The sequence below is a fragment of the Pseudodesulfovibrio sp. JC047 genome (assembly GCF_010468615.1).
Classification (GTDB): Bacteria; Desulfobacterota; Desulfovibrionia; order Desulfovibrionales; family Desulfovibrionaceae; genus Pseudodesulfovibrio.
On the sequence record NZ_WUEH01000002.1, the window covers coordinates 57,672 to 173,014 of the forward strand.

Here is a 115,343-nt window from a genome sequence, read left to right on the forward strand (position 1 = left end):
GGCATCCTGCCTGTCCAACATGGCCCGGCTGTATGAAACCATGAGTCAGCCCGAACGCGCGCTGGGATTGGCGCAACAAGCCCTCACCATCAATCGAGAACTGTATGGAGACCAGCACCCGGATGTGGCCGAAAATCACACCACCATCGCACAATTGCATGACCGTCTGAACGATCCCGTCCAGGCCGAAATACACTTCAAGCACAGCCTCGCCATCTGCGAACAGGTCTATGGCCCGGATCACCCGGAAACCGCCCAGGCCCAATGCACCATGGCCCTGTTTCTCAGTTCTCTTGGGCGAGATGCAGAAGCATTCGAATTTTTCAACCAAGGGCTGACCGCGTATGAAGACGCTCTCGGTCCCCAGCATCCATTATTTGAATCGGCCTTGAACAACTTCACTGCCCTGCTGCAAAAATGTGCTGATTCAGAGCAGCACCCACTCCGTGCCGAGGCCGAAGCCCGGTTGCAAAAAATCGTGGAAAAGGCCGGGCAACCATGAGACCAACCCTTGCTCTGGGATTGGGAGAGATTCTGTGGGATATCTTGCCGGAATCCCGGACGCTTGGGGGTGCCCCGGCAAATTTTGCGTATCACATCAACGGACTGGGCGGATATGGCGTCCCAGTCTCCTGCGTGGGCGACGACGTATTGGGCCGCGAGGCCCTCACACAACTGGCGCAACAGGGACTGAATGTCCATGCCATCACCGTTGACCCGGAGCATCCTACCGGCACGGTCAACGCCCGCATCGATTATCAGGGCGTCGCATCGTATATTTTCCCTGACGACGTGGCCTGGGATTTCCTCGCGCCCAACCACACAGCCATGACCCTGGCCTCCAAGGCGCAGGCCCTGTGCTTCGGCACACTGGCCCAACGCTCCGAGGTGTCACAAAAGGCCATCCAAGAGGTCATTCTCGCCGCGCCGCAGGCCTTGAAAATCTATGACATCAACCTGCGACAACGATTTTACACCTCTGAAATCATTTCTCATTCTCTTGATATGACCGATGTTCTCAAGATCAATGATGAAGAGCTGGCATTGGTGACTCGATTGCTGAGTCTACCGTCCGGCGAACAGGAAGCCCTGCACACGCTCATGCTTCGGCACTCGCTCAAGTTGGCGGTACTGACCCGTGGTGAGAAGGGAAGCCTGCTCCTGTCCCACACCTCATTTTCTGACCTGCCGGGTGAATCCGTTCCGATCAAGGACACGATCGGAGCCGGGGACGCATTCACTGCCGCGCTGGCTCTCGCCTATCTGAACGGCCAATCCCTTGACGAAATCAACCGATATGCCACCATGGTAGCCGCGTATGTCTGCGGGTGCTCCGGGGCCATGCCCGAGCTGCCGGACACGTTCAAAATCTAGACGGACCACAGCAAAAAACGCCCCCTTGCGGGAGCGTTTCACATCGCTTCAAACGGAATCGAAACATCGCCCCAATCCCGCACACTGTCTGAGAACAGGTCGCCCTAATCCAACCAGGTCACCTCGACATCGCGCCGGGTCGGAATCCGTTTATACCGATATTTCGGATACCCAAGCACAAGCGCGGCGTACACACCGTGCCCCTCGGGAATACCAAGCTCTTCACGAATGGCACAGCACCCTTCGGCCACTTCCATGAGGAATCCGGCCCAGCAGGCACCAAGGCCATGGGCATGGGCTGCCAATTCCAGATATGCTGCGGACAGCGAACAATCCTCGGCGGGGTTGAATCCATCTTCGGGCGCGTGGGCCACGGCCACATGCGGCGCACCGTGCAAAACCTTGTCAATGCCTCGTGCCCAATTCTTGACCACACCGGGAAGCACGGAATGTGTCGCCATGTACTCCACGGTCATTCCGGCCAGACGATGGGTCGCTTCCGGAGATCGGGTCACGATCCACCGAGCCGGTTGCCCGTTTTTAGCACTGGGAGCGAATCGGGACACCCGGAACAAATGATTCAAGACATCCTCGGGAACGACCTTGTCCTTGTACGAGCGGACCGACCGTCGACCACGCAGGAACTGATCGGCCTGATCTGGCGAAACCCTGAAGTCCTTCTGCATGGACAGACAGGCCTCGGGAGCCAGACCGTTGGTAACCGGCATCTGCGGCAACGAAACTGCACCCACGGGGCAAACTGCCACGCAATGGCCGCAATCGATACACGTTTTCTTGGCCGCGAGACGAAGCTTGGGAAACCCGTTTTTTCCTTCGACGATCAAGTCAAAAGGGCACTCGTCCAGACACGCGCCACATTGCTTGCATTTATCTGTATCTACGAACATGAATCTCTCTTTCTTGTGAACCAACAACAATGAATTACATGGGGGATGACGCGATTGCCGAAATGGTCGGAATCGCCTCGGTCATCACACCACGCAATGCCTCGGCCAGGATGTCGGACGGTGTGGAGTATCCAGGGATCACCACATTCTCGACTTCACTGGTATATTTTTGAATATGCATGGTCTGTCCGGCACGGGACATGATGATCTTGACCGAAACCTTCCCGGCATAGGTCGTTGTGCCGGTCTGGTTCAGTTCCACGTCCAACACCTCTCCAGTCACCAGAACAGCATCCCCGGGCATGACGGTGGATGTTCTGTATTTGGGCGAACACCCGGCGTTCTTGAGCTCATCGAACACGGCCCAGCCCACCCAATCCGCCACATCGGACACCGTGGCGATGGAGCTGTTGTCCAACGTCCTGCCCAATCGCAAGACAGGCCGTCTGTCCTCGAATTTGAACACCACGACATCTCCCTGACACCTCGTGGTTGTCCCGGCCAGAGCGTATGTAAGCTTTATGGCCTCATTCTTGACGCACCCAGGCACGAAAAGCAGCATCAGACAGATACCAACACACCATTTCATCGACGATGACATTTCTTTCTCCATCAAATTTCATCCCCGTGTATCGGGGCTTCTTCCTTTTCAGTCAACCGTTCATCCAGTTCCCGTTCCATGTCGTCTAACAGTTGTCCGGTCAAGTCCATCAACCGGGCCAGACTGTCATTGACAAAAGAACGAGCTTTTTCATCAAGAGCCTCTTCCGAGGTCGCGGGAATGTCTTCATTCTTCTCTGCGCGCGGCTCCAACACCGCTCCCCCCTCAATCAGAGCCTCAATATTCTCAAGACTTTGCCGAAGGCGCACAAGTTCATCTTTCACCACGGAATCCCTGGAATCAACCGTGTGACGCAAGGCCTTCACTTCGGATTCCAGAGCCTCGATTCGCGAAGTATCCACAGAGGATTCGGAACAGGCGCAAAGCGCAAAAATCATGGACAAAATCGTAATGACCGGCACACTCTTTTTCATAAAGTCCCCCCTCTTGGACAACTTTTACCACAGGGATCACCACACTGACAATCTGTGCACAATACTTCACGAACCATCCGTTTCATGGTCCGTCTGTCTTGATTTTCGTTTGAGAGTCAGTACAATGGTGAGTGTACGACAGTCCGCTTTTGCAGCGAAACAAAAGAAAGGCACCGAGCATGAAAAGACTTCACATTCTGACATTGACGCTCATCCTGTCACTTGTGGCCGTTTCGGCCCTGGCATCGGATTACGTCAGCACGCCGCCGCCGTCCAGTTTTCGCGGGCTGGACTGGGGCACCTCACTGGCCGACATCCCGGATCTGGTCCCTGTGGCCAAGGCGGGCTATGGCAACACATTCTTCCGCCCCGAAGAATCCCTGAAATTTGGCGAAGCGGAAATCCTTTCCGTGGCCTATTATTTCCGGGACAAAAAGCTCTACCGAGTCGGTATTGCGTTCAAGGGACGAGTCAACCAGTTCTTTCTCAAGGACATGCTCTTGCAAAAATATGGTCCGGGCAGAGGCGTGGGCTTCCGGTATGGATGGATGTGGCCCGATTTCTCCATTGATCTGTCCTTTGACAATGACAAAAAGCAGGGTGCACTGTTCTACACGTATGAAGGCTCACTGAAAGAACCGCAACCCACAGAAAAACCATGAGCACACCACAGCGAACATTTCATCGGCCCAAAACTCGATACAGGATTTTTTACATCCTCAGTATCATGGCGCTCGCGGTCTTGTTCTGTCTGTCTTTCGGCATCATATACACCTTGATCGTCACCCCGCCAGAATCACCGGGCACACTGATGCGCATGGTCTATCTCATCATGATCGCGGGATTTCTCATTCTCGCGGCACAGGCTCTGCTCATTCTCAAGCGAGTCATGGCGGTCATGGATTGCGACGCGGCCACAGCGGGAGAAATGACGGAGCGCCTCGAACAACTGGCGATTCTCGATGATCTGACCAAAGCATACAACCGGGGAAAATTCGAAACGGTCACCACAAGGGAACTCGGCAATGTCCGCCGATACGGACACACCCTGTCCGGCATCATGTTTGACGTGGATGATTTCAAGACCATCAACGAGACCCACGGATATACGACAGGAGACAAACTGCTGGCGAATCTGGCCTATTACGTCAACAGCAAACTCAGAACCAACGACTACCTCTTCCGGTGGCGTGGCGGGAAATTCATCATCCTCACCCCGCACACCGATATCGACAAGGCCACGCTGGTCGCGGAAAAACTTCGCCAAATCGTGTCGCATAAACTCTTTGGCGGCACAATCAGACTCTCTATCTCCCTAGGTGTGGCCCAGGCCTCGGCCAAAGACACCACGGACACCTTCATGCATCAACTCCAAACGGCATTGACCGGAGCAAAAAACGCCGGGAAAAACACCGTCACCGTCATTGGAAACGGAACGCTTTCTTCACTCTAAACGGCTATTAATATTACTAAAATCATACCGGACATATTCGTCTTCCCACCACTTTCTAACGGACTTCCCCTTTTCCGGTATTCTAGGCTACACTTGAGCTGACAACCGTTTTCTGCCGAGATTTCAATCTTGAGCAACGGGACAGGAGAAGCCCATGCCTCGAATCAACCCCATTTCACTCTTCAAACAGACGCCCGTCCGCGTGCTTCTTCCGTCTGCGCTCATGCTCCTGCTCTTTGCCGGGTCCATCTTCCTCTATTTCCTGCCATCGCTGGAAAAAGAACTCATGAACTCAAAAAAAGAAATCATCAGGGAAATGACTAGCTCGGTCATCGGCTCTCTGAACCATCTGCAATCTCAGGTTGAACAGGGAACAATTTCCCGCGAGACTGCAATGACAACGGCAAAAGGACTCGTCAAAGCTCTGCGATATGGTCGAGATTCCAAGGACTATTTTTGGATATCCGACATGGATGCCCGTATGGTCATACATCCCTATCTCCCGGAACTTGATGGACAGGATCTTTCGGAATTCAGGGACCTGCGTGGAACCCCGCTTTTCACGACTTTTGCCGATACCATTCGCCAGAATGGCAGCGGATTTGTCGAATATTATTGGCAATGGAAAGACCAGCCCGAACAGATCGCCCACAAAATTTCATATATACGCCCATTCAAACCTTGGGGCTGGATTCTGGGGACAGGCATGTACATAGACGATGTTACCGCTGAAATCGCCATCTATCGCAACAAAATCGCGGTCATGTTCTTTGCCATCCTCGTCAGTATTTCCCTGCTCTCACTCTACATCATCCGGCAAACCTATTTATCCGAACAAAAAAAGGCCTCGATCCAGAAACAACGGGAACGGCTGGTCAAAGTGCTTCAGGAAAGCGAGGAGCGGTACCGGACCATTGCGGATTTCGCCTATGATTGGGAAACATGGGTGGATGGGAATGGCACCATTCTCTATTGTTCTCCGGCCTGCAAACGCATCACCGGCTATCCGCCGGAACGGTTTTTCGCCACCCCGGAACTGGTTCGCGACATCATCATTGAGGAGGACCGCCCGACCTGGGACGACTATTGTGTCAGCGCAAACACGGATCAAGGCGATTCGCTGGATTTTCGCATCACCTCGGCACATGGCGATCCCCGGTGGCTTAGCGTGGTGGGCCGGGCCGTGTCCGGTATCGGCGGCAAGCCTCTGGGTATCCGGTTCAGCTTTCGTGACATCACCGAGCGCAAGCACATGGAAGAACAACTCAGGCATCAGGCATTGCACGATCCTTTGACCAATCTGGCAAATCGAACGGTATGCCTGGACCGACTCGGGCAGGCAATGCACCGGGCCAAACGGCGTGACAACTACTTTTTTGCCGTGATCTTTCTGGATCTCGACCGTTTCAAGGTCATCAACGACTCATTGGGGCACCACTTCGGCGACATGGTCTTGATCGAAACAGCCACCCGCCTTTCCGAAGAAATGCGCGGACTGGACACGGTCTCCCGGTTCGGCGGCGATGAATTCGTGCTGTTGCTGGATGAACTCGCCAGTCCGGGCGAAGCCATACGCATCATCAAGCGCATCCGTAAAAAAATGTCCACCCCCTTTCATTTCTATGACAAGGAAGTCCAAACCACCGCCAGTTTCGGCATTGTGCTGAGTCCCATTGGCGACAGCAAGCCAGCAGACATCCTGCAACAGGCCAACATCGCCATGCACCACGCAAAGGACACAGGACGCAATCGGTTCAGAGTCTTTACCGAACGCATGTTGGAAACCGCCGTGGACCAGCTCAGTCTGGAAAATGATATGCGCAGGGGACTTGAGGCCGATGAATTTCATCTGGAATATCAGCCCATTCTCAATTTGGACGATTCGGACTTGCGAGGATTTGAAGCATTGATCCGATGGCAGCACCCGAAACGAGGAATTCTTGCCCCGTCCGACTTCATCCCCATTGCCGAAGAATCCGGCCTTATCATCCAATTGGGAGAATGGGTCCTGCATACAGCACTGAAAACCCTGGCGCACTGGCGGGAACTCACCCCGAACGCAAAAGACATCACCATGTCCGTCAACCTCTCCAGCAAACAATTCAGCCGACTCAGGCTGGATCAGATGGTTATCCGAGCCTTGAAGGAATCTGGACTGCCCCCGTCCAGCCTCCAACTTGAAATCACGGAATCAGCCATCATGAACAACACGGAATCAGCAATCCGATCCCTGCACCGTCTGCGCAAGGCGGGCATCCATTTTTCCATCGACGATTTCGGAACAGGCTATTCCTCGTTATCTCAACTCCAACAACTACCAGTGGACACCCTCAAAGTGGATCGGGGGTTTGTATCCCGCATGAGAATCGATCAGGAGAACATGGACATCGTCCGCGCAGTCATTGCGCTGGCACACTCGTTGGGACTCGGCGTCATTGCAGAAGGCGTCGAAACCACGGACCAACTCTGTTCCCTTATCAATTTGAAATGCGAAAATGTTCAGGGATTTTTCTTTCATCAACCCATGGTAGACCAACAGGCCCTCCGCCTTATCCTCGACAGGACCAACGGAGAAAAAACCACTTCCCGTGAAAAAATCGAAAAAGCAAAGCAAAACTGTGGGTGTGGCTAGACGGCTCACGTTTCCGCGTCTGGTCGTTTCGAGTCACGCTCCCGAGCAATGTTCGTGAAAGCCTATTCGCCGAGATAGGCCTTTCTGATATCCGGATTGGACAGCAGCCGGTCCGCGTCATCGGCCATGACCACCCGGCCCGTTTCCAGCACGTATCCCCGTCGGGCCGCCTGCAAGGCGAGATTCGCGTTCTGCTCGACCAGCACCACGGTCACTCCCTGCTCATTAATCATCCGCACGATGTCGAAAATCTGTTTCACCAACAACGGAGCCAGTCCCATGGACGGTTCATCGAGCAACAACACCTTCGGACGACTCATCAAGGCCCGAGCCATGGCCAGCATCTGCTGTTCTCCGCCGGACAACGTCCCGCCCAACTGTCGACGGCGTTCACGGAGTTTGGGAAACAGATCGAGCACCCGCTCCAAATCGTCCTTGATCTGCGTCTTTCCATGACGAAAAAACGCCCCCATATCGAGGTTCTCAAGCACTGTCAGACGCGGGAAAATCCGTCGTCCTTCCGGGACCTGACACAACCCCATGGGCGGCAATTTCTCAGGAGCCACATCGTTGATACGCTCGCCCTTGTACAGGATGTCCCCTTCAACGGCCTTGACCACATTGCACATGGTCATCAACGTCGTGGATTTGCCCGCCCCATTAGCCCCGATGACCGACACAATCTCGCCATCGTATACCTTGAGGGAAATCCCCTTCAAGGCCCGAATTCGGCCATAGGTCGAAACCACATTCCTCAATTCCAATATCGGTGTTGTCTCTGCCATTGAATTCTCTCGATTATTCAGCGTCTTCGGACCGGCGGCCCACCCGTTTCGCAGGCCAGATACCAGCCGGACGAATCAGCATCATCAGCGTCATGACGCCACCAAAAACAAGCATACGATAGGTTTCCAACTCACGAAACATCTCGGGCAGGGCCACCAGGGCCAAAACCCCGAGAATCACCCCCGGAATGGACCCCATGCCGCCGAGCACGACCATGGCCAACACCATGGCGGATTCCAAAAACGTGAAAGACTCCGGTCCCACAAATTTCATGCGCGCCGCAAAAAACGCCCCGGCAAACCCCGCAAAGGTCGCACCCGTGGCGTATGCCAACAATTTCAGCAAAAAGGTGTTCACACCCATGAGTTCCGCAGCGGTTTCATCTTCACGAATGGCCTCCCACGCCCGCCCGATCCTCGAATAATTCAATCGATAGACCGCCACGATGGTGACGATGGCAATCGCCAAAATCACGTAATACATGGACCAGAGCGGCTTGAAACTCCACCCGAATATTTCTGGACGGGGAATGGACAGGATACCGTTTGGCCCATTGGTCAAGGCCATCCAATTATTCAGGATAAGTCGGACGATCTCACCGAACCCAAGGGTGACGATAGCAAGATAATCCCCCCGCATTCGCAGGGTCGGATACCCGATGACACACCCGGCAATGGCCGCCGTCAGCGCGGAAATGGGCAGGCACAGCCAGAATGACAAGCCGAAATGCAAACTCATGAGCGCATAGGTGTACGCTCCGACCCCGTAAAACGCGATATAGCCAAGATCGAGCAGGCCAGCCAAACCGACCACAATATTCAATCCCAGTCCCAAACAAATATAAATAAGGACGGAAATAGACACGTCATGGGCATATCGACCTGTGACCAGCGGGAACACCAGGGCGCACGCAAGGACACTCGCCAACAAAAGCCAGCGGGGTGTCTTCGCATAAAGCTGACCGATGGCCCCGGTCACCGAAGTCATCGGTGTTCCCAAGGAATCCAGATACCCGGCTTCCTTGATCTGATACACAAGCATGATGAAAACCACGGCCACGGCCACGGTCCCAAAGACCTTGAAGGTCTTGCCGAACTCCAACCCTTCGGGCGTCACACCGAGCAGCGGCCAGAGCAGGATGAAAAACCAGACCAGGCCGACACCGCAGCCTATCCACAGTTTTTTAGACTCGCGTATCGTCAACATTCTCTCCCATGATGCCGGTGGGGCGGAAATACAAAACGCCAATCAAGATGATGAAGGCGAACACGTCCTTGTACTCACCGGAAATATATCCGGCGGCAAAGATTTCAACCATACCGATAATCAGCCCACCGACGAGCGCGCCGGTGATATTCCCAATGCCGCCAAGCACGGCTGCGGCAAAGGCCTTGATACCAGGGACAAATCCCATGGAATAATTGACCGACCCGTAATACAGCCCGACCATGATCCCGGCAGCCGCGGCCAACCCCGCGCCAATGGCGAACGTGATCGCAATGATACGATTCGAATTAATCCCAACCAGAGCAGACATGATCTTGTCCTGCGACGTGGCCCGCATGGCCCGTCCGATCCGGGTCTTGAAAACCAGCACGTTCAACCCGACCAGCAGAAACGCTGTCAGAGCCACAATGAAAATCTGCATGTAGGAGACCGAAACCAGCCCCCACTCGAACCCGCCCGAAGTGATCTCCGTGGGATAGGGTTTGTCGTACACTCCCTGCGTGAGCATCAGCCCGTTTTGCAGAAAAATGGACATGCCGAGCGCGGACAGCAGTGCCGCCAAACGCGAGGCGTGCCTGAGCGGCTTGTAAGCCAGTCGTTCCACGGCCATGGCGAGCAACGCGCAATATCCCATGGACAAGACCAGAGAAATGCCCAGGCAGGCATAGGGATGCAATCCCTGAGCCGCCAGATAAGAAATCAGGATCACGCCCATATACCCACCCGCAGCAAAAAACTCGCCATGGGCAAAATTGATGAGCTGGATGATGCCATAGACCATGGTGTAACCCAAGGCGATCAACGCATAGACACCACCGAGCGTGATACCATTAATCAATTGTTGTATGAAAAATTCCAAATCCATGATGTTCCATATCCGAGGCCCCGACAACGCAGGGCCTCGGTTTGATTACAATATGTACGAAACTTAATACATTTCGCCTGTCAGGGAATTCCAATACGGCGTGAACGTGCCATCCACGACCTTGTACACGACATAGTTGGAACCGGAATCACCATTGGCCGCATACTTGAGCTGTTTGGACGCTCCGGTAAAATCGAGTGCCAACATGGCATCCCGAACCTTGGCCGGATCAGTGGTCCCGGCAGCCTTGACCGCCAACAGGTATGCCATGGCAGAGTCAAAGGAATACGCTGAATACGCACCGGGATTGTTGCCGGTCTTTTCCTTGTACTTGGTCTGGAATTCCTTGTACTTCGGCGCGTCCTTGTCGATCGCGCCAAAGGTGCAATACATGCCATCAGAATCCGCCTTGGCGATTTCGATCAGCTTGGGATGATACACGGCATCCTGTCCCATCAGTGTGGCATCAATGCCCATACGCTTGGCCTGAATGACCATCAGCGCACCCGTGGCGGAGTTTTGCAGGGAAATATACAGCAGGTCCGGCTTGGCGGCCTTGACCTTGGTCAGCACTGCGGAAAAGTCCTTGTCCCCCTGATTCACATGGTCGTGATCCAGCACCGTGATCCCCTCAGCCTTGGCAGCCAGGGCAACGCCTTCCGCCAACCCTTGAGAATAGGTCGTCTTGTCATCGATAATGAATACGGACTGCACCTTTTCCACATCCTTCATGAACCGCACCGCAGCCGGTGCCTGATGGTCATCGCGACCACAGGTTCGAAACATGTAGGGCAAACCGCGTTCAGTGACCTGCGGATTGGTTGAACCTGGCGTAATCATGATGACATCTTCTTCGGCCAGGGTTTCGGATGCAGGAATTGTCGAGCTGGAACAATACGCTCCAACGACCCCGGTGACTTCTTCATTAATAAGCTTGTTGGCCGCAGCAACCGCCTGTTTCGGATCACACGCCGTGTCCTGCGGGAAAATCATGATATCCGTGAACCCGGAGATTCCCCCTTGTTCCATGATGACTTCAACCGCAATTTCAGTCCCCTGACGAATGTCATTACCATCCGCCGCGTATGGTCCCGTCAACGGCGACATGGTCCCGATTTTCAAGACCTGTCCGGCCTTTTCATTCTCCCCGCCACACCCCGCGAGCATCAAACCCATAGCGGCCAGGGCCACAACCAGCATGAATACACGTTTCATAAGCACTCTCTCCATTCGTTGCGGTTCCAGCCAGCCTCTCTACTGGCCCAAATATGCTTCGATCACGGCAGGATCCTTCTGGATTTCCCCAGGCAATCCCTCGGCAATCACGACCCCATGGTCCAACACGACAATTCGATTGCAGATCCCCATGACCACTTTCATATCGTGCTCCACCATCAGGACATTGATCCCAAGGTCGGTGATATGCCCGATGAAATCCATCAGCTCCAACGACTCGGCCGGATTCAATCCCGCCGCAGGTTCATCAAGCAGGATGGTATGCGGCTCGCTGGCCAAAGCGCGTGCAATTTCAAGCCGTCGCTGATGGCCATAGGGCAAATTGGAAGCCACTTCGTCGGCCATTTCACCCAAACCCATAAATTCAAGGGCTTTGTGTGATTTTTCCGCAATCTGTTCTTCTTCTCGACGCTGGCGCGGACTGCGCAGGACGGCTCCAATCACTCCGGTTTTGGACCGGCTGTGTTGGGCAACCATGCAGTTTTCCAAGGCCGTCATGTTTTGAAACAAACGGATATTTTGAAATGTTCGGGCAATGCCCATAGCCAGGACCTGATACGGTCTCAACCCGGTCACACGGGTTCCATCGTATGAAACCGTCCCATGAAAGGCCTTGTACACGCCGGTAATTACATTGAAGACCGTGGTCTTCCCTGCGCCGTTTGGTCCAATCAGCCCCACAACTTCGCCCTGCCCCACAGAAAAAGAGACATCAGTCAAAGCCTGTAGTCCGCCAAATCGAACACCAATATCGTCAAGAATAAGATGTGCCATAGAGTCCTGATGAGAAAAAATCACGCCCATTGAAGAGAGCATTTTGTATCATTTCAATGCCATGCAACGAAATGACAACTTTTTTTACAGAACCTTATCCTTTACCGTACTTAGGGGAAAAAGTCTAACGTCGGCCCTAAAGATCGGCTATGAATGCAATCTTTTGCAGACAGTCAAAATCGGCATATTTTATTCTGGAGCAACGATTCTTACGCGAATAATATGCGAGCATTTTACGTAATTTTGAACATCAACCAACAGGTCGTTCCGACTTTTCTTCTTTTCACAGATACGATATTCGGATGCGAGACATCAAAAAGGAGCGATTCAATGACACAGACAGCGTTGATAACAGGAGCCACGGCCGGATTTGGCAAGGCCATGGCCGAACGATATGCAGCAGAAGGATGGCAAGTCATCGTCACAGGCCGGAGAACCGACCGATTGGCCGAGCTTCAAGAGGCACTTGCCCCGGCGCAGGTTCACACCATCGCGTTTGACATTCAGGACAAGGCCGCCTGTTTCGCCGCGGTCGAGCAGCTTCCAGAAGCCTTCAAAAGAGTCGATGTGCTCGTGAACAACGCGGGTCTGGCTCTGGGGCTTGACCCGGCTCAATCCTGCAATCTCGACGATTGGGAGACCATGATTGACACGAATATCAAGGGGTTGATGTACATGACCCGCGCCCTGCTTCCCTCCATGGTCGAACGGGACAAGGGACACATCGTCAATCTCGGGTCCGTGGCCGGGACCTATCCGTACCCCGGCGGCAACTGCTATGGCGGCACCAAGGCGTTCGTGAACCACTTTTCCAAAAACCTGCTTGCGGATTTGCTCGGCACCAAAATCCGCGTCACCAACATCGAACCAGGACTCTGCGAATCGGAATTTTCCGTCGTCCGTTTCAAAGGCGACACGACCTCCGCAGACAATGTCTATCAGGGAACAGATCCCATCAAACCCGAAGACATCGCCGAAATCGTCTACTGGACCACGACCCTGCCCGCACATATCAATATCAATGCGCTCGAAGTCATGCCAGTTGACCAGGCCTTCTCGCCTTTCGCGATCAACAGGAAATAAAAGGGGATGCCTTCGGCGACTGGGGGAAAGAGAGAGACAACCCCTTTGAAAAGGGTTCTTTCTCTCTCTTTCCCCCAGACCCCCTATCTCTCTCTTTTCCTAAACTTTTTTTGTGCCTTCGGCAGGGGTGGACGAAAGCTGGAGAAGGTAAAAAATTTCGGGTAGGGGGCTAAGGCAATGGAAAGGAAAAGATTCAAAGAGTGTCACGAAACCCAATTCCATAATGATAACAGAAGGGAAAACATTTCCTCCTGAAAAATTTTAACAAAACAGGCACGCCGCACTTTCCCGACCAGCACCCCACTTTTTTTCTAACTTTCCCCGACGACTCATTCTTCGCCCCTTCGGCCAAATCGCTCACATCCCCGACACCCCAACTTTCTGGAGCACCTTGGGGGGCACAGCCTCCCAACAGCAACCCTCTTTCCCCGACCACTCATTCTTCGCCCCTTCGGCCAAATCGCTCACATCCCCGACACCCCAACTTTCTGGAGCACCTTGGGGGGCACAGCCCCCCAACAGCAACCCTCTTTCCCCGACCACTCATTCTTCGCCCCTTCGGCCAAATCGCTCACATCCCCGACACTCCCAACTTCTGGAGTGCCTTGGGGGGGGGCACCGCCCCCCAACAACGACTCTCTTTCCCCGAAGACTCACTCTTCACCCTTCGGCCAAATCGCTCACATCCCTGACACTCCCCACTTCTGGAGTGCCTTGGGGGGCACCGCCCCCCAACAACGGCTCTCTTTCCCCGATGAATTGAGGCTTGGGAGAGTGGTGCAGATGTGCATTTTCTCGGGCGCAGCCGACCCGCAACCGTATCTTCATACGGTGAGGACTCGGCAAGGCCGAAAAATGTGCAGATGCGCCGCTATCGCAAGCCGCCCGCAAGCCCGGATAACGCGCAAAAAAAGACCCCGCGCAAAAAGCGCGGGGTCTTTTTTTTGAGCGGTAATCCGGGCCTACCAGCTATCGCCGCCGAATGCGTCGCCTCCAAAGCCAAAATCGGCTTCGGGTTCGCCGCCCACTTTGGGACCAGTGGACTTTTCTTCGCCAGCGTCTCCGTCAGCAGCGGCTTCACCGGCAACACCGGCAACCACCACACCCTGACTCTTGACTTTTTCAACTTCAGCCATGAGATCATTGAGCTTCTTGGTCATCTCATCAAGCTTGCCAGAAGCGACGGTAACTTTCTGTTCACCGGCAGAATTCTGGGCCTCAACGGTTTTGACCTGCGCTTCCAACGGGCTGATCTTTGCGGCCAGCTCATCCTTTTCGGCGTTCAGCTTTTCAACTTCGGCTTTAAGGGTGGCGTTTTCTTCTTTCAGACCGGCCAGAATATCCAGCACAGCCTGCGCCCGAGCGGCCTCGCCTTCGGGCAGGGCTTCGATCTTGACCTGATTACCGAGCTTGGCGATATCGCCTTCGGCATAGGAAGTCAGACCGGGTTCTTGTTCATAAATCCAGGCTTTGGACAGAGCTTGTGCCACTGGGGCAACATCTGCATCCACGGAATCGGCCTGGGTGATGTAAGCCAGCATATCGAGCTGAGCCTGGTCAGCGGCGTCACCGCGGAGCACAGACACAAAAGCGTTCATTGGGAATACCTTAGCTTCAGCCATTTGATGCCTCCTTAACTAAGTAAGCTTCTTTTATATGTTCACCCAAGCGACTATTTGTCAGCGCCCATGGGGATGCGGCCAATTTTCTTGGCGTAGGACAATGCCACGGTACGATACACGAGGTGACCCAACTTGGACCACGGCAAGTACGCAAGCAGCATAAACACACCGATCAAGTGAATGTAGTAAATGGGATACGCCAGGACGGCCACACCGAGTACACGGAAAACCATGGCGAAAATACCAGTCAGGAAGAGGGTCCAGATCAAGGAGATCAGGTACCAGTCATACCAACTGGAGGATTGCTTGGTTTCGTCGAGATTGATGCGACGTTTGGTCACGGCCATCAGCCCGTACACACCCAGTCCGGCACCAACCAGTGCCAGCAATTTGATCGGATGATAGAATGGCATGGGGGTGTGTCCAATGGCGGACACGATATCACCCAAGCCGGTGATGCCAAGATTTCGCAGCAGCCAGCCACCCCAGTGACCGGCGGCAACAGTGCCGGTAACGATCATCAGAGCGATGAAAGCGAACATCAACCAACGGTGACCTGTTGCACGTTGGATGTCCATTTCGTCGGCATCGGCTTCGTTACAATCAAGGAATTGGGTGTGCTGCAATATTTCATACTTGGCGGTGTCAAACAGACAGGCCAGGAAGCTCGGCTCTTCTTTTCGCCCGACGATAAAAGTCTTGGGCTGTTTTTTGAAGCCATTGAGCATGTTACGCACACCGGCATAAAATCCCCAGATCATAAAGAGGAAGACCAGGATGAACACAGGGTCAATCACATAGTCACCCGGAAACAATCCGCCGAAGACGATTTCGCCATCGGCAGCGGGAATCCAGGCATGACTCGCAGCATCCCAGTTGAAGGTCGGCAGCAAAGAGCCAACCTTGCTTCCCATGATGAACCACACAATGCCGTAGAAAAGCGCAGGGATTGCGGCCAAAGGCAGCAAACCGCTGGAGCTGGACATCCATTTGCCGATGATCGGCAACGGTGCGAGGCTCCTGTACGCCATGTTCCGCAGGGCAGCCAGCAAATCGCCTGGCTTGGCACCACGGGGACACAGGGTCGAACAGGTTCCGCAGTTGTGGCAGAGCCAGATATCAATATCATTAACCAGACGGTCCTTGAGTCCCCACTGCGCCCAGACCATTTCCTTGCGGGGGTATGGGTTGTCAGCCGGAGACAAGGGGCACACCACCGAACAGGTGGCGCACTGGTAGCATTTTTTCAGGGAGTCGCCGCCCACGGCTTGCAACTCTTTAACGAACGTAAGGTCCGGTTGTACCTTGACGGTATTTGACATGCCGTACCTCCTAGTAACCCTTGAACGGGTTAGGGCCAAAGTTGGTGGTGATGTTCTCTACAAACTCGTCGATCATGGCCGGAACCTGATCGTACATGTCGATAGAGACTTCGTACTGCTCAACGCGTTCCGGTTCGACACCGAGACGTCCCAGGGACTCCGCAATATTTTCCTTGCGGCGGTTGCACAGTTCGGAACCCTTGACGAAGTGGCATTGGTAGTCGTCGCCGTACTTGCAGCCAAGCATCATCACGCCGTCAACGCCCTTGGACATGGCATCAGCGACCCAGATGGCATTGACTGAACCAAGACAACGGACCGGCAGGAAGCGCACATATGGGCTCCAGTGCTTGCCACGCATGGCAGCCATATCCAGAGCAGGATACGCATCGTTCTCGCACGCCAGGACGATAATGCGGGGACCGCCTTCTTCCAGGGTATCGGGAACCTTGACTTCCTTGATGGCCTGACCAATCTGGTTCACGCCATAGTTCGCAAAGGAGATAACCCGTTCCGGACACGCACCCATGCAAGTACCGCAACGGCGGCAACGGGTGGGATTCGGCTTTGGTGTCCCCTTTTCATCATCATCCAAAGCGCCAAATGGGCATTCCTCGGTGCACCGTTTACACTGTGTGCAACGCGTGAAATTGAACTCGGGGAAGCTCAAGTCGCCTGAACGGGGATGAACGGACATGCCTCGGTTGGAGGACTCAATGCACTGAATGGCTTTGAGCGCTGCACCGGCTGCATCCTCTGCGGCGAGACCGAGTCCCATGGGCTGACGCACGCAACCAGCGGCGTACACGCCTGTACGGCGGGTCTCGTAGGGGAAGCAAATGTAGTTGGAATCAGCAAAACCATCGAACAATTCGAGATCCGGGAACGCTGGCCCCTGACGATACACGAAGTTCATGGTCGGATTCGCCGCAGTGGTCGGGACAATGGCTGTGGGAACCACGACCATGTCGGCGGCCAGCTCAATCTCGGCACCCAACAGGGTATCCTTGGCCTTGATGATGACAGAGCTGCCGACTTCATTGACACCAGTGACGGTGCCCTTTGTCAGCATGATACCCGGATCATCCTGTGCGGCCTGATAATATTTTTCATTGATGCCAGGCACCATCATATTATCATAGATAATGTATGCGGTGGAATTCGGAGCCAGTTCACGCACATAATTGGCATGTTTCAAAGCGACCAGAGAGGTGATCTCCGAGCTGTATGCCAAATGCTTGGCGGACTCCTTGTCCTCGTACACGAACTCTTCACAGGCATCTTCGTCACTGCTGTCGTCGCAGGGAAGTTCCTCTTCACAAGCCTCGCCACATGGATCGTAGGAAACGCCGTCCATAAGGAGCGAAGTATCCACGATAAAGGCCACTGAAGACGGCGTGCGTCCGTCAGCGGTCTTGATGCTGCCGTTGGCTGCCATCAACTCGAATTCGCCAGCGGTCACAACGTTCTTGATGGAGCCGTAACCGAGTGGTGCGAGGAATTCGGTCTTGCCAGGAACAAAACCGGTGGCCATGACGACCGCGCCGACTTCGTACTCTGAACCACCGATAGTCGCAGTGTACTGCGCCGGAGAACCGGCAAGAGCTTCGACAGTCGCGCCAGTGATAACCTGAATTTTGTCGTTGGACTCGATCTCATTGATGAGAGCGGCCACGTCAATGGTTTCCGCCCGGTTTCCGAACGGGGCGCCCAGCGGATAGGATTTGTACATCATGGCGGCCTTGCCACCAAGTTTGTCATCCTGTTCCACGAGCAGGACGGAATAGCCGACCTTGGCAGCATTGAGTGCCGCATTCATGCCGGTATACCCGCCACCGACAACCATGATGGTCTTGTAGGCGTCGGGAAACTCGGGTTCGGGAATCCGGCTGTTCACCAGCTTGACGATTCCCATATTGGTGTAGTCCTTGGCGATGACTTCCATCTGACCAGGGAACTGCGGATCTTCTTCGTAGGACCAGACACACTGCTCACGCAGCGAGACTCGTTCTACTTGAACTGTATCGCCAAATTTGAACACGTCCCACTTGGCGCGGGGTGAACAGGCGCAACAGACCACGCCATCCAGACCGTGTTCGGCGATATCGGCCTCAATCATGGCCTTGCCTTCCGGGCTACAGAGAACCGGGTTGGACTTGGCCACGGCAACGCAGGAGGAATGCTTACCATTGGCAGCGAATTCGGCCAAGGCGTCAACATCGAGATTTGCCCCGATGTCACAACCTCCACAAATATATACTCCAAGCTTTTCAGCCATTGCTTACCTCCCTACCACGGTTTGAATCGCCCGCATCGCGGCAGCAGTGCCGGATTGGGCGGACTTCATGACGTCAAAGGGCTGCTTGGCACAACCCGCGGCGATGATACCTTCGCCATCGACGACGAAACCGTCAGCGTCAATCTGACCAGCCGGAGCCTTGAGACCAGCGCAACTGGGTTCCATGCCGGTAGCCAGAACAACCATGTCGAACTTTTCTTCGGACTTGATGCCCGTCAAAGCGTTTTCAACGGTCACGATGGGATTGCCCTGAGCGTCTTCGACGATTGCAGCAACCTTACCCTTGACCAGACTGAGCTTCTCATCGGTCTCGGTCAGGGCTTTGAATTTATCATACCGACCAGGAGTCCGCAGATCGATGTAGTAGATCGTTGCGCTGGCATCAGAGCGTTCACGCACATAACGGACATGCTTGAGCGAAGCCATGCAACAAATATACGAACAGTAATTCAGGTGATTCTGGTCACGAGAACCGGCACATTGGACAAACGCGATCTTCTTCGGTTCAGCTCCGTCAGAAGGACGCTTGATCTTCCCAACGGTCGGACCATTGGGAGCACACAGCCGTTCAAACTGCATGTTCGTCACCACATTCTTCAGCGTGCCCCCGCCGAGATTGGTCAACTTGGAAACATCATACGGTTTCCACCCAGTCGCAACGACAATGGCTCCGACAGCGAGATCAAGCTCTTTGCCTGAGTCGTCAAGATCGACAGCCTCATACGGGCAGGAAAGCTTGATGGCTTCCAGCTCGGACTCGGACGCATTCTCTGCATCCACAACGTAGCGCATGGGGAACATGAAGGGATGGGTCTTGTATGCCAAACCGCGAGTTCCAACACCGAAATCGAATTCGGATTCGATCCTGGTCGCCGTTGCCTTCTCACACTCGCCGCAGGCAGTACATTTTTCATTCACATAGCGAGGACGCTGTGTGATTCTGACGTCGTAATTTCCGGCGGTTCCGGTCACGGACGTCACTTCGGCCATGGTGATGACCTTTACATTTGGGTTATTTTTAATCCGTTGAAATTGAATCTCCAACCCGCAGGACGGAGGACACAGCTTCGGAAAATACTGATTCAACTGTGCGACCCGGCCACCCAGGTAGGGGTTCGTTTCAACGATGTACACCTCGTAGCCGACTTCGGCAGCTTCGAGGGCGGCGGTGATTCCTGCGAATCCCCCACCTACAACGAGAATACTATTATTCGACATTCTCTTCATTCCTCCCGAATAAAGTTGAGGCTCAGCCAACAAAATGGCCCAAACCCGGACCGGGAGCCCGTTCCCGGCCCGGATTCAGACCATTTTAGCCCCGGACGTTGAGAATGTGTCCGCGGGCCGGGGGCCCGCGGACACGGGATGATCATTACCTAAAGCTTAGGCGTCGGGGATGATCTTGACGTAAGGCTTCTTGAAGATAGTCGTCACGCCAGTGGCAGGATCGAATGTGGAGTTACAGAAGCACTTCCACTTGGAATCGTCCAGACCCATGAAGTCGCCGCGATAGTAGAAGCCCGGGTAACGGGATTCTTCACGGAACTCGATGTGCTGCATGTGCAGGCGGACGGTCCACAGGCGGTGGAACTGTTCCCAACAACGCATCAGTTCGTGCAGGTCACGAGCAGCGAGTTTCTGGGAATCTTCTTCCATCATGCCGAGCAGCCAGAAGCCGGTATTCAGCAGAGCCTTGGAGGTCATGTACAAAGTAGCAACACCACCACCGTATTCATCGGTGCACTTAATGAGGCGCATCATGAAGTTGTGAGGAGTGATGTAAGCCGGGTTGACAACAGGATCGGTGGAACCGGCCTTGTTCTCTTCGTAGGTGTACCAGGGTTGGTAGATTTCCTTGGTCAGCTCAGCACTGGTCTCTTTCAGAGCAGGCTTGAAGTCCTTGTGATCAACAACCCAACGGACCATCTGCTTACCGACGATACGGCCTTCAGCATGGGAACCGGAGGAGAACTTGTGACCAGAAGCGCCAACACCATCAGCACAGGTCCAGAGACCGTTGACCGTGGTCATACGGTTGTAGATCTTGCCGTTGTCAGCTTTGACCTTGTAGGATTCAGGGACCCATTCTTCATCAGGACCGGAACACCAGATGCCGCAGCAACCGGAGTGAGAACCGAGAAGGTATGGTTCGGTGGGCATGATTTCAGAACCGCGATCCTCAGGAGCGCAGTTAGTGGCAGCCCACAGGTTGGCCTGGCCAACGCACATGTCGAGGAAGTCTTCCCAAGCCTCGGACTCGAGGTGTTTCCACTCGGGACCAGCAAGGTCGCCACCGACAGTGTTCAGCAGAGCGGTTTTGGTGTCCATGAAGATCGGGCCGCGGCCTTCACGCATTTCACGGAGCATCATGTGGTTACGCAAGCAGGTGGGGATAATGTGACCCTTGGCGTAGCCGCGATCCTCGTAAGGCTTCAGCATGGCACGGTTGGTCTCACAATAATCTTCACCCTTGTAGTTGGTCGCCTTGGCCTTGAAAAGGAGGAACCATGCGCCGACCGGACCGTAACCATCTTTGAAACGGGCGGGGACGAAGCGGTTTTCCATCATGGTCATTTCTGCGCCAACCTGGGCAACCATGGTGTAGGTGGAACCTGCGTTCCATACGGGGTACCATGCACGACCCATACCCTCACCAGTGGAGCGGGGACGGTAGACGTTAACAGCACCACCACAAGCAACAACAGCGGCGTTGCACTTGTAGATGTAAACTTTGTTTTCACGGGTGGAGAAACCAACAGCACCAGCGATACGGTTGGGCTCATTGGCATCCAAAAGCATCTTCACGATGAACACGCGTTCAACGTAGCGGTCTTCACCAACAGCGTTTTTAGCAGCTTCAGCAACGATGCACTTGTAGGACTCACCGTTGATCATGATCTGCCAACGACCGGAACGAACCGGAGCGTCGCCGTTACGGATGGCGAGGCCTTCAGCCTTGGCTTTGGCACCGTCAAGGTTCTTGCCGTCTTTCTTGACCCAAACGGGGAGACCCCATTCTTCAAAGAGATGGACGGAATCATCAACGTGACGGCCAAGGTCGAAGATCAAGTCTTCACGGACAATACCCATCAAGTCGGTACGGACCATGCGGACGTAATCATCAACATCGTTATCGCCACAATACGTGTTGATCGCGGACAGGCCCTGAGCAACAGCGCCGGAACGATCAAGAGCAGCCTTGTCAACGAGTTCAAGAGTAATGGACGGGTCAACTTTTTCAATCCAACGCATGGCTTCAAAAGCAGCACCGCAGTTACCCATGCCACCGCCGACCAAAAGGATATCAACGTCTTTTTCGATGATTTCCGGCTCGGCGAGAGCTACACCCTTGGAAGCTTCTTTGCTGGGAAGCAGAGGCATAATATTTCTCCTAGTATTTAACGTGATTCAAGTTGTCTTACAGACACATACGCAGGCTGGACTAGACCAGGCTGGCGTAATCTTCCATCGTCCACTCTTTCTTCAGGTCAGCTTCGGTGACAGAAGCTTCTTCCATGACAGCCACTTTCGGGGCAACCAGCTCGGATTCAGTGAACAACAATTCGTTGTCCAGATCGGTCGGCTCGGGTTTGCCTTCGAAAGGTTTGATGGAACCTTCAGCAGTAGTACGGATGGGGAACTTGAAGCGTTTCACGCTGCCATTACGGAATTTGACGGTCCACATGATGTCTTCAGCGGAGCGCATCGGGATGGAAGTTCCACCCATAGGGGCGAAGTCGGCATATGGACGAGCTTCAATTGCGCCCTGGGGGCAAATTTTCACGCAGGAATAACATTCCCAACAGGCAGACGGTTCCTGATTATATGCTTTCATTTCGTCAGCATCCAGGATCATCAGATCATTAGGGCAAATGTACATGCAAGCGGTCTTTTCGCCACCCTTGCAGCCGTCACATTTTTCCGGGTTAACAAAGGTCGGCATAACTTCATCCTCCTAAAATAGGGTTTATTATTCACAACAACCGACATCCTCTACCTAAACAAAATATGCTTTGCACGTTTCAACCGTGCGGAATCTAGGAATTAGCAAGAGGAACACCCCTTGTCAACGTGAAAGTGAATTTTTGAACAAGCAACGTATGCACAACCCCCTCCCAGTACCATTCAAGCCACTGTAATAACACACTTTAAGCCATATTTATTACAAAAAAACACCCATTAATCATATAAGAAAACACTTCTCAGACTAACAACAGTTACCAATTGAAATATCAAACTTCATACATAATCTTATTTTTTGTATTTTCCCCTTTAAAATTCGGATTAACTATTCAAAATATAAAGAAATTTTACAAAAAAACACCCCCAGAATCTCTAGACTTTTTTTCGAAAGGATCTCAGACTTTTCGGATAAACGTTTTTTTATGTATAATATGACATGGGTGTCACAAAAAACAGCTTGACACGACTTTCACAAACAGCCAATAAGGTCACATGATCGACATGGGAAATATTCATGGCTCACAAACGCGGACACGCCGCAACCATGATTTAAGGCAATGGTTTAATTGAAAAAACTATTTTAGGAGGCTTAAATGTCCAACCTCGTAGCACCTCACGGTGGAAAAGGTCTCGTCTGCTGCCTGCTCGAAGGCGCTGAGCTTGAAGCTGAAATCAAAAAAGCTGAAGGCCTCAAGACTCTCGAAATTTCTGATCGCGCCAAAGGCGACCTCATCATGATGGGTATCGGCGGTTTTTCTCCGCTGAACGGCTTCATGAGCAAGGCATCGTGGAAAGGCGTTTGTGAAAATTTCCTGATGGAAGACGGCACATTCTGGCCCATCCCCATCACGCTCGACACCAATGAAGACGTTGCAGTCGGAGAAGAAGTCGCTTTGAAAGCCGCTGACGGCACTGTGTACGCAACCATGATGGTTGAAGAAAAGTTCGAAATGACTGAAGCCGACAAGAAATGGGAATGCGAAAATGTCTACAAAGGCCACGGCGAAGAGTCCGCTGACGACGTTTTCTGGAAAATCGCCATGGAAGATCATCCCGGCGTCCAGGCCGTCATGGCACAGGGCAAATACAACCTGGCCGGCCCGGTCAAGGTCTTGTCCGAAGGCGACTACGCCAAACGTTTCCCCGGCGTCTATCTGACACCCAAGGAAATCCGCGCCGAGATGGAAAAACGCGGTTGGTCCAAGGTTGCCGCACTGCAGTTGCGTAACCCCATGCACCGCTCTCACGAATTCCTGGCGAAAATCGCTGTTGAAGTCTGTGATGGCGTTGTGATCCACTCCCTGATCGGCAACTTGAAGCCGGGCGATATCCCGGGAGATGTCCGCATCAAGTGCATCCAGACCCTGATCGACAACTACTTCGTACCTGAAAACGTCATCAACGCCGGTTACCCGCTCGACATGCGCTACGCCGGTCCTCGTGAAGGCCTGCTCCACGCCACCTTCCGCCAGAACTACGGCATCAACAACATGTTGATCGGTCGTGACCATGCTGGCGTCGGCGACTTCTACGGTCTGTTCGAAGCACAGGAAATCTTCAAGAAAATCCCGTACCAAGACGGTTGCTCCGCCGAGCCTGGAAAGGCCCTGCTCTGTCAGCCCATGAACATTGACTGGACCTTCTACTGCTACAAGTGCGACGGCATGGCTTCCATGCGGACGTGCCCGCATAGCAAGGAAGACCGCGTCATCCTTTCCGGTACAAAACTGCGTAAGGCCCTGTCTGAAGGCGCTGAAGTTGTTGACCACTTTGGTCGCGACGAAGTCCTCGTCATCCTGCGCGAATACTACGCTGGCTTGACCGAAAAGGTCGAAGTCAAGATGCAGAAAGCCGCTTCCGGCGCCGACATGTAAAGGCAGCCGGTCGGTATGTACTGACCATTCAAGGGGAGCTGGCATATGCCAGCTCCCCTTTTTCAATATAATTATATGAATATGATCGAGAATCAGCCCTCCACTCTCCTTTCAGCAAACAGTGCAACAAGGACTGATGACGAGCCTTTGCGACCCAAATGTCCATCCATGTTCAAAATGGAACATGCGTTTTTTTCCGCCAAACATCACACACGTTTTCTGTGCCGATGCGGTATTCAGCAAAAACCGCACACAAAAGCTGTTCCATTTTTCCCAAGCCCTTTCATCGGGACAGACATCAATCGCGATTCTTCATATATATTCTATAAATAACAGAACCTATTGTTTGAGATGCCAGACACCCTTTTCGTCACGCCACGCTTTGGCCATAATTTCCTGTCCATCCCGAGCGTCCTTGATAACCACATCCCTGTAGACTCTTTCTTCGGCCATATATGGAGGAGACGGCGTTGCAGTATAACTGGCCCCGGTGTCGGGATTAGTCCAGGAACTCGGCTGACCGGACCGACCTTTTTCAAGCGTCCGTTGCACCTGCTGTTCATCGCTTTTGTCCCATTCGTTTCCAACGATATAGCCCATCAGCACACCAACACCGGCCCCGACCGCGGCTCCGAGTAATTTGTCATTGAATGTCAAAGCACCAATCGTGGCACCGGCCAAACCACCGACCGTGGCCCCCTGCTGCGCTTTATTCGCACATCCAAATCCTCCCAAAAGGAACCCCACCATCACACAAACAATCAAAATATTCCGCATTCGAAACCTCCTTTGCAGTCCAGCCACCACGATTCATCCCGATGCACAAAAGCCCACAACACGCTTTTCACACCATGTACCGGGCACTGTACCGCACTCTGAGTCGTGCGCTTATTATTATCTCTACAGTCGCTTGCACGAACAGGCACCACATGAGTCAACACTGCGTCACCACACGACAAAATCTCGACAAAAACGGCCTCATTCATGGCACTTGCGTCTCACCGAATTTCAAGGTAGAAAGGCTGTTCCTCTTTTTTTGAGGAAAACCATATATACATAAGGAAGACGGTAAGACGATGATCAAGATCCGCAAAGATGACACCAGTGGTCCCTCCCATGAACGACCACGCCGTGATGAAACCCGAGCACCTCGCACATTCGAAAAGCGAGGCGGGCCAAGGGATGGCGGCCGAAAATTCGACAAACGCGGCGGCGGCAACCGTGGAGGTCGTGATTTTTTTGGCAATAAGCCGCAACGCCCTGTCCTCGACGACAACGCTCCTGCCAAATCCGAGATTGTCGCAAACCACCGTTTCAACGACATTTCCGACCTCGACGACCAGATCCTGCACCTGCTGGAAAAACGGGCATTCCTGATCCGCAAGGAAGGTGCATGGCGCAAATCCAAGCAAAAGTCCTTGGTCGATCCCAAACTTGAAAAGTTGCTCAGAGGCTCTTTTGACCGCAAGGCCGGAGAACTCAGCCTTGACGCCAAACTCTCCAAACAGCTCTTCACACTGCTCAATCAATTTTCATTGGCCGACGTTCGCAAGAAATTCGAAGGCGAAGGATACAAACTCGCTCCTCGCGTGGACCGCATCAAGGCCGGTATCGCCGGACCGCGTTCCTTCCGTTTCACCCGCATGATGCTTGCCATGGCAGCCAGTGCCGGTACAAAAACCACCCTGTCCCCAGTGACAATGAACGCCCCGAACAAGGACTTGGCCAAAGCTTTGAAACAGGTCGGTGCTCCCATTTCGTGGGATGATGACTGGATCAGGAACGAAGGCGGGAAAACCCTTGAATTCGAAGGGAACATGGCCTTTGTGGGTGAAGATCCCTTCAACTTCTACATGCTGCTCTGTCTGGCTCTCGGCCACGCAGGTCGCTGTAAATTCACTGGCAAACCCGCCCTGCAATTGCTGGACGTAGCCTCCCTGAACAAGATTCTGCCGAGACTCGGAGCCAGACTGGTTCCCATGAATCCCAACAACCCGGGCCTCCCCGTCCGTTTGGAATGTGGCGGTTTCATGGATGAAACAATCACTTTGCCCGGCAACGTCGATCCCGAGTTCGCCGCAGCCCTGACCCTGGCAGCGTGGTCCTTCTCCGGAGGCCTGACTATCAACGGCCTGAACAAGGACGCCCGCGCCCGTGTCGCCGAAGCCGTTGAAGTCCTCACCGTCTGCGGGATCAAGGCCACGTTGAAAAATGATTCTGTCACGGTCTCGGACGGTGTGCCAGAAATCGACGAAGACCCGTTGTTGCCGCTGTCCGTCAAGCTCAATGCCATGCTTCTGGCCCTGCCCATCCTGAGTGGTGGTTCCATCAACATCGAAGGGACCTGGCCGAAAAACGAACAGGCTGACATGGTGCTGAAACAACTGAAAGCACTCGGTCTGTCCATCAATGTGGCCACGGAAAACCTGGTCGCAATCATGGACGGTCCACTGCCCGAATCTGCGGACATCTTCCTGGGTGAAGACTCGGCCCTGATGCCGTTGGCCCTGGCCCTGGCTCTCAAGGTCGGCAACGCCACCCTGAAGGGAGCCGAGAATCCCACGACTCTGGAATTGCTTGACCGTATGGGCGCATCGTATGAAATAACCGAAGACGGCATCGCGTTGAAAGCCGGCAAACGGCAATGGGACGGCACCTGGTTCAGTCCTGATCCCATTTGGTCCATGGGCTGTGCAATGGCCGCATATTCCGTGCCCGGCATTGTGCTCGAAAACCACGGTGAAGTGACGGCAACCTGGCCAGAATTCTGGAACTTCTATAACTCCCTGCCCACCGGCATCATGAAACCGAAGCCGGTACGTGAGAAGAAAGATGACACACGCAGACGAATCAAAATCCGGTGAGAAACGACTCAGCGATGATAAGGCAACGTTAGAAAAAGAAGTGGCGGAACTGACACTTGAGCGAGAAAAAACGCAGGTCAGCATCCGCCAATTCATGGAAGACGAAGACCTCAAAAATGGCGTCTATTATCATAACGAGATATTCCAGTTGCAGCAGGACAAACTGCGGTTGGATGTGGAAATAAAATTCCGCACCAACAAGATCAACCGGATCAATCTCGGCATTGAAGACATGGAGGCCAGCGGCGGCGTCAAAAACGGATTCCTGTTTTAAGACCGGTAACATACCGTTTCAACGCAATTCATTTGGGAGAGGAGAGGCCCAAATGCTCTTCGGAGATGCGTTGAAACGGGTCTGAGAGAGACCTTTTTGCACTGTGAGGAAAAAAGATATGGGCAAAAATATCACGCACAAGATTATTGAAAAACATCTCGTCTCCGGTGACATGATCCCGGGACGGGAAATCGGACTTCGCATCGACCAGACTCTGACACAGGATGCCACCGGCACCATGGCATGGCTACAATTCGAAGCCATTGGCGTCGGTCAGGTCAAAACGGATCTCTCTGTCAGTTACGTAGACCACAATACCCTCCAGATGGGATTTCGCAATCCCGATGACCATCGATATCTGCGGACCGTGGCCGCCAAGTCTGGCGCGGTCTTTTCACCGGCCGGAACCGGCATTTGTCATCAACTGCATCTGGAAAACTTCGGGAAACCCGGTTCGACGCTCATCGGGTCAGACTCTCATACCCCCACTGCGGGTGGTATCGGAGCCATGTCCATGGGTGCCGGAGGACTGTCCGTGGCACTGGCCATGGCCGGAGAAGCCTACTTCATTCCTATGCCCGAAGTGGTCAAGGTCAACCTGACCGGAAAACTCACCGGCTGGGCAGCAGGCAAAGATGTGATTCTCGAACTGCTTCGCCGTCTGACCGTCAAGGGCGGCGTCGGCAAAGTATTTGAATACGCCGGTCCTGGCGTTGCGGCCCTGTCCGTGCCGGAACGGGCCACCATCACGAACATGGGGGCCGAACTCGGTGCGACCACATCCATCTTCCCGTCCGATGATCGGACCAGGGACTTTTTGGACAAGATGGGCCGAAGCGATGATTTCGTGGAACTCATCGCCGATCCCGACGCCGAATACGACGAGGTCATCGACATCGACCTGTCTACCCTCGAACCGATGGTCGCCCAACCGCACATGCCCGATCAGGTCTGTCCGATCCGTGAACTGGCCGGGAAAAAGATCGACCAAGTCGCCATTGGCTCCTGCACCAACTCATCCTATTCCGATCTCAAAAACACGGCCCAGATACTGGCCGGGAAGCAGACACCCCCGGAAACCGATCTGATGATTTCCCCCGGCTCCAAGCAGGTTCTGAAACTGCTGGCCCGAGAAAACCTCATCGAACCAGTGCTGGACGCGGGTGCTCGTTTGCTGGAATGTTCCTGCGGTCCGTGCATCGGCATGGGCGGTTCCCCGACCACAGCCGGGGTCTCGGTCCGTACCTTCAACCGCAATTTCGAAGGTCGATCCGGCACCTTGGATGGCCAAGTCTATCTGGTATCCGCCCAATCCGCAGCCCGACTGGCGTTGGATGGAGCATTCACCGATCCAGCCACCTGGGGACCAGCTCCCGAACGCGTGGACCTGCCCGAAAATGTGCCGTCCATCCGCTCGTTGTTCGTGTTTCCCCCGGAAGACCCGACATCGGTGGAGGTACTGCGCGGACCCAATATTGTCGCCCTTGAAAAATTCGACGGACTGCCGGACACCATCGAGGCGCAGATTCTCCTCAAGGTGGACGACAATATCACCACGGACCACATCCTGCCCGCTGGTGCGGAAATCACGGCCCTGCGATCCAATATTCCGGCCATCAGCCAATATATCTTCAACCGGGTGGACGCAGAATTTGTCGGTCGGATGAAAGCGGCCGGACAGGGAATCATTCTGGGCGGTGAAAACTACGGACAAGGGTCCAGCCGGGAACACGCGGCATTGGGTCCCCGACATCTCGGTGTCAAGGCCGTCATCGTCAAATCCCTGGCCCGTATTCATCGCGCCAACCTGATAAACTTCGGTATCTTGCCGTTGTTGCTGACCAACCCGGCTGACTATGACAGCTTGAGCCAAGGAAAGACGCTCACCATCCCGGCCAAAGACATGAAACCGGGCGGAACGATCTCCATCACGATAGACGATGGCAAAATCGTTCCAGTGACAAATGATTTGACCAAAAAGGAACTGGAGATTATCCAGTCAGGTGGACTTCTCAATGCTGTCAGAGAAAGCCACACATAAAATGTGAGCAACTGCCGCCCTCTTTATGAGGATGGTGTCCTGTCAAACAGAGCTACTGGAGCTAAAATGTTAGAAATAATGCGTGAAAATGCTTCCGGCTGGATCGTCAAGATCCTGTTTGCCATCATTATTATCGTTTTCGTCTTTGCCTTTGGTATGTCCGGGCTTGCCCCCACCGGCGATCCGGTCATGGCAACGGTCAACGACCAAATCATCACACGGGCCGAGTACGAATTCGCCTATCAACGCATGGCAGAGGCCATTGGCAACTCAAATCCGAACGTCACTTCAGCGCAGTTGCAGAGCGCACAATTCAAACAGATGGTCATGGGCGAACTTATCAGCAAGAAATTATTGCTGGATGAAGCCGAAAAACTCGGCATCGGCGCATCCGATCAGGAAGTAGTTCAAGGCATTGCCACGCAACCCATGTTCAAGAACAAACAAGGTGTCTTCGACAAGGGCATCTATCAGGCCGCCCTGCGAAGCATCCGCATGACCCCGGCCCAGTTCGAAGCTGATTTCAAGCAGGAACTCATCATCGACAAGGTCAAACAGGGTGTGGGCAGCACAACCTCGGCCACCCCGGATCAGGCCCGTCAAATCTTTGATTGGGTGGGCGAACAGGCCCGCATCGATTACATTCAGGTGTCACCCAAGGACTTCATGAAGACGGTGACCGTGTCCAAGGACGAAATCAAGGCGTACTTCCTGACCAACAAGGATCGCTTCACCGCACCTGCACAAGTCCGCCTGCGCCTCATCTCCTTCACCCCGGACGCTCTGGCCAAATTCCAGACCGTCACCGATGAAGAAATCAAGGCGTACTACGCCGCCAACAGCAAGCAGCTCCAGCAGCCCGAACAGGTCCACGCCCGTCACATTCTCGTGATGGTCAAGGATACCGATTCCGACGCTGACAAGAAAAAAGCCAAAGCCAAAATTGATGATGTCCTGACCCAGGCCAAGGCCGGAACGGACTTCGCGACACTGGCACAAAAATATTCCGAAGGTCCGAGCGGACCCAACGGTGGTGATCTCGGCTGGTTTGGCCGTGGAGCCATGGTCCCCGAATTCGAAAAAGCGGCTTTTGACACCCCAGCCGGTTCCGTTTCCGGTCTGGTCAAAACCCAGTTCGGCTGGCACATCATCAAGGTGGAAGAACGCAAAAACGCCTCCACCCAGACGCTGGACGAGGTCAAAGACGAGTTGCGCACCCGAATTGCTCAGGAAAAAGCGTCTGAAAAAATCACCGAACAATTGGACCAGGCTCTGGATCGTCTGATCTCAGGCATGACCATCGAAGAGATTGCCAAAGAACTGAATCTCGAAGCCGTGACCACCGAACCAATGCCCGCACTGTTCTTGACACAGGTTTTCGGCCTGACTCAGGAAGCGGCCAAGACCGTTCAGGAACTGGCTGTCGGTGAGGCGCACAAGGCCCCCATCGCCGTGAATGGCGGATACATGCTGGTTGAAAAAGTTGAAGACGTTCCCCCGACACTCATGCCGCTGGACAAGGTCGCACCGACCATCGTCAACACCATCAAAAAGCAGAAAAGCCATGAAATGGCCCAAAACAGAGCGGAAAAAATTCACGCCGAGTTGACGGGTACCAATGCAGCCAAGGCCGCCAAGACCTATGCACGCCGCATCAAGACGTCCGAACCGTTTGGCCGTCAGGGCGACATCGCCGGTCTGGGACAGAGCAAACCGCTGACTGAAGCCGTTTTCAAGGCCAAGGGCACTGACTGGCTGCCGCTGGTGTACACCATGCCGGAAAGCGTCCTGGTCGTTCGACTGAAAGAACACATCCCCGCTTCCGACGAGCTTTGGACCGAGCAAAAAGCATTCTGGATCAAACAGGCCGGACAGGGCTATCGTCAGGAAATGCTGGCCGCGTTCATGGATGAGCTGAGCAAGAATGCCGATATCGACATCGTTCACCCGGAAATCCTGCAATAGGACTCAATCCATATAAAATGTAAACGGCCTTTCCTGTTTCAGGGAAGGCCGTTTTTTCATGGCTTCCAGACATTCCTTTGCGCAAAAAGGACTAACGCAAGCGGGCACTCTCTCGAATTATTGAAGAACCTCGTGAACCAATTTCGGCAGCAATGTCCCGGCTTTTCCCTGAAGGAAATAGTCGCTGATCCTGTAGGTGTACTCCGTATCGGACAGATTGATTTCAACCAGGGTGCCACCATTATTTTTCACGATGGACGGAATCCGACCGGCGGGCATGACCAGGCCGCCCGTGCCGATAATCAGACAGACATCCGCCTGTTGAGCCAAGGCCGTGGCGGCCTGGTGGACATGGGACGGAACCCCCTCACCAAAAAAGACGAAATCAGGTTTGAGCACACCTCCGCAGGCTGGACAACACGGTGGCAACGAATCCAGTGAAATATCCTGAGAGTCGAAAAAAGTCCGACAACTCATGCACTGCATCCGCCGGGTGGAGCCATGGTATTCATGGACAACCGTGCTGCCTGCTGCCTGATGCAACGAATCGATATTCTGCGTCACGATACCGGCCAACTTGCCATTGTTTTCCAACTGCACCAACGCGTGGTGTGCGGCGTTTGGTTTGGCCGAGTCCAACATGTCATAAAAAATCGTCTTCAAAAGCGGCCACACGTCCGCCGGATGCTGTTTGAAATAGGCTTTCTCGAACAAGGCAGGGTCATATCGAGACCAGATGCCACCCGGCCCGCGAAACGGGGGGATGCCGGATTCCACGGAAATTCCCGCACCAGTAAATGCCATGATACACCGGGCGTTCCGTATGGCCTGCGCCGCATTCTCAAGAGCTTGATTCGTCATGATATCCTCACTATTCCACGGCGGACAAAATCAGATGCCCATCCGGGTCGGTATGCACACTGAAAATGGCGGCCCACCGCTCGAAGCACCGTTCGCCCAGCTCGGGATCGATGTCCAGAAAAGAGCGGGATACATGAATTTCTGCGCTCACCCGCGCGTCTTTGACAAAAATCAATCCCCAAGAATCCGGGGCCATTTGCTTTCCTGCATACGGACGACCAAACCTGTTTTTGAGTGTATGCACTTTTCCGGGCAGAAGCAGACACACTCCATCCCAATCATAGGACTCCATCAAGGCATCCAGAGAAAACGTATCTCCTGGGCGTGCCCGCTGTTTGTCCACGGCCCGGACAAACCGATCTTTCATGTAGGTATCAGTATAATCGAAGAAAAACAGTGAACCAAACGCCACGACGAGACCGATCGAGACAACCAGTGCGCTTTTCGTCCTCATGTGCATGGGAACCTCTCCTGTATGGGGCACTCCCGAATTCCGATTCGCAATTCATCCTAAATATAGAACTGTCAGGACATGAGGTCAAACACGGGGACACACAGCATCTTCAAACCCAATTCCGAAAAAACGAAATCCTCGCTGACCGGAACCTGTTTCGAATTTTGCCCCTTGTTTCCGGTTCAATGATCCTGTACTTTTTGTGAACATTCTCCCATCGCAAAAAAGGATATATCATGCCGCTCACTCTCCGAATATTTTCCGACTTTGTCTGACCATTCTGCTACATCGGCACGGGAATTGTCGATCATTTGAAGCAGGAATTCGACATTGAAGACATCTGGATTCCACACGAACTCCACCCGGAAACGCCAGCACAAGGCGTGCCAACGATTGATCGATTCAGCCAGTTTGATATCGACCAGGCCGTCCTCACCTGCAACCAGCGGGGTGAACCTTACGGTCTGACCTTTGGTGACATGACCGTTCTGAGAAACTCCCGACTGTCGCTGGAGGCAGCGGAATTCGCCCGCGAGCATGGCGTGTATCACGCATTTCACCACGCGGTCTTCAGGGCGTATTTCACTGAAGGGAAAGACATTGGAGCAACAGACATATTGTTGGACGTGGGAGAGTCCTGCGGACTGGATCGAGCGGCCCTGAACACCGCGCTTGCGGACCATCAATTCGCCGAAAAAGTCGCCATGGGTTCACAGGCAGCACGCGACGCTGGGGTCACAGCTCTGCCCACGTTCATCATCAACGATATGCCGCCCATGACTGGAGCGATCAGCGAAACACGCTTTCGCACCGCACTCCAATCCGCAACAGACTCAGGCAAAAGTTAACCACAACGAACTGCAACACCAGGTACACCATGGCGCAAAAGTCCGAAATAGCTGTTTTCTTTACAGGTGGAACCATCGGGATGTCCCCGGTCGAAGGCAAACCCGGCGTGGCTCCGGGCGGCAACTTCGATCAACTGCTCAAGCAGCTTGTTCCTCAGGGAAAAGCGGTCTCGCTGCGCCCGATATTATGGTCGGACAAACCCAGTCCCCACATGACACCGGACGACATGTTTCGACTGGCCAGAGACATTGAAACCTCACTGAAAGAGCCAAACGTCATCGGGGCCATTGTCCTGCACGGCACAGACACTCTGGTCGAAACCGCCTACATGTGTGATCTGATCATTGACTCGGACAAGCCCATCATACTGACCGGGTCCATGCGGTACTATTCGGAATCTGGATACGACGGCATCCGCAACCTGACAAACAGCATCCGGGCCTGTCTGCTTCCCCTGCCCCCCGGGGTCGGGGCCTGCATTCTGATGACGGATCGCATCTTCGCGGCCCGAGAAGCCGTCAAGGTCAACTCGCTCAATGTGGATGCCTTCGAGTCCCGCGAAGCCGGTGTGGTCGGTTCCGTGGCCGGAGAATCCGTAATCCTGGCCCGACGTCACTCCACCCCGGCCCGACGACAAAAAATCAGCCCCCGGGCCATTGTCGAAAAGGTGGCACTCATCACGGCTTATACTGGGATGGACCGATCACTTATCGATCATGCTAAACACATTGGTATGAAAGGTATTGTCCTTGAAGGATTTGGCGCAGGCAACATTCCGCCCGCAGTTGTTTCCGGCGTGGAAGACTGTGTGCGAGATGGTATCCCGGTCGTCTTGGCCACCCGGTGCATCGAAGGCGGTGTCTGGCCGATTTACGGCTATCCCGGCGGCGGGGCCGATCTGGAAAGCAAAGGTGTCATAGCCTGTGGTCGACTCGGGGGACCAAAGGCTCGAATCCGACTGATGTGCGCCCTTGGCCTGACCTCGGACATGGACACCATCAGGGAACTATTTGCCGAAGCCTGATCGCTGGCAGCCTCCCGACCTATTTCAGGTGCGCCATATCGTTCTGGTGCCAATTCCAGGCCGTGCGCACGATTTCATTGATGTCACCGAATTGCGGTTGCCACTCCAGAATTTCATGCGCGGCCTGAGCCGAACTGACCAGAGCCGGAGAATCGCCCGGACGACGGTCCGACTCGACCACAGGAATCGCACATCCGGTGACAGCCCGGGCCACATCCACGATTTCCCGCACGGAAAAACCGTTGCCATTTCCAAGGTTGAAAGCCCGTGAAGCACCACCTGATTCCAAATATTCCAGAGCCTTGACATGCGCCGAAGCCAGGTCGGTGACATGGATATAGTCTCGGAGACACGTTCCGTCCGGGGTGGGATAATCCGTACCGAAAAGGGTGATATTGTCACGCAAACCAAGCGCAGTATGCAAAATCAACGGGATGAGATGGGTTTCCGGTTGATGACGTTCGCCAATCTCACCATCCGGGTCAGCTCCGGCGGCATTGAAATACCGCAGACACACATGATTCAAGCCATAGGCCCGCCCATAGTCGGCCAGCATCTGCTCGATCATCCGTTTTGACCACGCATAAGGAGACAGCGGAGACAGTGGGTGATCTTCTGCGATCACCTCGGTCACGGGTTCACCGTACACGGCGGCGGTGGAGGAAAAGACCAGCCGTTTCACATCGGCTTCCAACATGGCATCCAACAAATTCAGGGTATTCCGCACATTGTTGCCGTAATACATATCCGGTTTTGCCACGGATTCTCCCACGGCAATAAACGCCGCAAAATGCAGGACTTCACCGATATCATGCCGGGAAAACACGGCTTTCAAAAAAGCGGGATCACCAAGGTCACCCTCTTCGAATTCCCCCCATTTGAGGAAATCACGATGGCCGGCCACCAACGAATCAACAACCACAACCTCTCGTCCCAAGGCGGACAGGGCCTTGGCCGCATGGGAACCGATATATCCGGCACCGCCGGTGATGAGTGTTTTTTTCATCGTACAATCATATCGCACGTTCTCACGAAAGAGAAGCGGACTTTGGCCTAGGACTGCATACGTCCGATCAATTCCTTGAGCGATCCGGCCAAAGCGGACAGATTCTGCAAAGCAACCCGAGATTCACTCATGGCATTGGCGGTTTCACTGGAAATGCCATTGATTTCCTCAGTAGCACGATTGACCTGCTCACTGGTTGTGGACTGTTCTTCCGCAGCCGTTGCGATGGAACGAATCTGATCGGCAGCCATGCCCACGCGTTCCCGGATATGCTGCATGGATTCGCCCGCTTTTGAGGCTAATTCAGTGGATTGTTGGATGGATACGACAGCCTCTTCAGTGGCGGTCACATTTTTTCTGGTTCCGGCACGAATGGATTGAATGGCCTCATGCACTTCCTTGGTCGCAATCATGGTTTTTTCCGCCAATTTCCGCACCTCGTCGGCCACCACGGCGAATCCCCGCCCCGCTTCTCCAGCCCGAGCGGCTTCAATGGCCGCATTCAACGCCAGCAGATTTGTCTGGTCCGCGATATCGTCGATCACCTGCATGATGGCCCCGATATCCTCGGTCTGTTTATCCAGCCCGGCCATGGATTCCTTGAGATGTTCCGACCGCACGCCAACATCCTGGATCGCACCGACCACCTCATGCACAAGGTGCGTCCCTTTCTCGGCAGCACCACGCATGTCTTCCGCATTGCTGGACGCATCTGCGGCATTTCTGGCGACCTCAAGCACCGTCACATTCATCTGCTCCATGGCAGACGCGGTTTCACTGGCCCGATCCCGCTGGATATCGGAACCGTGACTGGCTTCATCCACCTGTTGCGACAAGACTGACGACGCATCTTCAAGCTGTTCGGCAATAGATCGAGCTTCCCGGGCTGTTTCCACCAACAATTCATGTTGCTGACGGGCCTCCTGCTCGCTCAACTTGATTTCCGTGGTTTCGGTCAGGATAGTAAAAGCCCCGACAATCTTCCCGTCCAAATCCTTGATGGGCGAAGTATCAACCAACAAATGATATGGTCTTCCCCGTCGGCCCGTGCCGGATGTCACCTGCCCGATCACCACGGTATCATCACGCATACACTGGCCAAGCATGGTGGACCGATTGCGATCGCCATACACGAATTCACCCATGTGCATTCCGATAAACGCTTCCGGCGGCTCATCAATCTGCAACAAATCGAGTTCTGCCTGATTCAAAAAAGTAATGGTTTCATCCAGATCCACAACCACGCAGGGCTGTGTCATATTGGTCAGCAATCCCTGAGACATACCAAGCTTGGTCTTCAGCTCGGCAGTCATATCCCGCACGGAATCAATGGTCTCGCTGATAATATCAACGGCTTCATACCTGATGGTCGCGTCATACTTTCCCTTGGCAACCTCACGGGTAAACTCGGAAAGGTCGGACAAAGGCCGAATCAAGGCCCGGACCAGAATGGTCCCTCCCAAAAACGACACCAGAATCCCGCCGGTCACGACAATACCACTGACCCACAGGACGCTGTGAATCAACGTATCCCGGCTGGCCTGATCGAGCACCAGTTCATCCAGTACCGAAGTGATCCTGAACACGATGCCGCCGGCAAGAAGAAGGGCTGTGACAGCCACCATGAAAACAACGCCGCTGACGAGTTTGAAGCGAAAAGGAACCTTTTTCGGATTGAACATGCGCACACCTCTGATTGATTGCCGACACACCTGCCCCGTTCACCTGGACAGCGTAAATTCTAAACATTCTTTAGACCACTACGAGTCACACAGGAATCTGTCAACACGGGCACCGCATATTCAACGCCAAGCCCCCTTCACCATATACGGAGACGCGCTATTCTTCGCTGCTCCACATGCCGTTCTGGACCCATCCGAGGTATTTTCTCGCAAGAAAGCCCGCGACCTCCCGGGCATCATCAAGTCCGAATCTGGGGACATCCGCATCCACGCCCACATCCGTGACCATGGCAACAAGTTGTTTGTCATCCTGATTTTGCCGGGAGCACAATGGCGTATGATGTGCTTCGCCCCGATGGACTTCAACCTTGGGGAACTGGGCATTGAAATACCCTTCAGTCAACACCAGATGTTTATCCGCGAACAGTTTTTCAGCCAATTCCGGCAACGTGTGTTCATGGTCCACGCTCTGAATCATGGCGATTCGATCGGGTGAAGCAATAACCACGGTTTCGGCTCCGGCCTGTTTCAATCGCCACGAATCCTTTCCTTCATGATCGATATCAAAGGAATGGGCATCGTGTTTGATCGCCCCCACCGACACACCAAGTGCCTTCAATTCCGGCACCAGTTTTTCAATGAACGTGGTTTTACCGGATTTCTTCTTCCCGACAATACAAATGATCTGCGGTTGCATATATCCCCCTCTCACAAGTTCCTTTTCACGTTTTCTGGCAGAAAAGAAGACTCTACTCAAGCCCAAAGGAAAAAACCACGACTCTTTACATCACGACATGGCAATGCCACTCTCTTGTTTCCATACTCTGACTACAAGGATGCACATGAAGACGCCGATTTCCCGCAAGCAGGCCGTTCAAACCCTGCTTGAACTCGTTGTCCCGACACCGCCCGAAGACCGCGCTCCACTCAACGGCATTGGCTGTGTCACCGCCACCACCGTGACCGCGCACTGTCAGGTTCCAGAGCAGGCTCATTCCCTCAGGGATGGCTATGCCCTGCGAATGGCGGACATCGAGCAGGCTTCGCCCGCAACCCCTGTCCGTCTCGCAGTCACCCAGGCCATTTGTGCGGAATCCAGAAACCCGCGTCCGCTCGGTCCCAATGAAACGGCACGGGTTCTCACTGGCGGTCCCGTCCCGGACGGAGCAGACGCTGTGCTGGCCGAAGAGGATGTGACCATCGAAGCAACAACCATTCGCGTCCACTCTCCCGTCAAGAAAGGGTGGTTCATCCGGCCCGCCGGGGGAGAAATCGATGCACGAACCATCATCTCCCAGCCCGGCCACGAACTCACCCCGCAGGCCGCCGCCGTCATGACCCGCACCCGCACCGGCCCGATCTCGATGCACCCCACGCCCACAGCTCGTCTTTTCGCCCTGGGCAGCGAATTGGTTGATCCCACCATACACACTGATCCCAAACGATTCCCGGCTGACAATCTCGTCTTGCAACGCGGTCTTTTCGAAGCCTGTGGCGTGACCGTCACCAATGCGACGGTCATTCCCGACAACAAGCACACTCTGATCTCCCAGCTCGGCACTCCGCCTTTTCCCAACATCATCGTGACCACCGGCGGCACCGGTCGCAGTGAACGGGATTTCGCCAAAACCGGCGCGCAGGACAGCGGGTTCACCATCCTGTTCGACGCAGTGGACATCCGCCCGGGCCGACACGTTTTCGCAGCGATTCGCGACACGACCATACTCTTCGGCTTGCCCGGACCGCCCGCCGCCGGACACGCCTGTTTTCACGCGTTAATACTGCCCGTCATCCGACGACTGCGCGGATTGCCCGACACCCCGGCCCCGCTCAAAGCCCGTTTCACCCAGCAGCTCGAAGCACGCCACGGCAGTGAATGGCTCGTTCAATGCGCCCTCTCACTCCACGGCTCCCAACTCACCGCGACCCCTTTGGCCAGCAAAAAAGTCCCTCCCATGCTCGGACTCGCTCAGGCAAACGGTCTCGCCTTTCTCCAAGGAAACACGACCATTCTCCCCGGCCACGAAGTCGAAGTGGCAACAACGCTTTTTGAGGGTGGATGCCTTTCCCCCAGACCCCCTATCCCTCTCTTTTCCTAAACTTTTTATGTGCCTTCGGCAGGTGTGCGTGTTCGCGTAAGGGCACGGCTGTCGTGTGGGATATTGAGGTATGAAATGTCTCCGACGGCCAGAGGGGAACCTCTTGAAAGAGGTTTCCCTCTGGACTCCCTTCCAGAACTTTTTAGCGCGCCTTCGGCGAGATTCCATGGCATTGATTGCGTGGGATTGAAGCAATAAAAGGGAATAAGAGTATGCCCCTTTCACCTCTGAATATTCCACGCTCTTCCAGGCTTCTGGAGTGCCTTGAGAGAATATAACTTTCCCCGACAGACACAACTCGAAGCCTTCATTCCAACAGGCATTCCTTCACGTATCAACGCCCCGATCCCCCTTCCTTCTCCCACTCTTTCCCCAAACATTCCGGAGTGCCTTGGGGGACACCGCCCCCCAACAACGCCTCTCTTTCCCCGACACCCCATTCTTCACCCTTCAGCCAAATCGCCCACATCCCCGACACCCCAAACTTTCCGGAGTGCCTTGGGGGGCACCGCCCCCCAACAACGCCTCTCTTTCCCCGATGACTCATTCTTCACCCTTCGGCCAAATCGCCCACATCCCCGACACCCCAAACTTTCTGGAGTGCCTTGGGGGGCACCGCCCCCCAACAACGCCTCTCTTTCCCCGATGAACCAAGGCTTGGGAGAGTGGTGCAGATGTGCATTTTCTCGGGTGCCGATCGACCGGAGGCGTAGTCTTCCTACGGTGAGGATCGAGCGGTGCCCGAAAAATGTGCAGATGCGCCGCTCTCTCAAGCCGCCCCCCAAACCTGTCACGGAGGTTTCAGAGAGCTGTCACGAAGATGTAACATGGTGGGGCTATCAATACGCATCACGGAATTGAGGATTGGTCGTCATGTACATAATTTCAAGGAAGGTAATTGGTATGAAAAAAGTGCTTATTGCATTGGTTGCTCTGGCTATTCTGAGTGTGTCCGCCCTGGCAAACGCCGCAGACATCCGCGTCAAGGGTTCTACAACGGTCGATCCGGCCATGAAAAAACTGGTTGCAGCCTATCAGCTCAAACATCCCGGAGTGAATTTCTCGATCTCGGCCACCGGCTCCGGCGATGGAGCCAAGGCCATTATCAACAAGACAGCGGATATAGGGATGATGTCCCGAGACATGAAGCCCGCCGAGATCGAAAAGTGCAAGGTAAACGGCATCACGCCGGTCCAATTTGTCATCGCCCTGGACTGCCTAGTTCCCATTGTTCACCCATCCAACACGGTTTCCGCAGTGACCACAGCACAGTTGAAGGACATGTATCAGGACAAGATTCGCAATTGGAAAGACGTTGGTGGCACCAAGGGCATGATCGCCCTGTTCTCCCGCGAGACCAACTCGGGTACGTATGAAGTCTGGCACAAAAAAGTGATGAAAAAGGAAGATGAGTTTGATCTGGTCTCTCGGATGCCGTCAAATGCTGCGATGGCCGCCAAAATTTCCGGCAATAAAAAAGGCATCGGCTATGTGGGCCTCGGTTTCCTGAATCCCAAAGTCAAGGCACTCTCGGTCAACGGGGTTGTCGCGTCTGTCGAAACCGGCAAATCCGGTGAATACCCGCTGTCCCGTGGGTTGAACCTGTACACCAGCGGACAGCCGACTGGCGAAACACAGAAATTCATCGAATTCGTCATGTCCCCGACCGGTCAAAAGATCATTTCCGAAGTCGGCTTTGTCCCGATGCAATAAATGCGTGTTCACAACGCCCCGGGTCCACCCCCGGTTCGAAAGAGTTGATCATATGAAAAACCACCCGCCGGAGTCTTTTTCTCCGGCGGGATCACGCTTGAAAAGAGGCTTCATCCATGCTTTCGCGTACACACAAGGAAAAGGGCATCAAAGCCATTTTTCTCCTTGCGGCCAGTGCATCGATCATCGCACTCGGTCTCATCATGTATTTTCTGGTGGGGGAAGCCCTGCCCACCTTCATGGGCTTTGACGCCATGGGGGAAAAATTTCAGGGCGTCGGATTTCTCGATTTCATTTTCGGAGGGCAGTGGAAGCCGGTTTCCGAAACCCCGCAATGGGGTATTTTGCCGCTCATCATGGGATCGATCTGGGTCACGCTGCTGTCGTCGGCCATCGCCATTCCGCTGGGCATCATGACTGCCATCTATCTGGCGGAAATAGCTCCGCACAGGGTACGTGAAATCGTCAAACCCATGGTGGAACTGCTGGCGTCATTGCCGTCCGTGGTCATCGGTTTTTTCGGACTGGCAGTGGTGGCTCCGCTGCTGCTTGATGTGTTCGACATCCGATTTGGCGTCAATATGCTCAACGCCTCCATCATGCTCGCCTTCATGGCGGTCCCGACCATCACGTCCATTGCCGAAGATGCCATCCATTCCGTGCCAGCCGAAATTCGTGAAGGTTCGCTTGCACTGGGTGCCACCAGATTCGAAACCATCTGGCGGGTGGTGATTCCGGCGTCACTTTCCGGCCTGTCCACCGCAGTAATTCTGGGCATGTCCCGATCCATTGGTGAAACCATGGTCGTGCTCATGGTGGCAGGCGGGGCGGCACGCATCCCGGACTCGATCTTCGACCCGGTCCGGCCCATGCCCGCCTCCATTGCCGCAGAAATGGGAGAGACCAGTTTCGGACTTGAAATGCACTATTTCTCACTTTTTGCCATTGCCATGGTCCTGTTTCTCATCACATTTCTGTTCAATCTGCTGGCCGATCACATCGCACACAAATACAAACAAGTCGGCTCTGCGAGCCTCTAGGGAAGGATATGACTGAAATGATACGTCATGCAATGACCGCCAACGGCTCGAATATTCCGGACACCGCCGGTTCCCGTTTTCGACGCAAATTCACACAGGAAATGTGGTTCGGCCTGTTTCGAGGCGCGGTGGCCATCAACGGTTTGGCCCTCTTTATCATTGTCGGCTACATGGTCTATTACGGCCTGCCCGCGATTTCCTGGGATTTCCTCACCGGACAACCCACGGACGGCGGTCTGGCCGGTGGCATTTTCCCGTGCATTGTCGGCACGTTCTATCTGTCCATCGGGTCCATGGGACTCGCCTTGCCATTGGGTGTGGCATCGGCCATCTATCTCCATGAATACGCGACTCCCGGCCCGTTCATGCGCGTCATCCGACTGTGCATCAACAATCTGGCGGGTGTGCCGTCCGTGGTCTTCGGCCTGTTCGGCATGGCCTTTTTCGTGGCGGCCAGAGACCTCGGCGGTCTGGGCATGGGCGTCTCCATCGCTGCGGGCTGCATGACGCTGGCGGTACTCATCCTACCGGTTATCATCGGGACTTCGGAAGAGGCGTTGCGCTCGGTTCCCGACACATACAGGGAAGCCTCGCTGGGCATCGGAGCCACCAAATGGCAGACCATTTTCAGGGTGGTCCTTCCCTCGGCCATGCCCGGCATCCTGACCGGCTCCATCCTGTCCATTTCCCGCGCAGCCGGAGAAACAGCGGCCATCATGTTCACCGCAGCAGCCAGTTACAACCCCACCCTGCCATCCTCTATCTTCGATGAAGTCATGGCATTGCCGTACCAGATCTATTCGCTGTCGGTCTCCTCCACCGACCCGGAAGCGACGCTGCCACTCCAATACGGCACCTCACTGGTGCTGGTAGCCCTGGTCCTCGGCATGAACCTCATCGCCATCCTGCTCCGATCACACCTCCGAAAGAAATTGAGCTAGAGGCTGGCACAACAAAACGCCCCTTGATTCATGGAGAATCAAGGGGTGTTTTTCATGCCGTCAAATTTTCGAGAAAGCGGGTGTATATTCGTCGATACCCGGACACCATACGGTCAACGGTAAATCGTTTCTGACCACCGGAAAAGGCTTCAAGCCCCATCTGTCGCCGTACTCCGGGCCTGGACAAAATGGATATGGCCGCGTCCAGAAAGGCGGATTGATCGCCCGGCGGAACGAGTCGCCCAGTGCCGTGATCCACGATCTGCTCGGGCACACCACCCACAGCATAGGAAACCACCGGCAAGGCCCGGGACATGGCCTCCAAAATAACCAAGGAATGATTGTCCGCCCGGGTGGGATAGAGCAACACATCCGCCGCCGACATGAGCAGGCCGAGTTTGGCGCGGTCCACATAGGGCCACACAATGAGATCCCCGTGGCGTTCCTCGGTGTCACCGCCCACGGCAAAACAGACAAGCTCTGGCACGCGGGCCTTGAGATGCTGCCACAGGGTCAACCACGAATCACCGGATTTGTACCCGGCGGCCATGCCACCATGGGCCGCGAACATGGCGACCCGGGCTGCGGGATGAATGCCGAGTCGATGCCGGGCCTCGATTGCCGATGCTGGCCGGTCGGGCCATGGAATACCATTGGGAATCACGGAGACCGAACGGTTCAGGTGTGTTCGGGCCAATCGGGCCAACCAACGCGAGGGCGCAACCACCACAGGGGCCAACCGTTCGACCTGCGCCAGCTTGGACTGTTTGAGCATGGCAGAATTGGGAAAATTTCTTGGACAAGGATCAACACACTGTTCGGCAAAGTCAGGACATTCGAGAGGATAGGGACAGCCGCCGGTCAACAGCTCACAGTCATGGAGGGTGATGACACTCTTTCGATCGGGAGAAAGGCCTGTGAGCAACGAAATCCAATCGCCCGTGCAATGCAGATGGGCCACGCCGTTTTCCGGCAGGGAATCACCAACAGCATCCGGCGCAGTGGGCACACTGTCCGGTGCTTCGGCCAGTTCAAAACTCAGCTCCGCAGACAGCCCCTGCTGGTGCAGCCCCTCCACCAGCAATCGGGCGACCCGCGTTGCACCGCCGCTCGATTCCAGCCCGGTATGATGATATATCAAAGGGAAATCCATTGGTTACAGTGTGACGGTCTCCATCTCCAGAACCATGTTCACCAGGCCATCGTCATGAGGGTCGGGAGTAATGACAAAACCGAACTTTCTGGACAGCCCCTGCATGGCCTTGTTCTCGCGCATGGTCTGCCCTTCAAGGACCCGGGTCCCGCGTTGTTTGGTATACTGAATCCCTTTGTGAAACAACATGGAACCAAGCCCTTCACCTTTTTGGTCGGACCGGACCACAATGGCAAATTCAGCCCCCGAATTATCGGGTTTGGTGTTGGTCCGCATCACACCCAACGTCTCGGGCATCCCGGCGTCATCCAGGGCCGTGGCAATGAACGCCATTTCCCGATCATAATCAATCTGGGTGAACCGAGCGATATCCTTGTGGTCGAAATCGCGTTGCACCACGCCGAAAAACCGCAACCGCAGGTCGTCATCCGTCAGGCTCGACAAAAAGGTGCGGTGTGTTACCTCATCTTCGGGACGAATAGGCCGAAGCGTGACCTGTCGCCCAGCCTTGAGCACCACACATTCTTCCAATTCACGAGGATAGGGCCGAATGGCAAGCCGAGACTCTCCCCTGCCCTCAAAGGGAGCGATCGCGACTTTGCCTCCCAAAGCGAGCACGCCTTCGGAATCCGCATACAAGGGGTTGATATCCAGAGACTGAATCTGCGGCACATCCACGATCAATTGTGAAATCTGAATAAGTGTCAGGCAGATATCATCGATATCCACCGGCAGTTGAGACGGTGTTCCCTTGAGCAGGGTCGCGATCCGCGTCCGCCCGACCAGCTCCTTGGCCAGCGACATGGACAATGGAGGCAGGGTCAGGGCCTGATCCTGGATCATGTCTCGCGCCATGCCTCCATGGCCGAAATGGACCACCGGGCCAAAAACCGCATCCACCGTGGCTGACACGGATAATTCGTGAGCACCGGGCCTGCGTCCCATTTTCTGGACCGTGAAGCCCTCGACATAGGCGTCGGGCCGTTCCCGAGAACACCGGGCCAAAATGGAGGCCGCGCCTTCCCACACCCGCTCTGGGGTTTCCAAATCAAGCAACACGCCACCCATGTCGAACGGTTGGGGAATCTGCGGACTCCGCAACTTCAGGGCCACAGGATAGCCCAGTTCATCGGCGGCGATCACCGCTTCCTTGGCCGACACCGCGATACGGGTTTCGACCACGGGAATACCATAGGCGGCCAGTAGCCCCTTTGCCTCGGGTTCGGTCAGGGTATCACGCCCGGCTTCGAGCGCGTTGGTGACAATGGTCCGCGCACGGCTCGTGTCCGGGAAGAAATCGGACGGCAGGGAATCCGGCGTTTCAATGAGCATTTCCTGATTGCGTAAATATTCGGCCATGTACAAAAAGGCCTGTACCGCCTGCGTGGGGGTCTCGTATGTGGGAATATCCGCCTTGCGAAAGACTTCGCGCGCCTCTTCGGCCGCCCCGGACCCGAGCCAGGCCGTGAGGACCATGCGCTTGACCCGCTTGAGCGAATCCCGCAGGGCTTCGGCCACTTCCCTGTCCGGCTGGGCGGTCCATGGCACATGCATGACCAGAATTCCATTGGACGTCTTGTCCTTGATAAGCACCTTGAGCACCGCTGAATACGCGGCACCATCCGCATTGAACGGGATATCCACCGGATTGGCCCGGGACCAGTTTTCCGCTCCCAATACTGTATCAATGGCCTTGATCGTCTCATCCGAAAGCGGAGCCAACTCACCGCCACCGTCCATCAATCGATCCGCTGCCAGAATCCCGGCAGACGTACCGTTCGTCAGGATGGCGAGTTTCCTGCCATGGACCTGTCGTGGCGTACTCAGGGTCTGGGCCGCATCAAAGAGCCCGTCAATATCCTTGACCCGAAGCATCCCGGCCCGCCGAAATGCCACATCATAGACCGCATCCATGAGCCGCTGGTCCCCGGTTTCGTGCAATTTCACGTCGCCAAGCACCGTATCCAACGCCTGTCCGGGCCGAATGACCAGCACCGGCTTGTTGCGTGACGCGGCTCGGGCTGCCGACATGAATTCACGAGCGTCCTTGATGGACTCCACATACACCATAATGGACCGGGTCAAGGGGTCTGATCCGAGATAGTCGAGAATATCCGCAAAGGTCACGTCAATACGGCTGCCAAGGGCGATCATGTGCGAAAAGCCGATGCCCTTGTCAATGGCCCAATCCAGCACTGTGGCGAACAGGGAATCGGACTGCGAAATGAACGCGACCTTGCCGGGACCAACACTGCCATAGGCCAAAGACGCGTTCAAATTGAGGGACGGCACCATGAATCCAAGCGACTTGGGACCGATGATCCGAATTTCAGGCGGTGTGGCGATCCCGAGTATCGTGGATTTGACATCGTTCCGTTCCTCGTCGGTCATGGACGCGAATCCAGCCCCCATAAGCACGGCTCCGCGAGTCCCCCGCTCTTTCAACGAATGAATTATTTCAGGGACTTGATCCAAAGGAGAACAGACCACGGCCAAATCGGGAGTCTTGGGCAAATGTTTGACCGACGCATGAGTCAGCACGCCAGCGATGGCCTCGGCCTCATCAGACACAGGCATGACCGGTCCCATGAATCCGCCTGCCATGATGTTACGCATGACAATATTGCCCGCGTTCTGCGGATCGTTCGTGGCCCCGATAACCGCAACGGATGTGGGCTTGAGGAGATATTCGAGATTGATGACGCTCATGTGATGCCTCGTGAGTCATGGGTACAGAATATATAAATGGAGGATAGCGTGTTTTCCATGGGTCAGGCAACCAGGGATTGACAAACGACTGCGAAGGATATCGGGCAGGTCCATGGTGACAGCTCCGACTTCAAAAAAAAGTAAAAAAAATGTCTCGCCCCTAATGAGAAAAAACTTTTGGTCGAAATATCATATTGAAAAGGGTCATCACTTCATTCAAGGAGTATTGTGTCATGGCAATCGAATCTCTTGCGCAACAAACATCCACATTCGTGAATTCGTTAAATACAAAAACTGCGCCGTCCGCCGAAAAAACTACGGATGAGACCAGTCTGGAGATCAGGACTCCAGAACAAGGAGATACCGTCACCATTTCCGAAGCGGGACGCGCCCTGGTCGCCCCGGAAACTTCAGGGAAGGCCTCGAAAGCCAAAGAAGAATCTCCCTCCGACAAGATTATAAACATGCTCAAAAAACAAATTGAAAAGCTGGAACAGGAAATAGAAGCGCTTGAAGACAGTTCCTTGCCAAAAGAAACAAGACAAAAACAGGTTCAGGCAAAGCAAAGCGAACTCATGGGACTCAGGGAACAACTGAACGAGGCCATGGAAGCCAAAATGAAAGCCATGGGCCAGACTCCCGGCGGTGGAACCCGCGCCGAGGGGGCCGGTAACAGCGTTGCCAGTTTCTAGACATTTCGATGTCATTTTCCAGACGCGACAGTCACTGACTGTCGCGTCTTTTTTTTGAAGAAAAACCCAAAACCCTGCCCTTTCTCTCATATGGCTTGACGGTCTTTTCTCCGATCAGCTATTCTTCAAGACACAATGCTGTCCGATCCAAAATCGCACTCAGGCTCGAACAGCACGTTTTTACAGGGAGCACTGCTCATGACCACAACACATGCCACCGACTTCATCGTGGCCGGCCCTCCGGGAGAGGTGACCGCCGGTCCGGCCGGGTCCTTCAAGGCCGGTCCTCCCGGTCAAATCGCCATTGGACAGCCGGGCCATGTGCCCATCGACACCTCGGCAGCCCATGGACTGCCGGCAAATCGCTCCATCCCGAATTTCATGGTCCCGGAACGGACCGGTGGTGATATCGTGAGCGACACGGCATAACCCATTCCATCAGCACATTCGCTTCTGGCGTGAACACCGTCACCAAAGGCCCACTCATGGTTCGGCAGAGCCGACCGGCAATGTCGTGGTTTGAATGGTGTGCGTTTCCCCAAAGCCGAACAGCCCGGCGAACTTGAAAAACCGCGTATCAAACGTCCCGTTTTCATCGGCACGAATCCCCATGACCCGCTGTTTACCCAACCGACGCGCCTCACCTTTCAGCCACTCGACGTCTTCACCCAGATGTCGCCGGACATGCCCACCCCAATGCACAAGAGACAGATGCAATTCCAACATGTCCTCATGTTCCGCGATGGCGGCGTACCCATAGACCTGCCTCCCATCCCCCAACTCCAACCAGCGATAGAGCCCGTTGTCCGGGAAATGGGACAATATTTCAGGACGATCAGGTATCTCATGAACGGCCATGCGACCTCCCGAACGGATTGTAGTCATTGGATGTCTTTGCGGCTCTCCGCCCTGTATCCGGTGGCCGAAAGCCCACGGTAAAATACCGGAAGGCGTCCACGGCATGGCTGGTCCAGTCGTGCAAAGGCCGCGAGGAAAAATCAGCCGTCCTGTCATTGAACACCCGACGGTAATGGCGCAAGGCTTCGATTCCCAGCGCACAGTTCTTTTCGTCGAACCAGCAACTCGGCAGCATGGTCCGCACCGCGTTGATGCCGTCCTGTATCGGGATATTCGGGGCGATATCAAACCGGATACCGAGAGATCGAGCCACTTCCAGCCGCGATTTGCCGGTGCCCAGTTCCCGCACCCGGATATCATGGGGTGCGATATGAGTCCCATACTTATACCCCTTGGAATCCAGAATCTTGGCATAGTGATCCAAACCCTCGCCATTGGCCTCGTAGTAATCGATGACCGCGTACATCCCTCCAGGCTTGGCCTGCACAAACCAGATGGATGTGGAATCCGACATGCCGAGATCCCACGCCGTATGAACAGGCATGGACGGATCGTGTGGAACCGTGGTGATGCGCCCGTCCCGATCCGTATCACTCATGAGCTGGCCAAAATAGGCACCACGGATGGCGGCGGTAAAGGAGCATTCAAATTCCTGTTCATATTCTTCCGGCGACATTTCACGCGCACTGGCGGACAATTCATCCGGGTGAATGATCCCGGTCTCGGACGCACGGTACATGGCTGTGAACCAATCCGGGTCCACCTTGGCCTTTTCCCATATCTCATACAATGCGTTCTTCCCTCGCGGTGTGCCGATGAACATGGCCCACCCCTTGCGGTCCGACAGGGCCGGACGGATCACTTCGGTCCAGACCCGATGCGGCATCTGTGCCACCTCGTCAAAGACCACTCCGTCCAGATACATACCACGCAGGCTGTCCGGATTGTTCGCGCCGAACAGCCGGATACGCGCCCCATTCTCAAAATCCGCACGCAATTCGCTTTCATTGAATTTCACGGTGCAGTCATCCTGCCCCACCCCACAATATCGTTTCAGCTCATCCCAGACCACGGTCTTGGCCTGACGGTAGAGCGGGGCGATGTACGCACCCCGCCAGTCCGATCGCTCCGTTTTCCTGGCCGCACCGATAAGCTGGTTGATGGACAATACTGTCTTGCCGAATCGGCGATGGCAAACCAGCACCGAAAATCGGGCCAACGCGGCCTCAATTTTCGCCTGGTGTTCCCGTGGTCTATACATATCTTGTAACATTCCGTATTTTCCTCCTGTTGACGGGCGGTCCGCCGAAAGGTAATTTCATCTGATGCGATATCCCGCCCTGATCATCTTTGTATTGCTCGTCTCACTGACAGGTTGTTCACGCCAACAATCGGCGACGCCGTCCCTGACCCCGCAGGAAAAGACCCTGCAAACCCATCAGGCAGCGGCTGCCGACGCTCTGAGCCAAGCCATGCAACTCATGCATGATGGTGAATTCCTGGACGCCGACGCAGCACTCGAATCCTTGAATCAGGCATTGGAGCTTGACCCGACGTTGTCTTCTGCCCGGTATTACCGAGCGGCCCTGTTTCTTGAAACGCATCGGTATGACGAGGCATTGCAGGATGTGAACAGACTGCTTGAAGCCAAACCGGACCATATCAAAGGGCACTACACCCGAGGGGTGCTCCTGTTGCAGACCGGAGACCTCAGCGGCGCGGCCAGAGACTTTTCCAAAGTCATTAAGACGGACCCCACCATTGCCGAAGTCTATGTCAAACGCGGTCTCTGTTACGATGGGCTTGGGCGCGGGGATGAAGCCATCGACGACTACACGCACGCCTTGGCCCTCAATCCTGCGCATCTGAACGCCAACTTCAGACGAGGGCTGGCATACATGGCCCTTGAGCAATATGAACCAGCCTTCCGCGATCTGAGTCAGGCATTCATTCTGGATTCGGAAAACAGTCAGATCATCATGACACGCGCCCAAGTGGCCATGAAACTGGGCAAATTCGACGCAGCGATCTCGGCCCTGACTCGGGCCGTGGCTCTGGAACCGAACCGAAGCACGCTGCAAGCGTTGCTGGCTGATGCGTTTGCCGGAGCAGAGAACATGCCCAAGGCCATTGCCACGGTGCACCGGGCCATCCAGCTTGCCGAAACACAGGGCGACGAGGCAATGGCACGACTGTATCGTCAACAACTCGACAGCTACCGCCACCCCGTAACGCCCTGACCAGCTCACCGCACGACCTCAAGCAACATTCTGGCACCCAGCGCCCCCACAGTGGCCAGACATCCCCAGACCAGTCGCTCCAACGTGCGAATCTTGATCTGGTTCGTCGCACACCGACGGGATTCGTTGATTTCCCGGATGTCTTCCTGAATAGCCTTGACCCGTTCATCAATACGGACCAACAAATTCTGTAAATCCTCTCGTTCGAGAACCGTCATTTGGGACCTCCCAACGCGTCCTTGACGCCGCGCACTGCTCCGGGCAGCAGGTCACCGATTTTTTTCACACCAAGCACAGCGGCCACAATCCAGAATGTCACCTGAAGAAACCATTCCGGCAGATTCTCCCATGACCGAAGGACTTCACCGGCCCCATCCGGGTCAAATCCCGACCAGATAAAAAATCCGATCCAGGCGAAAAAAAGGACATCGTCCTTCCACCCGGCATGTTCCAACTGTTTCATTTCCCATTCATGGTTACATTCCCGATCGCTCCGGGCGAGCCGCATCCGGTTTTCCATGACCGCCTTCTTCAATTCCTCTTTTCGTTTGAGATGACCGGACACGCCGTCCACCATTGTGGACAACAATCCCGCCACCGCACCAATGAGCGGTAGAGCCATTCCTGCTTTCTCCAATTGCTAGAGGGTGAATCGCTTCGCCCCCCGGTTCTGGGAACAGCATACCCCCACTTTTTACAAAACCTCGAAAATGTGACTGATTGCATAGTAAAATCGTTTGATTCGCATAAAAAATCAGCTTGACAGGCCAAACGCCTTTCTCAAGGGAAACGGACTGGACATCGACGGACATCGTGCCATCATTTTGCCATGGGACTAGCCAAAACCGACCGTTGCCTGTATGGAATCGTTAAGGAATATCGACGACAACCGGCAGCACAGCCCGGAAATCAAGGAGGAATCATATGCTCGTAGCCAACTGGATGACCCCAAACGTCATAACCATTTCTCAGGACCAATCCATGATGAAGGCCTCCAAGGTCATGAAAGACGCCTCCATCAGCCGTCTCCCCGTGGTAGACAGTGACGGGAAAATCATCGGCATCATCTCGGACAGAGATGTCAAGGACGCCTCTCCGTCCAAAGCCACCACACTGGACATGCACGAGCTGTATTACCTGCTCTCCGAAATCAAGATTCACGACATCATGACCAAGAAGCCGACCACCATCCGCTCGACAGATACCGTTGAAAAAGCGGCCGTTCTCATGCTGGAAGGCAACTTCGGCGGCCTGCCTGTCGTGGATGAAACTGGCGGCGTCGTCGGCATGGTCACAGACACCGACATATTCAAGGTACTCGTCGAAATATCAGGTGTTTACGAGGGAGGCGCACAGGTCTGTCTTCAGGTCTCCACTGAAACGGGAAGCCTGACCCCGGTCCTTGATTTTCTCAAGGAGCACAATGCCCGGATCATGAACATCATGACCCGCAACGTGCCGGAAAGCGAACGGATCAAGGACGTCTATATTCGCATCCGCGAAATGGACAAGCCGGAATTCAAACGCCTTCAAAAGGACATGGCCGAAAAATTTCAGGTCCAATACTGGGCCAAAGACCCGGTCCATACCGTGCTCTAATTCCCCCACTGCACACACTGGCCACGACCGAACGATTTCGGTCGTGGCCTTTTTCATGATATCGATAAACAAATGATCTATATACAGCTGTACTTTTAATTTTTCACGCTGACGAAATGTCAAAAGAGTCTGAAACAACACAGACGCATTCGATATATTCCCTCTGTCCGGTAACACATGAATTTCACGAATTTTCTCCCTAAAGCAAAAACACGAAACGACCGAAAAGAAGATGAACAAGAGAATCAAGGAGCAGCCATGGGAAGTGTTGTCGCGTTGGACGAATTTCGTCACACTCTGCAAAAAAAAGAAGCCCCGGTCCCGACCAGGGAACATCCGGATATTCGGGGCGAAGAAATATGGGGACGAGACTACACGGACGTTGAAGCCATCGTGTACGGTCTGCTGCTCATTCGAGACATCGTGGCCTATTATCAAGGCAGTCTCGACCCGGAATTCGACCACCTCTGCCTGAATGGCCTAGAGGCGGCCTATACGGTTTCCGAACGGGGGACCGCCCGGCTCAAACAGGCCATCAAACCCATTAAAGAGTGGGTTCTGGATGACATGACTGAAGACAACAAGCGGGACATGTCCTGGGCCTTGGTCGTCGCCGACTTGATTGAAAAGTCACCCGCTCGGTAAATATCGATAACTGTCGATCTTTCAAATTTCTGAAAAAATACACTTTAACACTGACTGATAGAACAAACCCTATCTTCAACCATTGGCTGACGGTCTGGATTTTACATGTCCGACTGATCTTTTTTCCGGCAACAAACTGGCTCAATTCCCGACTCCGGTCTTTTTGACACGACAGGATCGGCCCCGCCGTTCACCCCATGGTTTACGCCCTTCCCCGATTATTCCATGGACGGAATCGGACAATGCCGTATGGTCCATTTCATGGATGCAGCATCATCTGACCAATCCGGTCCCCAGATCCTGCTGTCGGCAGGGTGTCTTTTTCATCTCCCGCTGAAGCGCATCGCACGCATTGGCCGGGAGGCCGGTTTCGTGGGCATGGAACTCATCATGAATTCACCGGCCCTCACCCCGGATGCCGGGCTGGAATCAATTGACGCAATCCTGCCCATCCGCAGCATTCACGCCCCATTTCGAAACTGGTCAGCCTGGGGTGGACATCTCAACTCGTGGAAGGCCACCACCGCTCTGGCCAACTGGCTCCCACAGGCCGATCACATCACCCTGCACCCTCCCGGCACACGGCTCGCCAACATGATCCACAACCGTTGGTTTGAAAAAGCGCACGACCTGTCCCTGCTTCTCAATGCCAAGGGACGGATTCAATTTTCGCTGGAAAACATGCCTTGGGCCACTGGTTCACCATTTTCCAAAGACCCGTTCGCCCAACTCATGGACCAATGTCGCGATAAAAACGTAGGACTGACATTTGATGTCTGTCACATGGGGGTCTCAGGCCGGGATGTCCTCCAGGCCATTGATGCCGTCCCGAGCGAACTGCTCTACAATGTCCATTATTCAGACGCAGTAGGATACACCGAACATCTCACGCCCGGACGGGGCGCACTTCCGCTCAAAGCATTTCTTCACAGACTCGGTAATCGCGGATATGATCGATACATCACACTGGAATTGGAACCTGCGGCGTTCCCGGACTCGCAGGAAGCAACGATTTCCTTCCTGTCCGACATCCGCCGCACCATGCGCACCCATCTGCAACACACAAAGAGTCACCCCGACCATGCCACACGAATACCTTGAACTCGTCCGCCAACCGCACCAGACCGTGAACCCGCTTCTCGCATTTCTTGGCATTGAAGTCACTGAAATCACCACTGAAAGAGCTGTTCTGCACCTCCCGATCAAACCAGAATTTCTGCAAGGAGCCGATGTGGTCGCCGGCGGTATTCTGGCCACGTTGCTGGATGAAACCATGGCTCACGCCGTGCTTGGCGGCACCCCGACCGGTACTCGTACAGCAACGATTGACATGAACATCAGCTACTTGCGCCCGGTTGGAGCTGAAGCCATAGTCATCTGTGAAGCACGGGTCATCCAACGCGGCAAACGGATTATTTTCGTCGAGGGAACCGCACGAGTCAACGAACGTGAAGTCGCCCGATCGACCGCGTCATTCCTTCCCGTGTAACTCTCGTCTTGCCCTGATATATTTCATGGTTATCTATTGGAATGGAGGATCACATCATGACCACAGAAACCACACTCATTGTCTGCCCATCCTGTCGGGCCATCAACCGCATCCAGCAAGGCCGTGAAGCCGAAGCGCGCTGCGGCTCCTGCAAAACCCCGGTTTTCGACGCCAGACCGCTTGAATTGGTTGGCACCACCTTTGACCGTCATATCGCCAAAACCAGCGTTCCGGTCCTGGTGGACTTCTACTCGCCCACCTGCGGGCCATGTCTGATGATGGGGCCACAATTCGAAGATGCGGCCAAACAACTGCACCCCAAAGTCCGACTGGCCAAGCTGGATACGGCTGCGGATCAAGCCATCGCGGCCCGATTTGGCATTCAGGCCGTCCCCACGCTGATTCTCTTCAAAGATGGTCGCGAAGTCGCCCGTCAATCCGGGGCCATGAATGCCCGAGATATCGAACAATGGGTGACTGGCGTTCTTTGATATTTTCGAAACCCGCTTGACGATACGGGACGCACAGGCGAGAACAGTCTCTGCATCCCGTTTTTTATTCCGAATGTGTTCCAAAGGAGTATTTCATGAAAAAATCACTTGGTCCCAAGACGTTGGCACAACCGACCCCGGTCTGGGCTATCGGCGCGTATGATGAAAACGATACCCCCAATGCCATGATCGCGGCCTGGGGCGGCATATGCAGTTCAGACCCGGCCAGCCTGGTCGTGTCCTTGCGCCCGTCCCGACATACCTATGCAGGCATCCTGAAACACAAGGCGTTCACCGTCTCGGTCTGCCCAGAATATCTGGCGGCCGAAGCCGATTATCTCGGCATGGTGTCTGGCAAAAAGGAAGACAAATTCACGGTCACCGGCCTGACACCGACACCGAGCGATTGCGTCAAGGCACCGTACATCGAAGAATTTCCGCTGGTCATCGAATGCGAACTGACCGGCACGTATGAACTCGGCATTCATACCCTGCTCATGGGCGCCATTAAGGATGTGAAGTGCGACGATGACAAGCTTGTCGATGGCAAATTCCCTGACACCGAGAAAATTCTGCCTCTGATCTTCAGTCCGGGAACCCGGTCCTACCATACCGTGTCCAAATATGTGGGACAGGGATTTGGCATGGGCAAAAAATATATGAAAAAATAGGGGAAATCATGATCCGGCAGGCCATATTCTTTATCCTGACAGCGTGTCTACTCGCTGGCTGTGCGGCACAGGACCCGAACGCTCCGATTCTGGACCTGACCGAACTCCCACAGGATGCAGGAGTCTACCATGACCTGCCGGAGACAACCCCGCTCATTCCCCCGACCATCCAAAAACAGGCGTTCGACCAGTTCCTGAAAGCCCATTTCGGTCCGTGGGAACAAACCGAGCCACGGCATCCGGCCTCAGAAGCGTTCTGGGGACTCGACGTCTACGATCATGAAAACCTGTACGGCGAAAACACCCTGCCCCGCGATCCCCGTTGGATTCGCGACATGACCACGGCTTCACGGGTGGAAGCCTACCCATCCATGGGACGTCGCGCCATTGCCGTCGCCACCACAAGTATGCGCGTTCTGCCGACCAACCGCCCGGTATTTCATGATTTCAGCAAGGCTGGCGAGGGGTTCCCCTTTGACTACATGCAAAATTCATTGGTACTCGCCGGAACGCCTTTGTACGCCGCACACGTCAGCGCGGACACGGCGTGGATTCTTGTGGAATCCCGATTCGCATTCGGCTGGGTCCCGGCCCGGGATATTGCCTGGGTCGATGACGACTTTGCCTCGACCTATCAAACCGGAAGCTACGCCACTCCCATCACGGACGCCGTCGCCATTGTCGATGAGACGGGAAATTACGCGTTCACCGCCCGCGTCGGCATGATGATTCCCCGTGAACCGGGCACGCCTGATATCGGTCTGATTCCGGTCCGCGACCGTTTTGGGCACGCTGTCGCACTCCGGGCAAAATTGCCTGTCGGCACCATGGCCCAAGCACCGCTTCCCGCCACTCCCGCCAATTTCAGCGCACTGGCCAACACCATGCTCGGTCAACAGTACGGATGGGGGGGACTCTATGAAAATCGGGATTGTTCGGCCACCACCATGGACCTGATGGCCGCCTTTGGCATATTCCTGCCTCGCAATTCAAGCCAACAGGCCAAAATGGGCACGCCATTCGCTTTGGACGGGCTAGATCTCGACGACAAAAAGGAAACGATTCTGGACAACGCCACCCCCTTCCTGACCTTGGTACGCAAGCCGGGACACATCATGTTGTATATCGGCAATCATGACGGTGAACCCATCGTGTTCCATTCGGTCTGGGGGGTCAAAACCGAAGTTGGCGACGGCTATGGCCGAAAAATCATCGGTGCCACAGCCATCACCACATTGGAACCAGGGCGAGAGCTTGACACATTGGCCGCGCCCCTGCTGGACTCCGTCACACGCATCACGACACTGCCGTGATAAACGTGTCTACTCGCCATCTTCTCGGGGATTCCATTGTCCTCGAAAGACATATTTACTGATATTTCGGTCCCGTTGCTCCCGAATCCATCGGTGCAGATCTTCGGGCAGGGCGCGCCACGCCCCTTTGTCTTCCCGTTTCCAGGCAGGAAGGCCCTTGTCCCGAACCAATTCGATGATGTTCCGCGAATTTTCCCCGACCGCATCACAAATTTCTCGCGCCCCCTTCAAACAGATATCCTGTGATTTCAACATGGTTCTTCCACCCTGACTTTAAATGAACGCTGGTCTCCCACGCGATCCAGAAAATCCCGAAAAGCAGCCCGCGACTGCAAAATCCCACGGGAGGCATCCAAAACCCCAAAATGCCGCCCCAACAAGATGCAACCATGTGTATCCGCCACCACATTCCCCTGATGAAACAGAATTCGTGACCGTCCAGGCACATCTTCCACCTCGTAGGTCCTCCCGAACGAGGGCGAATCCACCTGACGACACACATAGTCCCCGGTCGGGATGCATGATACGTCAACTTGATTGCCTCGATCCGGCGGTTCAAGCGTCACACACACAACCTGCCCATCCAGTCGTAACACGCCAAACGTTCCTTCCTTTCCTTTTTCAAGACGAATAACATCCACTTTTCCCATCGTTTACGTCTCCTTTTTTGACAAAGCACAATTCAACTGGTCTTTACATAGTCAATTGTCTATTCGGAAGTCAACAAAATTGGTCACAATGATTTAGACATTTGCCCATTTTTATGTATAACCAAGGGCAAATCACAACCACAAAACGAGGCTCTCATGGGATTCACCGACGATGTTCGCCAAGCACTCATCGACCGCATCGGCCCAGGCAAACGCTTTCACAACAACAAACGAATGGCTGACGAACTTGGCGTGGACCCATCCCAGCTCAACCGTTTTCTCAAAAAAGAACGAGGATTGAACTCGGAGTCGCTCGGACACATTCTTGATGAAATGGGAATATCCGTCATTTTCGGCGATGAACCGGCCGACGCCTCAAAAGAAGTCCGATTCAGTCTTCCCGACACAGACACATCCGACACCACGCCCCCCGAGCCGCAACCAGACGACTACATGGCTGTCCCCCTGACATCACCGGCCATCGCCATGTCCCCCGGGCTTATTCCCGAAGAAGATGTCGAGGGGTGGATTCTGGTCTGGCGGCATCAGGAATCGCTTCGCTTTCGCTCAAATCTGGTCGCCATTGAAATGCGAACCACTGAGCAGGATATGAAACCAACGCTGCATGCTGGTGACATTATTATTGTTGACCGGAGTGACACCACGCCGACTCCGGCCGGAAAAATCATGCTTGTCAAAGCACCCGGAGAGACCGCCGTCCCCCATATCAAGCGGGTTTCCACCAAGCCGGTGGACGAGGATGTCGAATTGATTTTCTTTTCGGAAAATAATCGTATAAACCCACCGTCAACGTATCGTTTGAAGCGGGATTTTCACGGAGATATCACCCGTGCCATCGGCGGAAGTGTGGTTTGGGCATGGAACGACATGTCCAAAAAATAAATTTTCACCGCTGCCCCCGAATCCATTTCACCGTATCTGGACTGGGCACAGACACCAAAAACACGCCAACCTTAACGGCGTCATGCACACACCAACAACGGAGTTCTCATGTCACAACTCATTTATGCACTTATTTGTTCGGACCTCATCATTGACAAGGATTCAAGTTCGACATCCTTTATCCGCACCATTGAACACGCCGTGGTTCCGGAACTGCCGGCCACATTACCCTCCATCTTTTTTGCCAGCCTCTGGGACATGGAACAATGTGGAGAAAAGCCCTTCACCGTTTCGCTGGCACTCATCCCTCCCAAAGGCGATCCCCTGACACTCGGAATGCAGGAGATCACCCCCAGCGGGACCATGCTCCACAAAATGAACTTCCAGTTGCCGGGCTTACGGGTGGAAACAGAGGGGAAACACATTATAGAAGTCGCTGTAAAAGACGAAGGGGACTGGGAATCACTGGCGCATCTTCCTATTTTCGTCTTTAAAAATGATAGCGAATAGCTAAAAAAACTATACAACACAAACAAACAGAGCAAAAGTCCATGTATTGCATCATTTTTTTGATGCAATACATGGACTTTTGCTTTGTTAATACATTGTACTTTGTCATACTCAAAAAAGTAAAAGCACACACCATACTATAAAAAAACAAACCTTTTAAAATATTTTACATTTTTTTCAAAGTAAAATAGACGATTACGTACACAGAAAAACTAGTTTTAACTAGACATTCGAGGCATCTTGACTTAGCTACCTATCATAAATTCGATATTTATAGATAGATACATTGCGCACGACAACATTATATTCTCTAACCATGAAAGGATACCACATGCGCCACGCCATGCTCATCATCCCACAAAAGGGCCAGAGGCTCCCTTCAGTCAGAGATCTTGAATCAACCGGACTTCACATTTCATCGGCTGTTGAGAAAACACCAGGAAAAGTGACATCATCACCTTTCGAAACACCGGTCCCATCGCCCCGGAATGACAAAAGAATCCTCAGCAAAACCTGATACCCCAGAGAAAAGGCCCTGACACTCGAAGTGACAGGGCCTGTGACGGCAGGGAGTTTATCATCTTTTCTAGAGAATATCTTCAAAGCCATCCACGGCTTCGTCCACGGAGGCCCCCCGGTGAACAATCCGATCGAGCACCTGAATCAGACGAGTGGGATTCGAATGTTGAAAAACATTTCGGCCAACGGACAAGCCCGCGCCGCCTGCGTCAATGGACGTCTTGACCATGTCCAGAAATTCTCTGGTGGAGGCCATTTTGGCACCACCAGCTATGACCACCGGGACACCGGCACACGCCACCGCTCGGGCAAAACTCTCGCCGTCGCCGGGATAGTTGACCTTGACGACATCCGCTCCCAGTTCGGCCCCCACACGGGCGCAATGAGCCACCGCTTCCGGGGCGTATTCATCAGCAATTCTGGGACCACGGGCGTACACCATCGCCAGCAGAGGCATCCCCCAATCTGCGGCTGAAGCCGCGACCTGACCAAGGTCGGCCAACATCTGCCCTTCGGTTTCGTCACCGAGATTGACATGAACACTCACCCCGTCAGCACCAAGACGAATGGCCTCTTCAACCGTTGTCACCAATCGTTTCATATTGGGATGGGGAGACAGGCTGGTCCCGGCGGACAAATGGACAATACAGCCAAAATCCCGCCCCTGCATCCGGTGCCCGAGCCGAACCTGTCCCTTGTGGACCAATCCGGCATTGGCTCCGCCAGCTACCAGTTTTGTCACCGTATCCCGAATCGTCTCAAGACCAAGAAGAGGTCCCACGGTGACCCCGTGGTCCATGGGGACAATAATGGTCCGTTTGGTGTCCCGATTGAATATCCTTTCCAGACGTATGGCTTTTCCAATATGCATCCCGCACCTCGCTCATGCCGGCTTTTGTCGCGTTAGAGAATCCGAAATCACATAATACACTCGGCCCCAAGATGAAAGAACAAACCCATAATCCACCATGTATTCCCTCCCTTTCCAGCCGGAGTTGTTGACGAAAGCCTTGAGTCACGACTATCCTTTCATAAGAATAGCCCCCTGCAGCACTCAAACGCGCCGCAGGGAGTCCACCAAAGAGGATAAGAATGACACACGAAAAGACCTATGAACCTGTCTTTATAGCCCGGCAACCCATCCTGGATGCCCACAATACGACATGGGGATACATGCTCCTTTTCAGAGACAGCGAAAACGCGGACAAAGCCGTCTTCGCCGACAACTCTGAAGCCACCATGAATCTGGTCGCAAACCTGCCCCTGTGCGGTGGATCATGCGGACATCGGGCACGCATCATGATCCATTTCACGCCGGATGCCATCATCAGAGGCGTTCCCTATGCCATTCCCTGGGACAACACCGTCATCATTCTTGAAGAAACAACCAATCCCGATGAGACACTCATGGTCGCCCTCGGAGATCTGCTGATCGACGGTTATGAGCTGGCCATCAACAATTTCGAAGGGAAAGCCGGATGCGAACGGCTGGCCGAATTGGCCGACACCCTGATTATTGATCTGGAAGGAAAAGACGAAGCGGAATTGGAAGCCATTGTCACCCAAGGGAAAAAATTCGGCCCGTCCAGAATGATTGCCAAACGAGTGGAAACCACCGAGGACTTGACCAAGGCCAAAAGAGTCGGATTTTCACTCTTTCATGGTTTCTACTTCAAAAAGCCCTGCATCGAAAAAGGACGAAAAATCAACTCAGCCAAAGCCACACGGATGAAGTTGTTCGAAATCATTGAAAAAGACGAACCAAACTTCGACGCACTGGCCCCGGCTATCGAAGCGGATGTCGCCATCAGTTATCGACTGCTCAACTTTCTCAACTCCGCGAATTTCAGTTTTGCAACAACGGTCACATCCATCAAACAGGCCGTGGTCCTGACCGGATGGAAACCGATCCGCAATTGGCTCAGGCTCATTATTCTCACGGACCTGACGCCTACGAACAAGACACTCGAAATCGCGTACACATCCGCGCACAGGGCCAAACTTTTCGAGACGGCGGCTCTAGGGAGTGGGTATGAAAAGGACTCGGACAAACTTTTCATGGTGGGGCTGTTCTCTCTACTGGATGCTATCCTCGGTGTCCCAATGAAAGAAATTACGGCGCACCTGCCCATGGATTCAGAGATCACGGCGACCCTGTGCCATAAAAAGACCAGATATACACCGTGGCTCGAATTGGCCAAAGCCATTGAAGCGTCAGACTGGGACGCGGTCGGCCGTCGGGCCAAGGACCTGAATCTGCTACCCGGCACCGTGGCAGTCAGCTACCAGCACGCCTTCACATGGGCGGATACGTTTTTCGCCTCATCAAAAAAATGACCATTAAAACGCCAAGCACCCTGCCCTGTCGTTTGAGTCCGGCAAAATCGAAATAAGATAAAGAGAGTCTGTGAGCGAGAGAATTTCACCCTTTTTCACGGCTCTCTATTGGGAAAAAAGACCATGGTTCGCGTCCTTGTCCAACAAGATCAAAGACGCCTATCGGATTCGGGCGTCAAGGGGATAGTGCCGGACAACGCCTCGTCGAGACGATCCAGGGCCGCCTGTTTGCCTGATGGCAACCGCACCTTGAGCGGCATGTAATTCGAGGCATGGTTGGCAAGAAACAATCCTCTGGACAACGTCAGTCCAAATAGCATTTCCCGAATTTCTCGAAGCATACCGACACCATCAGGCAAATGGAACTCCCCCCGTTCCCAACGGTCGTGCAAAGGGGTGCCCGGCACCAGCATCAGACTGAGAGCACCTACCTGATTGGGGTCCATCGCACTCAATGCCCGAGCGGTTTCACGGGCGTGATCCATTGATCGTTCCACCCCGCCCAGTCCATTAATTACAGTGACATTCAGCGTCATCTGAGCCGCTCGTACCCGACGTCCCTGGGCGATGATAAAGGCTGAATCGCCATTTTTATGCATGGATTCAAGGATACGATCATCGCCGGATTCCAACCCCATGTACACAATGCCCAGACCCAAATTCCGGAGTTCCCGAAGTTCGGCATCCGATTTACGAGCAAGACTCTTGGCATTGGCATACACCCCCACCCGGGTCACCCATGGCAATGCGTCGCGAATATGCGACAGGATTTCGATCAATCGCGCCTGGGGAAGAATCATGGCGTCTCCGTCACACAAGAACACCCGCCGTTGATGGCGACAGTGCTGCGCGGCGAACCGGATATCCTGCAACACCGTTTCCCACGGCTTGATGTCAAATCGTTTGCCCAGATAGGCCCCGCAAAAATCGCATTTGCCATGCGAGCAACCCAATGTGACCTGCAACAAGATACTTCCCGCCTCACTGGGTGGGCGTATTATCATTCCCTGGTAATCCATTGAATCCTCCTGTCAAAAAGACGATACGGGAACATTCGGAAATGGCAACCCAAAGCACACCCGTCTCCCGAATTCACGGAACGGTGTTTTATCATTGACCAAGGAACGATGTTTTTTTAGGGTTTTATCATAGGAAACTTTATTTCTTAAAAAAAACAGACACCCCAAAGACTTCAGGCAATCATGAGTATCAAGAAAAAGCCCGCGAGACCCACTTCATATGTCGCTCTGGATGAAACATCGCGAGCACTCATGGACTCGTCAGTGGAATCCGCATTCGTCATGGATGTCAGCGGATACGTACTGGCCGCCAACAAGGCCGCGGAAAAGCTCTTTGATCTGCAACCGGGGCAGACCCTGCAACAATCCAACATCTATGAACTGCTGCCGCACAAGGCCGCGGCATCCCGCAAGGCCAAGATCGAAGAGGCCATCCAAGATGTCCGTTCCGTGCGCTTTGAGGAAGAAATCGATGGCCGATCCCTGGTCCATTCCATTGTTCCCGTTGCCAACCCTTGGGGCGAAGTGGCCAGACTTGCGGTTCACACGCTCGATCTGACCACACTCAGGCGGACAGACGAAGACCTGCGCCGGGAGCAACAACGGCAAATTTTCTTCATGGAATCTCTTCCGGGCATCGTCTACCACCTCTACCCGGACCAGACCATCCGGTATGCTAACCGATATTTCAGACGATATTTCGGCAGCCCCAAAAACAAGACGTGCCGAGAAGCCCTGGATTGTTCCTCCGCCTCTTGTGAAGCATGTCCACCCATGGTTGCCATGAATGACGACCGAGCCGTAGAATGGGACTGGACCGATTCCAGGGGAAGGACGTTCCATCTCCAATGCAGCCCGATGACCGATTCCGCAGGCGAGCGCATGATTATGGTCCTCGGTATCGACATCACCGCCAGACAACGGGCCGAGGATGCCCTAAAACTGGCGCACGACAAGCTCGAAGACCGAGTCATGAAACGGACCAAAGAATTGGAAGAAACCAACAGACAATTGACCAACAAATCCACCAGACTCATCACGGCCATGGGAAAAGCGGATTCGGCAACCCGAGCAAAATCGATCTTTCTGGCCAACATGAGCCATGAAATCCGCACACCGCTCAATGCAATTCTGGGCATGTCCGAACTCGCCCTGACCAAAAATGATCCAGAAAGCAAAGACATGTATCTCAAACGAGTCATGGAAGCGGGCAATTCCCTGCTCTCCATCATCAATGACATTCTGGATTTCTCCAAAATCGAAGCCCACAAGCTCTCGCTCGAATCCATTGATTTCGACGTGCGCAGAACCATTGCGGCGACCATCGATCTGCACACCCTCTGGGCAACGGAAAAAGGGCTGGCCTTGACATCATCCGTCGATCCGTCGGTCCCTCCCGCATTGCAGGGCGACCCATCCCGCTTGCGCCAAATTCTCACCAATCTGGTGTCCAACGCCATCAAATTCACCAAACACGGGCAGGTCCATATCGGTGTGATGGCTCGAAAGGACTGTCTTGACACACCTCCGGGAACTCCTGTCACACTGGAATTCACCGTGGAAGACACCGGCGTTGGCATCCCCCTCGACAAGCAGGAAACCATTTTCGACTCATTCCTCCAGGCCGACGATTCCATCACCCGCAAACATGGCGGAACCGGTCTCGGGCTCGCCATCTGTCAACTGCTGGTCACCCTCATGGGCGGTACTCTCTCGCTGAAGAGTAACGAAGACGCAGGCAGCACATTTTCTTTCACCGCCCAGCTCCGTACAGGATCACCAGAGGCCATCGACCCGCCAGAACAGGTAGGCACGCCTCTGCCGATCCCGAAGATCCCGACACTCAAAGTGTTGCTCGCTGACGACAACCCGCTCAACCGGGAATTGGCGGGCACACTCCTCACGGAACACGGACACACGGTCACGGCCGTGACAAATGGCATCCAGGCCCTGGAAGCACTCAAGGACAAACGCTTTGATATGGTTCTCATGGACGTTCAAATGCCCATCATGGACGGCATTTCCGCGACACGGGCCATCCGGGCACCCCAATCCGGCGTACTCGACCCCAACGTCCCCATTCTGGCCCTGACTGCCCACGCCCTCAAGGGCGACCGTGAACGTTTTCTGGATGCGGGCATGGATGACTACATCGCGAAACCGATCACCATGAACAGTTTCTATACGGCCATTGCCCGAAATGTCGGTGAAAAAACCGCAAAAGCGTCCCCCGCGTCGAGCAAGGGCAATGCCCCTCGGGACAACGGACAACCGTATGACCGCGACACCGCACTCGAACGGCTCGGAGGCCAAGAGGGACTCCTGACCCGCATGGACACCATTTTCCTTCGCGATATTCCCGCTGAGATGAAAGAATTGACCCAGGCGTTCGAAAAAAGGGAATGGGACACAGCGACTCGTCTCGCCCACTCCATCAAAGGGTCCTCCAGAACCGTCGGCGCACTCAAGGCCGGTGCGATCGCGGAACAACTCGAATACCTCTGTCGGCATCAGGACGCCTCTTCCGGCATGAAAGAACTGAAAAACCTTGAATCCGAAATTCGATCCGCGCTACAGTATGTCAATCTGACGCATGGTTCGACATAAGATTTTCACCCGGCCAAAGGAGCAAACAATGAAAACCATACTTGTTGTCGATGACGCGCCCATGATTCGAGAACTTCTCAAATCCGTGCTTGAAGCGGAAGGCTATGCCGTTATTGAAGCGGCTGACGGGGAAGAAGCCATTCACATCTGTCAGGACACCAGAATAGATCTCTCCATTATCGATATATTCCTGCCCAAGAAGGGCGGACTGCAAGTCATGGGAGAATTGATAAAGGCTGACAACTCTCACAAATTTATCGCCATCTCCGGAGGCGAGGCCTTCAACCCGGAAGCCATCGTCGAGCTGGCCAAGGTCTATGATGTTGTCGAGACGTTCACCAAACCCATCGACACCCGCAAGCTCCTGCACGCGGTGAATACGACCCTCGCGGACTGATCCACAAAAAAACCGATCGCCCTCACAGGACATCGGTTTTTCAAGCAATCCAACAGCAGGGAACCGCTATTCCATATCAACGGTCACCCCTTCTACGACATAAAAAAGCAATTCATATTTTTCCTGAAGGATATTCACCACTTCTTCCACGGACATGTCCCCCATGTCGGCAACAGTGACATAGGCGTTGGTGTAGCCGGAATGAACCGGATCATGCGCCGTGAACACGCTGGTAAAAATAATCCCCACATTGCGTATTTCACACAACAAATCAGCCAGCAGCTCGGGACGGCCATCCATGCGGATCGCGAATTGCGCCCCGCCCCGGAGGGAACCGGATGCGGTGCAAAGAAACCGGAGGACATCAGCCTGGGTAATAATGCCCTTGAGACGCCCCGCATCGACCACCGGCAATCCGCCGACCTTGTTCTTGACCAGCACCTCGGCCACCTCGGTCATGGCAGTATCCGAATGCACACTGATTGGCTCTGAAGTCATGATGTCGCTGGCCGTCAGGGTATACAATCCCCCGCCCCGTTCCGTAGCACTATCCCCGGGAATGAATTTCGATGGCATGGCGTCACGAATATCCCGATCAGAAACAATACCGACCAACCGTCCCTGACTGTCAATCACGGGAAATTGCCGAATATTCTTCTCACGCAGGAATTCCGCAGCGTCCAGAACGGACGAGTTGACCCCCAGGGAAATGACATTGACTGTCATCCAATCTCTGACCAGCATACTCCACCTCCTGCATGATATTTCACAGAATGATAATGAATGAAAAAGCCTACGTGTTCAAGACGTGAATTGCAACGAGAGTTACAGGTTCACCGCTTCCGCCTCGACAATTGCAACCAATACCTTGAAACTTTTCTTGAATATTGCAAGCTCTTCGATAACCGAATCAAGCTGTCCAAGATAACATCGTTTTTCCAACTCCCGCGATTTCCTGACCAGATCCATGGCCAACACATGACTGGCCATATTCGTTATTGAATGAAGGGATGCCCCCACTTTCTTGGCATCACGGATCGTCACCGCCTCATCCAAATTCCTGAGCTTTTCCTCTGATTCCACCACGAACAAATCGAGAATGTCCTTGAGCAGGGTCATGTTCCCCTCAAAGCGGTCAATCAGGGCCTGCATGTCCAGAGAAACGGGAATATGACCACCGTCTGGCGAAACCGTGTTTCCGTTCACCGGGGCTGTCCCCTGTGGTACCCGTTCCCCCATACTGCGAAAAATGGCGTCGGACAGCTCGTGCATATCGACCGGTTTACTCACATATTCAGTCATACCGGCCTCGAGCATCCGTTCCTTGTCACCCTTCATGGCGTAGGCCGTCAGGGCAATGATCGGAATGGATCGATCATACAGCTTGCCGTCTGACGCCCTGATGGCCTGGGTCGCCTCAATGCCACTCATCTCCGGCATCTGTACATCCATCAAGACAAGATCAATTTCTTGTCCATGCGTTTCCAAAATATTCAGGGCCTCAATGCCATTTTCGGCCGTGGTGATGGTATGACCAAACATGGACAAAAAATGCGTCAAGTACTTCAGGTTCAATGAATTATCTTCTGCCAGAAGGATATTCAGACACATGGTTTTGGGCATCAGCGGGAGGCGCGCCACCTCCTGATTCCGTTGTCTGGCAACACCGAACCATGCAGTAAAATGAAAAATCGAACCAAATCCTTCCTGACTTTCAACCCCGATTTCTCCGCCCATCATATTCACCAACTGGCGGGAGATCGTCAGTCCCAACCCGGTTCCCTGATGTTTCTTGCGCAGGGAACTGTCCGCCTGGGTAAAACTGTCAAAAATCGTCTCCAGTTTATCGGCGGCAATGCCTGTCCCGGTATCCCTGACCTTGAAAAGCAGACACATCCGGTCAGACTCTCGCCGAGAAACGGACACCGTCAGTTCCACCAGTCCTCGTTCCGTGAATTTGAGCGCGTTTCCCAGCAAATTCCACAGAACCTGTCCCAACCGATCAGGGTCGCCGTTGAGTGTGTTCGGCACGTCATCACCCACGGAATATCGAAACACGATGTTTCCGGAATCCGCCTGCGGACCAAAGGACCGCACACAGGTTTCAAGGGTGGAGCGAAAATTGAAATCCACGAAGGTGAGTTCCATTTTACCCGCTTCGATTTTCGAAATATCAAGGATATCATTCACAATATTCAACAATGACCCCGCCGCATCACGAATCATGTCTACATGCTCCCGCTGTTCGTCGGTCAGTCCGGTGGTGACCACCATTTCGGCCATGCCCAAAATGCCACTGATCGGCGTCCTGATCTCATGACTCATGTTGGCCAGAAACATGGACTTGGCCAAATTCGCTTCCAAAGCCGCAGCAGAGGCTTCTTCTGCCGACCGATTTGCTGAAACAAGCTTCTCGCCAATACGCTTGTAATGAATGGCAGAGCCAAAAATATTGGCTGCAAGGGTCAAAGAATCAATTTCAACAGGTAACCATTCCCGTTCCATCCGATGTTCGGAAAAACCCAAAAATCCCCACCAGATATTACCAGCAAAAACCGGCACGATCATAACCGACTTGGTGCCGGTCCCATCAAAAATGGCCCGTTCATTTTTTCGAAAATTTTTCACATGACCACAAATGATTTTACGACGGAGCAGCAAAGCCCGCCATGCGTCATGTTGAGGTGAAAAGCTCTGATTCACATATTCGGGATTTTCTCGAAGAGTGGAAATGCCCTCTGCCACCCATTCGTGACGCAGGGACAGGACATCCGCATTGGGAGCCTCTCCGCTTCGACTAAAAAAGAACAACCGGGTGACATCCGCGGCCTTCCCCAGATCGTCCAACGCACTGTCAAAGTCCTCTCCCCAATCTGCCTTGCGCAAAAAACGACTGGCAAACGACGTGAGCACTTGCAAAATCGCATCCCGACGAAAGAGAAGTTCCTCCAATTCTTTCTGCAAGGACACATCCCGGACCATGCCGTATGCCCGGCGAACCCCACCGGCATCGTCCCGCTCGACTTCCCTATTCACATGCAGATAATTGACCAATCCGTCCTTGCCCCGCACCCGATACTCGAAATCAAGCGGCCACCCCTGTTCAAAAGTAGCCTCATTGGCCCGATCAAACACCTCGATGTCTTCAGGATGGACGCAGGAACGAATGGAGGAGAACGCGTCATTCAGTGAATGACACCCCCGATCCATGATCCGACGAAACCCCTTGGACCACGAAACATGCCCGTCGGCGTTCATTTCCCAGCGACCGAAATGATCGATTTCCTCCATCCAGTCATACATGACCCGTTCTTTGGCCACCTGCCGTTCCAGGGCCAACCTGTTTTCCAGATGACGCAGACTCCTGAACAGATTGGCCGACAGATCCTGCTCATACGGGAAACAGTCAAATGCCCCCAGTACAAACGCCATTTTTTCCTGTGGGCCTCTGGTCACGGCAATGACATGGGTCTCATACTCATTGCACACCCGACGAATCGCCCGGGTCCAGGTCGCGTCCCCCTGATCGGGAACAAGCAGCACGCAATCCACATCCATCTTGTCCAGACGACGGACTCCGCGAGAAACCGAGGACAAATGGACCATCGTATATTCATGCCCTTCCAACAACGGTGCAAGGGATGTCGATTCAACCAGCTTTCCGGCTAAGACCAACAGCTTCAAATTTGCCTCCACATCTCAGACTCACTGTTTTTTTCAGCTATTCGGTATCAATCCATACTCGCAACCCCTCTTTCGAACAAGGTTTTTCAAATAATTTTCAAGACTTCTCCCGACGGACACCCCGTCTTTCACCATCAAAAGTTCCAATGCAACCGGCTGAAAAGACAGTTGTTCCATCGATCTACCCCTTGCTTTCTCCTCTCTCGGGGTTTACAGATAGAGCAAGGCGTACAGAACTGACAAACGATCACATTTTCCCACAGGTGCCACCATGAATTTTTTACCGGAAAGCGACATGTTGACGCTCCTGACGGGAGCGACGCTCGCCGTCAAACTCGTCATGCTTTTTCTCGCGCTCATGTCCGTATGGAGTTGGACCATCATTTTTCACAAGCTCTTCACCATTGGTGCGGCGCGAAAAAAGATCATCCGGGGTTATGATGCCTTCATGGATGCGCACGATCTGAACAGTGGGCTCAAACAATTGGGAGACAGGGAAAACTCTCCCCTGACCCGGGTGTCGGCCCTGGCGGTCCATGAATTTCGACTTCTGGAACAGGCGCAGGTCAGTCGGGAACGCAAACGACTGCTGGTCAAGGACACGCTCCGCCGGGTCTTGAAACAGGGAATCACCAAAGAAATGCGGATTTTGACACGCAATCTTCCCTTTCTGGCAACCTGTGCAAACGCAGCCCCTTTTATCGGCCTGTTCGGCACGGTCTGGGGCATCATGCATTCGTTCCACTCCATTGGCCTGGCCCAATCAGCGGCATTGGCAACCGTGGCTCCCGGTATTTCAGAGGCCCTTATCGCCACGGCCATCGGTTTGTTGGTCGCCATCCCGGCCACGATTTTCTACAATTTTTTCCTCGGCAAACTCAGTGAAATCGAAACCGGCATGATCGACTTTGCCGGTGCATTCCTGAACCGGGCCGAGCGAGAACTCACCTGGGCATCCAAACAGGACCAATAGCGGGAGTTTCTCCATGGCACTCAAGACAGGCGGTGGATTTCTCAACGAAATCAATGTCACTCCCTTTGTGGATGTGATGCTGGTCCTGCTGATTATCTTCATGGTCACAGCCCCACTCATGACACAGGGCGTCGAGGTGGACCTGCCCGTGACAAAAACCGTCAAGAACCTTCCGCAGGACGCAGAACACCTTATCCTGTCCATCCAAAAAGACGGTACCCTGTTTCTCGATGAATATCAGGTTGCGCCCGAGGAATTGCGGGACCATTTGAAACGCTTGGTCGCCACCCAGAAAAAACAACTTTTCCTCCGGGCCGACACAGCCGTCCCCTATGGGACTGTGGTCTCGATCATGGGAGACATAAAAGGGGCTGGCATCGACAAACTGGGCATTGTCGCCGAAAAGACACCACCTCCTGAAAAAGCGACAAAGTAGGAATATGCGACACGCGCTGAGCTGGTTTCTTTCCCTCCTCTTTCACGCCATTCTGGTGGTGACGCTGGTGCAATCCGTGGAACTCGAACCACTGTTGCCCGAAGATATTCTTGAGGTGGATCTGACGGAAATCGCCGAGCCGCAACCGATCATCCCCATGCCGCAGCCACAGGCCATCCCCGAGCCGGACCCGACCGCCGAGCTGGCCGCTCCCGAAGAACCGGCCATTCCCGCTCCGCTGCCCATGAACAAAACCGTGGTTCTTGCCGACGAAATGCCGCCTCCGCCTGAACCGACACCCGCCCCCGAACCGGAACCCGATGTCGTGGAAATCAGCCCCAATAAAACTCTGGAGCCGGAGCCGGAACTGGCAGATGACGGCAAACCCAAAAAAATCGTCATCCGCAAAGACTTTACCGTCCATCGCGGACACGAAGCCCGATTCGGACGGGCCATGATGGGAGATTATTTTTCCTATTCGACCAAAGAATTTTCCGGCCAGTTTCGAACCAAGGACAACCGGGTCGTGTCCATCATCGATGCCAGAAACACCAAATATGGCCGATTCCTAATTTACGATTCCAAAAACAAGACGCTGCGACGACTCAAGCAGGCATTCGGCAAATACGTGTACACCATCGGGCCGTCAGTCTATGCGGACGAACCCGTCATCGGATCAGTCACCTTTCTGGCAAAAAACGACCGGATCGAACGGTTCATTCTCATGACCGACGACGACCGGATCGCCCATTATCCGCGCAAGGTTCATGTCCGGGAAGAGGATGTCGCATTCCCGAGTTCCAGCGGGACCATCCAAGCCAACCTGTCCCTTCCCCCTTATGGGCAGGGACATGAAGGAGTCCTCGTCATTCATGGCCCGAACTGCGTCAATCCCGGCCTCATTCAAGGATTCACCCGGGCCTTGTCCATGCACGACATGGCCACCCTGTACTCCATCCCTCGCGGCTGTTTTGACGACGGTGCAACGTCCGGTTCCATGGAAGACCTTATTGCCGACGCCCGCACCGCGTTCACCTATTTTGCCAAGCGCAAGGAAATCGACGCCCACCATGTGGGAATCTGGGGAAATGGTCCCGGAGTACCCGCCTCCATCCGTATCGCGCATCAAACCAATCCGGCGTTTCTTGTCTGCGTTCTCACCGATTCCGTCAGCATCAAAGACATGCCGAACCGCGACACACTTGCCGCACTGGATATGCCGATTCTGTGGCTGTTCACCGGCAGAAAAACCGCTCGATGGACACCACTCATCCGCACGCTTGAGACATGCCGTGATTCAAACAAACAGCCCTTCACCATCATCGTCGCCCCACTCAAGGCGAGTCAGGATGTCCTTGACGCCCAAGGAGACAACTCCGGCTGGGTCGAGCAGATTGCCGACGATCACGCGGCCCTTGCCACGTCCTGGATTCATTCATTGAAAAAAGCTCCTTCCTCTCAATTTTAAAGTTTCTCGCCTTTCCATTATCATGTGAATACGATATGGCTTATATCGTAACAATTCCGCATGATCGATTTTATCCTGTCAGCCATAGAGCAACACATATCACTCACGCCATGCGGTAAAATCACAAACAGCTCAGCTCACAATACTTCAGGAGATACAGAGACAATGGATATCATGATCGTCGATGACCACCCACTCTTCAGAGAAGGTCTCAAAACCATCGTCAAAAGGGACAATCGGTACACGGTATGTGCCGAAGCCGGAAACGGCAGAGAGGGACTTGCTCTGGCAAGAGATCACTCTCCGGACATTATGCTAGTGGATATTTCCATGCCTGAAAAAAACGGTATCCAGATGGTTCGGGAACTCAAATCCTCACTGCCAAACACCCAGTTCATCATCATTTCCATGCACTCGGAAGCCGATTACATCGTGGAAGCCTTTCGGGCCGGCGCCACGGGATACATGATCAAGGAATCCGCAGCCGGACAACTCATCAAGGGACTGGACACCGTGGCAGCCGGAGAACTCTTTCTGGACAGCGCCCTGTCTCAAGAGGTGGTCTTCAAACTGCTGCAAACAAAACCCAACTCTCCCGGTGGACGCAACGATCCATACGCCACCCTGACCCCCCGCGAACAGGAAGTCATGCAGATGCTGGCCGAAGGATTGACCGCGAAAGAAGTGGCCGAACGCCTTTTCATCAGCCCAAAAACCGTCGAAAACCACCGAACGAATCTCATGAAAAAACTCGGCCTCAAAAGCACGGTGGAACTGGTCCGGTACGCGGCCCGACTCGGGCTGATCGACATCGGCACCTGGGCCATCTGACCTCACAAAAAAGAAATCCCCTCCGCGAACAACTCACGGAGGGGATTTTGGGTAGGGGGATGGCGTTCGGGTCGGTTACCCTTGCGAAATGGAAATCCGCTTGGGAAGAACCTTCTCAACCTTGGGTAAATGTAATTCCAACACACCATTGTCCAGGTTGGCCTTGATCCGATCCCGATCGACAATATCCGTGATGGACACCGACCGGATGTATTCGCACTCACCAAACTGCATTTCCGCGTACTGCTCGTCCGCATGGGGTGCCAAATTCGTCATGCCCGTGACCGTCAATTCGCCTTCCTGCAAATCGATCGTCATGTTGTCCCGTTCGACGCCGGGCATATCCATATAGATATAAAATCCATCTTCGCGCTCAAGGATATCCGTCGCGGGACGGTACTGAGGCACACTTTTTTCTTCTTTCTTCATGACTTCATTCATGCCGGTTCCCTCCTTCTAGCGTACATCGATGCTGATATTTTTGGGTTTCACTGCCGCTGATTTGGGCAGGGTAATGGTCAAAATGCCATTTTTCATGGACGCAGTGACCGCATCCCTGTCCACGGGAATGGCCATGTTGACAACTCTGTTGAAAACGCCACTCGGGCGTTCCTGACGATAGTATTTTCCCTGGGGAGCTTTGCGTTCTCCCTTGATGACCAGCGTTTTATCAGTCAAGGTCAATTCGATGTCATCGACCGACATTCCCGGAACTTCTGCCCGTACATACACCGTGTTCTCATCGTTGCTCAAATTGAGCGGAGGATAGGCCAGCCGGTGATCATCGCGCATTGGGGAGCGCAAGAACTCTTCGAAGACCCGATCAAAGCGGGTCGGAAAATTGTAGAGAGTATTAAAATCAAGAACCATGGATTTTCCCTCCTTTTTCGTGTTCCCCAAAACAGTATGCACATTTTTTTCATCGTCAAGGGCACCTGTGGAAAAAAAATGCTCCGTGCCCTTTTTCAGGACACGGAGCAGCATGAAACATCTGTCAGAAAATTCTATTTCGAGCCGTTCCACTCCTTCTCGGGAACAGCCTGGTCCGCCAACATGATCGGAATGTCATCCTTCACGGGATACACACACTTGCAGGCAGCACATTTCAAACCATCTTCACCAGGCAACATTGTCACCGGCCCTTTGCATGTCGGGCAAACCAATATATCCAGCAGCTTCTTGTTCACAGACATCGATTCCTCCTTGTCCTTATCCAACCCTACCTGTCACTCGACGCACTGGCAACTCTCATTGTTCCCTTTACCTGCTCCCGGGGACGCGATATACAACACTTTCCCAAAGATGACACCTTAACACTCCACGGATACCCATGAGCATCGATCTTCACACCCATTCCACCGCGTCTGACGGCACCCTGTCCCCAAGAGAACTCATCAAGCTGGCCAAGGAAACCGGCCTGGACGCCATTGCCATCACGGACCACGACACGCTTCAGGGCATCCCCGAGGCCATGGAAGCGGGCAGGGAATTCGGTATCGAAGTCATTCCGGGAGCCGAGCTGAGTCTCGAATCCCCGGAAGGGACAGGATGGATTCATGTGGTCGCCCTCTGGATTCCCGAAGAAGCTCCCACCCTTCAAAAGGCCTTTGATTGGATACAGGAAGGTCGCAGAAACCGGAATCACGAAATCGTCGAGAAACTCCGTTCACTGGGCATCAACATCACATATGAATCCGTGGCCGCCCGGGCCATGGGAACGCTTGGCCGCCCGCATTTCGCTCAGGAGCTACTCTCTTTGGGTGTCGTCTCATCCATGGAGGAAGCCTTCAAGGTCTGGCTCGGCGACAACGGCCGTGCCTATGTCCCAAAACGTAAACTCACCCCGGGACAGGCGTTTCCCATTCTCAACGAATTAGGTGCCACATCCATCCTCGCCCACCCTTTTGCTCTGGGCCGGAACTATGCCGACACCGAAAAGATTGTCAAAGACCTCATGACCTATGGCATGGACGGCATGGAAGTCTATTACACCGAACACACCGATGCGGACATCAAGGAATACAAGGCCATGGCCGAACGACTCGGCCTGCTCATCAGTGGCGGATCGGACTTTCACGGCTCGGTCAAACCCAAAATCCGTCTCGGCAAGGGCAAAGGTGGCCTACACGTCCCCACCGAATTGCTTGATCGCATGAAGGCGGACCGCCGGGCCAAGGGATTGCCGGTTGTCTAAACCGACTTCATCACTGTCTGTCCACACATGAAGAACCGTCCATGTGCCAAAACATGCAGATGGTTGCTGTGAATTTCCCAAAGGGTCAACAAAACGTATGAAACATGTCGGCATTGACGGATGCAAAAAAGGATGGTTCGCGGTCTGGACCACCAATACGCACTGGTTTTTCGAACTGTACCCAACCTTTGAAGCGGTGTGGCAGGCCCATTCCAATGCCGCACTGCTGCTGGTGGACATGCCCGTGGGGCTTCCGGAAACCGGCACCCGTCAGGCCGACACTCTGACCAGACACCAGCTTGGTCCTCGAAAAAGCAGTCTCTTTAATACTCCGGTTCGATCCGCCGTGTACGCCCGGTCGAAACAGGCAGCGAAAGTACAAAATCGACAGCTTTCCGGCAAGTCACTCTCTGAACAATCCTTGAGTATTATACCAAAGATACGAGAACTCGATCAGGTGATGCAATCCTTTCCTGACGCCCGGTCAAAATGTTTCGAAGCCCACCCGGAACGATGCTTTGCCTCCTTGGGAGGCGAGCCTCAACCCTTTTCCAAAAAAGACATTGTGGGCATCATGGACCGGGTGGCTCTGCTTGAAACACACATTCCCGGTCTCCGGGAATTCATTGCCGCCGTCCGCACCACTCATCCCATGAGTCACGTTGCCGGGGACGACATTCTGGACGCCTGTGTGTTGGCGGTCACCGCGCAGAGGGGAAAAGCCGGGCTGCGACCAATCCCCGATCCCCCCGAAATTGACGCAACCGGACTCCCAATGGCAATCTGGTTCAACGATCGCCATGACATTCCATGAAAGGAGCACTCATGCACACATGTGAATTCACGCAAAGCCCCCGCTATCTGGCCCTGTCACTCATGTTGAGCCTTGTGCTCATCATGGGAGCGTGTGTCAAAAAACCACTGGCACCGCTGCCAGTGGACCCGCTGGCCGTAAGTTTTCTGCCGCAAAAAGGGGAGTTCATTTCTCCATACGGCGACCAAATCAGCTTTGACGACATCATGAAAACCACCACGGGATATGACTATATCCTCATTGGCGAAGGGCACCGAAACGCCTGGGATCACCGTGTCCAGCAACAAATATTGGCCGGACTTTCAGAATCGGGCGACGGACTCTCATTGGGACTCGAAATGGTGGCCGTGGACAAACAGAATGTGCTTGACGATTTCGGGGACGGACAAATCGCATTGGACGATCTCGCCGAAGAGCTGGAATGGCCCACCCGATGGGGCTACCCGTTTTCCCTGTTCAAAGGACATTTCGAACTGGCTCGACGAAACAGTATTCCCGTGGTCGGTCTGAACGTCCCTTCTGCCGTGACCCGCAAAATTACAAAGCAGGGCCTTGAATCCCTGTCTGACGAGGAAAAAGCGTTCCTGCCCGAAACCATCATCCCGCCGTCCAGCGACCAACAGGCCATGCTGGACATGATTTTCGAACAGCATGAAGCACGGGACGCCGAGAACATCGAGCAACGGGATCGGTTTCATCTGGTCCAATCCATCTGGGATTCCAAGATGGCCGAAGAAGCGGTCTCTGTCCGCCGAAAATACGATTGGCCCGTGCTCATCATTGCCGGAGCCGGTCATGTGGAACAGGCATGGGGCATTGCCATGCGGCTCAGACGGCTTGATCCGGCGGCCCGTATCCTGTCCATCATGCCATGGCGAGGCGGCCCGTTCGATGCCGAAGCCGGAGACGTCTTTTTCTATTCTCCGGACAGCTATCAATCCAAAATGGGCGCGCTGTTGACAACGGTTGATACCGGCGGTCTGCTCGTGGAGTCGGTTCAGCGCGGATCGCGCGCGGCCAAGGCGGGACTCCGCCCCGGTGACCGACTGGTGGAGGCTTCCGGCATTCCATTGGAACACCTGTTCAGCCTGCACATTGCCGGGTCCAAAGTTCATGAAGCGAATGAGGAATTGATCTTCACGGTCCAACGTGACGACACCCTCTTCGTGACCAACATGGGCCGACTCGGCACCCCGAAATCCATAAAAAAATCCCAAAAAACCTCATCTGAGACCTCTGGAGAACACCAATGATCCGTCACGCTCTTGCCATTGCCCTTGTCATCATCTGTACCCCGTTCGCGGCCTTTGGCAGTGACCTGTCCGAATTCCTGCCTGAAACCGTGAGCGACATGCAACGGCTCCAGCTTGTCGTGGGCGACCAGGCACAACAGGAAGTCGATCAATTGCACGGCAAGGCACTCCCAGCCAAAGCCAGTGCCATTGGCCGATATCTCCGCCCCAAAGACGTGGGAACAGCGCGACCGGCCGAGGTCTGGCTGTCACGGGTGAGTTCGGAAAAGGAAGCCCGTCGTCAGGTCGGGGTCATGGTCCACAAGATGTATGAAAATCCGAAATCGCCCTTCAAGAATCCGAAAAAATTGCTGAAGAACGGTATTTCCGTCTACCGTTTCACTGGAATGGGCCAGGTGCATCTCATCTGGCATGTGGGTGACATCGGTTACTGGATCAGTGCCCAGCCCGATGATGAGACCCTGATGCTGGACACATTCTGTCGATAAAAACGGACCTCTCGGCTACCAATTGGCGCGGCCTTCGCGCTTTTCACCGCCCCGGTTTTCAGGTATTCAGCACACTATGCCAGAACTGCCCGAAGTCGAAGTCATTGCCCGTGGGTTGAACCACACGCTCAAGGGGCGCACCATTGTCTCCGTTGACGTGCCGGGCTTGACCCGCCTGAGCGACTCGGCGGAAATCCTCGTGCCCGGAGTCACGGGCCGAACCATTCACCGGGCCTATCGACGGGCCAAGGTGCTCCTGATCGAACTGGACAACGCGACCACGCTGGTCTTTCATCTCAAGATGACTGGCCGGGTGGTCCACAGTGCTCCCCGGACCATCACCTCACATGATCGAATCGTCTTCATCCTTGATGACGGGTCATGGCTCATCTTTTCCGACATGCGCAAATTCGGTTATGTCAAACTGATGGATGAACACCGGCTGGCGAATTGGGATTTTCTCCAAAGAGTCGGTCCCGAGCCACTTGAGACCTCGCCCGAAGATCTTGCCAAACGAATCAGCGGCCGAAAGACCGCAATCAAGGGGCTGTTGCTCAACCAATCCGTTGTGGCCGGTATCGGCAACATCTATGCGGACGAGTCCCTGTTTCGGGCACAACTGCACCCGACGACTCCGGCCAACACCCTGACCCGGGCCGAGGCAGTGACCCTTTTTACTGAACTGCGGGCGGTCCTTGCTCAGGCCATCCGCGAAAACGGCAGCTCCATCTCGGATTACGTCACGGCCCACGGTGACGCCGGAGCCTTTCAAAACAGCTTCAACGTGTATGGCAAAAAGGGCCAGCCGTGTCCGTTGTGCTCCGCCCGGTTGCAAACGCTCACGGTGGCGGGACGGACCTCCACCTTCTGCTCGCACTGCCAACCAAAACGGTGATCGGCGGTCCACTGGCGATTTCACCCGAAAAAAGATAGAAAAAACACGGAAGGGACGTCTTTTCCAAACAATGTCTATACAATTTCAAATGACCGTGCTGAGGATGCAGTGAACAGACACGCACAGACCATAGCGAAAAACGCGGCAGTGGTGGCAGGAGCCACGCTGATTTCTCGCATTCTGGGATTTGTCCGGGACATCATCGTGGCCTTTGCCCTCGGTGCCGGACTGTTTGCCGACGCGTTTTTCGTGGCGTTTCGCATCCCGAATCTCTTGCGCCGCCTCTTTGGTGAAGGGTCACTGACCATGGCCTTCATTCCGGTCTATTCCCGAACCCGGGAAGAGCACGGCGAAGCAGCGGCACAGGCCATGGCACGGTCCGCCATGGTCTGGCTCGCGGTCATTCTCATCGGCGTCACCATACTCGTCGAAATTCTGGCCCGTCCCCTGACCATGGCCATTGCCCCGGGGTTCATCGACAATACCGAACAATTCCAGGTCACCATCGACCTGATCCGCATCTGCTTTCCCTATGTCATCTTCATTTGCGGCGTGGCCCTGTGCATGGGTATTCTCAATTCACAAGGGCACTTCCTTGCCCCGGCCCTGGCTCCGGTGGCCTTGAATATAGCCCTCATAAGTGCCGCGCTGTTCGGCTATTTCATGGGATACAACGTCGCCTATTGCATGGCGTATGGCGTGCTCATCGGTGGGGCAAGCCAATGGTTCCTTCAACAACCCTTTCTGAAGCGGACCAACTTTTCATGGCGCGGCCCATGGTCATGGCGCAACAAGGGCGTGGCCCGGATGGGTTTGCTCATGCTCCCCACCGTGTTCGGTGCCGCAGTCTATCAATTGAATATCCTGCTCGGCACCCTGCTGGCCTCATTTCTCCCCGTAGGATCGGTCTCCTATCTGTATTATGCGGACAGACTGGTCCAATTCCCGCTGGGCGTCTTCGGTATCGCGGTCAGCACCGCAGCCTTGCCCAGTCTGGCACAACTCGCGGCCCGCAACGAAATGGACGAATATGACAAAGCCCTGTCCGCCTCATTGGGATTGACGCTGTTCATCGCCCTTCCCGCTGCCACTGGTCTCATCGGGTTGGCCCACCCCGTCATCGGACTACTCTTTGAACGCGGCGCCTTTACCGCACAGGCCGTCACTGCCACGGCACAAGCACTGATCGCCTATGCCGTTGGCCTGCCCTTCATCGCCCTTTCCCGGCCACTGGTCGCGGGATTCTACGCGCTGGAGGACACCCGCACCCCGGTCAAAATCGCGGTAGGCTGTCTCATCGCCAACGTGGGACTCGGTGTCTGGCTCATGCAGTCCTTGGCCCATGTGGGACTCGCTCTGGCTGTCAGCCTGTCCTCGCTGCTGAACTTCGGGCTGCTCCACATTTTTCTGACCCGCAAACGAGCAACGCGCCTCCTGCCTGCCGGGTCCACGCTCAAGACAGCGGCCTTGTCCATCCTCATTGGCTGGAGCGCATATTTAACCGCGAGCTGGACACCGTGGTGTCTCGTACTCATCCCGGTATGGGTGCTCATTTACATCGGGTTGGCCCTGCTGCTCCGCCTGAATGAGGCGCAACTTCTCTTCGCAATGATTCGCACTCGGCTCAAACGCGGCACACCGCCAAAGGGGGCATGATGGGCCATATCGATACCACAGCCATCCTCAACCGACGGGACCAATTCCCGCGCGGATTGACCCAGCCGGACGGCGGTTACCGTTTTTCGTTGGACTCCCTGTTGTTGAGCTGCTTTGCCACGGTTGGTCGGCGACACACAGGCATTGATCTCGGCTGCGGCTGCGGTGTCATCGGCATTGGAATGGCCCTGCGTCAGCCCGGAATATCCATCACCGGCGTTGAATTGAACCCGGACAGTCTCACGGCGGCACAGACAAATATCACGAATCTGCATCTGCACGACAAAATAACCGTCACCCCGGGAGACGTGGCCACATGGCGGTCTGAATCCGTGGTGAATTTCGTAGTGGCCAATCCGCCATATCGACAACTCGGCACCGGCAGAATCAGTCAGGGACAGGAACGGGAAACCGCCCGGTTCGAAGCACGAGCCACCTTCTCGGCCTTTGCCCGATGCGCTGCCATCGCACTCAAGACCCGGGGCAAATTCATCTTTGTTCACCTCGCGGAACGCCTCCCCGACCTCATGCACGATGTGGCCGAAGCCGGACTGGTTCCCAAACGAATGCAGCTGGTCCACGGACGAGCAAATGAAACCGCCAAGATCGTACTCATGGAAACGATGAAGGCCGGTGGTCCGGGTGTCACAATCGAACCGCCACTGATCCTGCATGAAGGCACTGGCCCGGCGACCCGTTTGACGCAGGAAGCACTGAATTTTTGCCCGTATCTGGCCTGTAATACCGGGGCAAAATCCGGTGAGTCGGCCAAGCAGGACCCCATTGAGACTCCTCCTGAAAAGACAGATCGATAACCCAAAAAATAGTCAAAATGATTAAAAAACTTATTATCGATAACTTCATGGCTCATGAGCATACCGAGTTGGAACTCGGTCCTGGCCTGACTATTCTGACCGGTGGCAACAACACCGGCAAATCAGCGGTGGTCGAAGCGTTGCGCTGTCTGGCGACCAACCCGGTGCCGAGCCATAATATCCGGCACGGGGCCAAGGAAGCCCGGGTCAGCGTGGTGCTTGATGACGACACGAAGGTGGTCTGGATTCGCAAGAAGCGGTCATCCGGCTATGAACTCTGGAAACCGGGTGCCGAAGAACCGGAAGAGTATTGGAAATTTGGCCGAACACCGCCGGAAGACATCCGCGCCGCCCTCAAACTGGATCTGGTGGAACTCGAATCCGGCGACCCCGTGGATATCCATGTCGGCAACCAGCGCGAGCCGGTTTTTCTACTCAACAAACCGCCGAGCAATGCAGCGGCCTTTTTTGCCGCGTCCACGGAAAGCGCGCATCTGCTGGCCATGCAAAACCTGCTGAAACGGCAAACCACAGACGCCAAACGACAGGCCCGGGAGCTGGACACCCAGACCGATCACATCGAAACGTCCATCGATAAACTGGCCCCATTACCGGACATCGAACTCCATCTGGACCGGACCCGAGAACTCGAAGCCGTGGCAACGGACTTTGAAAAAACACTCCCGGCTCTGGAAAACGCGTTGAAAAAGCAGCAACGGCTCTCCCAAAAACTGACCCGGACCACAGCGAACAAGGCCCTTCTGGAGACGATTTCCCCCCCGCCTGAAACGGCGAACACCACCGCGTTGAATACCCGAATTCACGCCCTGCAATCCCTTGAGAAAAAAGAAAGGACGGCAGCGTCAAATCGCGACGTTCTCTCTCGGCTCCAGCCACCGACTCCACTTCAGGAAACCACACCGCTGGCCGCACTCATTCACGCGCTCCACACGGCCTCGGATGCGCTGCACACCGCCGAAACACAAACACCCGTTTTCGATCGGCTCAACCCGCTTCCCTCCCTGAATGCAACCGATGCACTGGCACAGTCCATCGACACCATGTTGGCCACACGCTACCGGCGCGCACGCCTTGCCCGATGGGAAACGGTTCTGCATCAGATTGCTCCCCCTCCCGATATGGACTCTACGGACATGCTGGGACGAACTTTGACGCGAATGAGCGAACTCAGCACGCAGATCGAATCAACACGGGCAGACCTTGCGGTCTTGGAGAAAACATTGCGGACGCACGAAAAAACCGTGGAAAAACGACTTCAGGAACTGGGGCGTTGCCCCACCTGCGGCGGCACCATGACCGCAGCCACATTCATTGATTCCGGGAGTGACCATGACGCTTGAACATGTTCACGGCAACGGCCTGTTTTTCATCGCGGACCCCCATCTTGCGGACCATCCGCCGGGTCAACGGCTCCATGGCTACCTCGATCAGGTCATGAACAAAATCGAGGCCTGTCTCGATCAGGCACAGGAACTGGGCATGATTCCGGTCTTTCTGGGCGATCTGTTTCACTGGCCCCGTGACAACTCCAACAAGATGCTTGTGGAACTCATTCGCATCTTTGGGTCGCGAACCTCGATTTTCCCCATCTGGGCCTTGGTGGGCAACCACGACAAATACCAATCCCGGTTCACGGAAGACGTGTCGCTTGCGGTGCTCGAAGCCGCCGGAGTGCTCCATCTCATGAAGGACAGCGGTCCGCAATTCATTCTCGAGACTCCAACAGAACAGGTGCTCATCTGCGGTACCCCGGACGGGTCTCCGCTGCCCAAAAAATATGAGCATCAGCCCGATGATCCGGAAACCGTGCTCTGGGTGACCCATCACAACATCCAATTCCCCGAATTCATTGACCGGGCCTATTCCATCAAGGAGCTGCCCGGCATCGACTGGCTGGTCAACGGTCACATTCACCGTCCGCAGACCACCATCACCAAAGGCCAGACCACGTGGGCCAATCCCGGCAATATCACCCGATTGACCTTCAACCGCCGGTCCATGGAACGTGAACCCGCAGCGTCCATCTGGACACTGGGGTGCGAAGATCTGGTCCCGTGGGTGGTCCCATTTCTGCCCTTTGACCACGTTTTCCCGGACCAGGAACTGCCCGCCGAGGAACTCGCTGCCGAAGGCGAGTCAAAATTCATCAGCGGACTGGAACGACTCGCGTGGCAACGCACCCATGAAGGCACCGGCCTGAAACAATTTCTTCAAGAAAACCTGAGTACCCAAACCCCGGAAGGACATCTTATCTGGGGACTCTACGAGGAGGTCACACATCATGACGAATAACCATACGGACACCACACGAGATTCCCGCGTCGAACAGGAACTCAAAGAACTTCGAGACGACTATCAACACTTATGGGAGCGCAAGGTACGCACAGAGCAGGACGTCGACACCCTGACCACCCAGTTGGAGACCCTGAAGCAACAGGCTCTGGCTGAATACGGCACCAGTGACATCAACGAACTCCAAACATTGTTGGAAGAGAAACGCCAACAAAACGAGAAGGTTGTCGCCGACTACCGCGAACATATCCAACAAATACAAACCGAACTCGAGCAGGTTGAAAACGCAGTGGATGGCGAAAAGGCATGACCCTGGACGTGGACAAAAAAGCCCTTCGAAAGGCGGAACGTCGTTTGGACAGGCTCTCGGCATTGGCCGAGACCCTGCACAACGAGCATGGTCGCATCCGCGAAAAACAGACGTCAATACAGGAATTTTTGACACTGGCTCCAAAGGCCCGAGACACATTGGAAGCCCTATCCACGGCCTTGTTCGGCAAGATTCTGGATGAGGTCGAAGCCAATCTGACCCATGCCATTCGAGAAATTCTCGGGCAGGACCGGGTGGTCACCACGGTGCGAGAGGTCAAGAACAACCGGCTTCAAATTCAGTTCCAGATTCGCAATCAGGGCAAGGAAGACGAAATCGAGGACATCATGACCGGCCAAGGCGGCTCGGTCTGCAACATCCTCTCTGTGGGATTGCGGCTCATTGCCCTGTCTCAATTGCCAGAGGAGCATCACCGACCTTTCCTCGTGCTCGACGAACAAGACTGCTGGCTCAAGCCCGCGCTTATCCCGAAATTCATGCGACTCATCGAAGCCATTGCCGACAGATTGTCATTGCAATTGCTCGTCATTTCACATCATCCACTTGATCTCTTCGCGGCTTCCGCCCACCGTATCTACGAACTGGTCCCGGATGTCGAGCGCGGCTCCACCATCAAGCTGGTCAAATAATCGACCAATTTTCGCTGAACACCTCTGGACAAACGAAAAACCATACTTATTTTTGTAATACAGGGAGGACCCAGAAAGGGGTCCATGACATAGCCAAATTACCGCAACGGAGGGTACAGTCCGTTAAACCACGATTCACCATATATCAGCGAAACGAGTCGCGACCATACACAAATTAGTGTGCGCATTACGCCCCAAATGGGGATGGCCTGGATAGGCAAAGCGCACTTTTTTTGCGCCCTCCACCAGCCCTGCCAGCGGTCACCTTCGGTGCGACCAGGACGCTGTCCTGGACCTGCCAAAGGCCCCTTTGAAAAGGGGCCTCTGGACTCTCCGAAACTTTTTATTGCTCGCTTCGCTCGAGGCTGTCGGCAGCCTAAATTCGAGCGAAATTGAAAAAAGATGAGTAAAAATGCCTTCGGCGACCAAAGAACCCTTTGAAAAGGGTTCTCTGGACTCTCCGAAACTTTTTATCGCTCGCTTCGCTCGAGGCTGTCGGTAGCCTCAGTTCGAGCGGCTCTTGGAAAGACGTTATAAAAAATTGCATTTTTTACAGACTCTTTTGAAAGATTTTAAAAAGTACATTTTCTGCAAAGGTTCTTAATTCTATAATTTTCCCTTCTTCTCTCTTACTTCTTTACCCATCCCCTCCTTCTTCAATCCCACTCAATCGATAACGGATGCCCTCGCCGAAGGCGCGCCAAAAAGTTCTGGAGGGGAGTCCAGAGGGGAACCTCTTCCAAGAGGTTCCCCTCTGGCCGCCGGAGGCATCCCTCATCCCATACCCCACACGACAGCCGTGCCCTTACGCGAACACGCACACCTGCCGAAGGCACACAAAAAGTTTAGGAAAAAAGAGAGATAGGGGGTCTGGGGGAAAGGGAGAGAAAACCCCTTTTCAAAGGGTTTTTCTCTCCCTTTCCCCCAGCCGCCGGAGGCAATTCTTACTTACTTATTCAATCCTGGTGTGCGAATGAACATGCCGGGCTTGATTCCGGGATAGTCACATTGCAGGACATGTTTTTGACCGGGATGGGAGACATCGAGCCGTTCGCCGAGATCATTTTCCACACTAAATTCGGTGGATGACAAACGTGGCCGAACCATGCCGGGAATCAATAATTCCATATCGTTGGAAGTTGTCCAACGGGATTTGGTCTGAATACACCACTTGCCGTCCGCAAGGGGTTCAAGCACCCGGGCCAAAACCGAATGTTTTTCACCGGGGGCAGGCGGTTCGGCAATAACGCCACGAGCCTGGGGATCAAAAAAACCTGTGGTCAGAGGCCGGGTGGCCGCATTGACCAATTCAAACAAATATTTTTCTGCCTGAAATTGATTGAGCGCAACGTCATTCAACCCGGTCCGATAGGCATCCACCACCTGAGCAAGATAGGCGGAACTCTTGGTCCGACCTTCCAGCTTGATTGACGCAACCTTCATGCGGGCGAACCATTCGAGATAATGCAGCAAACAGAGATCTTCCGCCGCAAAAAACTTTGTCCACCGCTCGGTATCCAGAGCGATCGAAACCGCTGGATCAGCCACGGCATCAGCATCGGCTGCCGTGTCGAAAACGAAATCATCAGACGGCGTATCAAAGGTAAAATCATCACACGGGGACGGTCCTTCTTCCCGAATCTCCCACAGATTCTCGCCGGGACGGGTCCGCTCCTCGAATGTCACGGACGTGGGCCGATATTCATAGCGGCACGGATGGGAACATTCACCCAAATTACCGGGACGATCGTTCAAAAGCGCGGACATGTAACAGCGACCGGAAACAGCCATGCACATGGACCCGTGAACAAACACCTCCAGCTCCATGTTCGGCATCTGTTTACGCACGACTTCGAGCATCTCGGTCAACTCGGCAGAACGCAATTCACGCGCCACATTGACCCGTTTGGCACCATTTTCACGCCAGAAGCGCACGGATTCCGAATTGGATGTATTGGCCTGCGTGGACACATGGACGGGTATCTCGGGCAGTTCTCGGCGTAACAATCGAATCACGCCGGGGTCGGCCGCGATCACGCCGTCGGGCTTGAGTTCACCCAGGGTTTCGATCTGCTCGCGAACCTGCGCCATCATGGATTCACGCGGATAGACGTTGAGGGTATAATAGGCCTTGACCCCCGCCTCTTTGGCCTTGGCCAGACCAAGAGCGAGGCTGTCCTTGTCAAAACCTCCGGCTCCCGCTCGCAGATTCAGGCCATCGCCGCCAAGATAGACGGCATCCGCACCATATAAAATGGCGGTCTCCAACTTTTCCATGTCACCCGCTGGTGCGAGTAACTCCGGTATATATGTACGAGTCTCTGACATGGGCGCCACGCTACATGAAACAGCATCGGTTCGCCAGCGGGAAATACGCCCTGTTCAGCCATTTCCCCGCCTTTTTGCAGGCTTTGACCGACAAATGACGTTGCGAAAAAATTTCACTGAAAAAGGTTTGTGTCCTCAAATGACCGTGGACACAAAAACACCCGCACCGACGAATCGATGCGGGTGAGTCATGAACGAGAGAAACGCGGTTAGTCCCAGGTGCGCTTGTCTTCGATGGGTCGGATCTGCGGAGGCAGCGTCCCAGGAGCAAGCACCTTGAGAATCGGGCGCAGTTTGATTTTTTCACGGAACAGGTGCAACAGCTCGTCTTCCTGATTGAACTGTCCTGCTTCGATGGACAAAATCATTTCATCGATGCCACCGGGGTTGGTGACTTCGATCTGCCAACGCTTGACCTCTTCGAAACGTGCCATGACCTGTTCGACCTGGTGCGGGTAGACAAACATGCCCTTGATACGGGCGGTGGTGTCCACGCGGCCGACAATGCCACCAAGACGGGGGCTGGTCCGGCCACAGGCGCAAGGAGAACGATCCAGATAGCCGAGATCGCCAGTAGCGAGTCGGATGAGCGGATACGTCCGATTGAACGCGGTGACAACGATTTCGCCGACTTCGCCGTCCTTGAGCGGGATACCCGTGTCAGGATGGCAAATTTCGACAAAGGCGCGGTTGGACAGATGCAGTCCGTTTTTGTGGAAGCATTCGTATCCGATACAACCAACGTCAGCCGTGCCGTAGCCCTGACGCATGATGCAGTCGAATTTCTTTTCCAACGTGGAGCGCATCTTTTCAGAGAATTTTTCGCCAGTGACAAAAGCGACTTCGAGGAACAGGTCCTTCCGCAGGGACAGACCCATTTCTTCAGCTTTCTGAGCCAAATGCATCAGATAGCTGGGAGTCCCGACATAGCCGGTCACGCGCAACTTCTGCATGATTTCGATCTGCGAATTGGTATTACCGGGTCCGGCGGGGACAACGGCGCAGGAAAGATTGCGAAGGGGTTCTTCGAACATCAGCCCGGCGGGAGCGAGATGGTAATTGAAGGTGATCTGGGACAGGTCACCGGAACGGAATCCGGCGGCGTAGAAGCCTTCGGTCCATCCCCAGTAGTCTTCGGAACGGTCTTCCGGATCAAAGATCGGTCCCGGCGACAGGAAAACACGCTGCAATTCGCCCAAATCCTTGGTCAGCAACCCGCCAAGACGGGGTCCCATGGACTGAAGAAAGATGAGTTCTTTTTTCTTGATAATAGGGATATGCTTGATGTCATTGAGTACGCGGAACTTGTCCACATTGAACTGAGCACGATCAAAACGCTTCTTGACGTCCTCGGAATACCTGTAGGCATACGAGAGCAGTTCCTTGAGCTGCAACTGGTAATATTGCCTGCGTTCCGATTCGTCCAGTACCTCCCGACGAGAATAAATTCCCTCGGTGCGATCCTTTCTTGTCATATGTATACTCCTTTGACTGGATGATTTCCCATTTTCAACAGGGAGCGGGACTATACCATGTCAAATATATTTTGCAAGAAATATTTTTTTTTGATAGCGATCTCAAGGGGTTACAAAAAACCTCAAAAATAAACGAAATCTTTTTCGAAATAAACTTGACAGAATAAAACCAAATAGATAGACATACCCTCCTTGGAACGCGGGTCGTTAACTCAGTTGGTAGAGTATCTGCCTTTTAAGCAGAGAGTCACTGGTTCGAGCCCAGTACGACCCACCATCGCGTCCCCATCGTCTAGTGGCCTAGGACTCCGGCCTCTCACGCCGGCAACACCGGTTCAAACCCGGTTGGGGACGCCACTAGAAGAATAACGGGCTTCATCTTTCGATGAAGCCCGTTTTTTGTTGTGTGAAAATTCGTGTAAATTGGATTCTGAAATCCTCGGAGATTGGTGTTTTGAAGACTATAACTTTTAGCACTCATCATCACCGTCTAAAAATTCCACATACGCAATGTCGCTATTAGGGACGGCGCAGTCTTTTCCGTCATAATCACAAACGGAAGCACCACTGACAGGTAGATCATTCGAATATGTGTATGCGTAGTAAAGCGCAGCTTCAATGGTCCCTTGGTTTACTGCTGAATCCTCTGAGAACTTCACCACACAGGGGGTGAGGGCTTCTGAGACTTCATCGTATATTTCGTCGCCGAATTCGCGAGCATAGCCATCACATATGTCCACTATAATTTCAGGGAGTTCTAGATAATCGTGTAGAAACAAATCCTTAGCACGACAGGCAATTTCCCGAACTAACATTCCATATGGGCCAGAATGATCAGAATCGTCGAACTTGATATTGTATTTGTCATCATCAACACCATTCTCGCGCATATCTTTAAGATTTTGGTAATCTTTGGTTCCCTCAAAGATTAAAAACAACGTTTCCCATATTAAATCTAGGGCTTCGCTCAGTGGCAATATCCCGTCTGAAAAGTCATTGCTTTCAAAGGTTCTAGTAAGATGAAACCAGCATACCGACTCGGTTTCACCAGGCTCTCCGAATTTTTCTACAGCGTAGTCATAGAGGTATTCTTCGGGTGCTACATCTGGCGAATTTTCAAAATCAGAATAGATAGCTTCTATGTCGATTGATTGCAGAATATTAATTAAGTCAGCCTGCTCGCAATCGAAGCACTCGCTTAAACTTTCAATTGTAGACTCGCCGTCTTCGCAATCCAAAACAAATCCCATTTCGCCTCCCTAATTAGAACTTTTTCTGCTCGATCCCTTTTAGCAACTCCTCAAAATCGCGCTCGGCTTCGATCTCCGCTTCTTCCAACTCCCGCCGCCTACGGGCGTCATCAAACGCCTTGTATTCACCATAGGCATAATTCTGAGCCTGTTTGTGGGAGACTGTACCCGCGTTGTTCAACACTTCCCACTCGTTGAAATCGATAAAGCGGTCGGCTATCTCAACCCATTCCTGCATGGTGATGCGTTGCCGCTTCTCGGCACGGGTCTCGGCATGGTCGAGGAACATGTTCACGAGTCGGTCCAACGTGGAAAGTTCATCCTGTTGGAGGTAGTTCTTGGAAGTCACGACATCGCCCTTGCGGACCACATCTCCTTTGAAGTTGGTCAATCCCATGTTGGGCAAGGCGGCATGGGCGCGTCCAACCACGATTTCAGCGGCGGTTTTGCCGGTGATGGCGAACAGCATTTTGTTTTGGATAGTTTTGAAAAACGTCTGGGCGGTTTCCGACTTGCTGTCATAGTCAGAGCTGGTCTGTGAAAAGAGGTCTCTCACCTTTTGGTAGAATCGCTTCTCCGAGGCCCGGATTGTCCGGATGCGTTCAAGGAGTTCGTCGAAGTAGTCCCAACCACCGGGGTTCATCAACCGCTCGTCGTCCATGGTAAAGCCCTTGACCATGTATTCCCGCAACCGTTCGGTTGCCCATCGACGGAATTGGACGCCCACAGACGAGCGGACACGGTAGCCTACGGCGATAATCGCATCCAGGCTGTAAAACCGGGTATTGTATTTTTTCCCATCACTTGCAGTTATTAAGTAATCCTTAATAACTGCCTTTTCATCCAACTCGCCTTCCTCAAAAATATGTTTCAAATGCTGATTGATGTTTGATACTGAAACTTGAAAAAGCTCAGCCATAAGCTTCTGGCTGAGCCAGGCTGTTTCATCCAAGAAACGGACCTCAACTCGGATGTTTCCATCAGGGGCCGGGAATATGTCTATCTGGGACTGCGGGGCTGGCATGTTGTCGCTCATTAGATATCCTTTTCAAGGTTGGTTGCGCGATCATAATACAGGCCGCTCTTCACAACAAGTCCGCACGGACAAAAGAAAACCCCGAGGCGTCAATCTCCGAGGATTTATTTCAAATTAGCCAAACACATCTTCCACAACATTCTTGATCCCCCCTAACCGATGCAGGTACAGCTCTGTTGTCATCAAATTCTTCTGCCGCAAGATGGCCTGAATGATGGAGATGTCCACTCCTTCCTGAGCCTGTATCCAGGCCGACAAAGCCGGGGGAATTCTCAGTCCGTTTCAAATAAGCACACGGTTTCCCTGCAACAAATCCTCTGTTTGCACGAATCTGAAAACTAAAGTATAGTTTCGTCAAAACCATTTAAACGAAATTATAATTTCGTCTTGGAGATGTGTATGGGGAAAATATCCAAAGCGGCGAAGGCACTTTCCCCTTCTGCCCTGACCGCACTGGGACAGCTCGGGACCAATATCCGGGAAGCCAGAACCCGACGAGGCATGACACAGGTTGAGCTTGCCACGCGGGCCTCCACCAATCATGTCACCCTGAAAAAACTGGAACAGGGGCAACCTTCTGTCGGCTTGGGCGTGCTGGTCCAGGTGCTGGACATCCTGGGGCTGGTGAATGATCTGCCACTCCTGGCCAATCCAGACACGGACTCGGTCGGAAAATCGCTGCAAGACCTCAAAAGACCGCAGCGGGTCCGGTCCTCATCAAAGAAACAGGATGCACTTGATTTCTAGGAGGCACCATGTCCACGGATACAACATATGTCTATATCCACCTCGGCACCGCTTTTGTCCCGGCAGGCCTGCTCTCCATGCACCAGACAGGCAAAGACGTTGTTTCTTCTTTTGCCTATGGTCGCCGATACCTTGCTCGCAAAGATGCCGCCCCGATCGACCCGCTTCAATTGCCGCTTGGCCAGAATGAATATCACGCCAAGGGTCTATTTCGAGCGTTTCATGATGCCAGCCCGGATGGTTGGGGAAGGCACCTGCTGGACCGTGCCGCTGAAAGCGAAGGGGTGGTGCCCTCCGAGTTCGACTATCTGACAGTCCTCAATCAGCAGGACCGTATCGGTGCGCTCGCCTTTGGCCCGGACCTCAATGGACCCCGGCCATCAACACCTTCATGGCGACCACAGACACTTCACGGAGAGCAGCTCGATCTCGAACGAATGCTGCAAAATGTCGATACCGTCCTCAACCATGAAGCCCTGCCGCCCGACCAACGGCGGTTCCTGATACGCGGTTCGTCCGTTGGTGGTGCGCAACCAAAGGCTACCATCGAATACGAAGGACGCCACTGGATTGCCAAGTTTTCACGAGAGTTTGAACACTGGCCCACGTGCCGAATCGAACTGGCCGCCCGGAACTTGGCGGCCCGGTGCGGCATCAGGGTTCCGACGTGCAAAATGATAGAAGTCGGCGGTCGGGATATTTTTCTGACGGAACGGTTTGACCGGGGCATATCCTCTGCCGACCGCATCCACTTTCTTTCGTCCATGACGCTCATCGGCTCCGACAGCATGACCCTCGGGACCTATGGTGACATCGCCCTGGCTCTCCGACGCTTCGGCATGGCCGATCATCTCAAGGACGACCTTCACGAACTCTTTCGTCGCATGGTCTTCAACATCCTGTGCAACAACTGGGACGATCATCTCAAGAATCACGGATTTCTCTATGATATCCCCAGCGGCAAATGGCGACTTTCTCCCGCATACGACATCGTGCCGCAGCCCCAGCGGGACGGCAACGACGCAAGCCGCCTCACCCTCGGCATCGGCAAACACGGTCGAGTCGCCACACTCGAAAACGCCCTGTCACGATCTCAAGATTTTGCTCTCGACCGCGATGACGCCCGTCAAATGGCTCATCAACTCCAGACAACCGTTCGTCAAAACTGGAAAGAGGCCAACAAGGAGGCAGGCGTTTCGACAGACAAGCTCCGCCTCCTTGAAGAAGCGTACCGAGTTGCGCTTCAAGGCGAAAAATAAACACACATTCCCGACACAATTGAGGAACTTATCGAAAGATGAAGTCCCCTTTTCAAATGCGATTTTCCATTTTGTGGAAGATCTCAATCCTTCATTGGACGCAACGCCCTCCTGAAACCTGTCAAACGAAAAATGCGGATATTTGACGGTATTTTGCCGTCAAGTCGCTACACGAGGCCGACATCGCGCGGCATTTGGCCGACACTGACCGGTTGTGCCCGTTTGCGCTGAAAAACCCGTGATACGCTCTTCGCAAAGACTGACAGGGCCGTGTTGCTCAGTGGCCCGAAGGAGAAAACATGAGCGTATTTGAATGCAGGCTGAAGCGTGACCAGAACGGTCGCATCGTTGCAAAACAGGAAATTGTTGCGGGCAGACCCATCACCTGGACGTATTCTTATGACAAGGAGGGGCGTCTTTTCGAGGCACACCTTGATGGACGGTTGATCTGCCAATGCTACTATGACAGGGAAGGCCGCCGACAGCGAGACACCTTTCCGGCTACCGTTGGATCGAGCTATCGGGACTATCGATACACCCCTGACAATCGGCTGATACGAGCGGGCAACAACACGTTTACCCATGACAAAAACGGATTCCGATCCATCTGGTCAAACGGCGGCACATACTCCCTTTACGAGTACTCCCCGGACTACCGGCTTCTCAAAATGGAAGTGGAGGATCAGAATCGCGTGTACACCTATCGCCACAACAAAGACGGACAGCGGGCCGCAAAATATTTAAACGGCCAACGTGTCGAGGCATACCAATGGCTTGATTTCATTCGCCTTGGCGCGTTTCACGATGGACACAGGGCCTACGAATTCCACTATGCAGACAAAAACCGCCTGCCGTCATCCATGCGCCGCGAGGACGGGACCGTATTTACCCTGCATTACGATCAGATCGGCACCCTTCGGGTTGTTGCCGACGAGTCCGGCAACGTGATAAAGGAAGTGCTGTACGATCCCTTTGGCGGCATCATCGAAGACACGAATGAGGGCTTCCGAATCCCCATCGGTTTCGCAGGGGGCCTCCATGACCGAGATCTCGGCTTTGTCCGCTTTGGCTGGCGGGACTACGACACCTTCACAGGCCGATGGACTGCCCCCGATCCGATAGGGGACAAGGGCGGAGACCCGGACTGGTACGGGTATTGTTTGGATGATCCGGTCAATGCGATTGACCCGTTGGGGTTGGAAGGAGGCTTCTGGGGTGGAGTGAAAAAAATAGGAGCCGGTCTTGGTCAACTGTGGGACAAGGCTCCTGCGGGTATTGGTGCGGCTATCACCAAGGGGACAAAGGGGGCAGGAGAAGATCTCAGCAAGACGGGCGAAGCTTTTGCAACCAACAAGGATTTGCAGAAATATACAGCGATTGCCTTGGGAGCAGGAGCCTTGCCCATTGCAGCGGCAGCAGGCACGACAGTAGCCCCAACCGTAGTTGGAGCCGCCATGCAACATCCTGATAAATTGGCAGCAGGAGTTAAAGCCGCCTACGACTTCACATCAAGTGCCGTCATAAAGGGACCGCCTGAACCGTCTCTTCCCGGTTATTTAGGGGGAGGTTTAAGCGAGGCGTATGAATGGTACGAAACGAGTAAGGGGAAGTAGATTGAAAATAAAAATCTTAGAAATGATGTTGAGTGCAGTCATGACAATACATGGAATAGGCATGATCGTGACGAACGACTTTGAATATAGAGGTTTCCCCATCCCGGAGTGGGCAGCATATACGTATGCGCTGGGCGGTATCAGCATACTTCCTCTGGCTTGGTTCTTTCGATCACGAAACAAGAAATAGAAGATAAAGCCCCTGACAGAAAATGCGTCGGGGGCTTCTTTGTATCGCCGAATTCCTTGGAAACGGATGGCACACAACCAACCGAATCACGATCATCTGGCCCAGCCGAGACGAATGACAGACAAATCCTTTCATACGAACAAAGAAACACCTTCCCTCGACCATATATCACTGAAACAGTGACGTATTCACCCTGCATTACGATCAGATCGGCACCCTCCGGGGTGTTGCCGACGCGTCCGGCAACGTGATAAAGGAAGTGCTGTTTTTTCTCATCGACGGGACAACGACATCGCTGGTTCAACGAACTGCCCCTCAGGATTTGTGCTCCTGGAAAAATTCGATAATGTTTTCAAAAAATCCTGGAGCACCAAATAATCTCAAACAAAAAGGCCGCCTTCGGGCGACCTTTTGGAGAATGGCATGTATAAATGGTTCCAACTTTTTGTCATGGCCTTTTTTATGGTCACTCGCGCCGAATGCTCTATAGTAGATGGATATGAAACTGACATTTCATTGGAAATCCTTTCCTTGGGAATAAAGTTCATTCCGGCTTTTCTCGCCCTGACCGGAGTGAAATTGTGGATGCGGATAGCCGCGGTGAGCTGGACCATTTTCGGCTTTTCAAAAATCGTTTGGGGCATATATTTGTTGACCCAACGAACTCCACCCAATTCGTACGACATCTTTTTGGGCTTTATCATTTGTTGCTTGGCCTACACCCTTTTTGTTCAGGAAGGCTCGAAACAGACTGATCTTCCCCTGTGGAAGGTCATATTGTGTTCACTGGCCTCTGCGGGTTTCTGGATTCCCGTACTGCGAATGACGGAACCAGCAGCCCATATTGCAGCACTGTACACCATCATAGCGATGGAGTGTCTGTTCATGACCATACCATACATATACATCGCGAGAGGAGGAAAGCGTTGGCCTTTGGGGGCAATTTTCATGGCTTTTGCAGCAGTTGGTTTCTCGTGGGGAGCCGTCCAACACGTCATGGACAAGAATTTCCATTCATTCGGTTTATGGTTCACTGCTCCGTATAGCGTCCTTTTGCTCTGGCTTTCATGGGGAATGTGGAAAAAGCAAAGAGGCCGAAATGGGCTCGTTTAAATGCTCTGTATCAAAACGGAAATTGTGGGAGGGAGCCTTGCCCATTGCAGCGGCAGCAGGCACGACAGTAGCCCCAACCGTAGTCGGAGCCGCCATGCAACATCCTGATACATTGGCAGCAGCGTCACAGATGACGGTAGATTTTGCTTCTGGAGCTTTTGATGAAGGGCCACCGCCTGCCTCGTGGCCTGGTTATTTGGGTGGTTTTGTTGGCAAAGGTCATACTGCGTATAAAAAAAGGAAAAAGTAGTGAGAGTTAAGCCGATAGAAATCATGATGAGCCTGACAATGATAATAACAAGTCTCCTAAGCCTCAATTCAGATGTGTCCTTTTTTAAGGGGTTCCCTGTTTATACCTGGGTAGAGTATATTATCTTGGGCGGGGGGCTTGCAATCCCCATTCTCGCTTGGTTTCTTCGCTCTCCATCCCGCAATAAAAAGGACGAATGAACAACGAACTCCCCTGAAGATCACACTTCAGGGAAGTTCAATAATTTGAAGTAAGTAGAGTTGTTACGAGAACTTCCATGCAACATCCTGATACATTGGCAGCAGGAGTTAAAGCTGCCTATGACTTCACATCAAATGCCCTCATAAAGGGACCGCCTGAACCGTCTATTCCTGGTTATTTAGGGGGAGGTTTAAGCGAAGCGTATGAATGGTACGAAAGGAGTAAAAGGAAGTAAGTTGAAAATAAAAATCTTAGAAATCATGTTGAAACTCCTGATATCGAACCTGTAATTGACGGACTTCCTTTACCTCTTATCGAGGAGACTCAATGACAGACAAAAATACCCCTGTGTTTCCGATCTTCATATTTGAAGGGCACGACATCAGTGTCTTTCTTTCCTCCGACAACATGAGCAATTATTTAGAACACTATGATGTTATGGATTCCCTTTTTGTGGGTTATGATTTTGAAGGGAGACTGCTGGATTTATACGTTGAAGAGGACATGAGAGTTCAATGCAAATTGGCCAGCACTGACAAAAACAACCCTGAATTATTGCAAAAATTAACAGAAGCTTTGACTGACACACCTTACCATTCTCTTCTGGTCAATAATCTAATGAAAAAAATCTATGCTGTCGCCTTATTCACCGAGAAAGGGTTCAAGTAATGATTTTTAATAGAGACACAATAAGCCTTGGAAGGATCGGATAACGATCTTAAAAAAGTGTCAAACGCCACCCCTCTCACTCCTTTCGTTCCTCTTGGTACCGGATGCCCAGCCGACGCATTTTGCGGTAGAGCGTGCTGGGATCAATGGCCAAATCCCGGGCGGCCTGGCCTCGATTTCCATGATGCCGCTGCAAGGCTTCTTCAATAAGCACACGTTCCATCTCTTTGAATGAACATGGCCGATCTCCACGGCCCAAGGGAGTCGCCTGACTGCGCAATTCCGGGGGCAAATGCCGGTATTTGATGCGCTCCCCCCGACACAGCACAAAGGCCTGTTCAATAATATTTTCCAATTCTCGCACGTTGCCGGGATACTCGTACTCCAAAATTCGGGCCATGGCCCGCTCGGACAATCCGGCGACAGCCTTGCTTTGCAGATGATTAAATTTTGTCACCAAATGATCGACCAGAAGCGGTATGTCGCCCCGACGCTCCACAAGCGGGGGCAACACCAAATGCACCACTCGAATACGATAATACAAATCATCCCGGAATGTTCCCTGACGCACCAGTTCCGCCAAATCCCGTTTTGCCGCCACAATGATTCGGACATTCACCTTGACCGGGTCCACCCCGCCCAACGGTTCAATATATCGCTCCTGCAACACCCGAAGCAACCGAACCTGAACCACCGGGCTGAGATCACAAATTTCATCCAGAAAAATCGTTCCCCCCTCTGCCAACGCGAACCGCCCGGGCTTGTCCCGTCTGGCATCGGTAAATGCCCCGGCTTTGTAGCCGAACAGTTCGGATTCCAACAAGGTATCAGGGAGCGCGGCACAGTTCACCGCCACAAAACGCCCCTTTCTTCGGGGGGACAAATTATGAAGCGTGCGGGCGAACAGTTCCTTCCCGGTTCCGGTGCTGCCTTCGATCAGGACTGTACTCTCGCTCTCGGCAACCAACGGCAACAACGCAAACAATTTGGTCATGGCCGGGCTGCGGCCAATAATATCCTTGAACGTGTACCGGGCTTCAAGAGCCTTGCGCAATTGCTCGACCTGCGAAAGATCCTGAAAGGTCTCCACCCCACCGATAACCAGCCCTCGCTCATCTCGGAGCAGGGCTGTGGCGATCCGAACCGGCACCCGCTCTCCCTGGGCCGTGGTAATGTGCGTGGTCGCGTTCACCACCGGATGTCCCGTGCGCAACGTGCGTTCCATGGCACATGACCGTTTGCACAAATCCGCTCGAATGATATCTCGACACTGACAGCCCTCTGCTTCATGACGAGAGACCTTGGTGATGCGTTCGGCGGCGGCGTTGAACGATAGGATACGTCGCTCCAGATCCACAGTGAACACCCCCTCGTTAATGGAATCGAGAATGGTGTCATGAAAACGATTTCGAGATGATTTCTTCATCAGGAATTCCCCCCGGTAAACGGCTTCCTTCCCTCTTTCCACTCCGAAAATCATGCATTGTGCAAAAGACTATGCGCTCTATCGTGCATTCTGCACGTTTCCTTGCAACGGCCGGCACAGGCAAAAAATTATTCCAATAAAAATCAGGCAATTAGAAGCACTCAATCATGGCACAACTGTTGCTTTTTCCATACCATGAAAAGGGTGACTGGCACTGCAAAAAGCCCGAGAGAACACCACTTCATCCAGAGCCGGCATCCCGTTGCAATCCAAACAAGGAGGAGTCATGCGAATTGGACTGTTCTGTTTCCTGTTTCTTGCCGGTGCCTGTCTCTTGATGACAGGTCCCACTCTCGCCAAGGATTCGGCAGACACGGAAAAGTGTTTTGCCACCAGCCTGCACCACACGACCAGAGGCATGGAACACTGGTACGATGCCAAGGACGGTTTCAGTGCCGTGACCGGGGTGCCGTACAAGGATTTGGGTTGCAAGAACTGTCATGTGACCTCATGCAACGACTGCCACTTGGTAAAAACAGAAAAAGGATACGCCTACTCCACGGAAAAAGCCAAAAAATCTGAAACCTGTCTCAAATGTCATTCACGAGAAAAAGCCACATTGAGCATGGACAAGGCCAGAGGCTTCGAAAGTGTCCACATGACCAAGATGAGCTGTTCCGAATGTCACTCCCAACGCGAAGTCCATGGCGATGGCACCTGCTACGAAAGTATGCGCGCTCCGGGTGCGCTAGATACCAAATGTACCAACTGTCACACGCAGGACGGCGGCGAAGGGCCGGATGTCCCGGATTCAAAATCACACAAAATTCACACTGAAAAGCTTGATTGCACGGCTTGTCACGTCTCCAACACCATGACCTGTTACAATTGCCATTTTGGTGTTCTCAAGGAAACAGGCAAGAAGTCAGAGAGTTTCGCCGCCAAGGCCAAGGACTTCCTGCTTCTGGTCAAATACGATGGCAAAGTCACCAGCGGGACCCTTCAGACGTTGGTCGGACCGGATAACTATCCCTTTGTGACATATGTCCCGTATCTCACCCATTCCATTATGGCCGAAGGCCGCACATGCGAACAATGTCACGCCACCGAGGCCGTCTCCGCACTGGCCAAAGGAGAAAAATACGCGCCAGGAATCGTTCAAGACGGCAAGCTCTCCTTCAAAAAAGGCGTGATTCCTCTGGTTCCCGATCTGCTGGATTGGCCGTTCCTCGAAAAGAAGAAAGGCGCTTGGGTCCCCTTTACCCCAATCAACAAACCCATGGTCCAACTCGGTGTCTATGCTGAACCATTCAACACCGATGAACTCAAAAAGATGAACACCAAACAAACATATACTCCATAGCCACCCCCCACCCCCGCTATGGAAAAGATTCAGGGCCATGGTCGACCATGGCCCTCTTTTTGTTTTCCAAAGATGTCGATACAAAAATCGAGATTCTCATGCAGGCTCCTTATATTTAGAACAAAATTCATTACACTCTCTCCATTTTCTTCGAATATTCTCCTTCAAAAAAACGCTGTATGTCATGTGGGATCAACAAACAGTCCCAGTCCGATATATCTCCCATTTCCATGCCCCCGACTCAACAAAAGCTCCTTCATTCCACCCAAAACGGATTCATGGCCTGCTTGCAAGACTCCGAGGAGTTTTGAAAGGGGTCTTTTATGATGGCAACACGTCAAAAAAAGCGTAGTATAGGCATAAGGTCCTTCATTTCAGGTGTTCTGTCATGCCCACACCGTCTCGACCATGCCTGAAAAAACGTTCACAGTCTCAATCTCTTGGGACATGGAGAGGTCCATGGAAAACACAAAAATCAGATTGGGAATTGCACGATGCCTTTTGGGAGAAAAAGTTCGGTATGACGGTTCACAAAAACTGGACCGATATCTCCGGGATACTCTTGGGCACTATGTTGAATGGGTACCGATCTGTCCCGAGGTGGAAACAGGGATGTCTGTGCCACGGGAGGCCGTGCGACTTGTCGGGGACAGAGACGCTCCCAGACTGGTGGGGCGATCTTCCGGAAAGGACTGGACCAACGCCATGCGAAAATGGGGAGGAAAACGGCTCAAGAAGCTCGAAACCGAAGATATTTGCGGGTATATTTTCAAGTACGGCTCACCCTCGAACGGCATGTCACGCATCAAAGTCTACAATGAAAAGGGAATGCCCAGACATGATGGAACCGGATTATGGGCCGCCATGGTGATGCGTCGGTTTCCGCAACTGCCGTTTGAAGATGACGGACGGTTGCATGACCCTCGGCTCCGGGAAAATTTCATCGCACGAATCTTCACCTTGAAACGATGGCGAGAAGCCATGACCGCTGCGTCCGGTCCCGGAAATCTCGTTGATTTTCACACCCGTCACAAAATGCTCATCATGGCCCACAACATCACGCTCTATCGGGCCATGGGCAAACTGGTGGCGCAGGCCGGGACAGCGGATATCGACACCTTGGGTGCCCAATATTTCTCTCTGCTTTTCAAGGCACTCTCCTACAAGCAGACGACCAAGAAAAACGTCAATGTCCTCCAGCACGCCATGGGGTACTTCAAGAAGGAACTTTCTGCGGCCGAAAAAAGAGAACTGCTCGACATCATCAGCCAATATCACCGGGGACTTGTGCCCTTGGTCGTCCCGATAACACTGATAAATCACTATGTTTCAAAATATGAAAAGACCTATCTGGCTCTGCAACACTATTTACGGCCCTACCCGGCTGAACTCATGTTGCGAAACCAGGTGTGAGCCAGAAAAGGAGCAGCGGTGAATCGAAGAAATGGCATCATCTGTGTTCTTGGCGCCACCGGCTATGTCGGCGGGCGGCTCGTTCCCACCTTGTTGAAACAAGGATGGCGAATCCGTGCGGTTGGTCGATCCATTGAAAAACTGGCGTGTCGTCCTTTCGCGTCAGACCCGCGATGCGAAATCGTCGCGGCCGACCTCTTTGACACGGACTCGGTCCGCAAGGCCCTGGACGGGTGCCATGCGGCCTTTTACCTGGTGCATTCCATGCAAGGGCGAGGGGATTTCGCGGCCAAAGACCGGCAGGCCGCCCACAACATGGTGCAGGCCGCCGAACACGCCGCCATCGAACGGATCATCTACCTTGGCGGACTCATTCCCGATGACCCGGATATCAGCCATCATTTGCAATCCAGGGCCGAGGTTGGCGACATTCTGGCCAGTGGCCCGGTTCCCTGCACCCGCTTCCGCGCCGGGGTCATTCTCGGCTCAGGCAGCGCGTCATTTGAAATCGTGCGGTATCTGGTGGATCGGCTTCCAGCCATGGTCACGCCCAAATGGGTTCGCACGGAATCCCAACCCATCAGCATCCGCGATGTGCTCTTCTACCTGTCGGAAAGTCTCGATCATCCCGAGACCATTGGCGAAGCCTTTGACATCGGCGGACCGCACATCGAGACCTATGAACGGCTGTTCCGCATCTATCAGGAAGAAGCCGGACTCAAAAAACGTTTAATCGTCCCGGTGCCCTTTCTTTCACCCAAACTCTCTTCCTACTGGCTGGGCTTTGTCTCGCCCATCCCGGTGGCCCTGGCGCGTCCATTGGTGCTCGGACTGAAAAATCGGGTTGTGTGCAAGGACACCCGTATCCGACACATCATGCCATGCGAACTCTCCGATGCACGGACAACAATCCGGCGAGCGTTGGAAAAGGTCAAACAACACACGGTGACCACCTGCTGGTCGGACGCCGGAGCCATCCACACCCCGGAATGGATCGCCTGCGGCGACGCCCCGTATGCCGGAGGTGCGGTCTTTGAAAGCGCCTACCGAATCAAGATGGAAGGGTGCCCGGATGCATTGTGGTCCAAAATCGTCTCCATCGGCGGCGACAATGGATGGTATTGTTGCAACAGGCTATGGGGATTGCGCGGGATGCTCGACCGCTTGTTTGGCGGCGTGGGACTGCGACGTGGCCGACGTGACCCGGAGCAACTGGCTATTGGTGACGCGCTGGATTTCTGGCGGGTCATCGACATCCAACCGGCGGAACGGCTGCTGTTGCTGGCCGAAATGAAGCTCCCGGGCGAGGCCCTGCTGGAATTCACCATGGAGCAATCCGGAACAGACAACACCCAACTGACCATGACTGCCAAATTCCTGCCCCGAGGCGTTGCCGGACTGGCGTACTGGTGGTCGGTCTACCCCCTGCACGCACTGATCTTCAAGGGCATGATCTCGGCATTGGCCGAACAGACCGGATGCACGATTCTTGACGGCCCCTTTCCGGTTGATAAAACGGCTCCCAAGTGCCACATTCCACAGACACATTCGCACCAAGGACCCAAATGACGATCAACGAATTACGAGTCCACCCACTGCGTACAGGCACGCCCGGTCCCGGCCCGGTCATCTACTGGATGAGTCGGGAACAACGGGTTCAAGACAACTGGGGACTCCTGTATGCGCGCCAATTGGCTGGTCAAGACCGCCCACTGATCGCCGTCTTCTGCCTGGCCCCGACCTTTTTGGGAGCCACGCTGAGACAATATGACTTCATGCTTTCCGGGCTGGAAACCGTGGAACAGGCATTGGCAGACCATTCCATTCCCTTTTTTCTGGAACAAGGGGACCCGGCAACCGTCATCCCACGCTGTGTGGCCGATTACAAAGCCGGATGTGTGGTCACGGATTTCGATCCCCTGCGCATCAAACAACACTGGCAACAGGCCGTGGCTGCCCGCCTGAATGTGCCTTTGTTCGAGGTCGATGGGCACAACGTCATCCCCGCACGCATCGTGTCCGACAAACAGGAATATGCCGCCCGCACCATCCGCCCGAAAATTCACCGGCTTTCCCACGAATTTCTCGAAGATTTCCCGACGTTGACCCCACTGAAACACCGACCGATCACCAGTGATCCCGTGGACTGGGCACACGTCCGGGCATCGCTTGATCTGGATACCACGGTCGGTCCGGCCATGCTCACTCCCGGCGGACAAGCCGCCCATGACGCGCTCGCCGATTTCGTGGATCACCGACTGGACGGATACGCGCAAGACCGCAACGATCCCAATGCCGAGGCCACGTCCCGACTTTCCGGATACTTCCATTTCGGCCAACTGGCCCCGCAACGTGCGGCGTTGGCCGTAGCCGCCTCAAACAAAGGTGACGACCAGGCCGCGTATCTCGAAGAATTGATTGTTCGCCGGGAATTATCCGACAACTTTTGCCTGCATAATCAGCACTATGACAGCCTCCGAGGTGCCGCACCCTGGGCACTCAAGACGCTGGATGCACAACGGGACGCTCCTCGCAGCCACGAATATCCATATGAAACCTTTGAGGCGGCCCAGACCCATTCGGCACTCTGGAACGCGGCCCAAAGCCAACTGATCACGACCGGATTCATGCACGGGTACATGCGCATGTTCTGGGCCAAAAAGATTCTCGAATGGACCGCCTCACCCGAAGAAGCCCACTCCATTGCCCTGCGGCTCAATGATCGGTTCCAACTCGATGGGGGGGACCCGAACGGATATGTGGGTGTTTTGTGGTCGGTAGCCGGACTGCATGACCGGGGCTGGAAAAACAGGCCAGTCTTCGGTTCCATCCGCTACATGAATGAAAACGGATGCCGCCGAAAATTCGACGTGGATCGCTATTGCCGAACATGGCTGCCTGCGTAGACACCGTCATTTTCGCACGCAATTCACCACAATCCAATTCCACTCTTCGAAACACTCGAAACTTCCTTCTTTCGACATATTTTCGCACGACGTTCCTCAATAAGACGAATTCCCATTGAATTTCACGGAGTAACAATCCATACTTAAGAATACGGGTATGGAAAATGATTTCCACCCGAGACACACAGGCTTTTCCATGGGCATTGCCACAGACATCATTCTCATCGTCATTGTCGCGTTCTTTTGTGGCATCATCGCCCAACGAATCGGACTCCCCCTGATTCTCGGGTATATTGGCGCAGGTATCATTCTCGGGCCGCATACCAGCGGTTACACGGTGTCCGGAGTCCACGAAATCGAACTGCTTGCCGAGATCGGTATCGCCCTGCTGCTTTTCGCACTGGGACTGGAATTTTCCTTGAAAGACCTCAAACCCGTCAAGAAAATAGCCCTGATCGGCACCCCTCTCCAAATGCTGCTCACCATCGGGCTGGGGTACGGAATGGGGCATCTCATGGGACTGGACTGGAAATCATCCATCTGGCTTGGGGCGATCGTCTCCTTTTCGAGTACCATGATTCTGCTCAAGACATTGATGAATCAGGGGTGGATGGGCACACTGTCCAGCAAGGTCATGATCGGGATGCTCATTGTTCAGGATCTGGCGGTCGTCCCGATGATGATTATTCTCCCCGAACTGAACGACCCAGTGCTCGGACTGCCCAAACTCGGATTCGCCGCGCTCAAGGCCGCCGGTTTCATCGGAGGGATGATTCTCCTCGGCACCCGCCTCCTGCCATGGCTCATGGCTCGTATTGCCCGGCTGGGATCGCGGGAGCTGTTCCTGCTCGCCATCGCGGCCATCGGTCTCGGAGTCGGCTACCTGACCTATCTCGCCGGGCTATCCTTTGCCTTTGGCGCATTTGTCGCGGGTATGGTCCTGAGTGAATCGGAATACGGTCATCAGGCCCTCAGTGATATCATTCCGTTGCGAGATATCTTCGGGCTGTTGTTCTTCTCGTCGGTCGGCATGTTGTTCGACCCCAATTTTCTGGTCGAGAATTCGCTTGATGTGCTCTGGCTTCTGGCCATTGTCTGCGTTGGAAAAGGACTCATTTTCGCCATGGTCGCGTCCGTCTTCAAATACCGAAATGTCGTCCCGCTGGCCGTTGGACTGGGACTATTTCAGGTGGGTGAATTCTCGTTTGTCCTCGCCCGACTCGGCCTGTCCACCGGGTCCATCGATGCGACCCTGTATTCGCTGGTCCTGACCGTCACCATCCTGTCCATGGTCCTGACCCCGTTCGTTTCCGGCCAGACCGCCCGACTCTACGCCTTGAAGAAACGGTGGTTTCGCCATGAAGCACTGGAATCAAGCCACCTTCCCCCAAAAGGATTACATGAGCACATCGTGATTTTGGGCAGTGGTCGTATCGGCCAGCAGGTCGCTCACATTTTCAAACGGTTACAGACCCCGTTTGTGTTGGTCGAACTGGACCACCGACGGTTCGAAGCAGCAAAAAAAGATTCACTCCCCGCAATCTATGGCGATGGGAGTCAGGAAATCGTGCTGGATGCCGCCCATATCCGAACCGCCAAGCTCCTGCTGATCACCGTCCCCAACCTCGTCACCACCGGGTCCATTGTCCACAATGCCAAAAGACTCAATCCCGACATTGACATCATTGCCCGATCGTCAAGCACCGAGAACATCAATACCATCAAGCAACTCGGGATTTCCGAAGCGGTCCTGCCCGAATTTGAAGCCAGTCTGGAAATGGCCCGACAATCCCTGCTGCATTTCCATCTTTCCCCAATGGACATTCATCGCCACACGGAAAAGATTCGACAGGAACTGTACTCGACATGGTGCGATTCTGCCGACCAATACCGAGAGTTATCCCAGTTCCGCACCGCCGAGCATCAATTCGACCTGCAATGGCTCGACCTTGCCGAACACAGCCCGTGGGCGCACAAATCCATCGCTGATAACAACATCCGTCGAAAGACCGGCGCATCCATTGTCGGGCTGGTTCACAACGGCGAACTGCTCACCAACCCGGACGCCCGACACATTCTTGTGCCCGGAGACAGACTTGCCATCATCGGCAATGACGAGGCCAGACAACAGTGTGTGCGTCAATCCGCACCACCAAGCCAGTCTGAAGCCGCGTCATCCGTTGCATGACAGACTCGTCATCCCCCTCCTTTAGCTGATAAACAGACCTGGAACGGCCGCAAAGGAACCCTTTGCGGCCGTTTGTTCACCACACCCGATGGAGGTCTATATTTTGATGGGGGGCATCATACGGATGTGGAGGCTAGGGGGTTGAGAGGTTTTCGACTTCCCGCAAAGGCGAGGATCAATCCGAGCATGATCCCGAGAAAGGCCGCGAACAGGACCTGAAATTCCCCGGGCAGCATGAAGGTGACGGTGTGTGCGGGAATCCAGAAAAACGGAATGGTCTTCTTGAAAACGAAATGCCACATCACGGACCAGTCGAGTTGTTTCAAGAGCATCGCGATATCAATGGAGCTGAAAAAACCGCCCAAGGTGCCATTGGTCCGGGTAATATGCATGTCCGTGATCTTGTGAATGGTCATCATCACGGGTGCGAAAAGCAGGTTCAACGCCGTACTGACCATGAACGCACTCATCACGGTTGCCACAAGAGATGTCCCGGTCCCGGAAAACCCGACGTGTGCCAACAACACCGGAACGCCAGTCGTGAAAATGGTAAAGGCACTCTTGATGAGCATACCCAAAACACCCCAGACAAGCATCCGGGGGACCACCCCGAATCCCGGACGGGAATAGACACCGGCCACGATACGCAAGGCCAGACATTCTCCAAAGGTGGCAAGGATCGCGAACTTGACGAAGCTCATGAAAAATCCATGGGCCACACTCACCGATTTGAAGGTGGCAAAGGCACCGGGAACCAGCATGAAAAAACCAAGGACCACGGCAATGACGACAAGGACAGCACAATCTGATCGTTTCATTGTTCTCTATGTGTTGAAGACTTTCACAAAAAGGGGCGGACGGTCCGACCATCCACCCCGAAACATCACGCCTGCGCCGTCTGGCGGAGCACGTCCGCATACAATCGGCTTTCAATGAATTTCGCCAGACAAGCCACGGCTCGATCACAGACCGGGAAAACCAGTACGCCGTTGGCGTTCAGGGTCCGGCGCATGGGGTCGAACATCTCGCCCCCGTCCACCACACCGACCAAAGGCTTATCCATGGTCTTGTTCGTCTCGATGATCATATTGACCACACTGGCATCGGATTCCATGGGGAATGCCTCAGAACCCGGCAGGGTCTTGGTGGTCGGTCCCAACGGTCCCAACCCGATCACCACGGCGTCCACATTCTCGTCAGCAGCCAGAATTTTCACCATATCCACGTGGGTCTGATCGTTTGCCCCGGCATTGATATCCAACGGATTGTGAACCGACACCAGTGAATCCAACCGCTCGGCCTTGAGCACTTCACCGATCCGTTCTCGGGATTGCGGAGAAAACGATGCCAAGGACATCTTGTAGTCATCGGATTGAATCGAATCGGCAATACCCACGGCTTCGAATCCGCATCCACTGACAGCGGCCAGCCGATTGCCGGTCACTTTCTTGTCGGCCATGGTCTCGGCCATCAGGAAAAGATCCTGAAATTCCGTAAAGGTCTGTGCAACAATGGCTCCAGCCTGACGCACACAGGATTCGCAGACCATATAGTCCCCGGCAAGGGAAGCGGTATGGCCGCTGGTGGCGTCTTTGCCTTCCGGGGTCCGACCTGCCTTGTAAAAAACCACGTCCTTACCGGCCAGGACGGCCTCACGAACGGCGGTACAGAATTCGAGTCCATCAAGATCGTTGAACCCTTCCGCATAGATGGCGATAACATCGACTTCATCAGAATTCTTGAAGTACTTCATCATGTCGCCCAAGGTAAGATCTGTCTGGTTGCCCATGGACAGCATGTACGCGGGATTCAGGGCCGGAGTCTGGCTCAACCGATGGACCATGAATGCGCCACTCTGACTGATAAGCGCAGCCCGACGATACTCCGTGGTCTTGGCGCGAGGGAATTTCTCGTCCGGGATGAACCAGGTGTCATATTTTCCCGGCCTGGAAATAACCCCCATGCAATTGGCACCGATGAAGATGGGTCCGCCGTCGTCCGTGCCGTGGGCCTCGTCAATGGCGGCCATGACCCGGGCCGCATCTTCCTTGCTGTCCGCGGTTTCACCGAGTCCGCCGGGAATCAGCATCACGGATTGTGCAACATCGAGCCGCACCACATCATTGACCAACGCGGGCACATGCTTTGCGGCCACGCCAACCACAAACAGGTCCATCTTTTCCGGCAGGGATTCAAGATTCGGGAAGCACTTCACCCCGTCGATACTGTCAACGCCATCGCGCAGGATGAAAACATCTTCCCTGGCCATCCCGCTCTCAAGCATGTTGTGCAGGATGGTTCGTGCAAAATTCTGCCGTGTTGCCGACACGCCGATAATCCCGACCTTTTTCGGATGCAGCATGTTTCGAATCTTTACCACGGGCCGCGCATTCTTTCGCGTTCCCGGCAGGGAGAACCGACACATCCCATCCAGAGGGACCATCAGGAAGTTGGTGAAGGCATACGGGTTGATCTCCATTTCCTCGATAATGAAATCCGCTTCCGGATTCGTGGACGAAAATTTCCGTCCCATTTCGAGAAAGGAGTTGAAACATTCAATGAGTTGTTCGTCCGTGACCACCCGTCGCTGTCCACGGGTCAGGCCCGCGAGCTTGCGATAGGAAATGGTTTTCTTGAACATGGCGAAAAAGGCCTCGCCATCCACCAGTTCACAGGACGCCGCAACAATGGCCTGTCCCTTTCTGAACCGTTTGGCATACAGCTCGGTATCGGTACCACCCAATCCGGCACTGAGAATCATCCCGAACTCCCGGGTGTTACGCAGGCCAACAATCAGCTCGTTGCCAAAGGAACTGGAGTCCGGCGGCATGAATTGCACCAGCAAAACGCCCTTGATATCGCCACTGATGGCGGCGATCAATTCCTGACCGGACAGACCGCGATACTTGGCAGGTGCGAGGCTAACGTTCCGCTCGATTTCAGCCGCATAGTTTTCAGGGACTTCGTACTGTATCTTTCGAATGGCCGACCGGATGGCGTTGGGTTCCTTTTTCACGATCCGCACACCGCCGACTTCAGTCTTGTGGATAATGGTCGGCGACACGATCTTGAGAACGACTTTTTCACCGGGCAAGGCAAGCAACTCGTCATCTGACGACCGCGCACCACGGGGCACGAGAATACTCTTTGGCGGCGTTTCCGCCCCGGAACGACTCAACAAATTGTACACTTCGTATTCGAAAAGCCGATCTCGGCCTTCTTCCTGCGCCGCCCGAAAAATCTCGGATATGGCGTCAAACTGTATGGTAACCGCATCATGTGAACTTTGGGTATGCGATTCTGTCGGCAGCACGTTCATTGAAAGATCCTTGTTATACTGAATTATCAAAAAGCCCGACAGGGACACGGACATCCCAAAAGGTGTGCCCCTGTCGAGTTTGTTTGGCTAAAGGAGTTTTTTCCCTGCATTGAAAGCAGCGTAGTTCGCGTTCCAGATCGCGGGCTTGGGGCTGACATTCTTGAGGGCCTGGAACCAGAATTCCTCGGGGAAGGCATCAAATGGAGACAGGGTGCTCAATGCGCCCATCATGACGACATTTGCGATGCGACCAGTCGCGTCACCCAATTCCAAAGCGGCCTTGAGCACATCGACAATAACGACATTATACCCTGCCAGCGCATCGGTGATCGCTTCGGTTGACGGATACATGGCCTCGTCCACACCATGCGGAAGCACCTCTGTATCGGCCAGCAAAACCATGCCGCCGGGACGGAGCGTGTTCAAAAAGCCGGGCCGGAGCACTTCACTTTTTTCCATGCTGACCAGACAATCGGCCGTACCGGGCAACAAGGTCGGTGAAATGGCTGCTCCACAACTGAAGGTGGACACCACCGGACCGCCCATCTGGGCCATGCCGTGGGTCTCGCCCTTGACCACGTTGGTGTCATCATATCCGGCCAAAAACGCCAGTTGCGTCAACACGCGACCAAAGAAAAGGTTGCCCTGACCGCCGACACCACGAATGGCGACAGCGAGACGTTCCGGAAGTGAAAGCGCACTCTTTTCCGGCAGGATCAATGTCTCGGGTGCATCCGGCAGCGTGACGCGGGCCGAGGTTTCGGTCTCGGATGGTTCGGCCACGGAGATGGCCTTGACCGGACACATCTGGGCACAGGCAGCGGCCTGGCTCACACAGCCGGTACACAAATTATTGAACGACGGCAGTCCGTCCTTGTCCGCCTGAATGCCCGGACAGATCTGACACAATCCACACCGTTTGCAGATATCCGCATTCACGGTCATCTTTGTTCCGTAGGCAGATTTTGGGACCTTGCGGATGCACGATCCCGTGACCACGAGCGTCGTGAATTCGCCTTTCTCCGCATTGGCCAGAGCCTCGGTCAAACCGCGCCGAATGGCCTTGCGATCATATCCACTCGCTTCGATGACCTGTGCGCCATGCGCGGCCAGTGTCTTCTGAAGATCAAAGGAATTCTCATGCCCGGCAAGGTTCACAGGTGAAGTCGGCCCAGGCTGACCGCCTGTCATGGCCGTCCAGTTGTTATCGAGAATGACCTTGACGCCCGGGACATTCCTGAACAGCGTGTTCCTGGTCGCGTCCAACCCGCTATGACACTCCGTGCCATCTCCCAACACACTGATGCACTTGGCGGCCTTGTCGGGATTGGCAAGGACGTATCCCATCCGGTTGCCTTCGCTGGCCCCCATGGCCAAGCCCGTGTCAACCGCATCCATGAAATGAAGCAGGGTATTACAGCCGATATCACCGAAACTGGCTTCGATTTCCCCTTTCTTCTTCATCTGACGAACGGTTTCGCCAAACAGCCGATACGGACATCCGGCACAGATCATGGGTGGCCGTTTGAGCGGCTCCACGCCGTGAACGAGAGTTTCTTCCAAAGGATATCCCAACAGTGCGGACACCGATGCAGGGTCCCACTCGGTACGAGTATCTGTTTCCGCCTTGCCCACAACGGCCAGCCCCTCGCGCTCGATGGCTTCCTGAAGGTACCGATATCCGTCTTCGACCACGTACACCGGCCCGTCAATGGCCGCATGAAATTCTCGAATCCGCTCCATGGGCAATGGCACGGTCAATCCGAGCGACAGGATATCGAAATCCTTGCCCAAAGACTGTCGCACTTCCCGAACCATGATGTCGCCTGCGCCACAGGTAATGATACCGACTTTTCCGGCACCCTTTTCCCAGACATTCAACGGGCTTTGTTCGGCCATGGTTTTCAGGGCGGGCCACCGCTCGGTCACCACCAGATCATAATTCTTGCGGGCAACCACCGGCAACGTATTGAATTCGCTAAGCGGAACCGTCACCGCGGCGCGCTCACGGGTCTTCTGCTCCGTCAAACGAACCAGCCCTTCACTGTGACACAAGGTGCCACTGACAAGAATCACGCAGGGGGTTCTGTACTCACGGCTGATATTGGCAGCGATTTCACTGGCGATGTGCAATTCCTGATGGTTGCGCGGCTCAAAAACAGGGATGAACGAACTCCGAATCAAGGGCCGGGGGTCAACAAGATGCTGGGTCGAACTGGGGGTGAAATCGGCGGCCACGTAGTAAACCAACGCGCCACGCTCCTCCGTGAAAAAAGCCGAACTCGTCAGCAAGTCACCCGCCTGAAACAACCCCGGAATCTTCATGGTGACAACACAGTCGTTGCCAGCCATGGAATGACCATGGGCAACGGCCACCGCTGTCGCCTCGCTCACGGACCAGCCCACTTCAATCAGATCCTGAACATTGCTCAATCCCTTGTCGATGACCTCGGTACTCGGTGTTCCGGGATATCCGTCCACCGCATGAATACCGGACCGCACACATCCCACCGCAAAGGCGATGTTCCCCTGGAGGACAGTGGCTTTACCGGCTTCACTGGTGCACAATTTCTTGATTGGATTCATTCTTTTGGTCTCCTGATGGTTTATCGTGCTCTTGGGGGATCGCCATGGTCATCCCCATCACAAGTGCATGGAGCTGTATTATATAAAGTCAGACTTTATGTCAACGCACTCTTCTATTTTTTAGTACCAATTTAAACATTGAAATATTTGCTCTTTTTAATATATTCAATCTTTCTAGTTCGGACAAATATCCTTTGTGAGAACTTTTTACTCATATAAAAAGTTAAAAGAACAGACATAAAGGCCAACGAATCGACAGCGGCCGATATATACGGTATTGTCGATAAAATTCAGTTAAAAAAGGACGTCTCATGGGTGGCAAGCCGAAGAAAGACACATCTCACCGGAATCAAGGCCGATGCGAAGATGTCGTTGCGACCATCAAACGCGAAATTCTCCTCAAACAGTATGTGCCGGGCGACGCCTTGCTCCGCGAGGAGTTGCTCGCCAAACGGTACGGTGTCAGCCGGACCATGGTCCGAGAAGCCCTCGGGGTGTTGAAAACCCAGGGGTATCTGGAATCCAAACGGGGCAAAAGCGGCGGGACATTTGTCAAGAACATCATCGAATCCAGTGCGATGGGGAACCTTTTTGGCGACCTGATACTCATGGGTTCCATGAGTATCAACGACCTGCTTGCGGCCCGGTTGCTCATTGAGCCTGAAGGATGCCGTCTGGCAGCCATGAATGCCTCGCCCCGCGACTTGCAAAAACTTGAAGACATCATTCAACTCGTCTCCACCGAAAGCGACGAGATCAAGAAAACCGAAGCGAACGTCAAATTTCACATCCAGATCGGCAAACTCAGCGGCAATCCCTTTTATGAGATGTCGATCCGCAGTTTCATGAGCTTCACAACAATGTTTACCCAAAAACTCGGGTCGGCTGCCGTCAAGATTCACAATGATTCTGACCACCAAAAGATTCTGGACGCATTGAAGGCCCGTGATCCTCAGCTTGTCTATGAAGTCATGTACGTCCACGTCTCGGGTATGAAGGAAAACATGGTGTCCATGGAAAAAATGCTTCGTGACGCCCATCTCGGTTAACCACTTGATTTTCGACAAAGCAAAGGCTGACGCACCCCGTGCGCCAGCCTTTTTTTCAGTATAAAAGCCCACCGTATCCTGGTGTCAACAAACACGATTTTCCTGGTTCGATCATGAATTACACCGCAGAATCATCGACAATCAGCACGATCAGCTTGACTGGCCCGTGAATACCGACACGCAGGGTGTTTTCAATATCAGCCGATTTGGACGGTCCCGAAATGAGGACCGCATTCCGAGGCCGTCTTTCCACCCAGTCGAATTTCTCAACCGCTGCGGAAAACGACGGATATATTTCTGAAGTCCGCACGGCTGCGATGTACACCGGAGGCACCAGAGACAGAAGCCTCGGCTCCACCTTATCCGGCCACAACAGCACGGCGGCTTCGTCCGCGATACCCGCTTTGACACTGGTAATCGAGGCCTTGGCCGTGGCGAACAGGATGTCCTTGCTGTCGGGATTCTCATTGTCCCAATACAACAATTCGGCGTCATCATCGCCCCATTCCTCAGCGATTTTCTGCCCGATCCATGTGGTCGGTGCCTGAATCAGATTCTCCAACGAATGGTCCTGCAAAACAGCACGGACCGTGGGAATAACATCCTTGAGCGAACACCGAAGCACGGTGCTCCAGGTCGCTTCCATTCTTTCGGCAAATTCGTCCACCACCTCGGCGTGGGACCGTTTTCCTTTTTCAGATTCGGGAAACCACGGCTCGACAGGCTCGGGATAGGCACTATTTTTCCCGGCTCTCAACCGTGAAAGAATCGCTGTGCGCGCATTACTTGCCATTGTCTTCCTCCTTGAGCAAATCGAGCATTCCTTTTGAGGCGAATTCGGGACGGACACGGCTGTCTGTCCACGCCTTGAGCGGGCCCCATGCGGGCATGACCTGCCCGGTGTGGGCAAAGGTCTTCCGGGTCATGGACCGCAGACCGCCAGACGTCATGACCTTGGCCCAGAAACTCCAGGCTGCGGTTTCATTGAACGTCCGGTTGGTTCCATGCCCCTGCACGACCCCGGCCTTGTCAACGCCTTCAACCCGCAACCGACGAACAATGTCAGGAATGGGAATCATCACGGGACAAACTTCGCTACAGGCACCGCACAAAGACGATGCGGCCGCCATATATCCATGTTTATCCAGCCCATTGAGCTGGGGCATGATCATGGTCCCGATGGGACCGGGATAAGTGGCATCATAGGCATGACCACCAATCCGTTTGAAAATGGGACAATGGTTGATGCAGGCTCCACACCGCAGACATTGCAGACTCTGCCGCAATTCCGGGTCTTTGTGGATATTGGATCGTCCGTTGTCCAACAACACCAGATGGACCTGTTCAGGCCCTTCGGGATGCCCCTCGGAGCGGGGACCACTGACCATGTTGAAATAGGTGCTGATACGCTGGCCCGTGGCCGAACCAACAAGCATCCGCAGGGCGAGCGGCAAATCAACCATCCGCTCCACGACTTTTTCAATGCCGGTGATGGCGATATGCACCTTGGGAACAGACGCGCACATCCGGGCGTTCCCCTCATTTTCAACCACGGAAATGGTGCCGGTTTCCGCCACCGCGAAATTGACACCAGTCACGCCCACGTCAGCCGTTCGGAACCGTTCCCGCAGATACTTGCGCGCCTCGGCCTGAAGGATGTCCGGGTCACTGGTATATTCAGTGCCCAAATTATCCGTAAACGCCTCGCCAACCTGCTCCTTGGTCACATGCAGGGCCGGAGCAATGATGTGAAATGGCGGTTCTTTCCTGAGCTGAATGATGAATTCACCCAAATCAGTTTCCATGGGCACACAGTCATGTTTTTCCAGATAGTCATTGAGGTGGATTTCCTCGGTGACCATGGACTTGCTCTTGACCAACGTCCGACCATTCACGCTCTGCATGATCTTCAGGACAATGGCACTGGCCTCTTCGCCGGTTTCCGCCCAATGCACCTGAACACCGTTTGCCGTACACTCCTTTTCCAGTCGTTCCAGCACGTCTGGCAATCGGCCCACAACACGCTGTTTGATATCCCGAATACATTCGCGCATGGCTTCGGTCTTGTCGGAATCCGTGAACAGACTGGCCCGGCCTCGCCGGAAATTGCCCAT

At 54.0% G+C, this 115,343-nt stretch carries 106 protein-coding genes and 2 tRNA genes (2 of these 108 cut by a window edge); 61 read left to right on the plus strand and 47 right to left on the minus strand.

What is annotated here, in order from left to right:
• Both GO013_RS01540 and GO013_RS01545 read left to right on the plus strand, forming a co-directional pair.
• Positions 1-502 carry the 3' portion of a tetratricopeptide repeat protein gene (locus tag GO013_RS01540; protein ID WP_163808284.1) on the plus strand. 857 nt of this gene lie to the left of the window's left edge, so the window shows 502 of its 1,359 coding nt (coding positions 858-1,359); the start codon falls outside the window, past its left edge; its stop codon occupies positions 500-502.
• The gene (locus GO013_RS01545) at positions 499-1,374 is read left to right on the plus strand and encodes a carbohydrate kinase (RefSeq protein WP_163808285.1); all 876 of its coding nucleotides are present in this window, start codon (positions 499-501) and stop codon (positions 1,372-1,374) included. The genes GO013_RS01540 and GO013_RS01545 overlap by 4 nt, the downstream gene beginning before the upstream one ends.
• A gap of 104 nt (positions 1,375-1,478) precedes the next feature.
• Here GO013_RS01545 and GO013_RS01550 read toward each other — a convergent pair whose 3' ends face one another.
• Genes GO013_RS01550 through GO013_RS01560 form a run of 3 tightly spaced genes read right to left on the minus strand, consistent with a single transcriptional unit; the run spans position 1,479 to position 3,317 of the window.
• Entirely contained in the window at positions 1,479-2,282 is an 804-nt protein-coding gene (locus tag GO013_RS01550; protein WP_163808286.1) for a nitroreductase family protein, read from the minus strand.
• A gap of 34 nt (positions 2,283-2,316) precedes the next feature.
• The gene (locus GO013_RS01555) at positions 2,317-2,883 is read right to left on the minus strand and encodes a hypothetical protein (protein ID WP_163808287.1); all 567 of its coding nucleotides are present in this window, start codon (positions 2,881-2,883) and stop codon (positions 2,317-2,319) included.
• 11 nt (positions 2,884-2,894) lie between these two features.
• The gene (locus tag GO013_RS01560; protein WP_163808288.1) at positions 2,895-3,317 is read right to left on the minus strand and encodes a hypothetical protein; all 423 of its coding nucleotides are present in this window, start codon (positions 3,315-3,317) and stop codon (positions 2,895-2,897) included.
• 179 nt (positions 3,318-3,496) lie between these two features.
• On the opposite strand from GO013_RS01560, the gene GO013_RS01565 reads away from it, so the two are divergent.
• The 3 genes from GO013_RS01565 (at position 3,497) to GO013_RS01575 (ending at position 7,402) form a co-directional block, all read left to right on the plus strand.
• Positions 3,497-3,979 carry a hypothetical protein gene (locus tag GO013_RS01565; protein ID WP_163808289.1) on the plus strand — a complete coding sequence of 161 codons (483 nt, stop codon included), beginning with the start codon at positions 3,497-3,499 and terminating at the stop codon, positions 3,977-3,979.
• On the plus strand, positions 3,976-4,770 hold the full coding sequence (locus GO013_RS01570) for a GGDEF domain-containing protein (RefSeq protein WP_163808290.1): 795 nt from the start codon (positions 3,976-3,978) through the stop codon (positions 4,768-4,770). Before GO013_RS01565 ends, GO013_RS01570 begins: the two co-directional genes overlap by 4 nt.
• A gap of 154 nt (positions 4,771-4,924) precedes the next feature.
• A complete protein-coding gene (locus GO013_RS01575; protein ID WP_163808291.1) occupies positions 4,925-7,402 on the plus strand; it encodes an EAL domain-containing protein in 2,478 nt (825 codons plus the stop codon).
• Positions 7,403-7,464: 62 nt separating this feature from the next.
• Here GO013_RS01575 and GO013_RS01580 read toward each other — a convergent pair whose 3' ends face one another.
• The 5 genes from GO013_RS01580 to GO013_RS01600 all read right to left on the minus strand — a co-directional run bounded on the left by GO013_RS01580 (position 7,465) and on the right by GO013_RS01600 (position 12,290).
• Positions 7,465-8,187, minus strand: a complete 723-nt coding sequence (locus tag GO013_RS01580) for an ABC transporter ATP-binding protein (RefSeq protein WP_163808292.1) — start codon at positions 8,185-8,187, stop codon at positions 7,465-7,467.
• 13 nt (positions 8,188-8,200) lie between these two features.
• Entirely contained in the window at positions 8,201-9,394 is a 1,194-nt protein-coding gene (locus tag GO013_RS01585) for a branched-chain amino acid ABC transporter permease (protein ID WP_163808293.1), read from the minus strand.
• Positions 9,372-10,274, minus strand: coding sequence for a branched-chain amino acid ABC transporter permease (locus GO013_RS01590; protein ID WP_163808438.1), 903 nt, complete (start codon positions 10,272-10,274; stop codon positions 9,372-9,374). The genes GO013_RS01585 and GO013_RS01590 overlap by 23 nt, the downstream gene beginning before the upstream one ends.
• Before the next feature lie 69 nt (positions 10,275-10,343).
• Positions 10,344-11,495 (minus strand): branched-chain amino acid ABC transporter substrate-binding protein, encoded by a 1,152-nt coding sequence (locus GO013_RS01595; RefSeq protein WP_163808294.1) that lies wholly within the window; start codon positions 11,493-11,495, stop codon positions 10,344-10,346.
• A gap of 39 nt (positions 11,496-11,534) precedes the next feature.
• Positions 11,535-12,290: an ABC transporter ATP-binding protein gene (locus tag GO013_RS01600; RefSeq protein WP_163808295.1), complete on the minus strand. Its 756-nt coding sequence runs from the start codon at positions 12,288-12,290 to the stop codon at positions 11,535-11,537.
• Positions 12,291-12,620: 330 nt separating this feature from the next.
• On the opposite strand from GO013_RS01600, the gene GO013_RS01605 reads away from it, so the two are divergent.
• Positions 12,621-13,373, plus strand: coding sequence for an SDR family oxidoreductase (locus tag GO013_RS01605; RefSeq protein WP_163808296.1), 753 nt, complete (start codon positions 12,621-12,623; stop codon positions 13,371-13,373).
• 660 nt (positions 13,374-14,033) lie between these two features.
• On the opposite strand, the gene GO013_RS01610 is transcribed toward GO013_RS01605, so the two are convergent.
• The 7 genes from GO013_RS01610 to aprB all read right to left on the minus strand — a co-directional run bounded on the left by GO013_RS01610 (position 14,034) and on the right by aprB (position 22,559).
• On the minus strand, positions 14,034-14,201 hold the full coding sequence (locus tag GO013_RS01610; RefSeq protein WP_163808297.1) for a hypothetical protein: 168 nt from the start codon (positions 14,199-14,201) through the stop codon (positions 14,034-14,036).
• 134 nt (positions 14,202-14,335) lie between these two features.
• Positions 14,336-14,995 (minus strand): hypothetical protein, encoded by a 660-nt coding sequence (locus GO013_RS01615; protein WP_163808298.1) that lies wholly within the window; start codon positions 14,993-14,995, stop codon positions 14,336-14,338.
• Positions 14,996-15,045: 50 nt separating this feature from the next.
• On the minus strand, positions 15,046-16,317 hold the full coding sequence (gene qmoC / locus GO013_RS01620) for a quinone-interacting membrane-bound oxidoreductase complex subunit QmoC (protein WP_163808299.1): 1,272 nt from the start codon (positions 16,315-16,317) through the stop codon (positions 15,046-15,048).
• Positions 16,318-16,327: 10 nt separating this feature from the next.
• The gene (locus GO013_RS01625) at positions 16,328-18,595 is read right to left on the minus strand and encodes a hydrogenase iron-sulfur subunit (protein ID WP_163808300.1); all 2,268 of its coding nucleotides are present in this window, start codon (positions 18,593-18,595) and stop codon (positions 16,328-16,330) included.
• Positions 18,596-18,598: 3 nt separating this feature from the next.
• Complete coding sequence (locus tag GO013_RS01630; RefSeq protein ID WP_163808301.1) at positions 18,599-19,834, minus strand: CoB--CoM heterodisulfide reductase iron-sulfur subunit A family protein; 1,236 nt, start codon at positions 19,832-19,834, stop codon at positions 18,599-18,601.
• Positions 19,835-19,999: 165 nt separating this feature from the next.
• Complete coding sequence (aprA, locus tag GO013_RS01635) at positions 20,000-21,997, minus strand: adenylyl-sulfate reductase subunit alpha (protein WP_163808302.1); 1,998 nt, start codon at positions 21,995-21,997, stop codon at positions 20,000-20,002.
• A gap of 61 nt (positions 21,998-22,058) precedes the next feature.
• Entirely contained in the window at positions 22,059-22,559 is a 501-nt protein-coding gene (gene aprB / locus GO013_RS01640; RefSeq protein WP_163808303.1) for an adenylyl-sulfate reductase subunit beta, read from the minus strand.
• A 613-nt stretch (positions 22,560-23,172) separates the two neighbouring features.
• Here aprB and sat point away from each other — a divergent pair.
• The gene (gene sat, locus GO013_RS01645) at positions 23,173-24,453 is read left to right on the plus strand and encodes a sulfate adenylyltransferase (RefSeq protein WP_163808304.1); all 1,281 of its coding nucleotides are present in this window, start codon (positions 23,173-23,175) and stop codon (positions 24,451-24,453) included.
• A gap of 339 nt (positions 24,454-24,792) precedes the next feature.
• Here sat and GO013_RS01650 read toward each other — a convergent pair whose 3' ends face one another.
• Entirely contained in the window at positions 24,793-25,230 is a 438-nt protein-coding gene (locus GO013_RS01650; RefSeq protein ID WP_163808305.1) for a glycine zipper domain-containing protein, read from the minus strand.
• Between the two features lie 299 nt (positions 25,231-25,529).
• Here GO013_RS01650 and GO013_RS01655 point away from each other — a divergent pair, with 299 nt between their 5' ends.
• The 4 genes from GO013_RS01655 to GO013_RS01670 all read left to right on the plus strand — a co-directional run bounded on the left by GO013_RS01655 (position 25,530) and on the right by GO013_RS01670 (position 31,597).
• Positions 25,530-27,317 (plus strand): chorismate mutase, encoded by a 1,788-nt coding sequence (locus GO013_RS01655; RefSeq protein WP_163808306.1) that lies wholly within the window; start codon positions 25,530-25,532, stop codon positions 27,315-27,317.
• Positions 27,286-27,591: a hypothetical protein gene (locus GO013_RS01660; RefSeq protein ID WP_163808307.1), complete on the plus strand. Its 306-nt coding sequence runs from the start codon at positions 27,286-27,288 to the stop codon at positions 27,589-27,591. Before GO013_RS01655 ends, GO013_RS01660 begins: the two co-directional genes overlap by 32 nt.
• 118 nt (positions 27,592-27,709) lie before the next feature.
• Positions 27,710-29,632 carry an aconitate hydratase gene (locus GO013_RS01665; protein WP_163808308.1) on the plus strand — a complete coding sequence of 641 codons (1,923 nt, stop codon included), beginning with the start codon at positions 27,710-27,712 and terminating at the stop codon, positions 29,630-29,632.
• 66 nt (positions 29,633-29,698) lie between these two features.
• Positions 29,699-31,597 carry a SurA N-terminal domain-containing protein gene (locus GO013_RS01670; protein WP_163808309.1) on the plus strand — a complete coding sequence of 633 codons (1,899 nt, stop codon included), beginning with the start codon at positions 29,699-29,701 and terminating at the stop codon, positions 31,595-31,597.
• Positions 31,598-31,714: 117 nt separating this feature from the next.
• Here the strand turns inward: GO013_RS01670 and GO013_RS01675 are convergent, their stop codons facing one another.
• A complete protein-coding gene (locus GO013_RS01675) occupies positions 31,715-32,458 on the minus strand; it encodes an NAD-dependent deacylase (protein WP_163808310.1) in 744 nt (247 codons plus the stop codon).
• Between the two features lie 10 nt (positions 32,459-32,468).
• A complete protein-coding gene (locus GO013_RS01680; protein ID WP_163808311.1) occupies positions 32,469-32,918 on the minus strand; it encodes a hypothetical protein in 450 nt (149 codons plus the stop codon).
• Between the two features lie 281 nt (positions 32,919-33,199).
• Here GO013_RS01680 and GO013_RS01685 point away from each other — a divergent pair, with 281 nt between their 5' ends.
• On the plus strand, positions 33,200-33,760 hold the full coding sequence (locus GO013_RS01685) for a DsbA family protein (protein WP_343219521.1): 561 nt from the start codon (positions 33,200-33,202) through the stop codon (positions 33,758-33,760).
• A 29-nt stretch (positions 33,761-33,789) separates the two neighbouring features.
• A complete protein-coding gene (locus GO013_RS01690) occupies positions 33,790-34,785 on the plus strand; it encodes an asparaginase (RefSeq protein ID WP_163808313.1) in 996 nt (331 codons plus the stop codon).
• Positions 34,786-34,804: 19 nt separating this feature from the next.
• Here GO013_RS01690 and galE read toward each other — a convergent pair whose 3' ends face one another.
• The 3 genes from galE to mobB form a co-directional block, all read right to left on the minus strand.
• Entirely contained in the window at positions 34,805-35,791 is a 987-nt protein-coding gene (gene galE / locus GO013_RS01695; protein ID WP_163808314.1) for a UDP-glucose 4-epimerase GalE, read from the minus strand.
• Between the two features lie 47 nt (positions 35,792-35,838).
• On the minus strand, positions 35,839-37,473 hold the full coding sequence (locus tag GO013_RS01700; protein ID WP_163808315.1) for a methyl-accepting chemotaxis protein: 1,635 nt from the start codon (positions 37,471-37,473) through the stop codon (positions 35,839-35,841).
• A 157-nt stretch (positions 37,474-37,630) separates the two neighbouring features.
• Positions 37,631-38,170 (minus strand): molybdopterin-guanine dinucleotide biosynthesis protein B, encoded by a 540-nt coding sequence (mobB, locus tag GO013_RS01705; RefSeq protein ID WP_163808316.1) that lies wholly within the window; start codon positions 38,168-38,170, stop codon positions 37,631-37,633.
• A gap of 145 nt (positions 38,171-38,315) precedes the next feature.
• Between mobB and GO013_RS01710 the strand changes: the two genes are divergently transcribed.
• The 4 genes from GO013_RS01710 to pstA all read left to right on the plus strand — a co-directional run bounded on the left by GO013_RS01710 (position 38,316) and on the right by pstA (position 43,266).
• Positions 38,316-39,572, plus strand: a complete 1,257-nt coding sequence (locus GO013_RS01710; RefSeq protein ID WP_163808317.1) for a molybdopterin molybdotransferase MoeA — start codon at positions 38,316-38,318, stop codon at positions 39,570-39,572.
• A 903-nt stretch (positions 39,573-40,475) separates the two neighbouring features.
• A complete protein-coding gene (locus GO013_RS01715) occupies positions 40,476-41,285 on the plus strand; it encodes a PstS family phosphate ABC transporter substrate-binding protein (protein ID WP_163808318.1) in 810 nt (269 codons plus the stop codon).
• A gap of 116 nt (positions 41,286-41,401) precedes the next feature.
• Positions 41,402-42,325 carry a phosphate ABC transporter permease subunit PstC gene (gene pstC, locus GO013_RS01720; RefSeq protein WP_163808319.1) on the plus strand — a complete coding sequence of 308 codons (924 nt, stop codon included), beginning with the start codon at positions 41,402-41,404 and terminating at the stop codon, positions 42,323-42,325.
• Between the two features lie 101 nt (positions 42,326-42,426).
• On the plus strand, positions 42,427-43,266 hold the full coding sequence (gene pstA, locus GO013_RS01725; RefSeq protein ID WP_239057706.1) for a phosphate ABC transporter permease PstA: 840 nt from the start codon (positions 42,427-42,429) through the stop codon (positions 43,264-43,266).
• A gap of 52 nt (positions 43,267-43,318) precedes the next feature.
• Here the strand turns inward: pstA and GO013_RS01730 are convergent, their stop codons facing one another.
• Positions 43,319-44,407 carry a glycosyltransferase gene (locus GO013_RS01730; RefSeq protein WP_239057697.1) on the minus strand — a complete coding sequence of 363 codons (1,089 nt, stop codon included), beginning with the start codon at positions 44,405-44,407 and terminating at the stop codon, positions 43,319-43,321.
• A 15-nt stretch (positions 44,408-44,422) separates the two neighbouring features.
• Complete coding sequence (locus GO013_RS01735; protein ID WP_163808321.1) at positions 44,423-47,128, minus strand: bifunctional acetate--CoA ligase family protein/GNAT family N-acetyltransferase; 2,706 nt, start codon at positions 47,126-47,128, stop codon at positions 44,423-44,425.
• A gap of 233 nt (positions 47,129-47,361) precedes the next feature.
• Here GO013_RS01735 and GO013_RS01740 point away from each other — a divergent pair, with 233 nt between their 5' ends.
• Positions 47,362-47,820, plus strand: a complete 459-nt coding sequence (locus GO013_RS01740) for a hypothetical protein (protein WP_163808322.1) — start codon at positions 47,362-47,364, stop codon at positions 47,818-47,820.
• Between the two features lie 198 nt (positions 47,821-48,018).
• Positions 48,019-48,249: a hypothetical protein gene (locus tag GO013_RS01745; protein ID WP_163808323.1), complete on the plus strand. Its 231-nt coding sequence runs from the start codon at positions 48,019-48,021 to the stop codon at positions 48,247-48,249.
• Between the two features lie 54 nt (positions 48,250-48,303).
• On the opposite strand, the gene GO013_RS01750 is transcribed toward GO013_RS01745, so the two are convergent.
• Both GO013_RS01750 and GO013_RS01755 read right to left on the minus strand, forming a co-directional pair.
• A complete protein-coding gene (locus tag GO013_RS01750; RefSeq protein WP_163808324.1) occupies positions 48,304-48,678 on the minus strand; it encodes a hypothetical protein in 375 nt (124 codons plus the stop codon).
• Positions 48,665-49,951, minus strand: a complete 1,287-nt coding sequence (locus tag GO013_RS01755) for a terminase family protein (protein WP_163808325.1) — start codon at positions 49,949-49,951, stop codon at positions 48,665-48,667. The genes GO013_RS01750 and GO013_RS01755 overlap by 14 nt, the downstream gene beginning before the upstream one ends.
• Before the next feature lie 52 nt (positions 49,952-50,003).
• Here GO013_RS01755 and GO013_RS01760 point away from each other — a divergent pair, with 52 nt between their 5' ends.
• Positions 50,004-50,918 carry a tetratricopeptide repeat protein gene (locus GO013_RS01760; protein WP_163808326.1) on the plus strand — a complete coding sequence of 305 codons (915 nt, stop codon included), beginning with the start codon at positions 50,004-50,006 and terminating at the stop codon, positions 50,916-50,918.
• 5 nt (positions 50,919-50,923) lie between these two features.
• On the opposite strand, the gene GO013_RS01765 is transcribed toward GO013_RS01760, so the two are convergent.
• A complete protein-coding gene (locus tag GO013_RS01765; protein ID WP_163808327.1) occupies positions 50,924-51,136 on the minus strand; it encodes a hypothetical protein in 213 nt (70 codons plus the stop codon).
• Positions 51,133-51,540, minus strand: a complete 408-nt coding sequence (locus tag GO013_RS01770) for a hypothetical protein (protein ID WP_163808328.1) — start codon at positions 51,538-51,540, stop codon at positions 51,133-51,135. The genes GO013_RS01765 and GO013_RS01770 overlap by 4 nt, the downstream gene beginning before the upstream one ends.
• A gap of 302 nt (positions 51,541-51,842) precedes the next feature.
• On the opposite strand from GO013_RS01770, the gene GO013_RS01775 reads away from it, so the two are divergent.
• From GO013_RS01775 to GO013_RS01805, 7 genes are all read left to right on the plus strand, one after another.
• On the plus strand, positions 51,843-52,517 hold the full coding sequence (locus tag GO013_RS01775) for a CBS domain-containing protein (protein ID WP_163808329.1): 675 nt from the start codon (positions 51,843-51,845) through the stop codon (positions 52,515-52,517).
• Between the two features lie 258 nt (positions 52,518-52,775).
• Positions 52,776-53,162 (plus strand): hypothetical protein, encoded by a 387-nt coding sequence (locus tag GO013_RS01780; RefSeq protein ID WP_163808330.1) that lies wholly within the window; start codon positions 52,776-52,778, stop codon positions 53,160-53,162.
• Positions 53,163-53,387: 225 nt separating this feature from the next.
• On the plus strand, positions 53,388-54,263 hold the full coding sequence (locus GO013_RS01785) for a sugar phosphate isomerase/epimerase (RefSeq protein ID WP_239057698.1): 876 nt from the start codon (positions 53,388-53,390) through the stop codon (positions 54,261-54,263).
• Positions 54,244-54,651: a PaaI family thioesterase gene (locus GO013_RS01790; RefSeq protein WP_163808331.1), complete on the plus strand. Its 408-nt coding sequence runs from the start codon at positions 54,244-54,246 to the stop codon at positions 54,649-54,651. Before GO013_RS01785 ends, GO013_RS01790 begins: the two co-directional genes overlap by 20 nt.
• 56 nt (positions 54,652-54,707) lie before the next feature.
• Positions 54,708-55,142, plus strand: a complete 435-nt coding sequence (gene trxC, locus GO013_RS01795; RefSeq protein WP_163808332.1) for a thioredoxin TrxC — start codon at positions 54,708-54,710, stop codon at positions 55,140-55,142.
• A gap of 95 nt (positions 55,143-55,237) precedes the next feature.
• The gene (locus GO013_RS01800) at positions 55,238-55,813 is read left to right on the plus strand and encodes a flavin reductase family protein (RefSeq protein ID WP_163808333.1); all 576 of its coding nucleotides are present in this window, start codon (positions 55,238-55,240) and stop codon (positions 55,811-55,813) included.
• An 8-nt stretch (positions 55,814-55,821) separates the two neighbouring features.
• On the plus strand, positions 55,822-57,126 hold the full coding sequence (locus GO013_RS01805) for an SH3 domain-containing C40 family peptidase (RefSeq protein ID WP_163808334.1): 1,305 nt from the start codon (positions 55,822-55,824) through the stop codon (positions 57,124-57,126).
• 9 nt (positions 57,127-57,135) lie between these two features.
• On the opposite strand, the gene GO013_RS01810 is transcribed toward GO013_RS01805, so the two are convergent.
• Together GO013_RS01810 and GO013_RS01815 are read right to left on the minus strand one after the other, a co-directional pair.
• On the minus strand, positions 57,136-57,381 hold the full coding sequence (locus GO013_RS01810; protein WP_163808335.1) for a DNA-binding protein: 246 nt from the start codon (positions 57,379-57,381) through the stop codon (positions 57,136-57,138).
• Positions 57,375-57,776, minus strand: coding sequence for a DUF5675 family protein (locus GO013_RS01815; RefSeq protein ID WP_163808336.1), 402 nt, complete (start codon positions 57,774-57,776; stop codon positions 57,375-57,377). Before GO013_RS01815 ends, GO013_RS01810 begins: the two co-directional genes overlap by 7 nt.
• A gap of 156 nt (positions 57,777-57,932) precedes the next feature.
• Here GO013_RS01815 and GO013_RS01820 point away from each other — a divergent pair, with 156 nt between their 5' ends.
• Positions 57,933-58,679 carry a S24/S26 family peptidase gene (locus GO013_RS01820; RefSeq protein WP_163808337.1) on the plus strand — a complete coding sequence of 249 codons (747 nt, stop codon included), beginning with the start codon at positions 57,933-57,935 and terminating at the stop codon, positions 58,677-58,679.
• Between the two features lie 108 nt (positions 58,680-58,787).
• Complete coding sequence (locus GO013_RS01825) at positions 58,788-59,189, plus strand: hypothetical protein (RefSeq protein ID WP_163808338.1); 402 nt, start codon at positions 58,788-58,790, stop codon at positions 59,187-59,189.
• 586 nt (positions 59,190-59,775) lie between these two features.
• Here GO013_RS01825 and GO013_RS01830 read toward each other — a convergent pair.
• Positions 59,776-60,579: a 2-amino-3,7-dideoxy-D-threo-hept-6-ulosonate synthase gene (locus GO013_RS01830; RefSeq protein WP_163808339.1), complete on the minus strand. Its 804-nt coding sequence runs from the start codon at positions 60,577-60,579 to the stop codon at positions 59,776-59,778.
• Positions 60,580-60,800: 221 nt separating this feature from the next.
• On the opposite strand from GO013_RS01830, the gene GO013_RS01835 reads away from it, so the two are divergent.
• Entirely contained in the window at positions 60,801-62,045 is a 1,245-nt protein-coding gene (locus GO013_RS01835; RefSeq protein ID WP_163808340.1) for an HDOD domain-containing protein, read from the plus strand.
• 149 nt (positions 62,046-62,194) lie between these two features.
• Here GO013_RS01835 and GO013_RS01840 read toward each other — a convergent pair whose 3' ends face one another.
• Positions 62,195-63,064, minus strand: a complete 870-nt coding sequence (locus GO013_RS01840) for a radical SAM protein (protein WP_163808341.1) — start codon at positions 63,062-63,064, stop codon at positions 62,195-62,197.
• Between the two features lie 183 nt (positions 63,065-63,247).
• Here GO013_RS01840 and GO013_RS01845 point away from each other — a divergent pair, with 183 nt between their 5' ends.
• Entirely contained in the window at positions 63,248-65,671 is a 2,424-nt protein-coding gene (locus GO013_RS01845; protein WP_163808342.1) for a PAS domain-containing hybrid sensor histidine kinase/response regulator, read from the plus strand.
• A 28-nt stretch (positions 65,672-65,699) separates the two neighbouring features.
• Positions 65,700-66,068: a response regulator gene (locus GO013_RS01850; protein WP_163808343.1), complete on the plus strand. Its 369-nt coding sequence runs from the start codon at positions 65,700-65,702 to the stop codon at positions 66,066-66,068.
• Between the two features lie 66 nt (positions 66,069-66,134).
• Here GO013_RS01850 and GO013_RS01855 read toward each other — a convergent pair whose 3' ends face one another.
• Both GO013_RS01855 and GO013_RS01860 read right to left on the minus strand, forming a co-directional pair.
• Complete coding sequence (locus tag GO013_RS01855) at positions 66,135-66,812, minus strand: CBS domain-containing protein (RefSeq protein WP_163808344.1); 678 nt, start codon at positions 66,810-66,812, stop codon at positions 66,135-66,137.
• Between the two features lie 81 nt (positions 66,813-66,893).
• The gene (locus tag GO013_RS01860; RefSeq protein ID WP_163808345.1) at positions 66,894-69,752 is read right to left on the minus strand and encodes a response regulator; all 2,859 of its coding nucleotides are present in this window, start codon (positions 69,750-69,752) and stop codon (positions 66,894-66,896) included.
• Positions 69,753-70,023: 271 nt separating this feature from the next.
• Here GO013_RS01860 and GO013_RS01865 point away from each other — a divergent pair, with 271 nt between their 5' ends.
• The 4 genes from GO013_RS01865 to GO013_RS01880 all read left to right on the plus strand — a co-directional run bounded on the left by GO013_RS01865 (position 70,024) and on the right by GO013_RS01880 (position 73,460).
• Positions 70,024-70,725 carry a MotA/TolQ/ExbB proton channel family protein gene (locus GO013_RS01865; protein WP_163808346.1) on the plus strand — a complete coding sequence of 234 codons (702 nt, stop codon included), beginning with the start codon at positions 70,024-70,026 and terminating at the stop codon, positions 70,723-70,725.
• 13 nt (positions 70,726-70,738) lie between these two features.
• Positions 70,739-71,161, plus strand: coding sequence for a protein TolR (gene tolR, locus GO013_RS01870; protein ID WP_163808347.1), 423 nt, complete (start codon positions 70,739-70,741; stop codon positions 71,159-71,161).
• Between the two features lie 4 nt (positions 71,162-71,165).
• Positions 71,166-72,629 (plus strand): hypothetical protein, encoded by a 1,464-nt coding sequence (locus GO013_RS01875; RefSeq protein WP_163808348.1) that lies wholly within the window; start codon positions 71,166-71,168, stop codon positions 72,627-72,629.
• Positions 72,630-72,794: 165 nt separating this feature from the next.
• Positions 72,795-73,460 (plus strand): response regulator transcription factor, encoded by a 666-nt coding sequence (locus tag GO013_RS01880; protein WP_163808349.1) that lies wholly within the window; start codon positions 72,795-72,797, stop codon positions 73,458-73,460.
• A gap of 75 nt (positions 73,461-73,535) precedes the next feature.
• Here GO013_RS01880 and GO013_RS01885 read toward each other — a convergent pair whose 3' ends face one another.
• From GO013_RS01885 to GO013_RS01895, 3 genes are all read right to left on the minus strand, one after another.
• Positions 73,536-73,901, minus strand: coding sequence for an Hsp20/alpha crystallin family protein (locus GO013_RS01885; protein WP_163808350.1), 366 nt, complete (start codon positions 73,899-73,901; stop codon positions 73,536-73,538).
• Positions 73,902-73,916: 15 nt separating this feature from the next.
• Positions 73,917-74,330 (minus strand): Hsp20/alpha crystallin family protein, encoded by a 414-nt coding sequence (locus tag GO013_RS01890; protein ID WP_163808351.1) that lies wholly within the window; start codon positions 74,328-74,330, stop codon positions 73,917-73,919.
• A gap of 134 nt (positions 74,331-74,464) precedes the next feature.
• Positions 74,465-74,653: a Trm112 family protein gene (locus tag GO013_RS01895; protein WP_163808352.1), complete on the minus strand. Its 189-nt coding sequence runs from the start codon at positions 74,651-74,653 to the stop codon at positions 74,465-74,467.
• A 137-nt stretch (positions 74,654-74,790) separates the two neighbouring features.
• On the opposite strand from GO013_RS01895, the gene GO013_RS01900 reads away from it, so the two are divergent.
• The 11 genes from GO013_RS01900 to GO013_RS01950 all read left to right on the plus strand — a co-directional run bounded on the left by GO013_RS01900 (position 74,791) and on the right by GO013_RS01950 (position 84,848).
• Positions 74,791-75,654 (plus strand): PHP domain-containing protein, encoded by an 864-nt coding sequence (locus GO013_RS01900; RefSeq protein ID WP_163808353.1) that lies wholly within the window; start codon positions 74,791-74,793, stop codon positions 75,652-75,654.
• A gap of 97 nt (positions 75,655-75,751) precedes the next feature.
• Positions 75,752-76,468, plus strand: a complete 717-nt coding sequence (locus tag GO013_RS01905; RefSeq protein ID WP_163808354.1) for a DUF429 domain-containing protein — start codon at positions 75,752-75,754, stop codon at positions 76,466-76,468.
• A gap of 11 nt (positions 76,469-76,479) precedes the next feature.
• Positions 76,480-77,721: a ChaN family lipoprotein gene (locus GO013_RS01910; RefSeq protein WP_163808355.1), complete on the plus strand. Its 1,242-nt coding sequence runs from the start codon at positions 76,480-76,482 to the stop codon at positions 77,719-77,721.
• Positions 77,718-78,209: a hypothetical protein gene (locus GO013_RS01915; protein ID WP_163808356.1), complete on the plus strand. Its 492-nt coding sequence runs from the start codon at positions 77,718-77,720 to the stop codon at positions 78,207-78,209. Before GO013_RS01910 ends, GO013_RS01915 begins: the two co-directional genes overlap by 4 nt.
• A gap of 76 nt (positions 78,210-78,285) precedes the next feature.
• Complete coding sequence (mutM, locus tag GO013_RS01920) at positions 78,286-79,104, plus strand: bifunctional DNA-formamidopyrimidine glycosylase/DNA-(apurinic or apyrimidinic site) lyase (protein ID WP_163808357.1); 819 nt, start codon at positions 78,286-78,288, stop codon at positions 79,102-79,104.
• A gap of 108 nt (positions 79,105-79,212) precedes the next feature.
• Positions 79,213-80,760 (plus strand): murein biosynthesis integral membrane protein MurJ, encoded by a 1,548-nt coding sequence (murJ, locus tag GO013_RS01925; RefSeq protein WP_163808358.1) that lies wholly within the window; start codon positions 79,213-79,215, stop codon positions 80,758-80,760.
• Positions 80,760-81,575, plus strand: a complete 816-nt coding sequence (locus GO013_RS01930) for a methyltransferase (protein ID WP_163808359.1) — start codon at positions 80,760-80,762, stop codon at positions 81,573-81,575. The genes murJ and GO013_RS01930 overlap by 1 nt, the downstream gene beginning before the upstream one ends.
• A 17-nt stretch (positions 81,576-81,592) precedes the next feature.
• Entirely contained in the window at positions 81,593-82,936 is a 1,344-nt protein-coding gene (locus GO013_RS01935; RefSeq protein WP_163808360.1) for an AAA family ATPase, read from the plus strand.
• On the plus strand, positions 82,926-83,888 hold the full coding sequence (locus tag GO013_RS01940) for a metallophosphoesterase (protein WP_163808361.1): 963 nt from the start codon (positions 82,926-82,928) through the stop codon (positions 83,886-83,888). The genes GO013_RS01935 and GO013_RS01940 overlap by 11 nt, the downstream gene beginning before the upstream one ends.
• A complete protein-coding gene (locus GO013_RS01945) occupies positions 83,878-84,198 on the plus strand; it encodes a hypothetical protein (RefSeq protein ID WP_163808362.1) in 321 nt (106 codons plus the stop codon). The genes GO013_RS01940 and GO013_RS01945 overlap by 11 nt, the downstream gene beginning before the upstream one ends.
• Positions 84,195-84,848: a hypothetical protein gene (locus GO013_RS01950; protein WP_163808363.1), complete on the plus strand. Its 654-nt coding sequence runs from the start codon at positions 84,195-84,197 to the stop codon at positions 84,846-84,848. Before GO013_RS01945 ends, GO013_RS01950 begins: the two co-directional genes overlap by 4 nt.
• A gap of 948 nt (positions 84,849-85,796) precedes the next feature.
• Here the strand turns inward: GO013_RS01950 and GO013_RS01955 are convergent.
• Together GO013_RS01955 and GO013_RS01960 are read right to left on the minus strand one after the other, a co-directional pair.
• Positions 85,797-87,176, minus strand: a complete 1,380-nt coding sequence (locus tag GO013_RS01955) for a peptidase U32 family protein (protein WP_163808364.1) — start codon at positions 87,174-87,176, stop codon at positions 85,797-85,799.
• A 209-nt stretch (positions 87,177-87,385) separates the two neighbouring features.
• The gene (locus tag GO013_RS01960; RefSeq protein WP_163808365.1) at positions 87,386-88,651 is read right to left on the minus strand and encodes an AMP-binding protein; all 1,266 of its coding nucleotides are present in this window, start codon (positions 88,649-88,651) and stop codon (positions 87,386-87,388) included.
• 201 nt (positions 88,652-88,852) lie between these two features.
• On the opposite strand from GO013_RS01960, the gene GO013_RS01965 reads away from it, so the two are divergent.
• A tRNA-Lys gene (locus GO013_RS01965) sits at positions 88,853-88,928 on the plus strand.
• 4 nt (positions 88,929-88,932) lie between these two features.
• Positions 88,933-89,008 (plus strand) — tRNA-Glu (locus GO013_RS01970).
• A 113-nt stretch (positions 89,009-89,121) separates the two neighbouring features.
• On the opposite strand, the gene GO013_RS01975 is transcribed toward GO013_RS01970, so the two are convergent.
• The 3 genes from GO013_RS01975 to GO013_RS01985 all read right to left on the minus strand — a co-directional run bounded on the left by GO013_RS01975 (position 89,122) and on the right by GO013_RS01985 (position 91,195).
• Positions 89,122-89,901: a hypothetical protein gene (locus GO013_RS01975; protein ID WP_163808366.1), complete on the minus strand. Its 780-nt coding sequence runs from the start codon at positions 89,899-89,901 to the stop codon at positions 89,122-89,124.
• A 13-nt stretch (positions 89,902-89,914) separates the two neighbouring features.
• Positions 89,915-90,937 carry a virulence RhuM family protein gene (locus GO013_RS01980; protein ID WP_163808367.1) on the minus strand — a complete coding sequence of 341 codons (1,023 nt, stop codon included), beginning with the start codon at positions 90,935-90,937 and terminating at the stop codon, positions 89,915-89,917.
• A gap of 114 nt (positions 90,938-91,051) precedes the next feature.
• Positions 91,052-91,195, minus strand: a complete 144-nt coding sequence (locus GO013_RS01985) for a hypothetical protein (protein ID WP_163808368.1) — start codon at positions 91,193-91,195, stop codon at positions 91,052-91,054.
• A gap of 141 nt (positions 91,196-91,336) precedes the next feature.
• Between GO013_RS01985 and GO013_RS01990 the strand changes: the two genes are divergently transcribed.
• The 6 genes from GO013_RS01990 to GO013_RS02015 all read left to right on the plus strand — a co-directional run bounded on the left by GO013_RS01990 (position 91,337) and on the right by GO013_RS02015 (position 96,979).
• Positions 91,337-91,684 carry a helix-turn-helix domain-containing protein gene (locus tag GO013_RS01990; protein WP_163808369.1) on the plus strand — a complete coding sequence of 116 codons (348 nt, stop codon included), beginning with the start codon at positions 91,337-91,339 and terminating at the stop codon, positions 91,682-91,684.
• Between the two features lie 8 nt (positions 91,685-91,692).
• The gene (locus GO013_RS01995) at positions 91,693-92,943 is read left to right on the plus strand and encodes a type II toxin-antitoxin system HipA family toxin (protein ID WP_163808370.1); all 1,251 of its coding nucleotides are present in this window, start codon (positions 91,693-91,695) and stop codon (positions 92,941-92,943) included.
• Positions 92,944-93,242: 299 nt separating this feature from the next.
• Complete coding sequence (locus tag GO013_RS02000) at positions 93,243-94,556, plus strand: RHS repeat-associated core domain-containing protein (protein ID WP_163808371.1); 1,314 nt, start codon at positions 93,243-93,245, stop codon at positions 94,554-94,556.
• 613 nt (positions 94,557-95,169) lie between these two features.
• Positions 95,170-95,859, plus strand: coding sequence for a hypothetical protein (locus tag GO013_RS02005; protein WP_163808372.1), 690 nt, complete (start codon positions 95,170-95,172; stop codon positions 95,857-95,859).
• 94 nt (positions 95,860-95,953) lie between these two features.
• Positions 95,954-96,109: a hypothetical protein gene (locus tag GO013_RS02010; protein ID WP_163808373.1), complete on the plus strand. Its 156-nt coding sequence runs from the start codon at positions 95,954-95,956 to the stop codon at positions 96,107-96,109.
• A 528-nt stretch (positions 96,110-96,637) separates the two neighbouring features.
• Positions 96,638-96,979 (plus strand): hypothetical protein, encoded by a 342-nt coding sequence (locus GO013_RS02015; protein ID WP_163808374.1) that lies wholly within the window; start codon positions 96,638-96,640, stop codon positions 96,977-96,979.
• Between the two features lie 76 nt (positions 96,980-97,055).
• Here GO013_RS02015 and GO013_RS02020 read toward each other — a convergent pair whose 3' ends face one another.
• Positions 97,056-98,405, minus strand: coding sequence for a sigma 54-interacting transcriptional regulator (locus GO013_RS02020; protein ID WP_163808375.1), 1,350 nt, complete (start codon positions 98,403-98,405; stop codon positions 97,056-97,058).
• Between the two features lie 286 nt (positions 98,406-98,691).
• On the opposite strand from GO013_RS02020, the gene GO013_RS02025 reads away from it, so the two are divergent.
• The 5 genes from GO013_RS02025 (at position 98,692) to GO013_RS02045 (ending at position 106,275) form a co-directional block, all read left to right on the plus strand.
• Complete coding sequence (locus GO013_RS02025) at positions 98,692-99,768, plus strand: hypothetical protein (protein ID WP_163808376.1); 1,077 nt, start codon at positions 98,692-98,694, stop codon at positions 99,766-99,768.
• A 459-nt stretch (positions 99,769-100,227) separates the two neighbouring features.
• Positions 100,228-101,181, plus strand: a complete 954-nt coding sequence (locus tag GO013_RS02030) for a DUF523 and DUF1722 domain-containing protein (RefSeq protein ID WP_163808377.1) — start codon at positions 100,228-100,230, stop codon at positions 101,179-101,181.
• 18 nt (positions 101,182-101,199) lie between these two features.
• Complete coding sequence (locus GO013_RS02035) at positions 101,200-102,750, plus strand: SDR family oxidoreductase (RefSeq protein WP_163808378.1); 1,551 nt, start codon at positions 101,200-101,202, stop codon at positions 102,748-102,750.
• Positions 102,747-104,087: a deoxyribodipyrimidine photo-lyase gene (locus GO013_RS02040; RefSeq protein WP_163808379.1), complete on the plus strand. Its 1,341-nt coding sequence runs from the start codon at positions 102,747-102,749 to the stop codon at positions 104,085-104,087. Before GO013_RS02035 ends, GO013_RS02040 begins: the two co-directional genes overlap by 4 nt.
• 157 nt (positions 104,088-104,244) lie before the next feature.
• Positions 104,245-106,275, plus strand: coding sequence for a cation:proton antiporter (locus GO013_RS02045; RefSeq protein ID WP_239057699.1), 2,031 nt, complete (start codon positions 104,245-104,247; stop codon positions 106,273-106,275).
• 116 nt (positions 106,276-106,391) lie between these two features.
• Here the strand turns inward: GO013_RS02045 and GO013_RS02050 are convergent, their stop codons facing one another.
• The 3 genes from GO013_RS02050 to GO013_RS02060 form a co-directional block, all read right to left on the minus strand.
• A complete protein-coding gene (locus GO013_RS02050; protein ID WP_163808380.1) occupies positions 106,392-107,093 on the minus strand; it encodes a hypothetical protein in 702 nt (233 codons plus the stop codon).
• A gap of 65 nt (positions 107,094-107,158) precedes the next feature.
• Positions 107,159-109,594, minus strand: a complete 2,436-nt coding sequence (locus GO013_RS02055) for an acetate--CoA ligase family protein (protein WP_163808381.1) — start codon at positions 109,592-109,594, stop codon at positions 107,159-107,161.
• Positions 109,595-109,681: 87 nt separating this feature from the next.
• Complete coding sequence (locus GO013_RS02060) at positions 109,682-112,180, minus strand: 2-oxoacid:acceptor oxidoreductase family protein (RefSeq protein WP_163808382.1); 2,499 nt, start codon at positions 112,178-112,180, stop codon at positions 109,682-109,684.
• 311 nt (positions 112,181-112,491) lie between these two features.
• On the opposite strand from GO013_RS02060, the gene GO013_RS02065 reads away from it, so the two are divergent.
• The gene (locus tag GO013_RS02065) at positions 112,492-113,229 is read left to right on the plus strand and encodes a FadR/GntR family transcriptional regulator (protein ID WP_163808383.1); all 738 of its coding nucleotides are present in this window, start codon (positions 112,492-112,494) and stop codon (positions 113,227-113,229) included.
• A 118-nt stretch (positions 113,230-113,347) separates the two neighbouring features.
• On the opposite strand, the gene GO013_RS02070 is transcribed toward GO013_RS02065, so the two are convergent.
• Together GO013_RS02070 and GO013_RS02075 are read right to left on the minus strand one after the other, a co-directional pair.
• Positions 113,348-114,022, minus strand: a complete 675-nt coding sequence (locus tag GO013_RS02070; RefSeq protein ID WP_163808384.1) for an LUD domain-containing protein — start codon at positions 114,020-114,022, stop codon at positions 113,348-113,350.
• A protein-coding gene (locus GO013_RS02075; protein ID WP_163808385.1) for a LutB/LldF family L-lactate oxidation iron-sulfur protein crosses the window boundary here: on the minus strand, positions 114,012-115,343 show its 3' portion. Its footprint extends 78 nt past the window's final position; only the last 1,332 of its 1,410 coding nucleotides appear in the window; its start codon lies beyond the right edge, outside the window; its stop codon occupies positions 114,012-114,014. Before GO013_RS02075 ends, GO013_RS02070 begins: the two co-directional genes overlap by 11 nt.

What these genes read in the sequence shown, in the direction of transcription:
- GO013_RS01545 (WP_163808285.1), top strand. Translation starts at nt 499, where the DNA reads ATGAGACCAACCCTTGCTCTGGGATTGGGAGAGATTCTGTGGGATATC.
- GO013_RS01550 (WP_163808286.1), bottom strand. Translation starts at nt 2,282, where the DNA reads ATGTTCGTAGATACAGATAAATGCAAGCAATGTGGCGCGTGTCTGGAC.
- GO013_RS01555 (WP_163808287.1), bottom strand. Translation starts at nt 2,883, where the DNA reads ATGTCATCGTCGATGAAATGGTGTGTTGGTATCTGTCTGATGCTGCTT.
- GO013_RS01560 (WP_163808288.1), bottom strand. Translation starts at nt 3,317, where the DNA reads ATGAAAAAGAGTGTGCCGGTCATTACGATTTTGTCCATGATTTTTGCG.
- GO013_RS01565 (WP_163808289.1), top strand. Translation starts at nt 3,497, where the DNA reads ATGAAAAGACTTCACATTCTGACATTGACGCTCATCCTGTCACTTGTG.
- GO013_RS01570 (WP_163808290.1), top strand. Translation starts at nt 3,976, where the DNA reads ATGAGCACACCACAGCGAACATTTCATCGGCCCAAAACTCGATACAGG.
- GO013_RS01575 (WP_163808291.1), top strand. Translation starts at nt 4,925, where the DNA reads ATGCCTCGAATCAACCCCATTTCACTCTTCAAACAGACGCCCGTCCGC.
- GO013_RS01580 (WP_163808292.1), bottom strand. Translation starts at nt 8,187, where the DNA reads ATGGCAGAGACAACACCGATATTGGAATTGAGGAATGTGGTTTCGACC.
- GO013_RS01585 (WP_163808293.1), bottom strand. Translation starts at nt 9,394, where the DNA reads ATGTTGACGATACGCGAGTCTAAAAAACTGTGGATAGGCTGCGGTGTC.
- GO013_RS01595 (WP_163808294.1), bottom strand. Translation starts at nt 11,495, where the DNA reads ATGAAACGTGTATTCATGCTGGTTGTGGCCCTGGCCGCTATGGGTTTG.
- GO013_RS01600 (WP_163808295.1), bottom strand. Translation starts at nt 12,290, where the DNA reads ATGGCACATCTTATTCTTGACGATATTGGTGTTCGATTTGGCGGACTA.
- GO013_RS01605 (WP_163808296.1), top strand. Translation starts at nt 12,621, where the DNA reads ATGACACAGACAGCGTTGATAACAGGAGCCACGGCCGGATTTGGCAAG.
- GO013_RS01610 (WP_163808297.1), bottom strand. Translation starts at nt 14,201, where the DNA reads ATGAAGATACGGTTGCGGGTCGGCTGCGCCCGAGAAAATGCACATCTG.
- GO013_RS01615 (WP_163808298.1), bottom strand. Translation starts at nt 14,995, where the DNA reads ATGGCTGAAGCTAAGGTATTCCCAATGAACGCTTTTGTGTCTGTGCTC.
- qmoC (WP_163808299.1), bottom strand. Translation starts at nt 16,317, where the DNA reads ATGTCAAATACCGTCAAGGTACAACCGGACCTTACGTTCGTTAAAGAG.
- GO013_RS01625 (WP_163808300.1), bottom strand. Translation starts at nt 18,595, where the DNA reads ATGGCTGAAAAGCTTGGAGTATATATTTGTGGAGGTTGTGACATCGGG.
- GO013_RS01630 (WP_163808301.1), bottom strand. Translation starts at nt 19,834, where the DNA reads ATGTCGAATAATAGTATTCTCGTTGTAGGTGGGGGATTCGCAGGAATC.
- aprA (WP_163808302.1), bottom strand. Translation starts at nt 21,997, where the DNA reads ATGCCTCTGCTTCCCAGCAAAGAAGCTTCCAAGGGTGTAGCTCTCGCC.
- aprB (WP_163808303.1), bottom strand. Translation starts at nt 22,559, where the DNA reads ATGCCGACCTTTGTTAACCCGGAAAAATGTGACGGCTGCAAGGGTGGC.
- sat (WP_163808304.1), top strand. Translation starts at nt 23,173, where the DNA reads ATGTCCAACCTCGTAGCACCTCACGGTGGAAAAGGTCTCGTCTGCTGC.
- GO013_RS01650 (WP_163808305.1), bottom strand. Translation starts at nt 25,230, where the DNA reads ATGCGGAATATTTTGATTGTTTGTGTGATGGTGGGGTTCCTTTTGGGA.
- GO013_RS01655 (WP_163808306.1), top strand. Translation starts at nt 25,530, where the DNA reads ATGATCAAGATCCGCAAAGATGACACCAGTGGTCCCTCCCATGAACGA.
- GO013_RS01660 (WP_163808307.1), top strand. Translation starts at nt 27,286, where the DNA reads ATGACACACGCAGACGAATCAAAATCCGGTGAGAAACGACTCAGCGAT.
- GO013_RS01665 (WP_163808308.1), top strand. Translation starts at nt 27,710, where the DNA reads ATGGGCAAAAATATCACGCACAAGATTATTGAAAAACATCTCGTCTCC.
- GO013_RS01670 (WP_163808309.1), top strand. Translation starts at nt 29,699, where the DNA reads ATGTTAGAAATAATGCGTGAAAATGCTTCCGGCTGGATCGTCAAGATC.
- GO013_RS01675 (WP_163808310.1), bottom strand. Translation starts at nt 32,458, where the DNA reads ATGACGAATCAAGCTCTTGAGAATGCGGCGCAGGCCATACGGAACGCC.
- GO013_RS01680 (WP_163808311.1), bottom strand. Translation starts at nt 32,918, where the DNA reads ATGCACATGAGGACGAAAAGCGCACTGGTTGTCTCGATCGGTCTCGTC.
- GO013_RS01690 (WP_163808313.1), top strand. Translation starts at nt 33,790, where the DNA reads ATGGCGCAAAAGTCCGAAATAGCTGTTTTCTTTACAGGTGGAACCATC.
- galE (WP_163808314.1), bottom strand. Translation starts at nt 35,791, where the DNA reads ATGAAAAAAACACTCATCACCGGCGGTGCCGGATATATCGGTTCCCAT.
- GO013_RS01700 (WP_163808315.1), bottom strand. Translation starts at nt 37,473, where the DNA reads ATGTTCAATCCGAAAAAGGTTCCTTTTCGCTTCAAACTCGTCAGCGGC.
- mobB (WP_163808316.1), bottom strand. Translation starts at nt 38,170, where the DNA reads ATGCAACCGCAGATCATTTGTATTGTCGGGAAGAAGAAATCCGGTAAA.
- GO013_RS01710 (WP_163808317.1), top strand. Translation starts at nt 38,316, where the DNA reads ATGAAGACGCCGATTTCCCGCAAGCAGGCCGTTCAAACCCTGCTTGAA.
- GO013_RS01715 (WP_163808318.1), top strand. Translation starts at nt 40,476, where the DNA reads ATGAAAAAAGTGCTTATTGCATTGGTTGCTCTGGCTATTCTGAGTGTG.
- pstC (WP_163808319.1), top strand. Translation starts at nt 41,402, where the DNA reads ATGCTTTCGCGTACACACAAGGAAAAGGGCATCAAAGCCATTTTTCTC.
- pstA (WP_239057706.1), top strand. Translation starts at nt 42,427, where the DNA reads ATGTGGTTCGGCCTGTTTCGAGGCGCGGTGGCCATCAACGGTTTGGCC.
- GO013_RS01735 (WP_163808321.1), bottom strand. Translation starts at nt 47,128, where the DNA reads ATGAGCGTCATCAATCTCGAATATCTCCTCAAGCCCACATCCGTTGCG.
- GO013_RS01740 (WP_163808322.1), top strand. Translation starts at nt 47,362, where the DNA reads ATGGCAATCGAATCTCTTGCGCAACAAACATCCACATTCGTGAATTCG.
- GO013_RS01745 (WP_163808323.1), top strand. Translation starts at nt 48,019, where the DNA reads ATGACCACAACACATGCCACCGACTTCATCGTGGCCGGCCCTCCGGGA.
- GO013_RS01750 (WP_163808324.1), bottom strand. Translation starts at nt 48,678, where the DNA reads ATGGCCGTTCATGAGATACCTGATCGTCCTGAAATATTGTCCCATTTC.
- GO013_RS01755 (WP_163808325.1), bottom strand. Translation starts at nt 49,951, where the DNA reads ATGTTACAAGATATGTATAGACCACGGGAACACCAGGCGAAAATTGAG.
- GO013_RS01760 (WP_163808326.1), top strand. Translation starts at nt 50,004, where the DNA reads ATGCGATATCCCGCCCTGATCATCTTTGTATTGCTCGTCTCACTGACA.
- GO013_RS01765 (WP_163808327.1), bottom strand. Translation starts at nt 51,136, where the DNA reads ATGACGGTTCTCGAACGAGAGGATTTACAGAATTTGTTGGTCCGTATT.
- GO013_RS01770 (WP_163808328.1), bottom strand. Translation starts at nt 51,540, where the DNA reads ATGGCTCTACCGCTCATTGGTGCGGTGGCGGGATTGTTGTCCACAATG.
- GO013_RS01775 (WP_163808329.1), top strand. Translation starts at nt 51,843, where the DNA reads ATGCTCGTAGCCAACTGGATGACCCCAAACGTCATAACCATTTCTCAG.
- GO013_RS01780 (WP_163808330.1), top strand. Translation starts at nt 52,776, where the DNA reads ATGGGAAGTGTTGTCGCGTTGGACGAATTTCGTCACACTCTGCAAAAA.
- GO013_RS01785 (WP_239057698.1), top strand. Translation starts at nt 53,388, where the DNA reads ATGGACGGAATCGGACAATGCCGTATGGTCCATTTCATGGATGCAGCA.
- GO013_RS01790 (WP_163808331.1), top strand. Translation starts at nt 54,244, where the DNA reads ATGCCACACGAATACCTTGAACTCGTCCGCCAACCGCACCAGACCGTG.
- trxC (WP_163808332.1), top strand. Translation starts at nt 54,708, where the DNA reads ATGACCACAGAAACCACACTCATTGTCTGCCCATCCTGTCGGGCCATC.
- GO013_RS01800 (WP_163808333.1), top strand. Translation starts at nt 55,238, where the DNA reads ATGAAAAAATCACTTGGTCCCAAGACGTTGGCACAACCGACCCCGGTC.
- GO013_RS01805 (WP_163808334.1), top strand. Translation starts at nt 55,822, where the DNA reads ATGATCCGGCAGGCCATATTCTTTATCCTGACAGCGTGTCTACTCGCT.
- GO013_RS01810 (WP_163808335.1), bottom strand. Translation starts at nt 57,381, where the DNA reads ATGTTGAAATCACAGGATATCTGTTTGAAGGGGGCGCGAGAAATTTGT.
- GO013_RS01815 (WP_163808336.1), bottom strand. Translation starts at nt 57,776, where the DNA reads ATGGGAAAAGTGGATGTTATTCGTCTTGAAAAAGGAAAGGAAGGAACG.
- GO013_RS01820 (WP_163808337.1), top strand. Translation starts at nt 57,933, where the DNA reads ATGGGATTCACCGACGATGTTCGCCAAGCACTCATCGACCGCATCGGC.
- GO013_RS01825 (WP_163808338.1), top strand. Translation starts at nt 58,788, where the DNA reads ATGTCACAACTCATTTATGCACTTATTTGTTCGGACCTCATCATTGAC.
- GO013_RS01830 (WP_163808339.1), bottom strand. Translation starts at nt 60,579, where the DNA reads ATGCATATTGGAAAAGCCATACGTCTGGAAAGGATATTCAATCGGGAC.
- GO013_RS01835 (WP_163808340.1), top strand. Translation starts at nt 60,801, where the DNA reads ATGACACACGAAAAGACCTATGAACCTGTCTTTATAGCCCGGCAACCC.
- GO013_RS01840 (WP_163808341.1), bottom strand. Translation starts at nt 63,064, where the DNA reads ATGGATTACCAGGGAATGATAATACGCCCACCCAGTGAGGCGGGAAGT.
- GO013_RS01845 (WP_163808342.1), top strand. Translation starts at nt 63,248, where the DNA reads ATGAGTATCAAGAAAAAGCCCGCGAGACCCACTTCATATGTCGCTCTG.
- GO013_RS01850 (WP_163808343.1), top strand. Translation starts at nt 65,700, where the DNA reads ATGAAAACCATACTTGTTGTCGATGACGCGCCCATGATTCGAGAACTT.
- GO013_RS01855 (WP_163808344.1), bottom strand. Translation starts at nt 66,812, where the DNA reads ATGCTGGTCAGAGATTGGATGACAGTCAATGTCATTTCCCTGGGGGTC.
- GO013_RS01865 (WP_163808346.1), top strand. Translation starts at nt 70,024, where the DNA reads ATGAATTTTTTACCGGAAAGCGACATGTTGACGCTCCTGACGGGAGCG.
- tolR (WP_163808347.1), top strand. Translation starts at nt 70,739, where the DNA reads ATGGCACTCAAGACAGGCGGTGGATTTCTCAACGAAATCAATGTCACT.
- GO013_RS01875 (WP_163808348.1), top strand. Translation starts at nt 71,166, where the DNA reads ATGCGACACGCGCTGAGCTGGTTTCTTTCCCTCCTCTTTCACGCCATT.
- GO013_RS01880 (WP_163808349.1), top strand. Translation starts at nt 72,795, where the DNA reads ATGGATATCATGATCGTCGATGACCACCCACTCTTCAGAGAAGGTCTC.
- GO013_RS01885 (WP_163808350.1), bottom strand. Translation starts at nt 73,901, where the DNA reads ATGAATGAAGTCATGAAGAAAGAAGAAAAAAGTGTGCCTCAGTACCGT.
- GO013_RS01890 (WP_163808351.1), bottom strand. Translation starts at nt 74,330, where the DNA reads ATGGTTCTTGATTTTAATACTCTCTACAATTTTCCGACCCGCTTTGAT.
- GO013_RS01895 (WP_163808352.1), bottom strand. Translation starts at nt 74,653, where the DNA reads ATGTCTGTGAACAAGAAGCTGCTGGATATATTGGTTTGCCCGACATGC.
- GO013_RS01900 (WP_163808353.1), top strand. Translation starts at nt 74,791, where the DNA reads ATGAGCATCGATCTTCACACCCATTCCACCGCGTCTGACGGCACCCTG.
- GO013_RS01905 (WP_163808354.1), top strand. Translation starts at nt 75,752, where the DNA reads ATGAAACATGTCGGCATTGACGGATGCAAAAAAGGATGGTTCGCGGTC.
- GO013_RS01910 (WP_163808355.1), top strand. Translation starts at nt 76,480, where the DNA reads ATGCACACATGTGAATTCACGCAAAGCCCCCGCTATCTGGCCCTGTCA.
- GO013_RS01915 (WP_163808356.1), top strand. Translation starts at nt 77,718, where the DNA reads ATGATCCGTCACGCTCTTGCCATTGCCCTTGTCATCATCTGTACCCCG.
- mutM (WP_163808357.1), top strand. Translation starts at nt 78,286, where the DNA reads ATGCCAGAACTGCCCGAAGTCGAAGTCATTGCCCGTGGGTTGAACCAC.
- GO013_RS01930 (WP_163808359.1), top strand. Translation starts at nt 80,760, where the DNA reads ATGGGCCATATCGATACCACAGCCATCCTCAACCGACGGGACCAATTC.
- GO013_RS01935 (WP_163808360.1), top strand. Translation starts at nt 81,593, where the DNA reads ATGATTAAAAAACTTATTATCGATAACTTCATGGCTCATGAGCATACC.
- GO013_RS01940 (WP_163808361.1), top strand. Translation starts at nt 82,926, where the DNA reads ATGACGCTTGAACATGTTCACGGCAACGGCCTGTTTTTCATCGCGGAC.
- GO013_RS01945 (WP_163808362.1), top strand. Translation starts at nt 83,878, where the DNA reads ATGACGAATAACCATACGGACACCACACGAGATTCCCGCGTCGAACAG.
- GO013_RS01950 (WP_163808363.1), top strand. Translation starts at nt 84,195, where the DNA reads ATGACCCTGGACGTGGACAAAAAAGCCCTTCGAAAGGCGGAACGTCGT.
- GO013_RS01955 (WP_163808364.1), bottom strand. Translation starts at nt 87,176, where the DNA reads ATGTCAGAGACTCGTACATATATACCGGAGTTACTCGCACCAGCGGGT.
- GO013_RS01960 (WP_163808365.1), bottom strand. Translation starts at nt 88,651, where the DNA reads ATGACAAGAAAGGATCGCACCGAGGGAATTTATTCTCGTCGGGAGGTA.
- GO013_RS01975 (WP_163808366.1), bottom strand. Translation starts at nt 89,901, where the DNA reads ATGGGATTTGTTTTGGATTGCGAAGACGGCGAGTCTACAATTGAAAGT.
- GO013_RS01980 (WP_163808367.1), bottom strand. Translation starts at nt 90,937, where the DNA reads ATGAGCGACAACATGCCAGCCCCGCAGTCCCAGATAGACATATTCCCG.
- GO013_RS01990 (WP_163808369.1), top strand. Translation starts at nt 91,337, where the DNA reads ATGGGGAAAATATCCAAAGCGGCGAAGGCACTTTCCCCTTCTGCCCTG.
- GO013_RS01995 (WP_163808370.1), top strand. Translation starts at nt 91,693, where the DNA reads ATGTCCACGGATACAACATATGTCTATATCCACCTCGGCACCGCTTTT.
- GO013_RS02000 (WP_163808371.1), top strand. Translation starts at nt 93,243, where the DNA reads ATGAGCGTATTTGAATGCAGGCTGAAGCGTGACCAGAACGGTCGCATC.
- GO013_RS02005 (WP_163808372.1), top strand. Translation starts at nt 95,170, where the DNA reads ATGTATAAATGGTTCCAACTTTTTGTCATGGCCTTTTTTATGGTCACT.
- GO013_RS02010 (WP_163808373.1), top strand. Translation starts at nt 95,954, where the DNA reads ATGCAACATCCTGATACATTGGCAGCAGCGTCACAGATGACGGTAGAT.
- GO013_RS02015 (WP_163808374.1), top strand. Translation starts at nt 96,638, where the DNA reads ATGACAGACAAAAATACCCCTGTGTTTCCGATCTTCATATTTGAAGGG.
- GO013_RS02020 (WP_163808375.1), bottom strand. Translation starts at nt 98,405, where the DNA reads ATGAAGAAATCATCTCGAAATCGTTTTCATGACACCATTCTCGATTCC.
- GO013_RS02025 (WP_163808376.1), top strand. Translation starts at nt 98,692, where the DNA reads ATGCGAATTGGACTGTTCTGTTTCCTGTTTCTTGCCGGTGCCTGTCTC.
- GO013_RS02030 (WP_163808377.1), top strand. Translation starts at nt 100,228, where the DNA reads ATGGAAAACACAAAAATCAGATTGGGAATTGCACGATGCCTTTTGGGA.
- GO013_RS02040 (WP_163808379.1), top strand. Translation starts at nt 102,747, where the DNA reads ATGACGATCAACGAATTACGAGTCCACCCACTGCGTACAGGCACGCCC.
- GO013_RS02045 (WP_239057699.1), top strand. Translation starts at nt 104,245, where the DNA reads ATGGAAAATGATTTCCACCCGAGACACACAGGCTTTTCCATGGGCATT.
- GO013_RS02050 (WP_163808380.1), bottom strand. Translation starts at nt 107,093, where the DNA reads ATGAAACGATCAGATTGTGCTGTCCTTGTCGTCATTGCCGTGGTCCTT.
- GO013_RS02055 (WP_163808381.1), bottom strand. Translation starts at nt 109,594, where the DNA reads ATGAACGTGCTGCCGACAGAATCGCATACCCAAAGTTCACATGATGCG.
- GO013_RS02060 (WP_163808382.1), bottom strand. Translation starts at nt 112,180, where the DNA reads ATGAATCCAATCAAGAAATTGTGCACCAGTGAAGCCGGTAAAGCCACT.
- GO013_RS02065 (WP_163808383.1), top strand. Translation starts at nt 112,492, where the DNA reads ATGGGTGGCAAGCCGAAGAAAGACACATCTCACCGGAATCAAGGCCGA.
- GO013_RS02070 (WP_163808384.1), bottom strand. Translation starts at nt 114,022, where the DNA reads ATGGCAAGTAATGCGCGCACAGCGATTCTTTCACGGTTGAGAGCCGGG.